Genomic DNA, 115343 nt, shown 5'->3' with positions numbered 1-115343 from the left:
ATGCCGGTGACCGCGTGCGTCACCGTGTCGTGCAGCTCCCGGGCGATCCTGCGCCGCTCCTCCAGGACGGCCGACTCCTCGCGCTCACGCACCCCGGCCCTCAGCTCGCGGATCCCCCGCCGGTGGTCGTACACCCAGGTGCCGACCAGCGCGGGCAGGTAGACGAGCGTCACCGCGCGTACCACGCTCAGGTAGAAGATCCGGTCCGTGTAGGGGTTCTCGTAGTCGACCACGAGATACACCGCCATGAGCGCCAGCGCCACGCACGTCCACGAGCGCGCGCGGTGCTCCGCCGTCAGCGAGAAGACGGCGAGGACCATCGGCACCGTCTCGCCCACGAGGCAGGCGCAGAGCACGCCGGCGACGATCGCCGGCCAGGGGGTGTAACGCCGCAGCAGCATCGTCGCGGCGGTGGCCGATCCGACGGTGAGCTCCACCGGTTGCGGCACTCCGTCCCACAGCGAGAAGGAGTGGCCCATCACCGTCGGCGGGATCGTGAACGCGATGACGGCGGCGGCGAGCAACAGGTCAACCAGCACTGCGCCATGTGACGTGCGAATCTGCGCCAGATTTCGCCACATATACGATTCTTTGCCCGTTTACGCGGGCACCCACGCCCCCTGTCAGTAGATCTTCGCGCGGCCCGTCCGGCCGCGGCCTCCCCGCCGCCGGTCAGGTCACGACGACCGGGTGGCGCACCACCGCGTCGAACGCGTACCCCAGGTGGTTGTAGGCCGCCCGCTCCGGCTGCACGGCGCCCGTCTCGTCCACGGCCCGGGCCAGCAGCCCCGCCTCGCCCACGCCGGGCGGCGCCCAGCCGAAGGTCCACCTGACCCACCCGTGCGGGCTCCTGTCGCCGTGCAGGCGCGCGGGCCGCCACGACACGCCCTCGTCGTCGCTGACGTCCACCCGGACCACGCGGCCGTTGCCCGACCACGACCGGCCGTGCAGCAGATGGCCGCGTCCCGCGCGGAGGCGGGCCGGCCAGGGGAGTTCGAAGGCGCTCTTCACCCCCGTCCGGGTCAGCGGGGGGCCTCCCCCTGGTGGGTGGCCGGGGCCGTGCATGCGATAGAGGCGGCTGCTCCACGGCGACTCCAGCGGCTCGGCCGACACCTCGACGTCTCCCAGCCACTTGATCCAGGCGATCCCCGCCCACCCCGGCACGACCAGCCGCGCCGGGAAACCGTGGTCGGGCGGCAGCGGCCGCCCGTTCATCTCGTACGCCACGAGGACGTCGTCCAGCGCCTTGGTCACGGGAAGCGGGCGGCGTACCCGGCCGAGGTTCTCCCCGCCGTCGACGTAGTCGGGGTCGAGCCCGCGCGGCATCAGCGCCACCGCGTCGCCGGTCATCCCCGCTCTGCCGAGGAGCGCCGCGAGCGGCACGCCCCGCCAGCGCGCCACCCCCACCGCTCCCAGCCTCCAGGGGGTGCCGGTCACGTCCTGGCTCTGCTGCTCCCCGTACAGACTCCGGCCGTTGCCCGCGCACTCGACGAACGCCGTCACCTCCTCCGCCGGCATGGCGAGCAGGTCGCGGTAGGTGAACGAGACCGGGCCACGGCGCAGCCCGCTCCCCCACAGGGTGAGCCGCCACGAGGCGGCGTCGATCAGCGGCGTCGACGTGTGGTTGCGGACGAAGAACAGCCGTTCGGGCGTCAGGTCGCCCTCGCCCCGCAGGGCCTCCCACCGCATCTCGGCGTTGGTGCCGTGCACGGCGAACAGGCGGGCCGGCAGCGCCTTCCGGATGCCGGGCGGCGGTGCGGACGGTGTCAGCGGCGTGGGCGGTGGCGCCGGCGCTGGTGGTGCGGGCGGCTCCCCCGCTCCGGGCGCGCGGCGGCCCGTCTCCCGGTCGCCCGTCGTGGTCGTGGTCGTGGTCGTGGTCGGGAAGCGTGGATTCACACGTCACCTCCGCGCTGTCGGCGCCTCGGACACTCCACTAGCTCGCCGGCCTCCGCAGGGCGACGGCCGGCAGGGGGATGGGCGGGAACGGGTTGTCGGGCAGCAGGATGACCCGGCGCGGCCGGTCCGCCTGCCCCGCCGCGTCGAGGTGCAGCAGCGCCGCCCCTATCCCCGCCGCCCCCGTCAGGTAGCCGGTGTCGGCCGACACCTCGCCGGGGCGCTGCCGCCGGTACGCCTGGTACCAGCGGTATCCCCGCTCGTCGTAGCCCGTAGCCCTGCCGATCAGGTGGTCGGCGAGCCTGCGGGCGAACTCCAGGTGCTCCTGCTCCCCCGTCGCCGCCCACAGGCCCACGTACAGCTCGATCAGCCCGGCGGTGCCGCAGCACTGGCAGGCGACGTTCCACAGGCCCGCCGTCTGGCGGAAGGGCGCGCCCGACTCCCTGACCCCCGCGGCGAGCCGCCTCACCCATTCGAGCTCGCCGCTGTCTCCGGTCACCCGGTAGAGCTCGTAGAACATGCGCGCGACTCCGGCGGACCCCGAGCAGTAGCCCAGGTAGTCGCCGACCACGGCGCCCTGTCCCGTCGCCACGCCCGCGGCCCTGACGACACCCGCGCCGCGGTACGCCGCGTCGAGGAACGACCGGTCGCCCGTCGCGGCGTACAGGCGGGCGAGCAGGAAGGCCGTTCCGGCCGCGCCGGTCAGGAAGCCGGGCGCCGCCGCCTCGCCGGGAAGGACCGGGCACGTCGCGGTCTCCTCGCGGGGTCCCGCCAGCCGCGCGATCCGCCGGCCCGCCTCGACCGCCATCTCCTCGTAGGCGGGCACGCCGAGCGCGGTGGCGGCGCGCAGCAGCCCGAGGACGACGCCGCCGTCGCCCCGCAGGGTGGGATCCCCCGACCAGCCGATCCCGCCGCCGTCGAACGCGCGGGCGCTCCGCACGATCCGGTCGGCCACCGCGACCGCCGTGGCCTCGAACCGCTCCTCGCCGAGGGCCCAGCCGGCCTCGGCCAGCGCGAGGACGACGCCCGCCAGGCCGTGGTGCAGCGACATGTCCCCCTGCTCGGGACACGTCGCGGCGAGGTAGCGGGCGCCGGCGCGGGCGTCCTCCAGGTAGGCCTCGTGACCGGTTCCGGCGGCGAGCTCCAGGAAGAACAGCACGATCCCGGCCGCCCCGGAGTGCAGGGACACCGGCCCGCCGGCCGTCGCCGGTCTGCCGTACGGGTCGGGGTTGGCCCGCCACCGCCTTCCGCGCTCGTCGTCCACGGCGGCCGCGCGGATCCACCGTCCCGCCATGATGGCCGCCGTCAGCGGAGTCTCTGCTCGCTCACTCGACGAGCGGATCGGGTCCCTGCCCATGGGGTTTACTATCCCACAAACCCAGTAGGTAATACCAATTTTTCTTGCCTGCCGGTGCCCGGGTCAGCGCCGCGAGCCGGAGCGCCACCGGAGCCACCGGGCTCCGGTCTCGTGCTCGCCCTCCTCGGGCGCGGCGTCGTCGTCGGGCAGGTCGTACCAGTGGGTGTCACCCGGATAGCGGTCAGGGAGCGCCTCCGCGGCGTTCCCCGGCCCGTTTCCCCGACCGTCTCCCAGACCGTCGCCCACCGCATCTCCCACCGCGTCCCCCAGGGCGCCGGCCGGGACCGTCACGCCGTGACCTTTCCCCGCACCGCCGGCGGCGCCTGCGCGGCCAGCTGTGCGGTCACCTGCGGGGCGACCCTGTCGGCCCATTCGCCGAGGACCCGGTCGAGGTCGGGGATCTCGGACTCCCGCAGCGCCAGGCCGGGGGTGGGCACGAGCGCGCCCAGTTCGACCAGCACGGGACGCAGGTGCAGCTCGACGGCCAGCGAGTGACGGGCGTCGCCCATGACCAGCAGCGGCAGGGCCACCGTCCCGGTCAGCGCGCCGCCCGGGAGACGGTCGAGGAACGCCTTGAGCAGCCCGGTGTAGGTGGCCTTGTAGGTCGGGCTCGCCACCACGAGCACGCTCGATCCCGCGACCAGTTCCAGTGCCACCTCCACGCTCGGCGAAGGGCCGGGGGTGAACAGGTGCGGCCCGAGCGCGGACAGGTCCACGACCTCGGGCGGCACGCCGTACCCGATCCGTGCCCCCAGCGCCTCGGCCGCCGCCACCGCCGCGAGGCGCGTGCGGGAGCCACCGCGTGGATTGCCGACCAGTGCCACAAGAGAGCTCATGACGCCACCACGGGGGCGTCCGGACGGGAGTTGCCGTAGACCATGGATGATCCTCCAGAGGAAGAGGGGGCCGGGAGTCCCCGAGTGATCACGAGTGCTCGACGAACCGGCCGAAGCGGCCCTGATGGTAGAGGAGAGGACGCCGCGGCCCGTGCAGGTCGGCCTGGGTGACCAGGCCGACGACGAGGATGTGGTCGCCCATGCCGACCCGCTCGTACGGCAGGCAGATCAGGTGCGCGGAGACGTCCTCCAGCAACGGCGCCCCGAGCGGTCCGGAACGCCACCGGGTCGGTTCGGCGAACCGGTCGGTGCCCTTGCGCGCGAACCGGGCGGCGAGATCGGCCTGGTCGCTGGTCAGCACGTTCACCGCGAAGTGGTCCGCCTCGCGCAGCGAGGGCCAGGTGGTGGACGCCTGATCCACGTAGAAGGAGACAAGTGGCGGGTCCAGGCTCACCGAGGAGAACGAGGTGGCGGTCAGGCCCACCGGAACCCCCCCGCTCTGCGCTGTGATCACTACGACGCCCGCCGCGTGCACCGCGAGCGCGCGCCTGAAGCCGTCGGCGTTCAGAGCGGGGCCGGGCAGAGTCTGCGTCATGGGACCTCCATGCGTGTTCACCGCTGCCGGGAACCCCCCGTCGCGTGGGCGGAGCAGCGTTACATTCCCTACTAAATTAGTCTGTTTACCCGGTTTTGGGAAGTGCCGTCACGCCTTGGCAGACCGGCCGGACAGCCGACCGGCGCCGGACCACGCGAGTACGCGTGGCCCGGCGCCGGTGGCGGGGAGATCGGGAGGCGGGAGATCCGGGAGGTCAGGAGTCGCGCCGGCCGGGGGCGCTGATCGGATTGACGCTCCATCCGCCGACGTCGTCGACCCGGATCCGCCAGGTCGCTCCCGGGCCCTGCGGCAGATGGTCTCCGGTCACCGTGAAGGCGTCGACGAGGTGCAGGTAGGCCGGGAGTTCCGGTTCCGGGGCGCTCCCGCCGGCGAGCACGGCGGCATGGCGCTCGCGGCGCTCCCTCGCCTGCTCGGCGACGGGCGTGAAGAAGTCCTCGAGCCCCTCCCCCTCGCCGTTCCCGGCGCGCGATCGGCGGATCTGCGCGACGACCGTGGCGGCGTACTCCTCGGCGGAGACGAGGATGCCGGTGATGACCGCGCCGTTCACGGCGAGGGTGACGCTCATCTGTCCCCTGGCCGTGTCGACGGCGAAGACCAGGGCCTGCAGGACGGGATCTGCTGCGACGTTCATGGAACGCAGATTGCCCCCGGGACGACGGGGCATGCCTCGTCGTCCCGGGTGTCCGCGGGCGGACGCGCCCTGGGCGCGGTGTCAGGCGACCGAGGCCGGGAACCGCTCCCAGACCCGGTGGGCGGCCATCAGCCGCCGCACGCCGGAGAGGACCTCCGTGGCGGAGTCACCGGTCACCACTCCCGGCGCGCCGGTGATCCCGGCCTGCGTGAGCACGGCCGCGCCGGTGCCCCAGGCGCCGATGGCCTTTGCGTGCCGCCAGCACTCGTCGACCAGGAGCGTCACGCGCGGGTCCACCGCGGCGGACCCGTCCGCGCCCGCCTTGGCGTCGCGCGCGGGCAGGGCGTCGGGCGCCGGCGCCGGAGCCGTCGCCAGCAGCAGCGCGTCGAACTCGATCGACCGGGCGGTCGCGAAGGTCCGCTGCACCGGCACGTCGTCCAGCATGCCGCCGTGCGGGGCGATCACCAGCGGCACCATGCCCGCCGCGAACACGGCCGTGCGGAGTTCGCGTACGGCGCCGAGGTCGGCGGCGGCGTCGGCGACGATGCCGACCATGCGGCCGTCGGCCGGCCACTCCTTGCCCACCTGCGACAGCGCGGCGCTGGGCGCCGGGTCGGCGAGCGGCAGCGTGGGCTCCGGCACGGGCAGGCCCAGCCCGGTGGCGACCTCGCGGCAGAGCACAGGGTCGATGTTCGCCAGGCACTGGAGCTGGCGTTCCTTGATCGCCTGCTCGTAGCACTTGCCCAGCTCGAAGGTGTAGGCGCGGATGATGTGCTCCTTCTCCACCGGCGACATGCTCAGCCAGAACAGGCGCACCTGGCTGTAGTGGTCGCCGAAGGACGCGGGGTTGGCCCGCACCTTCCGCGCCTGGGCGACCTGGACGGGCGTGTCGGTGAACGCGTTCTCGGCGTCGCCCGCGACGAACGGGTTCCCGCCGTCGAGGGAGTTCGGCCGGTACGGCGCGACCCCCGCGTGGACGGCGTGCTGGTGAAAGCCGTCCCGGAGCATGTCGTTGACCGGGCAGCGCGGGCGGTTGACCGGGATCTGCGCGAAGTTCGGCCCGCCGAGCCGGGTGATCTGGGTGTCGAGGTAGGAGAACAGCCGCGCCTGCAGCAGCGGGTCGTTGGTGACGTCGATGCCCGGCGGCAGGTGGCCGGGATGGAAGGCGACCTGCTCGACCTCCGCGAAGAAGTTCGTCGGCGTCCGGGTGAGCGTCATCCGCCCGATCGCCTGCACCGGCGCGAGCTCCTCGGGCACGATCTTGGTGGGGTCGAGCAGGTCGACCCCCTCGAAGGTCTCGTCCGGCGTGTCCGGGAAGACCTGGATGCCGAGCTCCCACTCGGGAAAGGCGCCGGCCTCGATCGCGTCGTAGAGGTCGCGGCGGTGGAAGTCGGGGTCCATCCCGCCGAGCATCTGTGCCTCCTCCCAGGTCAGGGAGTGCACGCCGAGCTTCGGCTTCCAGTGGAACTTGGCCAGCGCGGTCTCCCCCGCCTCGTTCACGAGCCGGAAGGTGTGGACGCCGAAGCCCTCAATCGTCCGGAAGGAGCGCGGGATCGCGCGGTCGGACATGTTCCACATGGTGTGGTGCTGCGCCTCGGTGTGCAGGGAGACGAAGTCCCAGAACGTGTCGTGCGCGCTCTGCGCCTGGGGGATCTCCCGGTCCGGGTGGGGCTTGCCCGCGTGGATGACGTCGGGGAACTTGATCCCGTCCTGGATGAAGAAGACCGGGATGTTGTTGCCGACGAGGTCGAAGGTGCCCTCGTCGGTGTAGAACTTCGTCGCGAAGCCCCGGGTGTCGCGGACCGTGTCGGCCGAGCCGCGCGAGCCGAGGACGGTGGAGAACCGCACGAAGACGTCGGTCTTCCTGCCCTTCTTGAGGAAACCGGCCTTTGTCACCGTTTCGGCGGTGCCGTACGCCTCGAACACGCCGTGGGCGCCGGCGCCCCGGGCGTGGACAACACGCTCGGGGATGCGCTCGTGGTCGAAGTGGGTGATCTTCTCGCGCAGGTGGTGGTCCTGCAGCAGGGTCGGGCCGCGCTCGCCCGCCTTCAGCGAGTGGTCGGTGTCGCGCAGCCGCGCCCCCTGCGCGGTGGTGAGGTGGGCGCCCTGCTGGGCCTTGGCGGCGGCGGGCGCGCCGGTCTCCGCCCCGGTCGGCGTGACGGTCGCGGGAGCGCCCTGCTCCTTCTTGGGCGGCAGCGGGTCGTGCGGCGTCGTCGGCTCCTTCAGGGGCGCGGGGGCGCTGCCCGGCGAACCGGGAACGTCCGGCGTCAGGAACTCGGCGACCTTCTCGGCGGCGTTCTCCACCACGTCCTTGACGGCCTTGGCGGGCTTGCTGGCATCCATGCGGCGCGTTCCTCCCCGAGCGGCGATGAGCAGATTCGCGCGCATACCCGCAGGTGGGGAAGGGAAACCTCCGGCCGCGCCGCCCGGTTCGGCGAAGACGTCCCAGGCGGCCGGATCCACGATCGGCATAAGAGGAGGTCACGGCCCGCCGACGGCGACCCGGCGACGGTCCTCGGCCGGCCGCCGGAGACAGCGGACTGCTCCGGCGGCCCGCGCGGCCTGGACGTCCTCCGCGAATCAGGGGCAGCTGTCCTTCACGTGGATCGTGATCGGGTTGGTCTGGGTCACCGTTCCGTCGGATGCCACCAGGTGCGCGGTGTAGGTGCCGACGGGAGCCGGCGCGATCGACACCCCGACGAAACCGTTCACGAGCGTCGGGTCGCTGTTCGATCCCGGGCCGCCGATCAAGCCGCCCATGACGGTGGAACCGGAGGGCAGGTCGCTCAGTCCGAGCGTGATGTTCGCCGACCAGGTTCCGGTGACCTGGGCCAGGAAGTACGTGCCCGGGTGACCGTAGCGCGATGTGACGCACGTCTGCTGATGGATGTCGTTCAACGTCCACGTCGCCGCCGAGGCCGGCGGGGCACCGGCCAGCGTCAGCGCCAGTCCGGTCGTCAGGCCGAGTGCCAGCCTGACGGCACGATGGGGTGATTTCACAGGACCTCCTGACTTCTTGTGTCTGGGAGTTGACTGCGCGATCACTGTAATTTACGGTTCAACCTCTTCGGGAGGGGGGTTTCACATACCAAGATTCACCGGCCGGTGCCGCGAAGCCGATCGCGTCCGGCCGGGCGCGGCGGCGCGTCCCACCTCGTCACCCCCCGTCCGTGCTGGACGTTCGCCGGACTTTCGACGGCACCCCCACAGCCCTGGTCAGATACCGCAACTTATGCAACGAATGCATCACGGTAACCGCTTTCAAATGCCGTGAGCTGCGTGTCCGGAATAATCAGATATGTCGTCCTATGGAACATCAAAATCCTTTCCGTTACAGTTCGCGGGAACCACCAATGGGATCTTCCCCCCACGCCGGCCTCGTACGGAGGCACCGGCCAGGTCCCTGGTCGTCCACCGGCCACGCGCCGGCTCAGGGGAGGAGGTGCCGTAAAGAAAGGGAAACGGCCCGTGACGAGTAGCCGTTTGGCGCGTGGGGGACGCGCTCGACTACGCAGGCTGGGAATCATCACCACTACGGGAGCGATGCTCCTGGGGCTGGCGTCCACCGCGACGGCGGCCACGGCCGACACCGACCCCCGCGTCGGTCTCGGCGCGGGCTGGCTGGACGCCCAGGAGGCCGCCAGCAACGTTCAACTGCTGACCCATCTGGACAAACCGGAAGGGTTCGTCCAGCCTTCCAACCCGGGGAACGCCTCCTACGCCAACTCCGACCTGGCCTTCGCCGGCGACTACGCCTTCTCCGGCAACTACCAGGGTTTCAACATCTACGACATCTCCAACGGCGGCAGCCCCGTGCTGAAGACGTCGGTGATCTGCCCCGGCGGGCAGGGCGACCTGTCGGTGTACGGGAACCTGCTGTTCATGTCGGTTGAGGAGACCCGCGGCCGCGTCGACTGCGGCACGCAGGGCGCGAGCGGCACGGTCAACCCCGACAGGTTCCGCGGCGTGCGCGTCTTCGACATCAGCGACGTCAGCCGGCCGGTGCAGGTCGCGGCGGTGCAGACCTGCCGCGGCTCGCACACCCACTCGCTCGTGACCAGCAAGAACGAGCCGGAGAACGTCTACGTCTACGTCTCCGGCACGGCGGGCGTGCGCTCGGGTCAGGAGCTCGCGGGCTGCGCCAACACCGCGGCGGACGACCCCGAAACCTCGCTGTGGAGGATCGAGGTCATCCGGGTGCCGCTGGCCGCCCCGCAGAACGCGGCGGTCGTCAGCCGGCCCCGGCTGTTCGCCGACCCGGCCACCGGGGCGATCGACGGGCTGCAGAACACCCCACCCACCCAGCAGCACCCGTCGGGCACCAACTGGTCGCCGCGGCCGGTCACCAACCACTGCCACGACATCACGGCGTACCCGGAGATCGGGCTGGCCGCCGGAGCCTGCGCGGGCAACGGCATCCTGATCGACATCTCCGACCCGTCGAACCCGAAGCGGCTGGACGCGGTCTCGGACCCGAACTACGCCTACTGGCACTCCGCCACCTTCAACAACGACGGCACCAAGGTCGTCTTCACCGACGAGTGGGGCGGCGGCTCGGGCGCGCGGTGCCGGGTCACCGACGAGCCGTCGTGGGGCGCCAACGCCATCTACGACATCGTCGGCGGCAAGCTGCAGTTCCGCAGCTACTACAAGCTCCCCGCGCCGCAGACGACCACGGAGAACTGCGTCGCGCACAACGGCTCGCTGGTCCCGGTCCCCGGGCGCGACATCATGGTCCAGGCCTGGTACCAGGGCGGGCTGTCGGCGTTCGACTTCACCGACTCCCGCAACCCGAAGGAGATCGCCTTCTTCGACCGCGGCCCGATCAACGCCACGTCGCTGGCGCTCGGCGGATACTGGTCGGCCTACTGGTACAACGGCCACATCTACGGCAACGAGATCGCCCGCGGCTTCGACGCCTTCAAGCTGACGCCGAGCCAGTTCCTCGACCAGGCCGAGATCAACGCGGCCGCGAGCGTGCGGCTCGGCAAGTTCAACACCCAGGCCCAGCCGAAGCTGACCTGGGAGCCGAGCTTCGACCTCGTCCGGGCGCGCTACGCTCAGGCGCTGCGTACGGGCAAGATGAGCAAGGGCGCCGCCACCTCGGTGAAGACGGCGATCGACCTGGCCGAGCAGCTCAGCCGCAAGTCCCAGTGGCAGGCCGCCTCGGCGCTGCTGCTGGGCGCCGCCACGCTGCCGCTGAAGAAGTCGGACCCGGAGCAGGCCGCGCTGATCCAGGCGCTCAAGGACCTCGCCAAGGCCCTGATCGCCAAGCAGCCGGCCGACAGGACCGCCCCGGTGACGAGCGTGACGACCGACCCGGCGCGGCCGGCCGGCGGCTGGTTCACCGGTCAGGTCAAGGTCACGCTGACCGCCGCCGACGAGGCGAAGGGCAGCGGGCTCGACCGCACCGAGTACAGGCTGGACGGCGGCGCCTGGACGCGGTACACCGCTCCGGTCGTCCTGTCCGGCGACGGCGCGCACGCGCTGGCGTACCGCTCGGCCGACAAGGCCGGCAACGTGGAGGAGATCAGGACCGTCACGGCCAGGATCGACGCCACGGCGCCGGTCACGACCTCGACGGTCCCGCCGGCGAACGACGGCGGCGAGCACGACGGCGACGTGCAGGTGACCCTGTCCGCGACGGACGAGACGTCCGGCACGGCGCGCACCGAGTACGCGCTGGACGCCGGCGACTGGACCCCGTACACCGGCCCGGTCACCGTCTCCGGCCCTGGTGAGCACGAGCTGCGGTACCGCTCGGCCGACAAGGCCGGCAACGTGGAGGAGGCCAGGACGGTCAAGCTGACCATCGCCACGCCCGCTCCGCGCGTCCCGCTGACCGTGACCGCCTCCTCCCGCTGCGTGGGGACGTCGGCGTACGTGGCGGTCACGGCCGTCAACGACGCCGAGGTGCCGGCGACCGTGACCCTGACGACCCCGTTCGGCGCCAAGACGGTCGAGGGCGTGGCCCCGGCCAAGCAGGCCTACCAGTCCTTCAACACGCGGGCCGGGCAGCTCGCGGCGGGCACGGTGACCGTCACCGGGACCGCCACGATCGGCGGCAAGCAGGGCACCACCTCGTACGAGGCCGCCTACAACGCGATCAGCTGCGCCTGACCGCACCCGTGGTGACCCCCAACAGATAGAAGCGGGGCCGGCCGAATCGGCCGGCCCCGCTTTTATTGGGGGTCGAAGGTCACTCCGCGATCAGACGCGGGTCCACTTCTGGTTGTTGCCGCCGGTGCACGACCAGATCTGCACCTTCGTGCCGTTGGCGGTGCCGCTGCCGGCCACGTCCAGGCACTTGTTCGCCCCGACCGCGGTGATCGTGCCGTCGGAGTTCAGGCGCCACTTCTGGTTGTTCTGGCCGTTGCAGTCCCAGATGATCACCGCGGTGCCGTCCGCCGTGCCCGCGCCGTTCACGTCGAGGCACTTGTTGCCGTAGACGCGAAGCTCAGTGGCGCTGGTGGAGGTCCACTTCTGGTTGTTCCCGCCGTTGCAGTCCCAGATCAGCACCGTAGCGCCGTTGGTCTGCGAAGCGCCGTTGACGTCCAGGCACCGGCCCGACGCCACACCCCGCAGCGAGCTCGTCCCACCCGTGGGCGGGGTCGGCGACGCGGACGGAGAAGCGGACGGCGAGACGGAGGGCGACGGAGAGGGCGAGGAGGTGCCCCCGTCCTGGCCGACACCCTTGCCGTTGAAGGTCAGCGAGTCGAAGTCGAACGAGTTCGCCGTCGACCCCTTGAACACGACGTAGAGGTCGCCGGTGCCACCCGGGTTGGTGACCGCCACCGACGGGAGGGAGACGTAGTTGTTCCATCCCCCGGTCGACGGCACCGAGCTGGAGGCGACGAGCGTCCCGGTCGGCGAGCCGGCGTGCAGCTCGATGGAGGCCCCGGTGCTGGACGGCGCCGACACGCGGAAGGACACCGAGTCGATCCCCGACAGGTTGACCGGCGTGTAGGAGATCCAGTCGCCGTTGGAGATGTCGCCGACGCGCCTGCCGCCCTCGGCGCCGGCCTCGTCGACGACCCGGATGCCGCTGGAGCCGTTGTAGTGCTCGGCCTGCTTGTGCTTGGGCTGCAGGGTGATGCCGGCGTCGCCCTTCAGGCCGCCCTTGTCGGTGTAGGACGCGCCCAGGACGTAGTAGACGTTGGCCGCCTCGTCGTGACCCGAGGCGGTCGTCGTGACCGTCCCGGAGCACCCGGTGAACTGGCCGGTGTCGTGGGCGTGCTGGTCGTGGCCGAGCGCGGTGAACACGTTGACCTTGGAGCAGTCGACGGTGCCGTCCTCGGGGTCGGTGACGTTGACCGTGTAGGACACCCGGTCGCCGAAGTTGATGAACCCGCCGTCCGGCGGCGCCGAGAAGACGACCTTGGGACGGGTGTTGCCGACGGCGATGGTCAGCGTGATGCTGCCCGTCTTCCCGCTCGAGTCCCGTACGGTCAGCTTGGCGGTGTAGGTGCCGTTGGCGTTGTAGGTCTTCGTCGGGTTGGCCGCGGTGGAGGTGGTGCCGTCGCCGAAGTCCCAGCTGTAGGTGATCGCCTCGCCGTCGGGGTCGGACGAGCCGGCCGAGGAGAACGCGACCGTCAGCGGCGCGGCGCCCGAGTCGGGGCTGGCGCTCGCCTTGGCGATGGGTGCGCGGTTGCCGACGACGTAGTCGATGCGGTAGATGGCGTCGTCGGTGTTCGCGTGGCCGAAGCCGTTGCCCCAGTCGGCCATGTAGAGCGCGCCGTCCGGGCCGAACTTCATGTCGATCGGCGCGTGCGGGGCGATGTTCGCCACGAACGGGTTGATCTTCAGGAGGTTGCCGGAGGAGTCGAGGCGCAACTCCTTGACGAAGTTGCGGCTCCACTCGTACAGGAAGGTCCCGCCGTCGAAGTACTCGGGGAACTTGCGGTCGGAGGTGCTGGCCGCGTCGTAGCGGTAGAACGGGCCGCCCATGGGGGCCGCGCCGCCGCAGCAGTTGATCTCAGGGAACTCCGCCGAGGCGTGGTAGTTGTACCAGACGGTCGCGGGCTTGGCGGCCGGCAGGTTGGTCAGGCCGGTGTTGTTGGGCGAGTCGTTGACCGGCGCCGAGCAGTTGAACTTCGCCCCCGAGGTGTTGGTGGAGAAGTTGAAGTCGTTGAACGGCGTGTTGTTGCCGGTGCAGTACGGCCAGCCGTAGAAACCGGGCTGCTTGATCAGGTTCCACTCGACCGTGCCCTCGGGGCCGCGGTTGGAGTTGGCGCTGCCGGCGTCCGGGCCGTAGTCGCCCACGGAGAGCCAGCCGGTGACCTTGTCGACCGCGAAGCGGAACGCGTTGCGGAAGCCCATCGCGTAGATCTCGGGCCGCGTCTTGGCCGTGCCCGGCGCGAACATGTTGCCGGACGGGATCGTGTAGGTGCCGTCGGACTCGGGGTGGATGCGCAGGATCTTGCCGCGCAGGTCGTTGGTGTTGGCCGCGGACCGCTGGGCGTCGTAGTGCTCCCGGCCCGGCCGCTCGTCGATCGGGGCGTAGCCGCTGGAGGCGTTGGGGTTGGTGTCGTCACCGGGGGCGATGTAGAGGTTGCCGCCCGGGCCGAACGCGATGTAGCCGCCGGTGTGACCCGGCTCGTCGACGTTGCGGAACGCCGGAACCTCGATGATCTTCTTCTCGCTGCTGAGGTCGAGGCTGGTGCCGTTGAAGGTGAACCGGGACACCCGGTTCACCTCACCGCCGTTGGACGGCGAGTAGTTGATGTAGATCCAGCCGTTGTTGGCGAAGTTCGGGTCGAGCGCGATCCCGATGCCGCCGTCCTCGCCGCCATCGTACACGGACAGGGTGCCGATGACGCGAGTGCTGCCGCCGCCTGCGGGGATCAGGTTGACCTTGCCCGAGCGCGAGATGTAGAAGACCCGGCCGTCGGCCGCCACGTCCAGCTCCATCGGCTGGTCCGGCGCGCCGTCGAGGGTCACCTTCTGGAAGCGGGCCGTGATCGTGCCGCCGCAGTCGCCGGGCTCCGCGCCCGCCGCCCACTTCACCGCGCCCAGCAGGTGCTGCTTGAACAGCGGCTCCGAGTAGGAGGACGCGTTGTGGCCCATCGCGGTGGCCCACACCCGGCCGCCCTCCGGGTTGTGACACCAGGAGATCGGGTGGTCGGCGCCCATCTTGTTCGCGCCCGCGTCATAGGTGGTCTCGTCCGCGGTGACCAGGACGTGCACCGAGCCGCGCATGTTCTTGTCGAAGTTGTACCACTCCTCGGTGCGGGTCCACCGGTCCGGCAGGCCCTTGGTCGAGGGGTGGACCTTGTCGGCGACCTTGGCGGTGCCCTGCACGATCGACGAGTGCTGCGTCATGTGCGCGCCGGCCAGCACGGTCTGGTCCCACCAGGGGAACTGCGACTCGATGTTCATGTCGACGGCGTTGTGGATCGCCACGACGCCGCGGCCGCTGCGCACGTAGGCCTGCATGGCCTGACGCTGCGCGTCGTTGTCCCACACCATGCCCGACGTCTGGAGCATGATCACCGCGTCGTAGTTGTTGAGGTTCGACGTGGTGAAGACGGAGGAGTTCTCGCTCGCGTCCAGCTGGAAGTTGTTGTCCGTCGCCAGCTGCTGGAACATCGCGATGCCGGCGGAGATGGAGTCGTGCCGGTAGGCGCCGCTCGCGGTCTTGCTGAACAGCAGTACCTTGAACTGTGGCGCCGCCGCGTGTGCCACCAGTGGCACCGCGGACAGCAGCAGCCCCAGCATGGCCGCGGCCAGTGCGGGGATCAGGCGTGATCTTCGCATGAAGGATCTCCTGGGGGGTTACCGGAAGGGGTCGGAGTAGCGGGGGTCGTGGGGTTCTCCAGTCGGGTCCTCCGGTCAGGTCGTGAGGGTGCGGAGGAAGGCGAGGCCGTCGGTGGCGAGGGCGTCCTGGCTGGGGGCCAGGGGACGCCAGACGGACGCCGCGGTGGCGATGGTCTTGTTGTCGGCGGTGAAGGACTCGATCACGAGCGGGCCGGCGTAGCCCACGTCGCGGACGGCCGCGGCGAAGCCCGGCCAGTCGAAGTGGTCGGCGCCCGGGGCGCCGCGGTCGGTCCCGCACACCTGGAGGTGCGCGATCCTGCCGCCCGCCAGGCGGACGGCCGCGAGGGGGTCCTTCTCCTCGATGTTCAGGTGGTAGGTGTCGAGGGCGAGCCCGCACTCCTCCGGGAGCGCGTCGAGTGCCTGCTCCACCGTGTTGATGACGCTGGTCTCGTACCGGTTGAGCGGTTCGACGCCGATCCTGACCCCGCGTTCGGCCGCGTACGCGACGACCGGTTTCAGGTTCTCCCGCAGCTCGCCGTAGATCGCGCGCCGCTCGTCCGGGCTCATCCGCCAGGCCCGGCCGACCGAGGCGTACGCGGGCCCGCTGACCGCCGGCGCGCCCACGGTCACCGCCACGTCCACGCAGTGCCGCAGGTAGTCCTGGGTCTCCCGGACGACCTGCGGCGAGGCGTCGACGAGTTCGCGTCCCGGCGGCATCGTGAGCACGACCGACGCGCCGAGCCCGAGCCCGTCCAGGAGGGCCGCCGCCGCCTCCGGGTCCCAGTCGCCGGGATGCTCGACCGGCAGTTCGACGACGTCGAACCCCCAGTCCGCGATCCTCGGCGCGAGGCGGGCCAGGGCCTCGCCGGTGAGCGGCGAGACCCAGACCCAGGTGTTCACCCCGATCACGACGTGCCGCCCCACTTCTCGGGGTAGCCGGGCAGGTCCTCGCAGCCGCAGAGGGCGTAGTGCAGCGGCGGCATGCCGGGCTTGAGGTAGGTGGCGAGGTTCTCCTGGGTGATCGCCGGCTGCGGCAGGTTCCAGACCTTCGGCACCTGCTCGCCCTTCAGGATCTTGAGCGCCGCGATGACGGGGGTGCGCCACTGGTACGTCGGGTAGGTCGGCGCGATCGCGGTCAGCTTCGCGTCGCTCCACTTCTTCAGGAAGTCCTGCTGGTCCTCGCCGTTGATCGGCGGCACGGGCTGGCCCGCGTCCTCGAACGCCTCGACGGCCGCGACGGCGGTGGCGCCCGCGTCCATCCAGACTCCGTCGAGCTTGCCGTACCGCTGGATGTAGTCGCTGACCACGCTCTTGGTCTTCGCGGCGTCGCCGTCGGTGAACTCCACGCCGACGACCTGGAGGTCGCTCTTGTCGAACGCCACCTTGGCCGCCGACCACCGGGTCTCCAGCACGTCCACGCCGGGCAGGATGCGCAGCGCCAGGATCTTCCCGCCGGCCGGCACCTTGTCGACGAGGAACTCGGCCGCCGCGGCGCCGAAGGCGTAGCCGCCGATCGGCTTGATGAAGGTCACCGGGCAGTCGGTCTGGACGCCCCGGTCGAACACGATGACCGGCACCTTCGGGCAGGCGCCGGACACCGCGGGGGTCAGCGTGGCCGTGGTGTTGGGCGAGACGATCAGCGCGTCGCAGCCCTTCCCCGTCAGTTCCGCGATGTCGGAGATCTGCTTGTCGTCCTTGCCCTCGGCGTCCAGGGCGGTGAACTTCGTGATCTCCTTGTGCTGGGCGACCTCCGCCTGCATGGTCTTCCAGCCGACCTGCCGCCACGGGTTGTCGACCGCGGCGTTGGAGAAGCACAGGTGGAACGGCCCGGCCTTCTTGTACTTGGCGGTGTCGATGAGCTGGGGATCGATGCTCTGCTCCCACGGCTTGTCCGACGGGCCGGTCGGCTGGGCCTTGCGCATCGCCATCTGGGCGTCGTAGTCGGCCTGCACGAAGAACTTCGACTGCTCCCCGGTGCCCTTGTCCGCCGGTCCGGCGGATCCGGCCGGCGCCCCGGAAGGCGCCCCGGAGGCGGAGGGCGCGGGTTTGTCGCTGGTGCACGCCGCCACCGGCAGCGTCAGCACGGCGAGCGCGGCGGCGGCGAGGAACCGCCGCGAATATGAAAGCATCGTCTTCCTTCCCTTATGAGGCAGCCGCGGCTCTCGCGCGTGGGAAGCGCACGGCTCCCAGCGCCACCGCGGCGATGATGATCACGCCCTGTACGGCCGGCTCCAACGCCCCCGAGATGCCGTACAGGTTGAGCAGGGTGAACAGCGCCTCCAGAGTGAAGGCGCCCGCCATCGCGGCGGCCACGGAACCGCGACCGCCTCCGAGGGCCACGCCACCGAGCACCACAGCGGTGATGGCCTGGAACTCCAGGCCCTTGCCGACCTGCGCGGACACTCCCGCGAAGCCGCCGAGCAGGATCGCGGCGACCGCCGCGGACAGCCCGGAGATCATGAACGCCACCGTCCGGACCCGGGCGACCCGGACCCCGGACAGCGCAGCGGCGCGGTCGTTGTCCCCGGCCGCGACGAGCGTGTGGCCGAACCGGGCGCGCGTCGCCCAGACGGCGGCCGCCGCCACCACGACGAGGATCAGGACCGACCAGGGCACCGGGCCGAGGCTCCCCCGGCCCAGCTGGCGGAACTGCTCGGACAGCGCGCCCCGGGGCGAACCGCCCGTCCAGAGAAAAACCGCTCCCGACAGGATCAGCAGCATGCCGAGCGTCGTGATGAACGACGGGACGCGGAGCAGGGTGGTGACGGCCCCGTTGACCAGCCCGACGATCAGCCCGAACGCGATCATCAGGGCCAGCACGGGCCATGTCGCCTCCGCCGAGCCGTCGATGAGCCGGGCGGCGATCACCACCTCGGCGGTGACGAGGGAGCCGACCGACAGGTCGAACTCGCCGGACACGATGACGAAGTACTGCCCGGCCGCGAGGATCACCAGCGGCGCGGCCCGTTTGACGAAGGCGAGGAAGGCGGGCGGCTCCAGGAAGTACGGGTTGACGACCGCGATCGCGACCAGCAGCCCGGCCAGCACCACGAAGATCGGTAGCGCTCGTCTCATCTGGTCCGCCTTCCGCGGGCGTAGATCGCCAGGGCGGCCACCAGGATCACGCCCCGTACGACGTCCTTGGCGAAGGAGTTGACCTCAAGCTGGTTGAAGATGCTGTCGAGGACGGCCAGGAGCAGGACTCCGCCGACGGTCCCGGCCACCCCGCCGCGGCCTCCGGCCAGCGCGGTCCCGCCGAGCACCACCGCCGCGATCGACTCCAGGTCGTACCCGCCGTCGGTGCCGACCGTCGGCGCGCCCGCCCCGAGCCGGGAGGCGAGCAGCAGCCCGGCGATCCCGGCGCAGACCGAGCAGAGCACGTGGGCGATGACCACCACCCGCTCGGTGCGCACCCCGGAGAGGCGCGCCACCTCGGCGTCCCCGCCCACGGCGTAGATCCGGTAGCCCAGCCGGGTCCGGCTGAGCAGGAGCCACGCGCCCGCCGCCACCGCGGCCCACAGCAGCGCCGACACCGGCAGCGGCCCGATCCGGTCGTACCCGAGATGCTGGAAGGACTCGGGCACGCTGCCGGCCGGTCCGTCGTACCGCGCGTCCAGCGCGCCCCTGACGACCAGCGCGACCCCGAGGGTGGCGATGAAGGCGTGCACCCGGAGCCGGGTGACGATCAGGCCGTTCACCAGCCCGATCAGCGCGCTCACCGCCAGCGCCGCGGCGACCGCGGTCGGGACGTTGGCGTCGGCGCCCGCCATGATCTCGGCGGTGACCAGCGAGGTCAGGCTGATCAGGTAGGCGACCGAGAGGTCCAGGCTGCCGGCCAGGATCACCAGCGTCTGGCCGACCGCGACGATGCCCAGCGCCGCCGACCGCTGCTGGATGCCGACGATGTTCTCCTGGGCGAGGAACGTCCCGCCGTCCAGGGCGAAGACCAGCCAGCCGAGCACGACGAGCAGGACCAGCGCGACGTAGACGGGCCGCGCGGGCCGGTCGGCCGAGATTCTGCGGAGCAAGGAGCCTCCGGCGGGCACGCGCCCGAGTTTCAGCTGCTGGGTCATGACGCGGCCGCCAGGCGCATCACGGCCTCCTCGGTGGAGCCCGCGGGCAGCTCTCCGACGAGGCGGCCGTCCCGCAGCACCACGATGCGGTCGCTCATGCCGATGAGCTCGGGCAGCTCGGAGGAGATCATCAGGACGGCCATGCCGTCCCGGGCGAGCTCACGCATCAGGTCGTGGATGGCGGCCTTGGCGCCGACGTCGACGCCGCGGGTGGGTTCGTCGAACAGCAGCACGCGCGGCGCCACCGTCATCCACTTGGCCAGCACGACCTTCTGCTGGTTGCCCCCGGACAGCAGCCGGACCTCCTGGGCGGGCCGGGGCGGGCTGAGCCGCACGCGTTCGAGCAGCCGCTCGACCCCGGTGCGAGGCGCTCCGGTGGCCCGGGCGACGAGCAGGGCGTTGTCGCGCACCCGCTGGTTGGGCAGGAGCCCCTCGGCCTTGCGGTCCTCGGTGACCAGGCCGATCCCCGCGGCGATGCCCTCGCGGACCGAACGGGGACGGCGGGGCGTCATCTCGCCGCTGGTGAAGGGCTCCGCGCCGAACAGCGCCTTGGCCAGCTCGGTGCGGCCCGAGCCCTGCAGCCCGGCCACCCCCACGATCTCCCCGGCGCGCAGGTCGAGATCGATGTCGTGGAGCCGGGCGTTGCCGCCGCCGCGTACGCTCAGGATCACCTCTCCGGGTGGTCCGGCCGCGCGGGGCGGATAGTACGAGTCGAGCTCCCGGCCGACCATCAGACGGACCAGGCCCGCGGTGTCCAGGCTCGACGCCTCCGCGGTGGTGACCCGGGCGCCGTCCTTGAGCACGGTGATCCGGTCGGCGAGGTCGAAGATCTCGCGGAGCCGGTGGGAGACGTAGAGGACCGCGATGCCGCGCGCGGTGAGCCGCCGCACCAGCGTGTAGAGCAGTTCCACCTCGTGGTCGGCGAGAGGGGCGGTCGGCTCGTCCATCACCACGATCCGGGCGTTCAGCGACAGCGCCTTGGCGATCTCGACGACCTGCTGCCGCGCGACCGAGAGCCGCCGGACGAGATCGCGCGGCCCGAACGACTCCTCGCCGAGAGACTTCAGCAGCTCGTCGGTCGCCGACTCCATCGCCGCCCGGTCGACCAGTCCCCGCCGGACGGGCTCCCGGCCGAGGAAGACGTTCTCGGCGACCGTCCGCTCCGGCAGCAGGGTGAGCTCCTGGTAGATGATCGCCACCCCGGCCCGCTGCGCCTCGATCGGATGCCCGAACGTCACGCTCCGGCCGTCGATCTCGATCGTCCCCTCGTCCGGCGCGTGTACGCCGGCGAGGATCTTCATGAGCGTCGACTTGCCCGCGCCGTTCTCCCCCACCACCGCGTGGACCTCGCCGGCGGACACCTCCAGGTCGACACCGCCGAGCACCCGGACGCCCAGGAAGCTCTTGCCGATGCCGGTCATCCTCAGCACGCGGCCCGCCCTCCGGGACGTCGTGCCGGGCCGGCCGGGACGAGCCCCCGCGCCGTAGGGGGTGGGGAGTCATGCACGGGGATCTCCTAAACGGGGGGCGGGACTCGTGCCGAGCCGGGCGCGCGGTTCACCCGGCCGGCCGCCGGGGAGGAGGACCTGGCGGCCGGCCGGTGCGCGTTCCGCTCCGGTGGACGGCGGGTGACTCGGGAAGGGATTCAGCCTGGTCACAGGGAGCGGACGAACCGATTCGGGAAGAAAATAGGTCTACCAAACTTCTGTTGTCAAGCACGCTTATTTTCGTGCCATGGAGACTTCTTCTCCCGTTCTGCACCAGAGTTTCGCCACCTTCCTGCGGAAGTTGCCCTTTCACAGGACAATGACCGTGTCATGGCGACCGAGGACCCTCCACTCCACAGCCATCGGAGATCTTCCGTCCAGGGTCGTGGACGAAATGAGTATGAAACTTTCACGCTCATGCCGAGGCCGTGCCGGACCCCTTTTCATACCTGCGGACCCGCCCCCCCGGGGCCAACAACCGCGCGCTCCTGACATGGGAAAAGGGACTCCTGGCGCCATCGGGAGAAAATCCCCCGAATCAGCACATGCCTCCGCCTTACCAAAAAACCGGCGCGGCCCCCATCAGGGCCGCGCCGGAAGTCGCGCCGGGTACGGCGAGGCAGAGTGGGACTCCGGATACCTCGCCGTTCCCCGGGTGGACGGATGACCTCAGACGCGAGTCCACTTCTGGTTGTTCTGGCCGTTACATGTATAGATCTGCGCCTTTGTTCCATTGGCGGTGCCGCTGACGTCCAGGCACTTGTTCGCGCCGACGGCGGTGATGCTGCCGTCGGAGTTGAAGCGCCACTTCTGGTTGTTCTGGCCGTTGCAGTCCCAGATGATGACCGCGGTGCCGTTGGCGGTGCCGCCGCCGTTGACGTCGAGGCACTTGTTGCCGTAGACCCGCAGCTCAGTGGCGCTGGTGGAGGTCCACTTCTGGTTGTTCCCGCCGTTGCAGTCCCAGATCAGCACCGTCGCGCCGTTCGACTGCGAGGCGCCGTTGACGTCCAGGCACCGGCCCGACGCCACACCCCGCAGCGCGGTCGTGCTCGTCGTGGGCGGGGTCGGCGACGCGGACGGAGAAGCGGACGGCGAGGGGGACGGGGAGGGCGAGGGGGACTGCGACGGGCCGCTCAGTTCCTTGATGCGGATGTTCCGGTAGGCCACCACGTTGCCGGACCCGTGGTTCTGGATGCCGATGTATCCCTGCTGCAGGGATCGCGCCGGGTTCGTATTGGTGAAGTCGTTGATCTTGCTGCCGTTCAGGAAGACCTGCAGCCGCTCGCCCTCGACGAGCAGTTCGTAGGTGTTCCACTGACCCGGCGGGTTCAGCGCCGCGTCACGTGCGGCGATGTCGGCCGACTTGACGCCGTAGATCGCCCCGGTCGTCTTGTCCGCGGTGTCGGTGGCGTCGATCTGGACCTCGTACCCCGTGTCGAGGGCCGTCTGGGGGTCGCTGGTGGCCGGGAACCCGACGATCACGCCGGAGTTGGAGTCGCCGGTCATCCTCCAGTCGAGCTTGAGGGAGTAGGAGCCGAACTCCTTGGCGTTGTACCACAGCATGCCCATGCCGCCCTGGGAGGTCAGCGTGGCGTCGCTGTTGGTGAACGAGCCGGGCCCGGCCTGCGTCCAGCCGGAGGTCGACCCGTTGTACAGGGTCGTGTAGCCGGTCTCCGGACGGCAGTCGGCGTTCGTGGCCTTGGCCGCGTAGCGGATGCCGCCGAGCAGCAGGGTGCGGAAGTTGGAATCGGCGTACGACTCCTGGGTGTGCCCGAGACCGGTGTAGAACGACCGGCCGGACGCCTGCGGGTGGCACCAGGTGACCGGGTGGTCGCCCATGTTCCCGCCGCTGTAGCTGCTCTCGTTCAGGCTCTGCAGCACGTGCACGTTGGCGCGCGGGTTGGTGCGGTAGTTGTACCACTCGTCGGTGCGCGTCCAGGTCTGGCCGAGATGGGCGGTGGCCGCGTGCGCGCGGTCCTCCTCCTTGAGGGTGGCCTGCTGGATCGCCGGGTGGTCCTTGAACCAGGCGCCCATCAGCTGCCCGTAGTAGGGCCAGTCGTACTCGGTGTCGGACGCCGAGTGCACGCCGACGTAACCGCCTCCGCCGTCGACGTACGACTGGAAGGCGGTCTGCTGGGTGGCGTTGAGGACGTCGCCGGTGGTGCTGAGGAACACCACGGCCTTGTACTGCGCGAGGTTGCCCGACGTGAACGCGTTCGCGTCCTCCGTGGCGTCCACGGCGAAGTCGTTGGCGGCGCCGAGTTCACGGATGGCCTGGATGCCGGCGGGGATGGAGTCGTGCCGGAACGCGGCCGTCTTCGAGAACACCAGCACCTTGAAGGCGGCGGCCTGGGCGTGGGTGGCGGGGACCACCATCGCGGCGGCGGCGGTGGTGAACGCCACCGCGGTCGCCGACAGGCGTCGCAGCACCGACGCCTTCCGGTCGCCGCCCGCACCGCGCCCGGGCGCGGCGGGGGTCAGATGTCGCAGCATGGATGTCCTTTCGTCGCGGCGCCCGGCGCGGTCCCCGTCCCTCCTCGTCGAGGGCGGGGCCGTGCCGGGCGTCGCATCAGGTGGTGGATCGGTTGATAAAAAGTGGCCTGCGAGACGGCGTCAGACGCGGGTCCACTTCTGGTTGTTGGCGCCGGTGCACGACCAGATCTGCACCTTCGTGCCGTTGGCGGTGCCGCTGCTCGCCACGTCCAGGCACTTGTTCGCGCCGACCGCGGTGATCGTGCCGTCGGAGTTCAGGCGCCACTTCTGGTTGTTCTGGCCGTTGCAGTCCCAGATGATGACCGCGGTGCCGTCCGCCGTGCCGCCGCCGTTCACGTCCAGGCACTTGCTGCCGTAGACGCGCAGCTCGGACGCGCTGGTGGAGGTCCACTTCTGGTTGTTCTGGCCGTTGCAGTCCCAGATCAGCACCGTGGCGCCGTTGGTCTGCGAGGCACCGTTGACGTCCAGGCACCGGCCCGACGCCACACCCCGCAGCGAGTTCGTCCAACCCGCGGGCGGAGTCGGCGAGGCCGACGGAGACGCGGACGGGGACGGCGACGGAGAGGGAGAGCTGGAGGTGCCGGTGTCGAGGGTGAAGGCGTCCAGGTCGAACAGGTATCCCTGCCCGGTCGCCCCGCGGAACACCAGATACAGCGTGGTGGTCCCGGCCGGCGCGCCGCTGAGGTTCGCCGACACGTCGGCGAAGGTCTCCCAGCCGCCGGTGGGCGACACGTTCACCGTGCCCAGCAGCGTGCCGGTCGCGGAGCCCGCCCGCACCTCCAGCCGGCCGCCGACGCCGCCGGACGACACCCGCGCGGTGATGCGCGTGGCGTTGGAGACGTTGTAGGGGGTGAAGGAGATCCAGTCGCCGTCGTCGGTGTAGCCGACGGTCTTGCCGCCCTCGGCGGTGGTGTGGTCGGCCGTCTGCAGGCCCTGCTGGGCGCCGAAGTGCTCGGCCTGGCGGTGCCGCGGCTGCAGCGTGCGGACGACGGTGGTGGTCAGGCCGCCCTTGTCGGTGTAGGTCGCCTGCAGCACCCCGTAGATGTTGGCCGCCGAGTCGTGCTCACCGTCGACCGGCACCGCGATCGACCCGGAACACCCGGACTTGGAGGTGATCTGGTGGGCGTGGCTGTCGTGCCCCAGGAAGTAGGTGACCGTCACCGCCGAGCAGTCGATCGTCCCGTCCTCGGGGTCGGACACGGAGACCTGGAAGGGCACCGTGTCGCCGAAGGAGAACAACTGTCCCTCCACCGGCGAGGTGAGCGCGACCGACGGCGCGGTGTTGCCCACGTTCACGGTCACGCTCGCCGTGCCGGTCAGCCCCTGCGGGTCACGGACGGTCAGCGTCGCGGTGTAGGTGCCGTTGGTGTTGTAGGTCTTGCTCGGGTTGGCCGCCGTGGAGGTGGTCCCGTCCCCGAACGCCCAGGAGTAGCTCAGCGCGCCGCCCTCGGGGTCGGAGCTGCCCGAGGAGGAGAAGTTGACCGTCAGCGGCGCCGCGCCGGAGGTCTTGTCCGCCGAGGCCTTGGCGATCGGGTTGCGGTTGGCCTTGCCGATGTACTCGACCCGGTACAGCGCCTGGTTGTTGCTGCCGGTGCCGTAGTCCAGGACGTACAGCGCGCCGTCCGGGCCGAAGGCCATGTCCATCACCTGCGTCCCCGACCAGGGGAACGCGCTGATCTCGCCGTACCCGCCGTCGGAGCGGACCTCGATGGCCTTGATCCACTTGCGGCCGTACTCACCGGCGAAGAAACGCCCGTCCAGCGCCTGGGGGAACTTCACCGACGAGTTCAGGTTCGGGTCGTACCGGTAGACCGGCCCGCCCATCGGCGACTCGGACCCGCCGCCGAACTCCGGCGGTGAACCGGCGTCCCCTCCGTACCGGATCCAGGCCGGCCTGGCCGCCGGCAGCGTGGTGAGCCCGGTGTTGCGGAAGGAGTTGTTGGTCGGCCCGCCCGAGCAGTTGTACTTGGCGCCGGTGCTGTTGGTGGCGAAGTTCCACTCGTTGTAGGTCTCGTTCGTGCTGTTGGACCCGGTGCAGTACGGCCACCCGTAGTTCCCGGCGCTGGTGATGCGGTTGAACTCCACCTGCCCCTGCGGCCCGCGGTTGGAGTTGGTCGACCCCGCGTCCGGTCCGTAGTCGCCCAGGTAGACCACCCCGGTGGCCTTGTCCACGCTCATCCGGAACGGGTTGCGCAACCCCATCGCGTAGATCTCCGGGCGCGTCTTGGCCGTGCCCGGCGGGAACAGGTTCCCGCTCGGGATCGTGTACGTCCCGTCGGCCTGCGGCTTGATCCGCAGCAGCTTGCCCCGCAGGTCGTTGGTGTTGGCCGCGGTGCGCTGCACGTCGTACTGCGGGTTGCGGTCCGTGCGCTCGTCCAGCGGCGAGTATCCGGCCGACTCGAACGGGTTGCTGTCGTCGCCCGTGGTCAGGTAGAGGTTCCCGGCCGCGTCGAAGTCGATGTCACCACCCACGTGGCAGCACATGCCACGGTCGTTGGCGACCTCCAGCACGACCTTCTCACTGCTCAGGTCCAGCGTGTCGTCGGACTTGAGCGTGAAGCGGGAGAGGTTCAGGTGCCCCTTCCACTGGTCGAACTGCGACTGTGAGCCGCTGGAGGGGGCGTCGCCGGTCGGGGTGCTCAGCCGCGGCGAGTAGTACAGCCAGACGTAGCGGTTGGTCGCGAAGTTCGGGTCGACCGCGACCCCCTGCAACCCCTCCTCGTCGTGGGTGTAGACGTTCAGCTTGGCGGCCACCTTCGTGGTGCCGTTGACGTCGGTGATCCGCAGCGTGCCGTCACGGGCGGTGTGCAGCACCGACCGGTTCGGCAGCACCGCCAGCGACATCGCCTCACCCAGTTCCCCGCCACCGGTCGCCAGGGCGACCTGCTGGTAGTCGGAGGCCGGGATCGTCAGCGCGTTCGCCGCCGGGACATTGAGCGCCATCGGCAGAGGAGCCAGCAGCGCCAGCGTGGCCAGCATCACCGGCCACGGACGTCGGGACATAAGGGGGGTTCCTTCCTGACATGAGAGATGCAGTCGGGCAAAGGCGCGCGCCGCCGCGCTGTTGCCGGTGGACGGGGTTTAGGGAGGGGTGCCGCCTCCGGTTCGGTTCGTGGTCAGACGCGGGTCCACTTCTGGTTGGTGCCGCCGGTGCACGACCAGATCTGGACCCTGGTGCCGTTGGCGGTGCCGTTCCCGGACACGTCCAGGCACTTGTTCGCGCCGACGGCGGTGATGCTGCCGTCGGAGTTGAGCCGCCACTTCTGGTTGTTCTGGCCGTTGCAGTCCCAGATGATCACCGCGGTGCCGTCGGCGGTGCCGCCGCCGTTGACGTCCAGGCACTTGTTGCCGTAGACCCGCAGCTCGCCCGCGCTGGTGGAGGTCCACTTCTGGTTGTTCTGGCCGTTGCAGTCCCAGATCAGCACCGTCGCGCCGTTGGCCTGGGAGGCGCCGTTGACGTCCAGGCACCGGCCCGACGCCACACCCCTGAGCGCGCTCGTGCCCCCCGCGGGCGGAGTGCCCGACGGAGTCGAGGTGGGCGTCGAGGTGGGTGTGGAGGTCGGGGTCGAGGTCGGGCTGGCCGTCGGACCGCCGCCGGGCGGGTCGAGCGGACAGCTGGCCATGTACTTCGAGATGCCGTTCGCGTTGGTCAGCGACGGGCACAGGAACGGCGCGTACCGGGTGTCCCTGTCGACGAACAGCTTCAGCCAGATCATCATGGTGCGCGCGAAGGCGCCCGAGTTGCCGCCGCCGCCCCCGGCGGGGAAGCCGTGCCCCTCGTTCGCGATCTCGACGTACGCGCGCTCCACACTGCCGGGGATCGTGTTGTACGCGCTCTGCGCGTACTGCGGGGTCACCGTTCCGTCGGTCTGGCCGGCGAAGATGATCGTGGGGCTCTTGATGCCCGACAGGCTGCCGTCGGGCACGTACGGCGCCTGCCCGACCGCGGTCAGCAGCGAGGGCCGCTGGTCGGCCGCGAGGATGGCCCCGCCGCCGCCCATCGAGTGGCCGCCCACCGCCAGCCGGCCCCGGTCGACCCGGTCCCGTACGGAGCTGCTGTTGACCAGGTAGTCCAGCGCGGCGAGCAACTGGGCGGCCCGGGCGTCGGCGTAGTCGTTGAGGGTGTTGGTCTCGATCCCGATCACGACGAACCCGAACGAGGCGAGCCTCGGGCCCTGCCAGGCGTAGTAGCTCCAGGCGGTGCCGAAGCCGGGGGCGATCGCGATGGCGCCGAAGGTGCCCTGGCTGGTGTCGGTCGGGTAGTAGATGACCCCGCCGCCGAATCCGTTGCCCCTGGGCACGGTCACCTGGGCGGTGGCGAAGGGACCGCGGTCCGCGGCGATGCTCGCCGCGGTGGGCGCGGGCCCGCGCTGGTAGGGGTTGTCGGCGGCGGACGCGGTGGACGGCCACCCCGCCGCGCCGGCCATCACCAGGAGGACGGCCACGATCCCGGCGAGGACGGCTGCGAAGCGCCTCGGTCCGGCGTCGTACGCGAAGAGGGCCCGGCGGGAGGCCGGCTCCGGGGCTTGCGGTGGGGACACTACTGCTCCTGCGGGATGGGAGTCGGCGGCGGCCGCCGTGCCGTGCTCCGCCGGGGTGAGGGTCACCCCGGCGGAGCCTCGAAGGTCACATGCGTCGGAAGCTCTGCGGGAGCGTCGCGGGTGTCAGACGCGGGTCCACTTCTGGTTGTTGGCGCCGGTGCACGACCAGATCTGCACCTTCGTGCCGTTGGCGGTGCCGTTGCCGGACACGTCCAGGCACTTGTTCGCCCCGACCGCGGTGATCGTGCCGTCGGAGTTCAGGCGCCACTTCTGGTTGTTCTGCCCGTTGCAGTCCCAGATGATCACCGCGGTGCCGTCCGCCGTGCCCGCGCCGTTCACGTCCAGGCACTTGTTGCCGTAGACGCGAAGCTCAGTCGCGCTGGTGGAGGTCCACTTCTGGTTGTTCTGGCCGTTGCAGTCCCAGATCAGCACCGTCGCGCCGTTCGACTGCGACGCACCGTTGACGTCCAGGCACCGGCCCGACGCCACGCCCTTGAGCGAGCTCGTGCTCCCGGCGGGCGGAGTGGGCGAGGCCGACGGGGAGGCCGACGGCGACGACGTGCCGCTCTGGGGCCCGGCGGCCGCCATCACGGCCTGCGCACCGGACGGCCAGTTGCCGCCGGAGACGACGACGTTGTTGTTGACGACGTTGCCGCGGTCACCGTTCGTGATGTTGGTGCTGCTGTTGGTCGACCAGTTGCCGGTGACGGTGAAGTTCCCCATGTTCTCACCGCCCCAGTAGTTGGCCGTGGCCCAGGTGCCGGTGTTCGACAGGACGTTGTTCCTGACGGTGTAGTACTTCGAGCCCTCGTCGAAGTAGACGCCGAAATAGCCGTTGGTCCGCAGGCAGTAGTTGTCGCTGATCACAGCGCCGGGGTTCCAGGACAGCGTGTAGATGCACCCGCCGTCGGTCATCTGCTGCATGACGTCGTGCACGTAGTTGCCGACGAGCTTGTTGCCGGACGCGGTGGTGGCCGTGGTGTACCGCGGCTGGTAGTTGTACAGCCCGCGGTTGGTGTAGCTGTTGTTGCCGCCGGGCTCGTTGGCGCCCCAGCCGTAGCCGATCGACATGCCGGTGTACGGCAGGTTGTAGACCTCGTTGTGCGACACGTCCGAGGTGGTGACGTAGGTGGTCAGGACCGAGACGATGCCCCGGTAGTCCAGGCCGAGGTCGTGGATCCGGTTGTTGCTGACCGTGATGTTCCGGTTGACCATCCGCTGGTCGCTCGGGTGGTGCGCGTCGGCGCGCACCCCGCCGGCCACGACGCCGCCGGCCGAGTTGCGGGCGATCTCGGACCGGGTGACCGTGATGTCGCTCGCGCCCAGGCCCACACCGCTGGCGTGCGCGTTCGCGTCGTTGCCGATGCCGATGGCCGTCTGGCCCAGATTGACGAACTGCGAGTCGGTGAACGTGATGTTGTTCGCGGCGGAGACCTGGACCGCGGCGGGCATCTGGTACCAGTTCGGCCGCGCGGACTCGAACGCCTGGCAGCCCTCCTGGCAGGAGGTCAGCCTGTCGGCGGGCCAGTTGTAGTTGCCCGCGATGTAGGAGCCGGTCTGCTGGTCCGCGAAGCCCTGGTTGCTGCTGGGCCCGAGCCAGGTCGTGCCGGTGAACGTGATGCCGCTGAACGTGATGTGGTGCGCGGGCGAGTCATAGGTGCCGCCGACGTCGACCAGCGACTGCAGCACCGGCAGCTCGACGCTGACGTTGTTGATGTTCTGCCCGGACGCCGGGATGTAGTACAGGACGCCGGTCCCGGGGTTGATGTACCACTCACCTGGGGAGTCCAGGAACTCGTACGCGTTCTCCAGGTAGAGCGCGCCCGCCCGGTGCGGCTGGCTGAAGGTGTCGTACCCGAAGGTGTTGTTGTTCCAGCCGGGCTGCTGCATCGTGATGAAGTTGCCGCTGATGCTCTGCACCGTCACGTACCGGTCGGTGAACGAGCCGACGCTCTCCATCTCGACCCGGTTCTGGTTGGCCAGACTGTTCAGATAGCTCAGCGCGCTGCTGCTGAACCTCATCCCGGTGGTGGTCGCGGTGAAGTCGTTCCGGTTCACCTGGGTGCGGGCGCGCGTGGCGAGGGCTCCGTTGACGTACAGCTGCCGGGTGTCGATCCCCGTGCCGACGTTGGCGCGCCAGATGTTCTTCCCGGCGTCCGCCTGTGACCAGCCCGTGACCGCCCGGGCCCCGCTGATGGCGGGATGGGCGCCCGCCGCCGCCTGCCACCTGACCGTGTAGCCGTTGTTCCCGGAGTCGGCGGAGGTCAGCCGGAGCGGGGAGGAGAGCCGGTACACCCCGTCGGCCAGCTGAACGACGATGTCGCCGGACATGGAGCCGTTCAACGACCGCACCGCCGTCTGCGCCGCGGGCAGCGAGCACGGCTCGGCCGAGGTGCAGGCGGTGCCGGTGCCCGAAGGGGACGCGTAGAGGGTCGTGGTGGCCGCGAAGGCCGAGGCGGCCGGGGCGACGAGGGCGAACGCCGCGGCCAGCGCCGCGGCGACGACGCCGGTCAGGACCGGCCTCAGCGCCGTGACGGGCGAAGATCGTTGCACGGTGGTTCCTTGGGGGGTAGGGGTGCGGTCAGGTCACGCCCTCCTCCGGCAGGTGACGCCCTCCTGAGGAGGAGACCGTCGTCGGACGCGGAGGTGTACGACGACGGCCGGCTGTGCGGATCCGGACCAATTACGATCGGAGCACCAAGGACCCGTCAAGACCTTAAGCCCACTCATTTCACACAGCGCACATTCAGGTCCCGGGCACAGTGAACCGTTTTCCATCACTCACCTGCGGTAACGCCCTCCACGCGCGCGTCCCGCTCCTGGCTGCCGAAAATGAACCGTTCACATGTGTCGTACTGATCGGATCCGTCTCCGGGAGGGCGGGAAGGGCGCCCCGATCGGTCATACTTCTGCAGGGATGGCGAGGAGGAGGCGCGGTGACCGACACCCCGCGTGAGGGCGGATACCGGCCGGGCTACGAGGTGGCCGCGGAGCAGGTGCTGGAGTTGATCGCCCGGCTTGGCCTGCGTCCGGGTGACCGCATGCCGACGGAGAACGACCTGGCCGGACAGCTGGGCACCAGCCGCACCGTCGTGCGCGAGGCGGTGAAGATCCTGTCGGCGCTCGGCCGGGTGCGCGCCCAGAAGGGCCGGGGCCTGTACGTCGCCGACGACGAGGGGATGCTGGGCGCCGGGCGGCTGGCGTCGTTCTTCCTCCCCACCGACCTCGACCATGTCTACATGCTGTTCGAGTTCCGGCGCGCCCAGGAGATGGAGACCAGCCGGCTGGCCGCCCGCCGCGCCACTCCCGCCGAGCTCAGAGCCGTCGAGGAGGCCGCCGCCGTGTGCCGCCACGGCTTCGACACCGGGCGCCAGGACCTGTTCGACGAGGGCGACGACGCCTTCCACACCGCCATCGCCACGGCCTCGCACAACATGTTCCTCCAGATCGCCGTACGCGAGGCGCGGCGGCTGCAGGCCCAGTCGAGCCTCATCGGGCTGCGCGGCTCGGTCGGCGGGCACGCCGCCAAGGCCGTCGAGGAGCACGACGCCATCTACCAGGCGATTCGCGCCGGTGACGCGGAAGCGGCGGCCCACGCCGCCGCGACGCACATCGACAACACCCTGGACGACTACCGCAGGGAAATCCAGCAGCGCCTCTTCTCGTCCGACTGACCCCGGCAGGCCATCGGCCGCCCGGACCGGCCTTGACAGGCGGTCCGTGTGTCGTGTGTGCTTCGCTGTACACCGCACCATCTCGCAGCGGATCCGGTGCGATGGCGAATCGATTCGCATACGCCGCTTCGCATCCGTCGTGACGCCGACGGCCTGCGGGCGGATCCCGCCCTGTCCGCTGCTCCCCGATCTCTGCTCCCTGCTCACGCGGTCTCCGGTGCGGCCCCGCGGTTCTCCGAGCGCGGGGCCGCACCGGCCCTATCCCCCCAAGGAGTACCCACGATGGAACCCTCATCCGTTCCCTTACCGGACCGCGCGCCGCACGGACGGCGCTCCCGGGCGGCCGTCATCTCGTCTGCCATGGCGGTGCTGACCACCCTCCTGGCCGCCGCTTTGAGCTGGTCGGCGCCCGCTTCGGCGGCGACCACGCCACTGGTGGGCGTGGGGTCGGGCCGGTGCCTTGACGTCAACGGCGCCTCGCAGACCAACGGCGCGACGGTGCTGATCTGGGACTGCAACGGCCAGAACAACCAGCAGTGGACGACCACCAGCGCGTCCGAGCTGCGCGTCTACGGCAGCAAGTGCCTCGACGTGAACGGCGCGGGCACGGCGGACGGCACCGCGGTGATCATCTGGGACTGCAACGGGCAGAACAACCAGAAGTGGCGCTTCAACTCCGACGGCAGCATCACCGCCGTCGGCGCGAACAAGTGCCTGGACGTGTCCGGCAACGGCACCGCCAACGGCACCAGGGTCCAGATCTGGTCGTGCACCGGCGCCAGCAACCAGAAGTGGACCACCGGGGGGCAGCCCACCACGTCGCCCAGCGCCTCGCCGAGCGCGACCCCCACCACGTCGCCCACACCGCCGCCGCCCGGCGCGCGCCCGTGCGACATCTACGCCTCGGGCGGCACGCCGTGCGTGGCCGCGCACAGCACGACGCGGGCGCTGTACGGCGCCTACAACGGCAACCTGTACCAGGTGCGGCGTTCCTCGGACAACACCACCCGCAACATCGCCGTCCTGACCGCGGGCGGTGTCGCCAACGCGGCGGCCCAGGACTCGTTCTGCTCCGGCACCACCTGCGTCGTCACCGTCGTGTACGACCAGTCCGGGCGGGGCAACGACCTGTGGTACCAGGGATCCAGCGTGGTCCCCGGCTCTCCCCAGAGCAAGCCGGCGGTCGCGACCACCGAGTCGCTCACCGTCGGGGGCAACAAGGCGTACTCGCTGTACATCAACCCCGGCAACAGCTACTGGCGGGACGGCCACCTGACCGGCGTCCCCACCGGCAGCGCGCCCGAGGGCATGTACATGGTGACCAGCGGCACCCACGTCAACAGCGGCTGCTGCTTCGACTACGGCAACAGCGAGACCACCCGCAAGGCCGACGCCGCCGGAGCCATGGACGCCATCAACTTCAGCAAGCAGTGCTGGTTCGGCGGCTGCTCCGGAAGCGGCCCGTGGGTCCAGGCCGACCTCGAATGGGGTCTGTTCCCGGGCGGCAGCCAGTCGTGGAACCCCAACCAGCGCGCCTTCACCAGCAAGTTCGTCACCGCCACCCTGAAGAACAACGGCACGTCCCGGTTCGCGATGAAGGGCAGCAACGCCCAGTCCGGCAGCCTCTACACGCTGTACGACGGCTCGCTCCCCGGCGGCTACAGCCCGATGAAGAAGCAGGGCGCGATCATCCTCGGCAGCGGCGGCGACTGCTGCAAGCCCGACGGCGGCGCCAACCTCAGCGCCGGCACCTTCTACGAGGGCGCGATGGTCGCCGGGTACCCCTCCGACGCCACCGAGAACGCGATCCAGGCCGAGATCGTGGCGGCCGGCTACCGCTAGACCCCGTCCCGCCGCGGCCCGGACCCCGGGCCGCGGCGGCGGGCCACCCTCGCAGCGGCCTGAAAGAGTACGACTTAGTTTCACCGAACGGCCGTCTTTTCGCAGATGCCTGCGGAGATGAGTAGCACTCATCGCGATCACGGTGGAATCGCACAAGGGACCAGAATCACCAGTTCAACCGGCTGCGAAGCCGAAACCTACGGCCTGCGACCCGGGAGATCCGGCGTCGTCGGCGGTGAAAAGAGCATTCTTATGCTCTTGACTGATTTGTTGACTGGGACCGTAATGTGCCTGAGGCTCCGGGACACCTCATCCGACACTCGACACAGCACAGAAAGTTGCGTGACTTGAGGTACAAATCCATCTTCACCGCGGTCACCGCGGCGGCGCTTCTCACCCTGGGAACGGCGGGTGTGGCACTCGGCGGCACCGCGTCCACCACCCACAGCGCCGTCGCCGCCGCGGCGACGGCCGGCTGCGGCAAGACTCCGACGCTGAGGAGCGGCACGCAGTCGATCACGACCAGCGGAAAGAACCGCAGCTTCATCCTGAGGATCCCCGACAACTACAACAACACCAACCCGTACCGGTTGGTCTTCGGGTTCCACTGGAACGGCGGCACCGCCAACGACGTCGACTCGGGCGGCACCAGCGGGTACGTCTGGTCCTACTACGGGACCAGGGCGCTGTCGAACAACACCACGATCTTCGTCGCGCCCCAGGGCTTCAACAACGGCTGGGCCAACTCGGGCGGCGAGGACGTCGTCTTCGTCGACGACATGATCCGGCGGCTCGAGTCGGACCTGTGCATCGACACCACCCAGCGCTTCGCCATGGGCTTCAGCTACGGCGGCGGCATGAGCTACTCGCTCGCCTGCTCCCGGCCCACCGTGTTCCGCGCGGTGGCGGTCTACTCCGGCGGACAGCTCAGCGGGTGCAGCGGCGGCACCGAGCCCGTCGCGTACCTCGGTTTCCACGGCCTCCGCGACCCGGTGCTCAACATCTCCCAGGGCCGGTCGCTGCGGGACAGGTTCGTCAGGAACAACGGTTGTACGCCCCAGAACCCGCCGGAGCCGGCACAGGGCAGCCTGACGCACATCGTCACCTACTACTCGGGGTGCCGGGCCGGCTATCCGGTCGCGTGGGCGGCGTTCGACGCGGGCCACACGCCCAACCCGGTGGACGGGAAGTCCGGCGACTACGAGCCGGGTGAGAACTCCTGGACCCGAGCGGTGACGTGGAACTTCTTCACGCAGTTCAGCGGCAACTCGACGCCTTCGGCGACTCCCAGCACGACTCCCAGCTCGACGCCCTCTTCGACTCCGACGGGCCCCTCGGGCGGCACGAACTCCCTCAGGGGCGTGGCGTCCAACCGCTGCCTGGACGTCAACGGCGCTTCGCAGACCAACGGCGCCACGGTGCTGATCTGGGACTGCAACGGCCAGAACAACCAGAAGTGGACCTCCACCAGCGCGTCCGAGCTTCGCGTCTACGGCAACAAGTGCCTTGACGTGAACGGCGCCGGCACCGCCGACGGCACCGCGGTCATCATCTGGGACTGCAACGGCCAGAACAACCAGAAGTGGCGCTTCAACTCCGACGGCAGCATCACCGCCGTCGGCGCCAACAAGTGCCTGGACGTGTCGGGCAACGGCACCGCCAACGGCACGAAGGTGCAGATCTGGTCGTGCACCGGCGCCAACAACCAGAAGTGGACCCGCGTCTGAGTCCAGCACCTGATCGGGTGCCGATGACGTCACCCAGCTGAAGAAGGCCGGTCCGCCTCACGACGGACCGGCCTTTTTCACACCTCGGATGCCGGCCGGTGGGCTCTGCAATTTTCAGCGGTTCGCCGTCGACGGAAGGTCTCCGTGCGGCGTCCGCCCAGGTGCCGCGGGGCTCCGTCCACCCGGTTGGGAAAGGGGGATTACCTTCTCCCCCGCATATGTACACAGGCGGGATGATCGCCGAGTGTTGGGGAGCCGGCGCCCGCGGGAATCCGACCACGGCGCCGGGCCACGCAGCCCGTCGCCTCACGCTGGAGACGATCACCCATGCCACGCGGTGACACCCGGTTCCTCCACGTGCTCCTGACGGCGGAGCTGTCCGCCCGTTCCCTCTACGTCAGGAGAGCTCCATGAAGCCAGCAGGCGTGTTGTTCGCCGCCGTCGTCGCGACGCTGCTCGGCGTGGTGCCCGGCGCGCCCGCCGGGGCCGCCACGCCATCCGTCGCATCCGCCAACCTGCTCGGAGGCAGCTGCTCGCCCAGCCTTTACTTCACCCGGACCGGTGGCGCCGCCGTCGCGGTGAACGCCTCCATCACCTGCTCCTCATCGGTCGACTACCTCCAGGCCGATGTCCAGCTCCGCCGCTCCGGCAGCACCGTGGCGAGCAACGTCTGCGGGACCACCGACTGGTCGGTCTCCTGCGATGCCGGGGTCGCCTGCCAGTCCGGCTCCTACCAGGCCTCCGCCCAGTTCCAGGCGTACAGCACCTCCGGCTACGGGGACTACACCACCTATACGACCGCGGTCTACACCATCACCTGCTGATCCCGGCCGCCGGAGCAGGTCGCCCGGGCTGGATCGGGCCGGGGTCAGTGGACGAACGACACCGCGATGCCGAGTCCGTCGGCCAGGCCGGTGCCGCTGTCGGTGAAGGTACGCCGCGGCGGCGTGTTGCCGCCGGCCAGCCGGTCGAAGGCCAGGATGCTGCCGGGGCTGCTGAACGGGGCCGCTTTGGTGAGCACGTAGATGGTGCCGTCGACCTGGCTGCCGGCGATGCCCGTGATCACCTTTCCGGCCAGGCCGGTCGCCGGCCCGGAGATCACACGTACCGGTGCGGCGTCCCCGCTCGCGTTGCCGGCGTACACGTTGATGCGGGTCTGCTGGCCCTGGCTGACGGCCACGTAGAGCCGGCCGGTGAAGGCGGAGTAGGCGACCGCGAGCTGGTCGCAGGTGCTGGAGCAGCTGCCCAGACCGGTGTGCGGCCCGGCGATGACCCGCACCGGTGTGGCGCTGCCGGACGGGCCCCCGTTGAAGAACTCCACCGCGTTGCCGTTCGCACGCACCACTCCGGCGATCACGTGTCCGGACGTGTCCGTGGTCAGTACGCCCGGCCACGGGTGGAACGTCTCGTCCAGCGGGATCTGGCGTACCGCGGGCACCGTGTAGAGGTTCGCGGCCGTGCCCCTGGCACCCGGCGCGGCCACCGCGATCACCGCCTCGGCCTGGCCGGTCGTCACGTACGCGTACCCCGCGCTGTCCACGGCCACCGCCCGGGAATCAGGTCCCGCGACACGGAACATCCGGCCCGGCGTCGTGGCGCCCGGTGAGTAGACGAAGGTGGTCGCGTCCGACAGGAAGCTCTGCGCGTACGCGTTCCCGCTGATGTCGAAGGCGATCCCCCACGGCCCCCAGTAGGTGTTCGGGTCGCCCGGGTCGGCCAGTTGCCGTACTGGAGCTACGGCGCCCGTGCTACCGGCCGGATAGGCCGTCACCGGACCGTGGGCGTTCGCCACGTAGACGAACTCCGGACCGCCGGTGGGGTACGGCGACGGACTCGCGGTGGGGTACGGCGACGGACTGGCGAGAAGCCCGGCCGTGGCCCTGGCCGTGGCGAAGCCGCCCGGCCACCCCGTAGTCACCACGATCGCGAGCGCGGCCGCGACACCGGCCACACCCAACCGCCTCGACACAGCGCTCAGCATGCGCACAACGTCCTACCGCACCGGCCGCGAGGCAACGGCGCGATACATGTGGACGCATCCCCCGCCATGAAGTGGTCGTCTGAATTTCCCCACGCTCCGTGATCTGCTGCGGTAGCGGCCGACAACCCCGCCTCTACCTCCCTGCTCATTGACGACTCACGGCAAATGAATATTCATCCGTACCTCGGCACGAAGGCGGGGACGACGCTTCGCCACGGCGCTGCGACCGGCACATCCGCCTCCAAGCCGAACCGGGAGTTCGCGCCCCCGGTTCTGTCCACATGCTTTGAGGACGCAGCGAATTGCTACCGGAAATGCTTCGCCGACGCCGCGTCGCGGGCCTGGCGCGCCAGCCTTGCCGCCCTCTCTTCCAGAATCTCCGGATGCCGCGGTGCTGGTCCTTAATGCGTTGCCCGACGCGGGGCGTTCTCCGGATCATGTGGGTGTGGCACGGCTTGCGCATGGTGTGGTGACCGGGTGCGGGCAACGGGTGTGGTCCGTTGGTCCGGGTCCAGAGCCGGCGATCGGGGCGCCGGTCGTGGTGGGGGCGGTAGGGGCTGATCCGGGATGTGCCGTCGCGGAACTGGCCAGGCTGGTGGAGCTGGGCGGGGTGGAGGTCGCGGGGGCCGGTATCGACCTCGGGGACGGGTTCGTCTCCGCCCGGGCCGCGGGTGCGCGCGGCGACCGGCGAGACGCGGTGCTGGCGGCGCTACGGGTGCTGGGGATCGACGGCGTGGAGCGGCTCGGCGGCCGCGCGACGGTGCTGGTGGCGCTGTTCGGGCCCGCGGCGACCAAGCCGGTGGGTGCGGCGGCGGTCGAGGCCGTCACGGAGGGGCGGTGGGCGGCCCTGGAACTGGCGTCGGCGGCGAGCGATCTGCTCGGCCCGGAGCAGCTGGAACGCGTCCTCAGCCTGGAAGGGCTGGAGGGCGCCAGGTCGCGGGTCAGGCCGTCCGTACTGGCCGATCATCTGGGCAGGGTACTGGGATCGTTCCCGCCGAGACGGCGGCTGGACCTCCTGCTCGACCTGTGGACGCAGGTCACAGCGCACCGGGACGCGGCGCGCCGCCGCGAGCGGACCCTGGCGACCCAGGCCCGCCAGAGCCGGGTGGACGACCTGTCTCAGCGGTACACCCGCCATGAGGACGACCTGCTGCTCTCCGACGTCCGCCTGGACATCGGCCACGAACCGTCAGTGGCCGAGGCGGCCCGCTGGATCCCGCAGACCTGGCACTGGCACAAGTATCTCGACAGGGCGCTGCACGACGCGATCGCCGTCACCGCGCTGCTGCGCGCCGCCACCGCGGTGGCCGACCACGGCGTGCACGAAGGGCTGGCCCGATGCGAGCCCGAACTCACCGCCGCCGCCTCCCTGATGAATGACTGGGCAGCAGGGCACGCCGCCCGCCGCGTACCCGGGCTGACGGGGCTTCCGGCCCGCCCGGGCTGCCTTGTCCGGGACCTGCTCCGCGGCCGGTCGGACGACCTGGTCGCCCAGCGGCTGGCCAGGGCGCGCGACTACGGCATCGTGGTCATGGAGGCCGTCACGAAGCTCCTGCACGCGGTCCCCGACTCGGTGAGTGAGTGGGATGGGTGGGGTCTGCGAGAGTGGCGGGCCGCGGCCGGATACACCCGCCCGCCCGACCGGTGGGAGCAGCCCCCGCTGTTCGGCGGCGACCCGCTCGCGGGCCGGCCCACCGACAGCGAGACCGGACGCGACCTGCTCTGGTACGCCGACCTGGCCGACGCCCTCGCCCGGTTGCACGGGCATGACGCGGCCGTCATCGACTACACCGACACCGTTCCCGGCGTCGACTACAACCCGCGGCCCGCTCGCCCCGAACCGTTCATCCCGCGCCTGGATTCCATCGCGTCGGCGGTCGCCGGCGCCGCCCAGCTCGTCTCGCTCGGCGCGTCCCCACCGCAGCTCTGCCGCGACTGGACCGAACTTGTCAACGGGCTCGTCGGCAGCGTCGGAATCTCAGTGGCCACGACCGGCACGTTCCGGGTGCCGGCGCCGCTGGCCGCCTGGGACGGGCTCCTGGTCCCCGGCACCAAGGTCAGGATCGACTGGGCCCGCGACCCTCGCACGCTCGCCGACTGGGCGTCCTACATGGGCAACTGCATCGCCGGGCCGCATTATGTCGGCGACGCGGCCAAGGGCCGGTGCGGCCTGGCGGCGCTGCGCGACCGGGAGGGCCGCGTCATCGCCAACCTCGAGGTCCGGCCGGTGCGCGGTGGCTGGCGCGTCGCGGAACTCCAGGCCAGGTTCAACACAGACCCCGAAGCGGCGCTGGACAAGCGGGTCCGGCACTGGGCGGCGCGGATCCCGCCGCCCGCCGTACCCGAGCCCGAGCCCGAGCCCACGGTGCGTGCAGCCCGGGCCCCCTCGGGCCGCCCGACGGGCAGGCGGCCGCACGACCGTGTACTCCGTGAGGTCGGCGAGCCCCTGATCCTGCTCGTCCAGGACGCCATGACCGCCCCCGAGGCCGTACAGGCGGCCCGGACCCTGGAAGTCCTTCACGGCGGCCTGTCCGCGGCGACAGCCTTGCGGCGCCTGGGCCCGGACCGGATCACCCCGGTGTGTCGCGACGCGCTGGTCGGCGTGGGCCTGGCCAGGCTGTGGAGGGCCACCGCGAGCCGCCCCCTGGCGAACGCGCTGGCCGCGCTGGACGTCGGTCACAAGGAGGCCGAGCTGCTCGGCCTCCTTGTGACCGACGCGCCGCTGCCCGGCCTCCTGCGCACGCTCGCCCGCCATCCCGTGATCGCACCGGCCCGCTCGGCGGAGCTGGTCGCGCGCAGGATCCGTGCGGCTCTCGGCCGGCTTGCCCGAGACGGGGACCCCGCACTCGCCCTAAGTGTCACCCTGCAGGCCGACACCGCGCTGCTCTGCGCGCTCGTCGTCGCGGTCACCTCCTGGGGTGCCGCGTCGCACACGACCCGCGTCACCTCGCCCGGCAGGACCGATGTGCCCGGGTTTCCCGGCAGCGATATGAACGACCCCGACGGCCCCTGGCAGCGCGCGTTGCCCGATGCCCGCGAGCTGGGTGCCGAAATCGAGGCGTTCTGGGAGCACGTCGCCGTGGGCGGGTTGCGCGCCCACGAACGGTGGCTGGGCAACGGCGGATGGCCCGCGCTCTGGGCCAGGGCCGCCCGGCTGCGGGCTCTCCCCACGGCCTCACCGCCCCTGTGACCAGCACGTCTCCTTGCGCAACCGGGACGCACCGGGGTCAGACGCCGCGCTGCGCCAGCAACAGATAGGTCAAGATCTCCGGGTAGACCATCGGGGACGGCTGGATCTCGCAGCGGAAGCCGCGCGCCTCCAGCAGCTCCCTGATTTCCGCCATCCGGCCGTGCAGGTCCTGGACCTCCAGCACCATGTTGTCGATGCGGTCCCACTGGCCGTCGGCGATGCCGCGCAGCACCTCCAGCTCGGCGCCCTCCACGTCGACCTTCATCAGGTCGATGTGCGCCAGGCCGGACAGGTGGCTCTCCAGGCGGCGGACCGGCACGGTCAGGTACTCGGGCTCGTACTGCGCGGTCACATCCCAGTCGGGATGCCGCTCCTTGACCACGCTGACCTGCAACGCCTTGTCCTCGGGATAGCGCGTGGAGTTGCCCGGCATGTTCGGGTAGTGCACGAAGGTCGTGTCCTCGACACGCTCACCGATGGCCTCCCGGACGACGCGGACCCCGGACAGCCCGTGCAGCTCGATGTTGCGGCACAGGTAGTCGGCGGTACGCGGCACCGGCTCGAAGGCAAGGATCGAGGCGCCCGGCCACTGCCGCTTGGCGAAGACCGTGAACATGCCGATGTTCGCGCCGACGTCGACGATCGTGGGGCTCTCTGAGAGGGAGAACTGGTCGTAGCATTCGTGCTCGAAGATCTCCTGGTACTGGAAATTCGCCTCGTGCTCGACCGGGGCGTACAGCTCCAGCCCGTCGTCGCCCAGCACGCGCAGGTCGTCGGCCCTCACGATGTCCACTGGTCTCTCCCGGAGTGATGGGTGGGTGATTCCACCGGCCGGAGCTCCCAGGAGAGCCGGCTGGAGGGGGCGTACGCCGCGGAGGCGGCGAACTGTTCGGGGCGGTGAGGAAAGGCCTACGAGGGGCGCCGATGCCCAGGAAGGTCAGGCCCGGACGGGTGAGTAGCAGCGCGGTGACGGCGACGGCCCGCGGGTCGCACCGGTATCCGTGTGTGACGTTGTCGCCAGCCGGTCAGATCTCGCCGACCACACTCAGCGGGCAGGGCTCGCCCGGCGTGGTCGCGACCACGATTGCCTCGCCGTTGGCGGACGGCCGCGGTCGACAGCCGTACGGCCGGTGCGCGCGGAACGGCCCGGCCTTGCTCAGGTTTCCCGCGTGCCATCCTCGTCGTCAAAGGGGGTGATCATGGTCGCTCCCACTTCCTTGAGTCGATCGGGCGACGCCCCGCTACCGTCTCCCGGGGCGTTGGCGGGCTCGATACTCCACCGAGCCCGACGGCCCGGATCTGTGTGAAGGCTTAACACAACGATGGTCAACTCAGTTGAGTTCGGTGTCAAGACGCATCCATCGACACCCGCTGATCTCAACTCCGTACAGCCCTGACATTGGCCGGCCGGAGATACACCCGGGTTTTGCCGCTGGCGGGCGCGTTAGCCTTGATCACGTGGTGTGGCCGCCCGTCGGCTCCAAGGGCAAGGAGGAGCGTCCGTCCAAGTGGCTCATTTTTGAGCAGCACTGCGGCCGTCCTCGGGCCACTCGAAAGATCAACCAAGGCCTCTCACGTGGTCGCGGATCGCTTCTGAGCTGTGTGGGCGATACTGGGATCGAACCAGTGACCTCTTCGGTGTGAAGCAGATCGGCCGCATCGCCGACATGCCATGAAAGTAGCCATGACCTGAGCCGACCGTCCGCGGACGTCCGTACGGTTCTACGGGCGTCCGTGGTTGTTGTCACTCAGTTCGTCACCCAATGATCCGCCGTGCGCAGGTGACAGGGACTGCCGACGGGACGCGTGGCGGCCGCATGATCTCAGCAGGTCGCGTAGACGCTCGAAAGTAAGGCCAGCCTGCCGCACGACGGAGGCGAGCGTACCGACGGCCAGAGTGCCGTGCAATGGCACGATCACTGTCGAGTCTCCTCTTCGGCGATTTGGCGCAGCCTGCAATGACTGCCCCTGCTCGTCACGACCTCAAAGCCACACTTCTCCAGCACACGCACGACGTCAGTGCCAGCGCAGACCGGAAACTGGCGAGGGCTCAGCCGAGCGAGGATCTCGATCGACGCCGCGATCGCCTGCTGAGGGGCCTGGGGAAAGAGCTCGTCCTCGAAGTAGTTCCACTGGAGGGATTGACAGGGCGCATCCGACCCAGATTTACCGGGCCACCGGAACTGTAGTCACCCAGCACATGCGAACGCCGACCTGGTCAAGCCGATGGGAGCGAGGACCAGAGGTAGGGCGTGATGAGCCCCTCGGCAGCCCACACTCTTGTGAACGGGCCGTCGCAACCTTAAAGGATACGGAATCTTCGTAGCTGCCACTGCAGGGCGTTGCCGGGCCTAGCCTTTCATACTGATCACCTAGTAGAGCGCATGAGGCGCCAGTCGGGAAGAACAGGCCAGTCAGCACCTAATCGGGAATTTCGGACGCACATACCATAAAGATGTGGCTGGTGCATAAATAGGATAAGCGTGGAGGAGATCTTCACCATACACCGGATGCCGGACGGGATCGGGGTTTACGATGACCCCCATCACCTTGAAAGGGGGCGGAACTAAACGGATACTTGACCTCACCTCTTCGTTCGCCGACCGCCTGCCACGCAGCCACAGGAGGCTGAGTCACGCTGAACATAGTCATTTCAGGCCTGACAGCGGCCGGCAAGACGACACATGCCTTACTGCTGGCACGACGACTCAATTTCGACTATGTTTCCGCCAGCCGACTGATGTTGACCCAGTTAGACATCGAGCCCGATCCTAATAACAGGCTTTGGGTGAATCGTATGCAAGAAATCGATGACAGGCGGGACCACCAGCCCGTAGATCGAGATGTCAACGAGCTTCTGATGAGTGCATTTCGGACGCGCACCAACACGGTATTCGATTCATGGTCACTCCCTTGGCTGACCGGCAGCGTTTCCTGCCTGCGGGTGTGGATCGAGTCAAGCCCGGACTCCCGAGCCATGAAGGCCCGAGTGTCCCAGGAGCCCTACGGGCCCTTCCTCTCGCTGGACGACTGCCGGAGACTGATCAACGACAAGGATACGTCAACTGCTCGCCGGTTCCAGCCTCTCATCGAGGCAAACATCCTTACCGACCGATCAGTTTTCGATCTTGTCATCGACAACTCGGATTTGATCGAGGCCCCGACAATTAAGTCCGCGAGACACGGGATCTCCACGTTCCACCGGCAGCTGGTGGCCAGCGTGTCGAAGCGTCTTCCCGGCGGCACTCTTCATGCGGCACAACGACAAAATGTGACGCTACCCAGCCTGGACTCAGCACCCAATTAACTCACTAACGCAATCGGAAGGAATCACATGAACGAGCTACAACTCGCTGGGTGCGTGATCCTTAACAAAGAGGGTGAGATCCTCTTGTTGCACCGAAACACCGCAAAGCGGCAGCAATGGGAGATCCCCGGCGGGAAGCTGGACCCGGGCGAGGACGCCGTCAAGACGGCCGCACGAGAAGTTCGCGAAGAGATGGGCATCGAAGTTGAGATCGTCCGCGAACTCGGAACTCGATCCTTCAGCGAAGACGACTACACCATGATCTACACCTGGTTTCTCGCTCAGATAACTGACGGCATCCCGGTCGTGCAAGAACCCGCCACTCACGACCGCTGCGAATACTTGAGCCTGACACAGCTCAGCCAGATGGCTGACGAGCTCTCACCGAATACGCGCAACTTTCTCTGGGAGATTTCCTCCGGGCTGATTTCCATCTGATGCGCACGCAGATCGGAGGTTTGCGCAGTGCGGGTACTTCTGGATGAGACCACCGCCGAAGGCTTGTCCCAGCTGATTTATGCGGGCGTACATGCAGACTACGTCTATATGTACCCACCACGTCAGGCTTATCGTCCATTCGAACCAGATATTTCCGGTTCATTCGGTGAACTCGTCGAGCGTTCTCTCGCGCGGTTCGACGGTCTGAACCTGTACGTCCACGTGCCGTTCTGCCGACAGATCTGTAGTTTTTGTAATCTATACACGACCAATGACCTCCGTCGTGATCTCCAAGGGTACGTCGACACCGTACTGATGGAAGCGGCACACTATGCAACTCTGACCGACAAGAAGCAGATCCGGACCGTCTACCTGGGTGGTGGCACACCGTCAATATTGACACCGGCTCAGATCGAACAGCTCATCACCACACTTCTCGATCTTTTCTCTTCTACACCTAATCATATTCCACCGGAGACTGCGCTAGAGGTCGATCCTTCGACTGTTGACGCCGGAAAGCTCCGCGAACTGCGGTCTGCGGGCATCAATAGGATCAACCTTGGTTATCAGTCGATGGTTGAGCGAGAAGTGATTCACATCGGACGCAGGCGGGGGGATGCGGCTGGTTTTCAGTTACTCGAGGAAGCGCTCACCGTTGGCTTCGCTAATGTCTGCGTTGACCTCATCTACGGCCTGCAGCACCAGACCGACGACAACTGGTGCGCTTCTGTTAGGCAGGTCGCCGATGCAGGGCCACAGACGATTTGCGCATACGCTCTTACGCTTCGACCTTACACCGGATACCAGCGACGGGGCTACGGTCAAATTGATGGACGTGTCCTCTACCGACGGTTCGATATGGCAGATCAAATCCTGCGAGATGCGGGCTACCGCCGGGAAACACATGTGCGGTGGGTGAAGGATGGCGGCGGTTATTTGCAGAAAGTAAATCACTGGGGCATGCAGAACATACTTGGTTTCGGGGCTGGCGCACGCAGTTACCTTTGGGAGATCGACTATCGCAACAGCTACTCCGTGCGCGAGAGAAATGGAGTGCTCGATCAATACGCGAATGCTGTTGACGCCGGCAAATGGCCCGCAACCGACGGCTTCTTCATGTCCGACGAAGAGCGGATGCGGAAGGCGGCCGCACTCAACATCCAGTCGCTGGACCGTCAATGGTTCTTCCAGCTCTTTGGTGTCGATCCCCTGGTTGTATTCGAAAGAGAGATCGCGACACTGACGTCGCTTGGCATGTGCCACATCGACGATAATCTTGTCACGCTAACCGATATTGGAACTAGGTACCGCGACCTTATCGCCCAAGGCTTTTTCAGTACCGAGGTGCGACGACGCCTTCGAAAGTTCGACTATAATGAGTAAGATTCAGCTTGCCCACAACGAGTTCAAGCTCACCTGGGTACATCTGTCCGACATCCATTTCGGGGCCGGCGGCGGCCATGGAGCGGCCGAGCGCAACGATGTATTAGACGCCCTGTTGGACGATATCCAACAGATGCGCGACAGAGTGCCTCCCGTCGATCAGGTAATAGTCAGCGGTGACATAGCATTCTCAGGCGGCTCGTTGGGCGCCAGTGAATACGACGAAGCGACCGCCTTTCTCACCAAGCTCAGCGGCCTGCTAGGCTTAGCTAACGACGCAGTTTTGGTGGTTCCCGGGAACCACGACATCGACCGCAGCATAGCGCTTGACGACGACATCCGTCGTTGGCTGGATGAACTGCGCTCTGCTCAGCGCCCAATAGATGATGCCCTAGTCAGCGACCGTGACCGTGATCGGCTCCGTTTCAGCGCCCGAATGACGAAATACCTGGAGTTCGCACAAAACTATGGCGAATGCGTCGGCACGGGAGAGTCGGTCGGTCTGGGTTACTGGACCACTCTGATCGAAGCAAGAGATGATCTGAGGGTACGAATTTCCGGAGCCAACAGCGCCCTACTCTCCCAGGACGACAACGACTATCAACGGCTTCAGCTTGGCTTAACGCAGTTCGGAGCTTTGAGAGGCACAGCCGACCAGCACGACGTGCTCATCCTCGTGACGCACCATCCTATTGACTGGCTGTGGGACCGCGAATCGATTGCGGCGCGCGTCCGTCGGTCGGTTGATGTACACCTCTACGGTCACGTTCATGACGCCAGTTCTGAGCGGGGAAGCAGTGGTGGCGGAAACACGCTCGTTCAGGTGGTGGCAGGCGCGGTACACGAGTACGACAGCGCGAGCCGAGTAGGCACGAACAGCTATAGCTATTCTTTCGGTTCGCTTTTCGTCGGCCCTACCCGGCGCCTCGGGCTACGAATCTGGCCAAGACGCTGGACAGCACGCAATGCGGATTTCAGGACAGACACTGCCGCTGTTCCCGATGGCCAAATTTTCACTGACCATATAATCCGAGGGCACACGGATTCGATGAGGCGAAGCCTTCGGCGGAGCAGACCCCTGTCTGCATCCAGAGCTACTGAGACATCGGCGGAGAGTCTGCTGTGGCGGGTGTCGGAACGGTCGGCCCGCCGGCTTGGTGCACGGCGCACTGCCTACCCTCTAGACCTCAGTATTGCCGAGTTGCATGGTCGTGGTGTCTATGTCCCTGCATCTTTCACGGATCAGACGCGTGGTCTGGCCAGCGTCGGTGTGGACTACCTAGCGGAAGAGATCGCGGCGCAACGGTCAGTTCTTGTCCTTGGCGAACCTGGCAGCGGCAAGAGCGTCGCTGCTTATGCGCTTCTCCAACGATTGCGACAACGAGTGCCCGCAATCGCTCTAAGAGTCTCAGAGCTTCCTGACGCCGTTGACGGGGAGACAACCCGAACAGATCTCGCTCTCGCGCTCAGGAGCGCCCTAGATGAGCAGGCGAACCGGCCGATTCTACTCATAGACGGACTCGATGAGACACTTTCGGAGTTCGACTCGTCAGCCGACTTCTTCTTGCTGCTGAATCGGCTGAGGGACGCCTTCACACTGGTCATCACGTGCCGGCGCAGAGAGTTCGAGGATAATCTGGCCAAGTCGATGGAAAGCGACACATTTGACTCAATTTACTCCATTGACGCATGGACGTTGGATCAACAGTTCGCCGACTTCGTCAACCGGCTCGTGATAGCCAGGTTCCTTGCATCAAACGCGATTCTCAGCGAGATTAGGGAGTCGCCTGTACTGACCAAGATGGTCAATCGTCCACTGTTCGCGCGGATGCTTACGTTCTTGGGTCAGTCCGGCGTTGAGACCGTCACGACCGTAGCTACGCTTTACGCTGAGTATATCGACAAGCTCGGTACAACTAGCGAAATCGCGCTTACCGCCGCAGGATGCCGCCAGGCCTCGCAGCCGAAAGAAATCTGGACGAAAGCCGCATGGGTAATCTTCTCGAAGGGCCTGCTGTTCGAGGAGCGGTTCAGCGTGGGCGCGGTGAGCGCCCTTGTGGCCAACAAACTCGACGCTCAGCCTCGCTGCGTCGCCCGGGCACTCGGGCACATCTGTGACGAATGGCGGGTAGCCGGTCGAGTATGGGGAAGGTTCGTCCACTACTCATTCTTCGAGTACCTCGTTGCATGTCATTACCTGGACGAAGTAGCCCAGTCGGTCATGCAGGGCTCAGCTGCGCAACTTGCGCAAATTCTCGGTCTAGACCTCACGCCTGAAATCCGCCACTTTTTGGTCGACGAGCTGCGCCTGGCGCATATTCCGGATCTGAGTCGGGCGCTGGAAAGTGCCTATCAGGAGAGCAAACAGTTTGGTAGGAGATCTGCTCGGGCCCGGACTATTGGCAACCTCATCGCCTACTTGTTATCGCGAGTCGCCCCCGACGCGCAAGCGTCGCTTCGCAAGCTGGTGGTCAGCGAGGAGGACATGTTCCTCCAACAGTCGCTGCTCTGGGGATTGTGCCACGTGGGGGACGAGCAAGGGCTCGAACGGTTCGTGGCCGAGTCAAGGGCTTCTGCCCAATGGCGTGCGTGGAATCGTGGTTACCTTATGTACTACTACGGCGACATCGACCGGCGCGAGGACCCGCCCTTCATCGACGCCGATCCTCGTCGCCCCTGGGGGCGCACCCGCGAGCGCTCAATCTCCCTTATGAGCGCCCCGAGCTACCGGTCCATCGCGGCACAGCGACGGTACCTTGATTTGTACACCCTCTACGACTACGCGATCTGGCGCGGAGTAGAACTTTCTGACGAGGACGCGGAGACTGCCCGCATGGCATTGGCAGCACTGTGGGAAAGCTCCGGCATTGGAAGCGATCTCCTACTCGAACTCCAAGCGATGCATGCCGCAGCGTGTTCGAGTTCCTGAAACCTCGTCCCTATGACCAGTTCCGATGGATGCTGGATCAGTATCGACGGCGTCGACGGCACCGGGAAGAGTACGATCGCACCCCGGCTGGCTACCCTGTTAAGGGCGAAGTTAAGCGACGAATTCTCCCAGAGCGCTCTTGGCGCCTCCCTTCGCATGGCGGTCGACGTCGCTCCAAACTACATACTGCACAGCAGGGTGGGCCAGTCGCTAGCGTTTCTTGGCGACTTCTTCGAAATCTATGAGACACAAATTGCCCCTGCGGTCGCCAGCAGGGCGGTCATTGTATCGGACCGTGGCTGGCTCTCGAAGTACGCGTTTCAATTCGTTACTCTCGCGGAGGAGCTCGGAGCCGACCAAGCAAGGACTATTCTCGCCGACACCCTGGGACTTCTGCCGCGACCGAACTTGACCTTATATCTTATTGCGCCGATGCGCGTCGTCCAGCAACGCATAGCGCACCGCGACGGCACCTGCGACAGCAGCCGTACTTTATTCAACAGGAGAGCGCACGACGCGGCCCAAGAAGCTATTCAAACAATGAAATACGCGCTTCCCTGCATTGTTATCGACGCCACCAATTCTCTTGATCGTGTACTGTCCGACGCCGTCATAGCATGTTCATCCGTCCTCCCGCCCATCTGATCAGCTAGCATTCCAATGATGTGCCTCAGGTCCGTGGAGTCGGCTTGGTCGGCCGTCATGCCGGCTGGGTGTTCGCCTAGAGCATCTGGTATTCAACCGCCGCGGCGCGGAGAGTGGCGATCTCGTTGGTGATGCCGGAGAGTGCGGCGGTGAAAGGTGACGGTCTGGCCCTCATGGTGAATTCCGCGCGCAGGCCCGCTCGTCTCGGTTAGGGGCTTCGCTGCTGATCATCCGGCTTGTGCCTCGCTGATCAGATTGTTGAGTCGAGCGATGAGCTCGCGGCGCCGTTCGGCTTCGGCGATCCAACCTCGATTCTCGGCGTCCTTGGCGAGCGCTTCGGCGTCGACGTGCTGGGCGGCAAGGATGGACAGGGAACCAGGTTCGGCGTGGAAGGTGGCGCAGTGCTCGCAGATGTTGGCGCAGGTGCAGGCGCCTTGGGCGAGCGCGCGTAGGCAGAAGCGCCGCCGGACATTCTTGACTTGATCAGCTGGGGTGCCCTTCCAGTCGGTGCCGCCGGAGATATCGGCCAGGGGCAGGCTCACAGGCCCAGAAGCCGGGGTTCAAACTTGCTGTTGGGCCAGGTCGAGAACACGCCCGTACTCACCGCGGATGGTGGTGTCAGACAGCTGGCCGCAGCGCAGCGGAGGCGCACCCGAGCAGCGCCATCAGCGAGGCGTCTGCGTCCACTAGGGCGGTGGCGTAGGTATGCCGGAACTGTTGGGAGGTGATGTGCCCGAGACCGGCGGACGGCGAAGTCGAGTTCGGCACGCACCGCTTGTTGCCCCAGGCGCCGTCCCTGGTGGGTGAACAGGAACTGGACGGCGCGTCGATAGCAGGGGTGCGGTGTCGGCCTGCCGTGGGAGCATAGGTCGACGATGTGATCGATCAACTCCGGAACGTCGTCGTCGAGGGGGTCACGCGCTCAGTGTCCAGCTTCCCGAGCGGGTTCTTCAGCCGGCTGCTGTGGTCGGGGACCTCGTGGACGCAGTCCAGGTGGAGGTCGAGCAGTTCCCGATCCGAAGGGGACGGTCGGGAACCCTCGCCTCCCGGCAGGCCCGCAGGAACCACAGCAGCGTCTCTGTAGACACCTCGGCCACCGGCAGAACGCCAGCAGGTCATACCCGTGGGCGCGGACGGTCTTGGGCGAGTAATTCCGGTCCGCAAGGTGCCAGATACTCATCCGCCAAGCACGGCGTTGAGCACGACGCAGCAGTAGACCTTGCCCTCCCGGGTCGGATGCTCGGCGGCGGTGACCCGCATCTGGTCAGGCCCGAGCGCGCGAACAGCCGGTCGACAATATCGGCGGCGGTCGGCACCTGCGGGACCGGGCGCCTGCGCCGGTTACCGGGCAAGGCCTTGATGCCACGGGGTGCATCAGCACCGTCACCTGGCCGTGCCCGACCGCGATACTGCGGCTGGGTGCCGATGAGGAAGGCCAATCACTAAGAAGATTAAAAGGCCACCTGCGGCGATCGCAGGTGGCCTGTGAGCTGGGTGGGCGATACTGGGATCGAACCAGTGACCTCTTCGGTGTGAACGAAGCGCTCTCCCGCTGAGCTAATCGCCCGGGATCATCCGCGCCTCGCGGCGCCGACGGGGAAAACCATACCGCACCCGAGGGGGTGATGGCGAAAGGACGGGACGGCCGAGCCCGGGCGAGCCGGATCGTCCCGCCTTCGTCAACACCTTCGAAAGGTTCGCCAGACCATCCCCAGCGTGGGGGTGTGGTGTCATAGCATCGTGATGCTCCATGCTCGACCCATACGCACGACCTGAGATCAATCGCCCGCAACGGCATCGCCTGCGCGGTCCCGCCGACACGCAAAGCAGAGGTAAGGACGAGCCTGTTGGTGATGTTTGAGCTGGTAGATGACCGAATGTCAAGCTGTGATGTGCGTTACAGAAGGGCCTGGAGGCGGAATCTTTCCTACGGGTCTCTTCGTTCGTCCTCGTAGCGCGAGCGCGCGGTGGAGCCCCGCATCAACAGTGAGACGCAGTGATAGCCCCTGACAGGGGACCCGACGACGAAAAGGTTTGGCTGACGATGAACAGCACCACCGTCTCTGCCGAGCTGGGCCTTCGGCTCGTGGTCCCCGACCGTACGACCGTCCCCCTGCTCGCCGGCCTGAGCTATACGGCTGAAGATCCGTACGCCATCCGGATGGCCTTCCATGTGGGGAATGACGAGCCGGTCGAGTGGATCTTCGCCCGCGAGTTGCTGACCGTGGGCATCGTGCGGCGCGTCGGAGACGGGGACGTCCAGGTGTGGCCGGCCCGGTCGGACGGCGAGCGCACGCTGAACATCAGCCTCACCTCGCCCTTCGGGCAGGCCCTCTTCGAGGTGCCCCTGGCCCCCCTCACCGAGTTCCTGCACCGCACCTACGAACTCGTCCCGGCCGGCCGTGAGACCGACTTCATGGACCTGGACGAGGAGCTCACCAACATGCTCTGGAGTTCCTGAACCACCCCCGGGGCACGCGAGGCCCCCTGACTCACCCCAACCGTTACCGAAGCGGTCCGCACGGGCCGCCCGTACGACATAGCGTCCATACGTGGAGATCTACCGCGGGTTCAAGGACGCCGTACGGGCGTCACGGCCGATGGCCGTGCTGGCGGCGACCGCCCTCCTCCTGACGGCGGCCTGCACAGGCGGAGGCGGGCCCGGGCAGGCGGCTCCCTCCACGCTTCCGGGCCAGGACGAGATCCGCCACAGCCCCAACCTCAAGGTGGTCGCGAACGTGCCCCTGACGGCCCCGTTCGACGGGCCGGAGGACTGGGGCACCGACATGGCCTTCCAGGGCCGGTACGCCTTCGTGGGCAACTACCGGGGCTTCACGGTGCACGACATCGGCGATCCGGCGCATCCCAAGGTGGTCGCGCGGGTCGTGTGCCCCGGCGGGCAGAACGACATCTCCGTCTCCGGCGACCTGCTCTTCCTGTCCGTCGACCAGGCCCGTACGGACGACACCTGCGAGAGCGAGGCCGGCGACCCGATGGCCGAGGACGAGTGGGAGGGCATCCGCGTCTTCGACATCTCCGACAAGGCCCACCCGCGATACCTGAAGGCCGTGCGCACCGAGTGCGGGTCGCACACGCACACGATCGTTCCGGGCCGCGACGCCGGCACGCTGTACCTCTACGTCTCCTCCCCCGGCCCCGAGCCGGGCTCGGCCAACTGCCCTCCGCCGCACCAGAACATCTCGATCGTGAGGGTGCCCGTCGACGATCCCGGCAAGGCGCGGGTGGTGGCCACGCCCGAACTGTTCGCCGCCCGCGAGCCCGGCGGCGCGGACGACGACGACCTCGCCGGCGGCTGCCACGACATCACGGCCTACCCGGAGAAGGGCCTGGCCGCCGCGGCGTGCTTCGGCGACGGCGTGCTGCTCGACATCTCCGACCCCGTGCGCCCCGAGGTGCTCCAGACCGTACGGGACGAGGCGAACTTCTCCATCTGGCACTCGGCCACCTTCGACAACGCGGGGACCAAGGTCGTCTTCAGCGACGAGATGGGCGGCGGCATGGCCCCCACCTGCCTGTCCTCCGTGAGCCCCACCCGGGGCGCGGACGCGGTCTACACGCTGACCACGGACCGCAGGCTCGTCCGCCGGGGCTACTTCAAGATCCCCCGGACACAGGGCGCCAAGGAGAACTGCGTGGCCCACAACGGCGCGCTGGTGCCCGTGCCGGGCCGGGACGTGATGGTCCAGGCGTGGTACATGGGCGGCGTCTCGGTCTGGGACTTCACCGACGCCGCCCGTCCCCGGGAGATCGCCTACTTCGAGCGCGGCCCGCTCGCGCCGGAGCTCCAGCTCGGCGGGTCGTGGTCGGCCTACTACTACAACGGCTACGTCTACTCCAGCGACATCACCAAGGGGCTGGACGTCCTGCGCCTCGACGATCCGCTGACCGATCCCGCCGAGAAGGTGCGGCTCACCGAGTTCAACGCGCAGAGCCAGCGGTCCTACTGACCGTCACGCCGTCACGCCGACACGCCGACACCCGTCACGGGTCGAGGTCGCCCGCCGCGCGCTCGGCGAAGACCTTCATGGCCTCCAGCGTGACCGGCCCGGGCGCCTGCGGCAGCACCCTGCCGTCCACGGCCCTGATCGGCTGGATGTCGCGGGTGGTGGAGGTGAGGAACGCCTCGTCCGCCTCGTACAGCGCCGAGATCGGCAGGTCGGCCTCCTCGCCGCCGCACCATTCGAGCGTGAGCGCGCGGGTGACCCCGGCGAGGCAGCCGGAGGCGAGCGTCGGCGTGACCAGGCGGCCGCCGGTGACGACGAAGATGTTGCTCCCGGTGCCCTCGCACAGGTTCCCGGCGAGGTTCTCGAAGATCGCCTCGGCGCCGCCGCGCTCCTTGGCGTACGCCAGGGCCTTGGCGTTGTCGCCGTACGACGTGCTCTTGACCCCGGCCAGCGCGCCGCGCTCGTTGCGGGGCCAGGGCACGACGGTGACGTCGGCGGTGGCGGGGAACGGCGCCTGCTCGCCCACGATGACGATCGCGTTCGTCCCGGCGGTCCCGCGGTCGGAGCCGAGCGGCCCCGGCCCGCTGGTGAAGGTGATCCTGATCCGGGCCAGCGCCCACTTCGGCGCGGCCGCGAGGACGCGGCGCACCCCGTCGGCGATCGCGGACAGGTCGGGCTCGGGCAGGTCCATCCGCTTCGCCGACAGCGCGAGCCGGTCGAGGTGCCGGGTGAGCGCGAAGGACTCGCCGTTCACCGCCTTGACCGTCTCGAACACGCCGTCGCCGACCATCAGCCCGTGGTCGAAGACCGAGACCACGGCCTTGTCGGGTTCGTACAGGTCCCCGTTCACCCAGATCGGTACAGCCATCTCCCCGCTCCGTTCGTTCCTAGCCGCTGTCGCCGTCACCCGAGGCGAGACCGATGAGCCGCGCGGCCTTCAGCTCCGTCTCGTGCCATTCCCGCCGTGGGTTGGAACCCCAGGTGATGCCCGCCCCCGTGCCGAACCGGATCGTCTCGTGCTCCGCCCAGAAGGTGCGGATGCCCACCGCCAGCACCCCCTCGCGCCGGTCGGCGTCGACCCAGCCCACGGCCCCACAGTACGGCCCCCGGGGCTCTGGTTCGAGCTCACCGATGATCCGCAGCGCGGAGGATTTCGGCGCGCCGGTCACCGAACCGGGCGGGAAGGTCGCGGCGAACAGGTCCGGCCAGCCGGCGCCGCCCGTCAGCCGCGCCCGCACCGTGGAGACCAGGTGGACGAGCCCGGGGTGCTCCTCGACCGCGTACAGCGAGGGCACGGTCACCGAGCCTACCTCGGCCACCCGGCCGAGGTCGTTGCGGACCAGGTCGACGATCATGAGGTTCTCGGCGTAGTCCTTGTCGAGCAGGTCGTCCGCCGTCACCCCGGTCCCCTTGATCGGCCGGGACTCGATCACCGCACCGCGCCGGGACAGGTACAGCTCGGGCGAGGCCGACACCACCGTGAGGCCCGGCACGTCGACCACCGCCGCGTACGGCGCGGGGTTGCCCTCGGCCAGCCGTGCGGCGAGGGCCAGGGGGTCGGCGCCCGGGACCGGCAGCGGCGCGGACAGGACGCGGCACAGGTTGGCCTGGTAGACCTCTCCCCGCTCGATGTGGTCCCTGATGCGCCGCACGCCCCGCTCGTAGCCCTCCCGGTCGAGCGAGGTCGTCCAGGCGTCCCGGGCGGGGCCGCGCCAGGGGCCGTCCGGCGCCGGGAGCGGGGCGGGCCGCACGGAGTCGAACCGCGCGCAGACGACCTTCCCCTCGTACGACACCACCACCGCCCACCAGCCGGAGCCGTCGAGGGCGGCCAGATCGGTGGTCACCTCACGCAGACCGGTGGCGAGGCGTCCCCCGATGTGGGCGAAGGGGTCGTGCACGCGTCCATTGTCGCAATCCCTCACCCGTGTCCGGTCCCTCAGCGGCGGGGCCGTCGTCCGTCAGGCGCGTCCCACCGCCCGGAGACCGGCCCCTTCGCCCAGTAGGCCGAGCAGCGCGGACGCGGCGGGCAGGGGCGCGGTGCGCGGCAGGGCCGCGTAGACCGTCCGCCGCGGGGCGAACTCGCCGAGCGAGCGCAGCGCCACGTCGGGCCGTACGGCAGGCGCGGCCATGGCCGGGACGAGCGTCACCCCGAGCCCGGCCGCCACGTAGCCGAGCTTGCCGGTCCACTCCGCGATCCGCAGGTCGACCCTCGGCGCGAAACCCGCCCGGGCGCAGGCGGCGCCGAGCATGGTCACCGTGCCGGGAGGGGCGCCCTCGATCCAGCTCTCGTCCCGCAGGTCGCGCAGGTCGACCGTCCCCCTTCCGGCCAGCGGATGGTCGCCGGGGAGCGCGACGAGCAGTTCGTCCTCCATCAGGCGGGTGACCTCGACCTCCGGCCCGGCTCCGAGGCCGGAGGGGTAGTCGCTGACCACCGCGATGTCGATCTCGGCGCGGCCCAGGCCGTCCATGAGGTGGGTGCTGAGGCCCTCGACCATGGTGACGGTCACCTCCGGGCGGGCCGCGCGCAGCTCCCGCAGGGCGGCGGGCACCAGCACGGCGTTCGCGGTGGCGAAGGCTCCGACGCGCAGCCGCCCGCCCGTGCCCTGGTGGATCGCGGCGAGCTCCTCCCCCGCCCGGCCGAGCCGTTCGAGCACCTCACGGGCGTAGCGGTGCAGTGTCCGGCCCGCCGGCGTCAGCCGTACCCCCCGGGGCAGCCGCGCGAACAGCGGGCCGCCCGCCTGGGCCTCCAGGGTCGCGATGCGCCGGGACACGGCTGACTGGGTGTAGTTGAGCTGCAGGGCGGCCGCGGTGAACGACCCGGTGCGGGCCACGACGTCGAGCAGCACAAGCGCGTCGGTGTCGAACATGCTCCGATCCATGAGCGAGGGAGATGAGTGCCATGCAATCTAGTCGCTGGTGGAATGGATTGTTCCTCCCATAACGTCCCAGGACATGATTGCTTTTCTGGGGCTGGGACGCATGGGCGTCCCAATGGCCGGACGCCTCGTCACCGCCGGTCACAAGGTGGCCGTGTGGAACCGTACGCCACGGGACGTGCCGGGCGCGGAGGCGGCCCCCTCCCCGGCCGAGGCCGTCGCGGGGGCGGACATCGTGATCACCATGCTGAGCGATCCCGACGCGGTCTTCGAGGTGGTGCGGGCGGCGCTGCCGGGGCTGCGGCCGGGGTCGGTGCTGGTGGAGATGTCCACGATCGGCCCGGACGCGGTGCGGCGGCTGCGCGGGCTGCTCCCCGAGGGCGTGGGGCTGGTCGACGCGCCGGTGCTCGGCAGCGTGGGCCCCGCGGCCGAAGGGACGCTGGTCGTGCTCACCGGCGGCCGGCGGGAGGATCTCGACCGCGTGGCGGACGTGCTGCCCGTCTTCGGCACGGTGCACGAGGCGGGCGGGCCGGGAGCGGGGGCCTCGACCAAGCTCGCGGTGATGAGCATGGTGGTGACCGCCCAGGTGAACCTGGCCGAGACCCTGGCGTACGCGGACGCGCTGGGCGTCGGCCGGACCGCCCTGCTGGACGTCCTCGGGGCGACCCCGCTGGCCGCGCTGGCGGAGCGGCTGCGACCCGTGGCCGAGTCGGGCCCGTTCGAGACGCGGTACGCCCTGGGGCTGGCCGCCAAGGACCTGCGGCTGGCGACCGAGGGGCCGGGGGTGGTCCAGTCGGTGGCCGCCGCGGCCCGCGACCGGCTGGCGGAGGCGGTCGCGGCAGGCCTGGCGGGCGAGGATCTCACGGCCGTCTTTCCCTTCGCGGCGAGCGCGGGCTCCGCGCCCGGGCAGGGGTGACGGCCTTCCGGTAGGGGCCGGTCAGGCGAGGGGCCCGACGACGGACTCGGCGGCGGCGGCCACGGTGCCGCTCGCGACGAGCCGGACGACCGCCTCGATCTCCGGCGCCAGGAAGCGGTCCTGCCCGGGTCCGGCCACCGCCTCGCGCAGCGCCGCGACGACCGCGCCCGTCCCCCGCGCCGGTTCGTACGGCCGGCGCAGGTCGAGCGCCCGCGCGGCGGTGAGCACCTCGATCGCGAGCACGCGGGTGAGCCCGTCGACGGCGCGGCGCAGCTTGCGCCCGGCCGACCAGCCCATCGAGACGTGGTCCTCCTGCATCGCGGAGCTCGGGATCGAGTCCGCACTCGCCGGGACCGCCAGCCGCTTGAGCTCGGACACGATCGCCGCCTGGGTGTACTGCGCGATCATGTGGCCCGAGTCGACGCCCGGATCGTCGGCGAGGAACGCCGGAAGGCCGTGGCTGCGGGCCACGTCGAGCATGCGGTCGGTGCGCCGCTCGGAGATCGAGGCGAGGTCGGCCACCGCGATGGCCAGGAAGTCCAGCACGTACGCCACGGGGGCGCCGTGGAAGTTGCCGTTGGACTCCACCCGGCCGTCGGCGAGCACCACCGGGTTGTCGATCGCGCTCGCCATCTCCCGGGCGGCCACGGCCGACGCGTGGGCGAGGGTGTCCCGGGCGGCCCCGGCGACCTGCGGCGCGCAGCGCAGGGAGTAGGCGTCCTGGACGCGGGTGCACGAGCCGTCGCGGTGCGAGGCCATCACGCCCGATCCCGCGAGCAGCGCCCGCATGTTGGCCGCGGCCAGGGCCTGGCCGGGGTGGGGCCGCAACGCCTGGAGATCGGCCGCGAACACGTAGTCGGTGCCGAGCAGCGCCTCCACGCTCATGGCCGCGCCGATGTCGGCGGTGGTGAGGAGCGTGGACAGGTCGTGCAGCGCCAGCACGAGCATGCCGAGCATGCCGTCGGTGCCGTTGACCAGGGCCAGCCCTTCCTTGGCGGCGAGCTCGACGGGCTCGACGCCGTGTTCCTTGAGCGCCTCGGCGGCCGGCCGCAGGCGTCCCCCGGCGTCCCGCACGACCCCTTCGCCCATGACCGTCAGGGCGACGTGGGAGAGCGGCGCGAGATCCCCCGAGCAGCCGAGGCTGCCGTACTCGTGGACGACCGGGGTGAGCCGGGCGTTCAGCAGCGACTCCAGCACCCGGGCCGTGACCGGGCGTACGCCGGTGTGCCCGGTGGCGAGCGTGCGCAGGCGCAGCAGCATCATGGCCCGGACGACCTCGGTCTCCACCTCGGGCCCGGAGCCCGCCGCGTGCGAGCGGACGAGGCTGCGCTGGAGCCGGGCGCGCAGCGAGGGGTCGATGTGCCGGGTGGCGAGCGCGCCGAAGCCCGTGGAGACGCCGTACGCCGGGGTGTCGGCCTCGGCCAGCTCCTCGATCCTCCCCCGCGACGCGGCCATCTCGGCGATCGCGTCGTCCGTCAGCCGCACCGGCGCTCCGTCCCTCGCGACGCGGACCACGTCGGCGAAGGCGAGCGGCCCGGGACCGACGGCCACGACCTCGTCGTCGTGCATCGTCCCACCCCTTCGTTTGGTAACCACCGTATTTTAGATTAGGTCCTTACATCCGAGGATCCTCTCCAGCCCCTCCCGTCCCGGCCCCATCAGCCGGAGTCCGGCTCCCACGACACCCGAGGGCCATCCGGACTCACAGCGTGAGCAGGGCGAACACCGCTGATTTGGGGAGTCGCCGGAGATTGGATAAAGTGCTTCGCGTGAGTCCGGCCGAGAGCCGGGACGCGGAAGTGGCTCAGTGGTAGAGCATCACCTTGCCAAGGTGAGGGTCGCGGGTTCGAATCCCGTCTTCCGCTCGGAGATCAACCCGGTGGAGTGGCCGAGAGGCGAGGCAGCGGCCTGCAAAGCCGCGTACACGGGTTCAAATCCCGTCTCCACCTCTTGGTTCACCAAGGGCGATTAGCTCAGCGGGAGAGCGCTTCCCTGACACGGAAGAGGTCACTGGTTCAATCCCAGTATCGCCCACCACCGCCGATGGCCCCCTCGATCGAGGGGGCCATCGGCGTATCCGGGCCGCACACCGCACATCCCGCCGCCCCGCGTACGGGGAGCGGATCGGGAACGGCCCGGCGGGCGTGAGGCAGAGCGATCGAGAACCAGACGACCTTGCCGTCGCGACGCCCGGAGGCGACGCCCCACGCATGGCTGAGGAGGTCGCCATGGGCCGGGCAGCCCGCCATTCCGATGCCCGTGACCTCGCGCAGCGCATCTCGGCCCTGCGGGCGGCATGACGACGACCTCCGCCGCCGGTGCGCTCAGCGCGAGAGGCTCGACGGGCTGCTGGAGGCCGTCTGCGCCCGCGCGGGGCCCTCCTCGCAGGACGCCGAGCTGATCAAGTTCACCAACAACGCGGTCTTCCGCCTTCGTCAGGCGTCCGTCGTCGTGCGTATAGCCGGGTCCACGGCCGCCCGCGCCCGCGTGCCGACGGTGGTCCGGGTCGCCCGCTGGCTGGCGCGGCACGACTTCCCAGCGGTCCGGCTCCTGTCCGGCGTGGAGCAGCCGTTGCGCGTGGACGGGCATGTGATCACCTTGTGGGAGTATATGCCGGAGGTCGGCCGGCGCCCCGACGGCAGGGATCTCGGGTCTCTTCTGCGACGCCTGCACGCCCTGACGGATCCGCCGCCGGACCTGCTCCAGTGGCGGCCGATGACGGAAATACGCCAGCGCCTGGACGAGCCGGAAGACCTGTCCGCCGACGACCACGCCTTCCTGCGGCACGAATGCGACGAGATCGAAGGCCGGCTCGCCGGCCTCAGCTATGTGCTCAAGCCCGGGATCATCCACGGGGACGCGTTCCTCGGAAACGTCGTCGCCGGCCCGCACGGGCCCGCGCTGTGCGACTTCGACGGTACGACGATCGGCCCGCGCGAGTGGGACCTGACCCCGGTGGCGGTCGGTAGCCTGTGCATGGACTATCCGAAGGACGAACACGGCCCCCTGTCGGAGGAGTACGGCTTCGACGTGACCCGATGGGAAGGTTTTCCGGTCCTGCGTCGGCTCCGTGAGCTCAAACTGGTCACCAGCGTGTTGCCCATCCTGCGAAGCAATCCCGCGATCCGTCCGCAGTGGGAGCACCGCATGCGCAGCTTCAAGGCCGGCGACCTCACCGCCAGGTGGCAGACCTACAGGTGAGCGACGTCCGCAATGTCAGGAGTGCCGACAGTTCCGGTCGCGAGCTTCAGCACTGCCGTATGTCAGCAAGCGACTCTCAATCCGCAGACAGGACGAATCGTGCGTGAGTTCCGGCCATCCACTCGTCATCCAGTTCTCGCCCTGTGACCCTCCCCACGAGAACCAGCGCGGAGGTGAGGCAGGTGGCCAGCGGAGGACTGTAGCCGTTCAGGGTGAGGGTCACATAATCTTCCCACTCCGGCCGCATATTCTCATAGAACTCCTCCTCGGAGATCTCGCCCTCCTCAAGTGCTTCTTCGGCAGCGCTGAACTCCAGCCATCCCGGAAGCAGGCCGGGATCGTCCCTCCACGTCGGGTCGTCCCAGTCGAACTGCAGCCCGTCGGCGTATGCGTCAAGTGCGCGAGGGTCCGAGCCATGGCGCCGGCCCGGGCTCGTCACGTCGAACGCGGTCACGTAGCGGCCGCCGGCCGCATAAAGAATGTCCTGGGGCCCGTTCACGTGCCAGCCTACGGAAATTGCCGCGCCCTGCCCCATCGACAGCTCCGGTAGTGCGTCGGCACCCCTGTATCGCCGGATCTCGATGATCTGCGTCCACTCGTCATTGAGGCGACCACCCCAGATGATCCCTTCCTCTTCGTCGTGCTGGGAGCCCTTCATTAGATTCCCCCAGTCGCATTGCTCACCGACGCTGTCGGCACCCAGCCGCCTAGCGATTTCTGCTATTTCGAGACCTTTCACCCACAGTCCGCTGAAGCACGAGCCCATGCCGTACTTGTACGCGAGATGCCACAGACGCTCTGAATGCCGCAATCTCTTCCCCTCAACTGCGTTGCGCAGGTGCCGCGAGAGTCGCACGAACCCACCCCGGCGACCCCTGAAAGCCATCGGCCTGCCGCCGTGGCAGCATGATCGCAGAGCTCCCGCCGACAGGCTCGGCGGAGATCGAGACGAGGCGCCGACAGTACGGCCGGGGGCGGTCGGAGCGGCTTGGGGCGGCGGGTCAGGTCTGGTCGTAGACGAGGAGACCGTCGTCGCGGAGGCGGGCGCCGGAGGCCGGCACGTGTTCGGTGAGCCGTCCGTCATGCGACAGGTGCAGCACCCGGGCTCCCCGCGCGAGGATCACGAAATCGGCGATGATCCGCCGGTGGCAGCGCCACCACAGGCTCTCCGCGCACATGACGGCCGTCCGGGCCGTGCGCGCCCCCGCCAGCAGATCGGCGACGGCGGCCAGGAATTCCGGCTGCCGGGTGTGTCCGGCGTATCCCCGGAACGAGGCGTTCTCCCAGAAGACGTCGGGCGAGTCCGGAGCGGCCCTGCGGAACCCGCCCAGCCGGCTCTCCCAGCGGTAGCTGATCCCCGCGTCCGGCAGCCAGCCCGACAGCGCCGCGCGGGCGGCGTCGGGGTTGCGCCTGCTGCCGGGGGCGGTCCTGACGTCCACCACCTGCCGCACGCCCGCGCCGCGCAGCAGCGGGATCAACTCCGCACGCGGCGCGGTGCCGTGCCCGAAGGTCAGCAGCGTCACGGGGGCAGGGGCCGGCTCGCCCTCGGCGGCGCTCCCCGGCGCCGGCCGGCTCCTGACGATCTGGTCTCGCACGCACGGCCTCCGTCAGCCGGAGGGCGGCCATGGGCACGGCGACGGGACGACCGGCCGGGCCCCCGGACGGTCGGTCTCCCAAGGCCCGCGAGTCAGTCGGCCCGGGCGAAGAGCTCGTCGAAGAGCTCCAGCGCGGCCCGCCGTACGTCGTCGGGAGCGAGGCCGTTCAACGTGTCGCGCGCCTGGGCGGCGTCACGGGTCGTGGCGAAGGTGATCGCGACCGATTTGGCGGCCGCGTGACGCAGCGATCCGGTGGGCGCGCTGTCGGCCAGTGCCTCCGCGCTCGCGGCCAGGTCGAGGTTGTCTTTGCCGGTCTGGGTGGTCAAAGCGTTCTCCTGGTGTGATGGCGGCTTGGCCCATTATCCGTGATGAGCCCGCGACGCGGGGCGGCACCCCACATTGTTCGCGTGTCCCGTCCCGTTTCGGCGGCCTTTCTCCGGCTTTTCCGGCCTTCCCTGGGCCCTTCTCACCGCCCGGCGAGGCGGGTCCGTACGACGAGATCGTGCAGGGCGTCGTGGGCCGAAGGGGCGTCCGGCAGCGTGGAAGAGGCCCCGGCGTCCTCCAGGGCCGCGGTGAGGGCGTCGAGGTCGGCCGCGAGACGTTCCCGGCCGGGCGCGTCGTCCGGCGGCGCGCCGTGCTCCGCCGCGCGCTTGGCCGCGATCAGGCCGGCCAGGTAGGACGGCGCGCCGTCGAGGAGCAGGGTCAGGTCGGCGACGAGCTCTCCGGTGCGCATCAGGCGGATGCCCGTCAGCAGCACCCGGAACGCGTACAGCAGCGGCTTCAGCTCTCCCGTACGGTCGAACAGCCGCCGCTGGGTGCGGGCGAAGCCCAGGTAGTGATGCGCGTGGTGCCGGGTGAGGCAGCCGGCCGCGAGGGAGCGCATCTCCTCGTGCAGCGGGGACGTCCGCACGACCAGGGGCGACAGGAGCTGTTCCAGCACGTACCCGTTGCGGCCGAGCAGCAGGCGGCAGAACTTGGCCAGGTCGTGGGTCACGAGGTCGACCTCCGCGCCCTCGCGCACCCACGTCCTGATCACGGTCTCCTCGCCCGTGCGCAGGCCGACGACCTCCTCGGCGGGCAGCACGTGCACGCCCCGCAGGTCGACGTCGGAGTCCACCGAGGGGAATCCGTAGAGGTGCGCGCCGCTCACGGTGGCGAAGGCGAGCGGATGCCGCTCGCCCGCGGCCACCTCGGGCAGCCAGGACGGCAGGACGGCGGTCACGGCGCCTCCCCTCCCGTCACACTCACCTCGCGCCACGGTCCCCTCCCGTCACGGTTTCTTCTCGTCACGCTCACCCTCGGGACGATCAGCTTCGGGACGATCAGCTTCGGGACGATCAGCTTCGGGACGATCACAGAGCCGACCTCCGCACCTCGATCAGGAACTCCTCGGCGGCCGTCCGGTCCGGCCGGTCCGGCAGCGCGCTCCCGGACCGGTCGTCCAGCCGAGCCAGCTCCGCCAGCAGGCGCCCGCGCCACTCCAGCACCTCGGGCCAGGGCGTCTCCCCCCGGCGTACGGCCAGCAGCCGGTCGCGGTGGGCGCCCACGCGGACCAGCGGCTCCCCGTGCCGGGCCAGAGACGAGGCGCCGAGCAGCAGCCGGATCATGTGCATGGCCATCTTCCACCGCCTCACGTCGCCGCCGGGCCGCGGCGGGTCGTCCGGGCGGAGGCGGCGGAACTGCCGGTCCGCGGAGCCGGCGAAGGCCCGCTCCGCCCGGCGCGACAGGAACGCCCGGCGGATCGCCAGCAGCCGCTCCCCCGGCGGGGTGACCAGTTCGACGAGCGGCGACCACAGGCACTCCAGCGCGGCCGGGTTGCCCTCCAGCGCGAGCACGCAGAACCGCTCGACCTCCCAGGAGAACTGCTCGGGCAGCGGCCCCTCCACGTGGTCGGGCGGCTTGTCGAGCCGCCAGAACCTCGCCGTGGGCGTCACGAACACGCCGCGCCGGTCGACGTCCGACTCCCCCGTCTCCAGCCCGTACGCGCGTGAGCCGGCGACGACGGACAGGATGCTGCCCGCGGGGGCCGCCGGGGTCATGTCGCCGGATCTTTTCACAAAGGTAGGCTCCCGGGTCGGGACGCGGAAAGGTAGCGAATTAATGGCCGATTTTGGGCATGACCTGTGGTTCGGGGCCTTCCTCAGGCCGGACGCGGCGGGACACCACCGGATCGTCCGGCAGGCCGTGCTGGCCGACGAGCTGGGCCTCGACGTCATCGGCGTCCAGGACCACCCGTACCAGCCGTCGTTCCTGGACACCTGGACGCTGCTGTCGGTGCTCGCGGCGCGCACGGAACGGGTGCGGCTGTTCCCCGACGTGGTGAACCTCCCGCTGCGGCCGCCCGCGGTGCTGGCCCGGGCCGCCGCGTCGCTCGACATCCTCAGCGGCGGCCGGGTGGAGCTGGGGCTCGGGGCCGGGGCGTTCTGGGACGGCGTCGCGGCCATGGGCGGTCCGCGCCGCGACCCCGGCGACGCGGTCGAGGCGCTGGAGGAGGCCGTCGCGGTCCTGCGCGCGCTGTGGACGCCCGGCGAGGGCGTGCGGCTCGACGGCCGGCACTACCGGCTGGAGGGCGCGCGGCCGGGGCCGTTCCCCCCGCATCCGATCGGGCTGTGGATCGGCGCGTACAAGCGGCGCATGCTGGAGCTGACCGGGCGGCTCGGCGACGGCTGGGTGCCCTCGTCGGGGTACGCCGCGCCGGACGATCTGGGCGCGATGACGGCGATCCTGGACGCCGCCGCCGAACGGGCCGGGCGCGATCCCGCCGGGATCCGCCGCGTCTACAACATCGAGGGACGGTTCTCCGGCGCCGCCGGGGAGGGGTTCCTGAACGGGCCGCCCGCCGTGTGGGCCGAGCGGCTCGCCGGTCTCGTGCGGGACCACGGCATGAGCGTCTTCGTGCTCGCGGTAAACGACGACAGGGACCTCAAGGTCTTCGCCGAGGAGGTCGCCCCCGCCGTACGCGAGGCGGTGGCACGGGAGCGCGGACGGGCCGGACGGGCGGACGAGGACGCGGTGGCCCCCGCCGGCCGGCGGGCCGCGGCCTCGGCGCCGGCCGCCCTGGACGAGGCCACCCGGCCGCGGCTGCCCAAGCGGGATCCCGCCGCGCTGACGCCGCAGCAGCGGGCGGCCGGGCAGCGGCTCGTGCTCATCCACGATCACCTGCGCCGCGAGCTGACCCAGATCAGGGACGCGCTGGAGCAGGTCGCCGCGGGCCGCTCCGACGCCGCGGCGCTCCGCTCGATGATCAACGAGCTCACCATGCGGCAGAACTACTGGACGCTGGGCACCTTCTGCGCGTCGTACTGCCGGCTGCTGACCACCCACCACACGATCGAGGACGAGCACATGTTCCCGATGCTGGCGGCGGCGCAGGGGTCGCTGGCGCCGGTGGTCGAGCGGCTGGAGCAGGAGCACGAGGTGATCGCCGAGGTGCTGACCGGCCTGGACGCCGCGCTCGTGGCGATGATCGAGGACCCGGACCGGCTCGACGGCGTCCGCGCGCAGGTGGACCTGCTGTCGGACGTGCTGCTGTCGCACCTGCGGTACGAGGAGGAGGAGCTCGTCGAGCCCATCTCCCGCCTCGGCCTCGACATCTGAGGACCGGCACCCGGGCACCCGCACCTGAGCGCCGGCACCTGGGCATCGGTATCCGGGCGCCGGCATCCGGGCGCGGCCGGAAACCGGGGTGCGGCGGCGGGGCCCGCGCGCCTACGCTGCCGCCGTGCGCGATCTCGCCCTGCTGCCCAAGGCCCACCTGCACGTCCACCTGGAGAGCACGGTCCGGCCGGACACGCTGGCCGAGATCGCGGCGGCCAACGGCCTGCCCGTGCCCGCCCGCCCCGCCGGGCCCTTCGCCGGCTTCCGCGAGTTCGCCGACCACGGTTCGCTCGTACGGGAGTGCCTGGTCCGGCCGGAGGACTTCCACCGGATCGCCGTGGAGTTCTGCGCGGACGAGGCGGCGCAGGGCACCCGGTGGGCGGAGGTGACCTTCACCGCGGCCTCGCACGGCGAACGGCTGGGCGCCCCGGAGATGCCGCTGGAGGCCGTGCTCGCCGGCCTCGCCGAAGGGCGCGCGGCGTACGGCGTGGAGTGCGGGGTGCTGCTCGACCACTCGCGGCGGCGGCCGGTCGAGCGGGCCCGGCGCACCGTGGAGCTCGCGGCCCGGTATGCCGGGGACGGCGTGCTCGGCGTCGGAGTGGCCGGTGAGGAGTCCTACCCGCTGGCGCCGTTCGCCGAGGTCTTCGCCGACGCGGCCGACGCGGGCCTGCACGTCGTGCACCACGCGGGCGAGATCGAGGGCCCCGGCAGCGTCCGCGAGGCGATCACGGTCGGGCGGGCCGAGCGCCTGGGCCACGGCGTCCGGGTGCTGGAGGACCCGGATCTGACCGCCGAGGTGCGCGATCGGGGCATCCCCCTGGAGGTGTGCCCGTCGTCCAACGTCGTGCTCGGCCTGGTGGACGGCCTCGCGGCCCACCCGTTCCCACGGCTGCGCGAGGCGGGGCTCGCCGTCACGCTGAACACCGACATCCCGTCCGTCACCGGCACCACCCTGACGGACGAGTACGCCAGGGTCCGGGAGGTCTTCGGCTACGACGACGCGGTGCTGGCCGGGCTCGCCCGCGCCTCCGTGGACGCGTCCTTCGCGCCGGAGGCGGCGAAGCGGGCGCTGCGCCGCGACGTGGACGCCTGGCTCGCCGGTCCCGCCTCCTGAGTGTCCGGTGATGCCGGGCGGACGATGGTGAATAAAAAGGCGTATCTGTGACCAGACGTGAGCCAAGTGGCGCGAGTCAGGCGTGTTTCCCCCCGCGGAGGCCTGCCCTTCTGGGATGATCTCGGGAAAAACCATCGGACATCGAGAGACCGTGACTGATGCCCCCCATTGACCAACTAACCGCCTTCGTGTCGGCCCATCCGGTCGAGACAGTCATCATCAGCGTCATCGCCCTGGTCTTGCTGGTCCTGGCCTTCTTCGCGCTCCGCGCCCTCATCCGCCTGTTCCGCCGCTGGGCGGCCGGCCGGCCCACCGAGGACGTCCTCACCATCGTCGCCGCCAGCATCGCGACCGGCGTGTCCGCGCAGGGCATGTGGCGCTTCTCCGGCGACGTGCTCGGCTTCGACGGGCCGCTGCGGCTCCTGCTGTTCGCCTTCATCGAGGTCGCCGTCATCACCAGCGCCGTACGGGCCCGGCGCAACATGCGGGAGAACTACTCCGCCGGCATCGACGGCGTCGCCGTCTGGGCGCTCACCTGCCTGTCGGCGGTCCTGTCGAGCATGGACGCCCGCAGCGTCGCCGAGGCCGTGTTCCGGCTCGCCGCCCCGCTCGTGGCCGCCTGGCTGTGGGAACGCGGCATGGCGATCGAGCGGGTCCGCATCACCGGCCGCGGCCGCATCAACTGGCGGCTGACCCCCGAGCGGATCCTGGTCCGGGTCGGCCTGGCCGAGGTGAGCGACCGTACGGCGAGCGAGGTGGACGCGCACCGCAGGCTCACCCGGGTGGCACTGGCCGCCAAGCGGGTCCGGGCGCTGCGCGAGGCCGGGGCGCCGGACCGCAAGATGCGCGCCGCGATGGCGAGGCTCGACAAGGCGATGGACCAGGCCGTCGAGTACACCGGGCTGGCCGTGGACGAGAAGCGGCAGGAGGCGCTGCTGTCGCAGATCGGCGCCCTCTACAACACCTCGGCGCTGATCGACCTCGCCCCGCCGGTGCCGTGGGGGCCGGAGCCCGAGCCGCCCGCGCCGGTGGCGCTGCCCGCCGCGACCATCGCGGAGCTGATCGACGACGAGGAGGAGGACCTCCCGGCCGAGCCGGCGCCCGTCGTCGACACCGCCCAGCGCGCGACCCAGTTGCGCACCGCGCGGCAGTACTGGGACCAGCAGATCGCGCGCAAGTACGTCCCCCGGGCCGCCGACATCGCCAAGGAGGTCGGCATCCCGCTCCTGGTGGCGAAGGAGTGGCGGGCGCTGTGGAAGCTCGAACCCCAGGCGTACGCGCTGATCGAGGCGGCGTACCGGGAGCACGGGATCGTCGACACCGGCACGTTCCCGGCCATCGAGGTGCCCGAGCGCGAGCGCGTGCTCGTCGTCAACGGCTCCGCCGGGGCGGCGCACGACGCCTCCTGAACTGACCGTACGCGTCGCAGGGCGGCGGGCCGGGGAACCGGCCCCGCCGCCCTGTGTTTTTCGGAACCGGCACGCTTCCGGAACCGGCGCGGTCCCGCGACCGGCCGCTTCGCCGGGCGGCGTCTTTCCGGGCCGCTTTCCCGGACGCTTACCACCCCCCGATACCGGACACTTTCCGGCGACTCGGGCAAGGACACTCCTACTTTCCCGTGACATCGCGGGCGCCCGCGCGGACGTCAACTCTGCGGCGACTGACTCGGCTCCCACGCTGAAGGAGTGCTATGGAGATCTCGGGGGACGGCGAGGGAAACCGCGTGGCGCGGCTCGCGGGCGGACGGGACCAGGTGGGGCGGGCGCGCAGGCTCGTGTCGGCCGCCCTGGGGCGCGGCCACCCCCGGCACGACGACTGCGTCCTGCTCACGAGCGAGATCGCGACCAACGCCGTCGTCCACTCCCGCTCGGGGAACGGCGGCACGTTCACCCTCACCGTGTCGTGCCTGCCCGACCGGGTGCGCATCGGCGTGCAGGACGACGGTTCCGCCGGGCCGCCCTGCGCCGGTCACCCGCTGCCGAACGCGTCGAGCCAGGGCGGGCGCGGCATGCCGCTGCTCGACATGCTCTCCGACCGGTGGGGACTGGTCCGGGAGGGCGGACGCAACGAGGTGTGGTTCGAGATCTGGTTCGACGGCGGGCGACGCCCGGCCGCCCTGCGGCGCGGGTGGCCGGCGACCCGCATCCGGCTCGTCGCCGGCTGAGCGGGTACACCCATTTGTGGTGATTTCACGTTGGGAAGGGGCAAAAACCAACTAATCTAATCGGGAAAGTAGGAGGACTTTTCCATGGCTCTGCCCGACTTCCTGGTCATCGGTGTGCCGAAAGCCGGCACCACCGCCCTGCACGCGGCGCTCGCCCGCCACCCGGGGCTCTTCATGTCACCCGTCAAGGAACCGAAGTTCTTCCTCACCGACGGCCCGCCGCCGGCCAAGGGCGGGCCGGGCGACGCGGAGACCTACCGCGAGCACGTGTGGCGGCGCGCCGACTACGAGGCGCTCTTCGCGGACGCGCCGCCCGGGACGCTCGCCGGCGAGTCCACCCCCTTCTACCTGTACGACCTGGACGCCCAGCGGCGGATCAGGGAGACCGTCCCCGACGCGAAGCTGATCGTCTCGCTGCGCGACCCGGTGGAACGGGCGCACTCCAACTGGACGCACCTGTGGTCGGCCGGCCTGGAGCCGATCGGCGACGTCATCGAGGCGTGCGCCGCCGAGAAGCGGCGCGTCGCGGACGGCTGGTCGCCGTTCTGGCACTACGTGGGCCTCGGCCGGTACGGCGAGCAGCTCGCGCACCTGTTCACGCTGTTCCCCCGCGAGCAGGTACTGGTCTTCCGCTATCGCGACCTGGTCGACCGGCCCGCCGACACGCTGGACCGCATCTGCGCCTTCCTGGGGGTGGAGCAGGGGCTCGTCGGCGAGGTGCCCAGGGAGAACGTCACCGCCCATCCGCGGCAGAGCCGCAGGCACCGGGTCCTCGCCCGGATCGCCCGGCTCGGGGACCCCTTCCTGGGCCAGCGGCTGACCAGTCCGCTGGAGCGGATGCTGCAGCGCGACGCGCAGCCCCGGCGGCCGCTCACCTGGGAGCAGCGCCAGGAGCTGCTGGCCTACTTCGCCGCCGACATCGCGCTGCTGCGCGACCTGCTGGAGGAGGACTTCGGCGACTGGCTGCGTCCCCGGGAGCGGTCGGGCGGCCTGGTGGGCGCCCGGCCGGACGGCCAGCGGCAGGCCCGCAACGGCCGCGTCAGAGGCGTGGACGGCCCGCCGGCCGGGCGGTGACCACCCGGCCGGAGCACGAGCCCCGCTCGTGCTCCGGCCGCCATCGCTCCCGCATCCGGCTCCCACCACCCGGCGCGCGCCACCCGGCTCCCGCGGCCCCGGCCTCCCGGCCCGGCCGTCCGCCGACGCCCCCGGACCCTCCCGGTGGTGGTCGGCGGAGATGGGCGGCGGCGGTGGGCAGCCGCCAGTGGTCAGCGCAGCTCGGTGCGCAGCTCGTGGCCCCCGTCGGCGCGGGTCAGCTCGTAGTACAGCCGGTGGCCGCCGGGCACGGGCACGACCGACAGGTAACGCAGCCCGCCCGCCCCGTGCTCCGACTGGGCGACGGGCGCGGTCCCGGTCGCGGTGAGGGTGGACGGGTCGGGGCCGATCGCCACGCCCGTGCGCTCCTCGTAGTTCTCCGCCGCCGACGCGCGGCCGTCGTAGTAGGCGATGACGGTCTCCCCGCTGAAGGTGACCGCGCTCACCCGTACGCCGCGGGAGTCCCACTGGCCGGGCCGCCGGTCGAGCGCGGTCCCCTGCCAGGTCCAGGCGATCCCGTCCGCGCTGGTGGCGTAGTCGGTGACCATCTGGTCGGCCTCGTCGGGATCCTCCAGCGGGTGGCACGACGCCCACAGGTGCCACACGCCGCCGTGGTGCAGGATGACCGGGTCCTTGACGCCGGTCTTGAGGTCGCCGGGGAGCACGACCCGCGCGTCGGCGGGGTCGAACTCCGCCGGGTCGGCGGCCTCGATCATCTCGACCCGCCAGTGCTTGGTGCCGTACGTGGCGCAGCTCAGGTAGAGGCGCCACGACCCGTCGGGCGTCGCCACGAGCGTGGGCCGCTCCAGCGACTCGGTCTTCATCTCGTCCTTGGTGATCGTGAGGATCCGCTCGAACCGCTCGCCGTCGGCCGACCGGGCGATCTCCACGGCGTACCCCCGGCCGGAGCCGATCGGGCGGCGCAGCCGGTAGGCCAGATAGATCCACCCGTCCCGGCTCACGGCGCTGGGCGCGCCCGCCCAGTAGCCGGGCCCGTCTCCGGGTGGCGGGATCGCGACGACTGACCGTTCCGGCTTCGGTGCGAACACGTCTCTTCTCCGTGGGTGCGCGACGACGGTGGGCGGCTGGACGCCGTCCCTTCCTGGCTGTCCTCAATTACCAGCGGCCCGACGAGGAGGCCAAGCGTCCTCGCCATCGGACGGCCATCTCTATACAAAACCCGCTTAGTTTGCGGGTTTTGTCAGGATAGGCCAGAAACCCCGATGCGCGCGCCCCCCACCTGCGAAGGAAAAGGGACTGAACCCGGAGCGGCAGGGGGGCGTATCTCCGGGCGTAAGGGCATGCCGACACCGTTCCGACCCCCTCGCAGTCCGACCCCTCGCAGGTCTGACCCACTTTCAGGAGGCCCCATGCGGGCACGTATCGTCACGCTCTGCGCCGCGCCGCTCACGCTGGCGCTCGCCGGCGCGGCCCCGGCCCATCCCGCCTCGGCCGCCGGCGCCTCGCGCCACGCGGAGAGCCGTCCCGGCCACCAATCCCACCCACTCGCCCGTCCCCTTGCCCGCCCGCCCGCTCAGACGGCGCGCACGTCCACCCGGTTCGCCGAGGTCCCCCTGGTCTCCGACGTGGCGGGCAAGGCCGCCGTCACGGACCCGAAGCTGGTCAACCCCTGGGGCCTCGCCATGGGCGCGACCCTGTGGGTGTCCAACGCGGGCACCGGCACCGCCACCGTCTACACCGGCGGCGCGGGCGGTGCGGGCGCGGTCAGGAAGGCCCCCACCACGGTCGCGATCCCCGGCGGGACCCCCACCGGGCAGGTGGCGTACGCCGGGAACGCCTTCACGATCAAGGGGAAGGCGGGGACCGCGCCCGCCTCGTTCATCTTCTCCAGCCCGAGCGGTGCCATCACCGCCTGGAGCGCCAAGGCCGACCCCGGCAACGCGGTCATCGCCGCGTTCACCCGCGGCGCCGACTACAAGGGCCTGGCGCTGATGAACACCAACCGCGGCACGTTCCTGCTCGCGCCGTCGTTCTCCCACCGCCGCGTCCACGTCTTCGACGAGGACTTCCGGCGGGTGCGGCTGTCGAACCGCCAGTTCCGCGACCCGTCGCTGCCCGCCCGCTACTCCCCCTTCAACGTGGAGATCGTCGGCGACTCCGTCATGGTCGCGTACGCGCGGCGCGATCCCGGCACCGGCAAGCCGGTCGCGGGACGGGGCAACGGGTTCGTCAGCGTGTTCACCGCCGACGGGCGTTTCGTACGGCGCCTCGCCTCCCGCGGCCCGCTCAACGCGCCCTGGGCGATGACCCTCGCCCCCCAGGGGTTCGGCGCGTACGCCGGGGCGCTGCTCGTGGGCAACTTCGGCGACGGGTGGATCAACGCGTACAACCCCCGGACCGGCCGCTACCTCGGCCCGCTGCGCCGCGCGGACGGCGGGGCGATCGCCCTGGAGGGCCTGTGGGACCTCGAACCGGGCACGGCCGGAAACGGCGGCACCGACGCGGTGTGGTTCTCCGCCGGGATCTCCAGGGCGCGGCACGGGTTGCTCGGCCTGATCCGCCCCGCCACCGCCGGCGGCGCCGCCTCCCCCTCGGCGGCGCCCTCCCCCTCACCCTCGCCTTCGGCCGCGCACCGCCACGGAAGCGGCGCCGGAAGCGGCTACGGCTACTGAGGATCGGGACGAAAGCCCAGCTCACGACGCTTGGCCGCGGACACGCCACCCCGCGGCCGAGCGCCCCCACCCGGGAGCGGTATGACTTTAGCCATGAACAAGGCAGACATCGGAGTGACGGGCCTCGCGGTCATGGGCCGCAACCTCGCCCGCAACTTCGCGCACCACGGTCATGTCGTCGCGGTCCACAACCGCACAGAGAGCCGCACCACCCGCTTCATGGAGGAGCACAAGGACGAGGGCGCGTTCGTGCCGGCGGGCACGATCGAGGAGTTCGTCGCCGCGCTCGAACGGCCCCGCAAGGCGATCATCATGGTCAAGGCCGGCGCCCCCACGGACGCGGTGATCGAGGAGCTCGCCGCCGTCATGGAGCCGGGCGACATGATCATCGATGGTGGCAACGCCCACTACCTGGACACCCGCCGCCGGGAGGCCGCGCTGCGCGAGCGGGGCATCCACTTCGTCGGCACCGGCATCTCCGGTGGCGAGGAGGGGGCCCTGAACGGCCCCAGCATCATGCCCGGCGGCGACCCCGAGGCGTACGCGACGCTCGGCCCGCTGCTGGAGGACATCGCGGCCAAGGTGGACGGCGTGTCGTGCTGCGTGCACATCGGCCCCGACGGCGCCGGCCACTTCGTGAAGATGGTGCACAACGGCATCGAGTACGCCGACATGCAGCTCATCGCGGAGTCGTACGACCTGCTGCGGCAGGCCCTCGGGCTGAACCCCAAGGAGCTCTCCGACGTCTTCCGCGAGTGGAACCGGGGCGACCTCGAGTCGTACCTCATCGAGATCACCGCCGAGGTGCTCGGCCACGTCGACGCCGCGACCGGGAAGCCGTTCGTGGACGTGGTGGTCGACCAGGCCGAGCAGAAGGGCACCGGCCGCTGGACCGTGCAGAGCGCCCTCGACCTCGGCGTCCCGGTGACGGGCATCGCCGAGGCGGTCTTCGCCCGGGCGCTGTCGGGCCACCCGGAGCAGCGGGCCGCGGCCCGCTCGCTCACCGGCCCGTCCGGCACCGCCGGCGACTCCGGCCTCGTCGAGGACGTGCGGCGGGCCCTGTACGCCTCCAAGGTGGTGGCGTACGCCCAGGGGTTCGACCAGATGGCCGCGGCGAGCGCGGAGTACGGCTGGAACCTGCGGCTCGGTGACATGGCCACCATCTGGCGGGGCGGCTGCATCATCCGGGCGCGCTTCCTCGACCGGATCAGGGCCGCCTACGACGCGGACCCGAACCTGCCGACGCTGCTGGTCGACCCCACGTTCGCGCAGGCCCTGGACGAGGCCCAGGAGTCGTGGCGGCGGGTCGTGGCCACGGCGGCGACGATCGGGGTGCCCACCCCGGGCTTCTCCTCGGCGCTCGCCTACTACGACGGGCTGCGCCGCGACCGGCTGCCGGCCGCGCTGCTGCAGGGGCTGCGCGACTTCTTCGGCGCGCACACCTACCGCCGCACCGACCGGGAGGGCGTCTTCCACACCGACTGGTCGGCGGACCGCGCCGAGCACTCCGCCTGACCGGTCTGCCCGACCGGTCCGCTTGACCGGTCCGCTTGACCGGCCCCGGAACCTGGTACGGCCCCCGCCCGCGCGGGGGCGAGGGCCGTACCGGCCGGATCTCAGCTCGGACTCAAGCTCGGCTCAAGCTCCCAGCTGTCAGCCGGCTCACTCGAAGGCGGCGGTCAGCGGCTCCGCCTTCTCGCCGCCGGGGGCGGCGGCGCTCGGAGCGCCGGTGCGCAGTGGGACGTGCTTGACGAACGCGGCGAGCACCGGGACGAGCACGGCGACCACGGCCGCCCAGAGGAAGACCGACCCGATGGCCGTGGCGAGGGCGTCCAGGAAGAACCCCTTGACCTGCGGGGGAAGCTGCTCGAGGGCCTTGGGGGTGATGCCCGCGCCGCCGCTGCCGACCTGCTTGGCCGCCGCCGGGCCGAGCTTGTCGCTCAGGGTGTCGGTGAGCCGGTTGTTGAAGATCGCGCCGAACATCGCGACGCCGAACGAACCGCCGATGGACCGGAAGAACGTGGAGGCGCTGCTGGCCACGCCGAGGTCCTTCTGCTCGACGCTGTTCTGCGCGATGAGCATCGTCGTCTGCATCAGGAAGCCCATGCCGAGGCCGAAGACGGCGATGAACGCGCCGGTCTGCCAGGACGGCGTGTTGACGTCCTGCAGCGACAGCAGCCACATGCCGACCGCCATGATCGCCCCGCCGATGACCGGATAGATCCGGTACTGCCCGGTCTGGGTGATCGCCTTGCCGACGAACAGCGACACGATCATCGACGTGATCATCATCGGCAGCAGGAGCAGGCCGGAGTTGGTCGCCGTGGAGCCCTGCACGATCTGCTGGAACAGCGGGATGAAGCTGATCGCGCCGAACATCGCGAAGCCCAGCAGGAAGCCGAGCGCCGAGATGAGCGAGAAGTTGCGGTTGGCGAACACGTGCAGCGGCATGATCGGCTCGGCCGCGCGCCGCTCGATCGGGATGAACAGCGCGAGCGAGACCACCGCGAGCCCGGCCAGCGACAGGATCTGCCAGGAGCCCCACGGGTAGCCGTGCGCCTGCCCGCCCCACGAGGTGATCAGCACGATCGCGGTGATGCCGATGGTGAGGACGGTCGCGCCGAGCCAGTCGATGCGGTGCTCGGTGCGGTGCCTGGGCAGGTGCAGCCGGAAGAACAGCCAGACCAGCGCGATACCGCCGAGGGGCAGGTTCACGTAGAACGCCCAGCGCCAGTCGAGGTGGTCGGTGATGAAGCCTCCGACGAGCGGCCCGGCGATCATCGCGAGCGACATGATCGCGGCCATGATGCCCTGGTACTGGCCGCGCTCGCGGGGCGGCACGAGGTCACCGATGATCGCCATGACGTTGACCATGAGGCCCCCGGCCCCGAGGCCCTGCAGCGCGCGGAACGCGATGAGTTCGGCCATGCCGTGCTCGGTGCCCCCGAACAGCGACGAGCCCGCCATGCCGCACAGCGCGGAGCCGACCAGGAACAGCACGATGGACCCGAGGAAGATGTTCTTGCGGCCGTAGAGGTCGCCGAGCTTGCCCCAGATCGGCGTGGACACCGTGGTGCCCAGGACGTACGACGTGGTGACCCAGGTGAAGTACTCCAGGCCGTTCAGTTCGCCGACGATCCTCGGCATCGCGGTACCGACGATCATGTTGTCGAGCATCGCCAGCATGATCGCCAGCATCAGGCCGGGCAGTACGGCCATCACTTCTTTGGACCGCCCCGGCGCGGGCGGAGCCTCGGTCATCGTGGTGCCCCCATGAGTAAAGGTTCGGGATAGGTTACTTACTTGCCGACAGGCTAGTGCGGATTTAAGGTATTGTCCTTACTTGCCGGCCGTCAAGTTAATTAGGGGTCAGCAGGACATGGGCACTCAGACCGACACACGCAGCCGCATCCAGGAGGTCGCGATCGGGCTCTTCACCGAGCAGGGGTACGAGGCGACGTCGCTCCGGGAGATAGCCGAGGCCCTCGGCGTGACCAAGGCGGCACTGTACTACCACTTCCGGACAAAAGAGGACATCGTCGCCAGCTTGGTCGAGGACCGCATCGCCGCGCTGGACGAGCTGATCGCGTGGGCGGCCGGGCGTCCCCCCACGGCGGAGACCCGCCGGGAGCTGATCCTGCGCTACTCCGCGCAGATGACCCGAGGTCGCCACCACGAGGTCATGCAGTTCATGGACCGTAACAAGACGGCGCTGCAGGGGCACGTCAAGGTCGACCTGATGCGCGACCGCATGGGCGCGCTGATGCAGTCCCTGTACGAGCCGGGGGATCCGCTGCCGGTGCGGCTCAAGCGCTCCATGGCGCTGTTCGCGATACACGCCGCGTGGTTCTTGATCCGCGAGGAGTCGACGACCGACGAGCAGCGGACCGGGGCCGGCCTGGAGGTCGCCCTGGAACTGGCGGACGCCTCCGACGGTTGACCCCGGCCCTGTGGGAAGGTGACCCCATGCTCTTCGGACAGGAACACGTCAGGCGTTACGTCGAGACCGCGGGTGAGGAGGGCCACGACTGGGAGGGCACCACCACGGCCATCCTCACCACCAGGGGCCGGAAGTCCGGGCAGCCCCGGAGCACCCCCCTGATCTACCAGCCGTACGGTGACGCCTATCTCGTCGTCGCCTCCAAGGGCGGGGCGGACGAGCACCCGCTGTGGTACCTCAACCTCCAGGCCGATCCCGAGGTCGAGTTCCAGATCAAGGGGGACAGGTTCAGGGCCTGGGCCCGTACGGCGACCGCGGCGGAACGGCCGGACATGTGGCGGACCATGGCCGCCGCCTGGCCCGCGTACGACGAGTACGCCACCAGGACCAGCCGGGAGATCCCGGTCGTCGTGATCGAACGCGCCTGACCCTTTTCGGCGGGGCCGCGTCACGACGCGGCCCCCGCGCCCGGTGACTCGCGCGGCCGTCGGCGGTATGTTTCCCATGATCCCCAGTACCGTGGTGGTCCCCAGTAGCGTGATCCCCAGCACAGGGAGGGTTCCGTGAGCGACGGCCGCACCGCGGAGATCATGGTCGCCGAGGCCCGTAAGGCGTTCTGGGTCATGGTCGGCTTCCTGGCCGTGATCTGGGCCGTGCAGGTGGCCAACTGGGCCTCCGGCTACTCGCTGAGCTACAGCTTCGGCATCCGGCCGTGGGACGTCGAACGGCTGCCCGGCATCGTCTCCGCGCCGCTCCTGCACTGGAGCTGGGCGCACATCGAGGGCAACTCCGGGCCGCTGTTCATCTTCGGGTTCCTCGCGGCCTACCGGGGCGTGCGGCGCTTCCTCGGCGTCACCGGGCTGATCGCCGTCGCCAGCGGGCTCGGCTCCTGGTTCACCGCCGACGCCGCCACCGTCGGCGCGGGCGCGAGCGGCCTGGTCTTCGGCTACTTCGGGTACGTGCTCGTCCGCGGCGCCTTCGACCGGCACCTGATCGACATCGTCATCGGCCTGGTGATGGGCCTGTGCTTCGCCTATCAGTTCACCGGTCTGCTGCCGGCCGAGGGCATCGGCTGGCAGGCACACGTCTTCGGGTTCGTGGGCGGCATCCTCGGCGGCTACCTGTTCCGCGACCGCGGAGCACGGAGCGTGGAGAAGGAGCCCGGCGGCACCCCTCCCGGCGGCTCCCGGCCGGCCCTGCTGAAGGAGATCGAGGACCTGGGCCTCTAGCGCCCCCGAACACCGCGCCGGCCCAGTGGGTGGGCCCAGTAGGTGGGCCCGGTGTGCCGGTTCAGTTCGCCGGGCGCTCCGGCGAGCGGTAGGGGATGCTGGCGTTGAGGGCGAATCCGCCTTCGGCGGTGGGCCCGTACGTGAGCCGCCCGCCCTGCTGGGCCACCCGCTCGCTCAGGCCGGTCAGCCCGTAGCCCGACCCCTCGTGGGCGGGCACCCGGGCCGGCGCCGCCCGGTTCCCGCCGCCGGCGGCGACGGCCCCTCCGCTGTTGACCACCGACACGTTGAGCGTGTCGCCGCGCGCCTCGCAGACCACCTGTACGTCGGTCCCGGGGGCGTGCTTGCGCACGTTGTTCAGCCCTTCCTGGACCACCCGGTAGCAGGTGTGCCCGGCCTGCCGGGACAACGCCTCCTCCGGGACCTCGTAGTGCAGCGCGACGCGCAGACCGGTGACCCGGCCCTCCTCGACCAGGCGCGGGATCCCCTCCACGCTCTCCGCCGAGGGCGGCAGGTCGCTGCTGCGCAGCGCCGTGAGCAGCTCGCGCAGCTCGGTCAGCGCCCGCACACCCTTGTCCTCGATGCTCCCGGCCAGCTTGCGGATCTCCCCGGGGTCGTCGGCGTCCTGGATGAGGCCCGCGTTGAGCACCATCACGGTGACGGCGTGCGTGACCGTGTCGTGCAGCTCCCACGCGATGCGGCGGCGCTCCAGCGCCGCCGCCTGCTCCTCGCCCGCCCGAGCGCTCTCCCGCAGCTCCCGGATCATCGCGCGGTAGCGCGACACCCAGTGGCCCGCCAGCGCGGGCAGGCAGACCAGCGCCACCGCCCAGACGACCGCCAGGAGAGGCGCGTGATCGCGGTAGGGGTTGACGCGGTCGACCACGACGTACACCCCGGCCAGCGCGGCGACCGCCCCGAGCCGGTGGCGTCCCCGGCGCTCGGCCGTCAGCGCGTACGCGGCGAGCGTCAGCGGCACGAGCTGGCCCGCGAACAGCGCGCACGCGGACGTGCCCGTGACCAGGGGCCACGGCGTGCGGCGCCGCGTCAGCACGGCCGCCGCCGCGGCCGACGTCACGGCCAGCCGTACGGCCTCCGGCACCGGCATCAGGGAGAAGGAACGGCCGGTGAGGATCGCGGGAACGGCGAAGGCGAGCACGGCGAGCGCGAGCAGCACGTCGCCGAGCGCGTCCCGGCGCCGCGCGACGAGCCCGGCCAAATTCTCCCCCACGCGGCCAGTTTGTGGGGTTGACCTGCGGATTCTGGCTGCGCCACGCCCCTTTGACGTAGTTGTGCCGCAGCTTGCCGTACCACGTGCCGGTCGAAACAGTCACGCGGCTTGGGCAGGATAAGAAGCGTGACCGAAAGCATGAGCCTCCTCCGCCGCCTGCCCTCCGGCTCCGACCCCGACGCGTTGTTCGACGCGTTCGCGTCGTGGAACGCGGAGCGGGGGCTCACGCTGTACCCCGCTCAGGAGGAGGCCCTCATCGAGGTCGTCTCCGGCAACAACGTGATCGTCTCGACCCCGACGGGCTCGGGCAAGAGCCTGATCGCCGCCGGAGCGCACTTCGCGGCGCTCGCCCGGGACGAGATCAGCTTCTACACCGCGCCGATCAAGGCGCTGGTGTCGGAGAAGTTCTTCGACCTGTGCGCGTTGTTCGGCACCGAGAACGTCGGGATGATGACCGGCGACGCCACGGTGAACGCCGACGCGCCGGTCATCTGCTGCACCGCCGAGATCCTCGCCCAGATCGCGCTGCGCGACGGCGCGGACGCCGACGTCGGCACGGTGATCATGGACGAGTTCCACTTCTACGCGGAACCCGACCGCGGCTGGGCGTGGCAGGTGCCGCTGCTGGAGCTGCCGCAGGCGCAGTTCGTGCTGATGTCGGCCACCCTGGGCGACGTCGAGCGCTTCAAGACCGACCTCACGCGCCGCACCGGGCGCGACACCGCCGTCGTGAAGCACGCCGAGCGGCCGGTGCCGCTCATCTACTCCTACCGGGTCACCCCGCTGCACGAGACGCTGGAGGAGCTGCTGTCCACCCAGCAGGCCCCCGTGTACGTCGTCCACTTCACCCAGGCGGCGGCGATGGAGCGCGCCCAGGCGCTCATGAGCATCAACATGTGCAGCAAGGCGGAGAAGGAACAGATCGCCGCCCTGATCGGGAACTTCCGGTTCACCACCCGCTTCGGCCGGGCCCTGTCCCGGCTCGTACGGCACGGCATCGGCGTGCACCACGCCGGGATGCTGCCGAAGTACCGCCGCCTGGTGGAGCGCCTCGCGCAGGCGGGGCTGCTGAAGGTCATCTGCGGCACCGACACCCTCGGCGTGGGGGTGAACGTCCCGATCCGGACCGTGCTGTTCACCGCGCTGTCGAAGTTCGACGGCACGAAGGTGCGGCGGCTGCGGGCGCGGGAGTTCCACCAGATCGCCGGGCGGGCCGGGCGGGCGGGCTTCGACACGGTCGGCTACGTCGTCTGCCAGGCCCCCGACTACGTGATCGAGAACGAGCGGGCGCTGGCGAAGATCGGCGACGATCCCAAGCGGCGCCGCGGCTACGCCCGCAAGAAGCCGCCGGAGGGGTTCGTCGGCTGGAGCGAGGACACGTTCGAGAAGCTCCAGACGGCCGAGCCCGAACCGCTGACCTCCCGCTTCAAGGTCAGCAACGCCATGCTGCTGTCGATCATCAACCGTCCCGGCGACTGCTTCCAGGCGATGAAGCGGCTGCTGACCGACAACCACGAGGACCGCAAGGCCCAGCGCCGCCACATCAGCCACGCCATCGCGATCTACCGTTCGCTGCTGGCCGGCGGCATCGTCGAGAAGCTCGCCGAGCCCGACGAGCACGGCCGCATGGCCCGGCTCACCGTGGACCTGCAGGAGGACTTCGCGCTCAACCAGGCGCTGGCCACGTTCGCGCTGGCGAGCTTCGAACTGCTCGACCGCGCCTCCCCCACGTACGCACTGGACCTGGTCTCCATCGTCGAGTCGACGCTGGACGACCCCCGGCAGATCCTGCACGCCCAGCTCAACAAGGCCAGGGCCGAGGCGGTCGCGCAGATGAAGGCCGACGGCATCGAGTACGAGGAGCGGATGGAGCGCCTCGCGGAGATCACCCACCCGATGCCGCTGGCCGACCTGCTCTTCGGCGCGTACGAGACCTACCGGCGCGGGCACCCCTGGGTCGGCGACCACGTCGTGAGCCCCAAGACGATCGTGCGCGACATGTACGAAAGGGCGATGACCTTCACCGATTACATCCAGTTCTACGAGCTGGCCCGCTCGGAGGGCACGGTGCTGCGCTACCTGGCCGACGCGTACCGCACGCTGTCGAAGACCGTGCCCGAGCACCTGAAGACCGACGACCTCGTGGACCTCATCGAATGGCTGGGCGAACTGGTGCGCCAGGTCGACTCCAGCCTCATCGACGAGTGGGAGAAACTGGCCAACCCGGCCGAGGCCCTGGCCGCCGGGCACGAGCAGCTGGAGACCAGGACCCGCCCGGTCACCGCCAACCCGCGCGCCTTCCGGGTGCTGGTGCGCAACGCGATGTTCCGCCTGGTGGAGCTGGCCGCGCTCGACCGCGAGGAGGAGCTGACCGAGCTCTATCCGGACGTCGACTGGGGCGCGGCCCTCGACGCCTACTACGAGGAGCACGACGAGGTCCTCACCGGCCCGGACGCCCGCGGCCCGGCCCTCCTGCTCATCGAGGAGGAGAAGGAGCTGTGGCGGGTGCGCCAGATCGTCGACGACCCGGCCGGCAACCACGACTGGGGCATCTCCGCGGAGGTCGACCTCGCCGCCTCCGACGAGGAGGGCCACGCCGTCCTCCACGTCACCGGCCTCACCCGCCTCTGACCCCCGCCCGCCTCCGACCCTCGCCACGCCCGTCACTCAGGAAGACTTGCCTGCTCACACTCAGTGAGGCATACTTTTCATTGCCGCGCCCCCGGTGGGCGTCGGAAGTGAGGCCGGGCCTCCCGATGGAATCGGGCGTCCGGCCTTCGCGCTTTCCACCCTCAGTCGAGGTCGATGACGCTGACCTTCTCGTGCAGAAGATCGAGGCCTGCCGCGTGCCCGTCCAGCCACCATGTCGTGGCACCGACGACCGCATCGGCCGCCCAGAGGAGCGGTTCCTGGTACGAGGACCGCCACCCGATCATGATGTTCTTCGACAGCACACCGGACCTGCGGATGGCCATGACAAGCAGAAGATCGAAGTGGTCCGCGGGAGTCAGCGGGAGGTCTCCGGGCGGATCGGAGGACGTAGGCGGGCGGGCGTGCACAACAGCATCTTCGCGCCGACCTCACCGGTGACGGCCGGCGGAGGACTGGACCAGGGATTTGTCGGTACGGCTGTCTAGTGTCCCCAGGCATGGATGATCACTGGGGCGAGATCAGGAAGCTGATCGAGGCGAGGCGCGCCGAACGGCTGGCCGAGAGGGTCAGGACGCTGGGCGACGAGGGTCGCAGGGAGGTCGCGGCCAGGCTGCCGGGGCTGCTGAAGGAACTGCGCGGCGTCGACCGGTGGGACGACGGCCTGTCCGGCTACCGGGTCGGCCTGCGTGTGGCCGGCGCCGGCTGCCTGGGCGGTGCGGCGGCCGTGACGTCCTGGTTGTACCGGCGCGACCTCGCGCCCCGGTGGGGCGGCGCCGACAACGACGTCGACCTCGTCCTGGCGGTGCTCGCCGACCGGCCCGCCGCCTGGCGCGCCGATCTGGCCGAGCGGCTGGTGCTCCGCCTGCGCTCCGCCGACGACCGCGGCGTGGAGCTCGCGCTGGCCCTGCTCCGCGAGACCGGGATCGAACCGCCCCCGCACGATCCGCTGGTGGCCGGATGGGTGGACCGGGGCCCGGCGCGCCTGGGCGAGGACCCGCTGCTCGATCACCTGCTGCCGCGCCTGTTCGAGGCCGAGGGCGTCGGCCGGACGCTGCAGTGGGACAGGGAACCGGGGAAGGGCTGGCTGGGCGCGCTGCCGAATCTGGCCGAGGCCGGCCGGGTGAAGCGCGAGGCGCTCATCGACGGCTGCGTACGCCGCTTCCTCCGCGGTGGCACGCCCGCCGACCTGCGGTTCTTCGTCCGCCTGCACGAGGCGCTCGCCCCCTCGCCCGCCGAGGCCTCCTGCCACGTCCGCGACTACCTCCATCTGCTGCCCGCGGCGCCCGGACCGGTCGCCGAACTGGCCGTGAAGCGCCTGCGGTCCTGTGCCGAGCTGCCCGCCGACGACCTCGCCGAAGCGTGGGACTGCCTGCTGTTCCGCCCCGAACGCACTCTGGTGCGCGCCGGGCTGTCGTGGCTCGCCCGTTCCGTGAAGCGCACTCCGGCGCTGGCCGAGGTGATCGCCGCGCCGCTGGCCCGCGCGTTCGCCGCCGACTCGGCGGAGCTGCAGGAGACGGCCGCCGGGCTGGCCATGACGTACGCGGACGACATGCCCGAGGAGGGCCGGGCCACCCTCCGTGAGGCGATCGGCTTCCTCCCGCCCGCGCTCGGCAGGCGGGCCGCCGCGGCGTTCGCGGGCGGCGCGGTGGCCGAGGCCGAGGCCGTGTTCACGCTGCCGTCGCCGCCTCCCGCGCCCGAACGCGCCCGTGCCGTCGAGCCCCCGATCCGGTCGGCCGAGGAGCTCAGCCAGACGATCACGGAGTGGACGGACTCCTGGCAGTCGTGGGAGCGGCTGCTCGCCGGGTTCGTCGTGCTCGCCGGCCGCGACCGGCCGGGACTCGTGGCCGCGACGCGCGACCGGCTGACCGACGAGCACGCCTGGACCTACGCGCAGGAGACCTGGCCCCGGGCCGAGCAGTGGCTCAGGGGCGCCGCCACCGCCCTGAACGGAGACGCCCGGACTCGGCACGCCTGGCGGCGCTTCCTGCCCGGCAGGGGCCTGGCCGGCCCGGACCTGCTCCTGCTGCATCGCGGGGCGGAGATCCTGCGGGCCGTCGAGGAGGACACCCTGCCGCCGGTGCTGCTGGCCACGCCCACGCACGACACCGGCCACGTGGCGGCGGCCGAGCTGGTCCGGCGGCTGGAGGTGATCGAAGCGGCCGGCGCCAAGCCGCTCGCCGCCGACCTCCAGCAGGCGCTGCTGCGCCTTCCGCGCACCCCCGACCCCGAGGCGGCCGAGCGCGCGGCCCGGCTGACGTCGGCGGCGGGCGAGATCGTCGTCGGGTGGACCTGCCCGGAGGCGCACGTCACGATGGAGTGGACCTGCGCATGGGGCCACCAGGGCCCCCACGACTGGCGCGACCGGAGTCACACCCACCATGTCCGCCTGGTCCCCGCGGCCGTCGCCGCGCCCACCGGCCTGCCGCTGATCGACCTGGTGCTGAGCGTGCCCGGCCACTGGGCCGAGCCCGAGCACGTCCACTGGTGGCCCTCGACGCTGCCCTCACACCGCGAGGTCGCCGCCGCGTACCTCGCGCCGCACCTGCTGCAGCACTACTGGCACGGGCCCGTCGTCCGCGCGCAGGCCCGCCACCTCGCCCGGGCCGAAGGACCCGCGGGGCCGGCGTTCTCCGCGGTCCTCGCCCGTGCCCTGGGCGACCGGAACACGGGGGAGCCGGTCGACGTGCTGCTGGAGGTCGCCGCGCGGGACGAACTGCCCGCGGCTGAGATCGGCCGCCAGGCCGGGCTGCTGCTGGTCAGCGGCGAGGTCAGGATGATCGACATGGTCGCCGCGCTCGACGAGGCGGCCAGGCGGGGCGGGCACGATCAGGTGTGGCGGATCGCCGCCGCGGCGCTGCCCGCGCTGCTGCCCGCGCCGGGCGAGCGCCCGCGGGGTGGCCTGACCGGGTTCGTCACACTCGCGAGGATGGCGGCCGAGTGGTGCGGCGCCCGCGGCGAGATCCCCGAGGTGCGCGACGTGGCCGCGCGCAAGGGGAACAGCGGCCTGCTCCGGGAGGTCCGCCGGCTCCACGACCGGCTCACCGAGGGCACCGACGGCACCGGCCAGGAGGGATGACATGAAGACCGGCAACTGGTCCACCCGTCACGACGAGGGCCACGCCATGCGCATGGCGATCGGCGACCTCGCCCGTGCCGCCGCCGCTCCGGAGTGGACACGGCTCGTCGCACGACATGCCGAGGTCGGCTCGCACGCCGTGACCACCCTGCTCCGCGACGGCCGGGAGATCCCCGCCGAGGGCATGCGGGAGCCGTTCCGGCGGCTGCGCGAGCTGTCCTATCAAGCCGACACCGGCACCTGGTTCACCTGCGAGCTGGCGTTCGAGCCCGGCAGCAGGCGATACACCTGCCGGGCCGGCTCCTCGGAGCCGCCGTTCGCGGACGTGCCCGCGGCGGCGGCGCTGGCGGAGCTGACCACGTTCTCCCGCGAGACTCCGCCCGGCTGGCTGCTCGCCGCGCTGCCGACCGCCCCGCCCCTCCCTCTCCCCTTCGGCCACGGCGAACGGTACGAGGGTTGGAGCCGCCACGACTTCGGTGACCGCCGCCCGCGGCGGCCGCTGCCGATCAGCGGAGAGGTGACCTACGTGCCGGACACGACCATGACCGCCCGTGCCATGGCCTACGACCGGGAGCGCGGCAGTCAGCTGGTCTATCTCGCGGAGCGGGACGGCGATCCGGAATCCGGGTTCCTCATGGTGACGAGTTCCCGGGACACCTGGTACGTCGGCCGCGAGGGCGTGCGCGGGACCGGCGAGGGCGTGCGGGCCGTCACGCTGGACGGCTCCACGCTCCGGCTGGAGCTGACCCCGGAGGCCGCCGACCTGCTGGAGACCGAGCAGGTGTTCGAGATCCGTCTCGACCTGCCGCCGGAGTCGGCCGCCGAGTTGCGCGCCGTCCTCCCCCGCATGCTGCGGCCCGTCGCCGGGGCACCGGACCTGTCCGGCTTCTGAACCACTCGCTCCCGCCCGGCGGCTCAGCCGCCGGAGGTGGGGTCCTCCGCGCCGGCGCCGGGGATCGTCATGTCGTCGGGGTCGTCGAGCCAGTTGTGCGGCAGCGACACCTTGGACCTCTCGCCGCTCTTGCCGCGCGGGCCGTCGGCCTCGTCCGGCCAGGGCTGGACGGAGTCGAGCTCGGCGACCCGCTCGGCCATCTCGGACAGGCCGGCGACCGAGGTGAGGGCGCGCCGGGTCTCGGCGCCGACGACGAAGCCCTTGAGATACCAGCCGACGTGCTTGCGGAAGTCGGCCAGGCCGTGCCGCTCGCTGCCGATGACCTCGCACAACAACTCGGCGTGGCGCAGCATCATCGCGCCGACCTCGCCCAGGGCGGGCCGGGTCCGCTCGGACGACCCCTCGAAGGCCAGGTCGAGGTCGCGGAAGAGCCAGGGCCGGCCCAGGCAGCCCCGGCCGATCACCACGCCGTCGCAGCCGGTCTCGGCGACCATCCGCAACGCGTCGTCGGCGCTCCAGATGTCGCCGTTGCCGAGCACCGGAATCTCCGGCACCTCGTCCTTCAGCCGCTTGATCGCGTCCCAGTGCGCGGTGCCGCCGTAGTGCTGGCGGGCCGTGCGGGCGTGCAGGGCGACGGCGGCGAGGCCCTCCTCCACCGCGATCCGGCCCGCCTCCACGTACGTCAGGTGGTCCTCGTCGATGCCCATCCGCATCTTCATGGTCACCGGCAGCGGCCCGGCTCCGGCCACCGCCTCCCGCAGGATGGCGCGCAGCAGGTTCCGCTTGTACGGCAGCGCGGAGCCGCCGCCCCTGCGGGTGACCTTGGGCACCGGGCAGCCGAAGTTCAGGTCGATGTGATCGGCCAGATCCTCCTCGGCGATCATGCGCGCGGCCTTGCCGATGATCGCGGGATCGACGCCGTAGAGCTGGATGCTGCGGGGCGACTCGTGCGGGCCGAACCGGATCATCTGGAACGTCAGCGGCACCCGCTCGACCAGCGCCCGCGAGGTGATCATCTCGGACACGAACAGGCCGCCGCCCTGCTCCCGGCACAGGGTGCGGAAACCGATGTTCGTGATGCCCGCCATGGGTGCGAGCACCACGGGAGGCCAGACCTCGAGTGCGCCGATTCTCACCCATACATTCTCCCCGCCGCCGGCCGTGGGCCGTACAAGATCGTGGACGGGGGGCTTTTGTCCCGGTTAATCTGACCTGGACCAATCGTGGGGAGGTCGTCATGCTGCTGCGCCTGAGAATCGCCCTGCCGGACCGGCCGGGCTCGCTCGGCCAGGTGACCGGGGCCCTCGGAACCGCGGGCGCCGACATCACCCAGGTGACCGTTCTCGATCGGGGCGACGGGCGCGCTCTCGACGACTTCACCGTCTACTGGCCGGACGCCGCGCCCCGGGACGACCTCGTACGCGCCCTCGACGACGTCGAGGGGGTCCGGATCGAGGGGGTCTGGAGCACGCGGGAGGCCCCCGGCACCTACCCGGAGCTGGAGATCCTCAAGTTCCTCAGCACCGCGGGCGACCGCGCGCTGGCCACGCTGATCGACTCCATGCCGGTCCTGTTCAGCGCCGACTGGGCCGCCGCGGCGACGGAGGGGGACCCGCGCGTCACCGTCTACTCGAGCTGGCGGGCGCCGGAGGAGGTGCCCTTCCCCGAGGAGACGCCGTCGCGGCCGGCGGCCTCGACGCTGCCGTCCGGCCTGCACGTGGTCGTCGCGCCGCTGCCTCCGCTGGCGCTCACGCTGATGCTCGCCAGGGCCGAGGGACCGGCCTTCCACCGCAACGAGGTGCACCGGTTCACCCGGATCCTGGAGATCTTCCTGACCCTCCCCGCGATCGAGCGCGGAGCCGACCGCGCGTTCCGCAGACCGGCGGCACGGCCGTTCTGAGTACGCACACGCGCGGAAAACCCGGTACAGTAGCGACGTCGCCGCAAGGCGGACGCGGAAGTGGCTCAGTGGTAGAGCATCACCTTGCCAAGGTGAGGGTCGCGGGTTCGAATCCCGTCTTCCGCTCCGAGGGGCCGCACATCCGGGCCTCACTCTGGTGGAGTGGCCGAGAGGCGAGGCAACGGCCTGCAAAGCCGTCTACACGGGTTCAAATCCCGTCTCCACCTCTGGTTCCGACCCGACCCACCCGGACTCTGATCCTATCCAGACAGTCCGGGCCGGGTTCTTCTCAATGCACGGCGCCGGGCGCACACTGAAAGAGACACGACAGGCGATTTCGGTGGAGTAGCCGTGCACGGTGACATGCCCGAAGCGATGCCCCTGCTGTCTCGTGGCAAGCATCGCAATCCCAGCAAGGGCGCCTGCTTCATGGAGTTCGCGTCCTACCTCGCCGGTGAACGGTGGAGCGACCACCCGTCGTGCACGCATCCGCTGCTCGCCGGGCTCGCCCGCCTCGTCAACGACCACACCTCGGACGCCGCCCGGCCGCGGCTGGCCGGGCTGATCCCGTCCGTCATCGGCCTGACGGGCGACGATCCGCGCCTCGACGCGCGGATCGCCCTGTGCGCCGCCACGGCCGCGCTGCCCGTCGTCGCGCACGAGCGCCAGCTCGCGATGGCCGTCTCGATCTTCTCGGCCGAGCACGTGCTCGCCGAGGTGGAGGGCCGGTCGCCCCGCGACCTGGACCCGCGCAGCAGGGAGGCCCTGGCGCAGGTGCCGGAGGCCGCCCGCTGGGCCCGCGACTTCGGGCGCGGGGTCCGCGTCTCGCCCAAGGGCTTCCGCAGGTACGCCGCGCCGAACACGGTGCAGCTCGCGGTCCGGGGCATCGCGCAGGCGTGCGTGCCCGACCCCGACACGCTGCTGCGCGACCTGCTGGCCGGCGCGGTCGAGGACTGCTGGGCACTGCTGCGCGGCGGCGCCGAGCCGGCCGGGCCGGTCACCGTGCCGGCGGTCGACCCGGGTCGATGGGCGGACGCCTGCCGCCTCACCGGCCTGTCCGCCTGACCGGCAGGGCCGTCCGCCTGACCGGCCCGTCCTGCCGACCGGCCCCGCTGACCGGCCCCGCCGACCGGCCCTGCGCTCAGGCCGGGGCGGGGTCGTTCGCGGTCCGCTTCGACGACGACCGCCGCGACGCCATGACCGGCCGGATCAGGAGGGCCTGGGCGAGCACGAACACGCAGAAGATCCCGAGCACCCAGCCCCAGCTCACGTCGGTCAGGTGGTGCATGCCCCGATAGAGCCGGGACAGGCCGACCGTCAGGGCGGCCCCCGCGCCGAGCAGCCACCACAGCGCCTTGAGGATCGTGTGCCGGTGCGTGTGCAGGGTCAGCACGAGGGCGACCCCGCAGTAGAACGCCACCGCCGCGCTGGTGTGGCCGGACGGATAGCTGGACGTCGGCGGCGCGGGATCGAGGTGCTGCACGTGCGGGCGGGCCCGCTGCGCGAACACGGTGGCGAGCAGGAAGATCGCCGACTGCGCGCAGACGGCCGCCACCAGGAAGGCCGCCTCCCGCCAGCGCCCGTAGGCGAGCCGGAAGAGGACGACCATGATCCCCGTGATCACGATGATCACCGGGGTGTCGGACAGCATCGAGCCGTAATGGGTGACCGTGTTCCAGAACGGCGTGCGCTCCTGGGCGATCTCACGGCTGATTGCCTCGTCCTGGGCGATGAGCGACGAGTGCTCCAGGACCCGGGTGAGCAGCAGGCCCAGCCCTAAGGTGACCAGGGCCATGAGCGCGAGCGGAAGCAGGATGCGCCGCGCCACCTCGGCCACCGTCGAGGACGACGGCGTATGAGCGGCGGGGCGGCGTTCACGAACGGTGACCAACTCGTCCTCCTTGGGGGGCTACTTCCCTCTTCGTCTCCGGCCCGACGCCTTCCCGCAGCGGCTGGGCGGGGCGGCGTCCGACCTCTCTTCGCCAGGTCTCGAAAGCGGCGCAGGTCGCCGCGACCACGGCCACACCGACCACCAGCCCGGCCACGACGTCGCTGAACCAGTGGACGCCGAGCGCGATCCGGCTGAAACCGACCAGCAGCGGGATCAGCACCGCGAGCGTCCACGCGATCCCGCGACCGCGTTCCCGTACGAGCGGCAGGACGAGCAGCAGCAGGATCCCGGCCCCGAGCGTGGCGTTGACCGTGTGCCCCGAGGGGAACGACGCGCCGGGGGCGATGGCGACGGGGTCGGGCAGATGCGGCCTGGCCCGCGCGACCACGATCTTCAGCGCGAGGCCGAGCAGCCCGCCGACCGTGATCGTGGTGCCCGCCCACAGGGCCAGGTGGTAGGCGCGGCGCCAGACCAGCCACGCGACCGCGGCGCCCACGGCGATCCGCCAGGTCCACGGCTGGAAGACGTCGCTGACCAGCCGCATGAACTGGGCGAAAGCCGGGTTCGTGTACGCGTACGCGTGCAGGTTGTGCGCCGCGCCCTCGTCGATGCGGGTGAGCGGGCCGAAGGAGGTCTTCACGAAGACGAGCAGCACCGTGAACGGCACGCCGATCAGCGTCAGTGCCGCGACGGCCACCGTGAGCCGCAGGCCCAGCCTGCTCTGGGGGTCGAACCGCCTGCGCAACCAGTTCATCGGCCGCTCCCCACCGGCTGCCGCTCACGCGCCTGGACCGGGGCGGCGGTGCCGGGGTCGGGTGCGGCCGGCTCGCCGCAGCCCGCCCGGCAGGCCTCCAGCTGTGCGCTGAAGGCGAGGCCGAGGAAGAGGGCCATCGAGCTCAGGAACGACCAGAGCAGCAGTGCCATGACCGCGGTGAGCGGGCCGTACGTCGCGCCGAAGGTGCCGCTGCTCGCGGTGTAGAGGGCCAGCAGCCAGGCGAAGAGGGTCCACAGCAGCACCGCGACGGTCGCGCCGACCGCCAGCCAGGTGTGGCCGGGCTGCTTGCGCCGGGGCGAGGAGCCGAAGAGAACCGAGATCGACAGGACGGCCAGCAGGAAGCCGATCGGCCAGCGCAGCCAGCCCCACAGGCGCTGCGTCGTGTCGCTCCAGTGGTACACCTGGGCCGCCGCGTCGCCGACGGCCCCGCCGCCGACCAGGATGACGAACCCGACGCTCATGAAGACACCGGCCGTGACCGCCATCAGCAGCGCCCGGCCGTACTTGGCCTTGAAGGGCCGGTCGCGCTCCATGCCGTAGATGCGGTTCGCCCCGCGCTCGAACTGGCCCATGGCCGTGGTCAACGCCACCAACGCGGTCAGCAGACCGAACCACAGGGCGAGCTTCCCCCCGACGCCCGAGGCGTGGTGGCTCTGGTCGAGCGTCTCCCGGATCACCTGCGAGCCGGCGCCGGGGGTCAGCCTCCGCAGGGTGAGCTCAAGCAATCGTCCAAGCTGTTCCTGGTGGACCACCGAGCTCAGCCCCACGATCGCGATGGCGCCGGGGATGATCGCAAGGCAGACCTGGAACGCCAGCGCGCGGGCGCTGCTCGTGCCGTCGCCGTACCTGAACCGCACGAACGAGTCACGGATCAGGTGCCAGCCGCCATACCGCCGTATCGTGACGTAGGCGTCGTCGGCCGACAACTCCTCGCCGCTCATGCTCCGGGTCTCCGGTACCGGGGTCGCGGTTCCCATGTGAGTCCTCACGTCGTCAGGGGGTGGGGACCACCGGGGGCCGGGTCGCGGGCCGGCCTCCGGCGGTCCCCGCAGGCCCACCGACTACCCCGATCACGGCGCTCGGAACATCATCCGCCGCGGCGGGCGTACCGTCACAGAACGGCGCAGCCCACCCTGACGGCGACCCGGGGCGACCAGCGCCCGGAGATCACGTCCTGCGCCTGGGCGTACGCGTTGGCCGGCCGGCCGGCCGCGGCGCAGTCGAACACACCGGTCTTCTTGCCGAAGCTGCCGCCGGCGTAGCCGCTGTGGGCGCTCGCGTTCACCGTGCCGCTCCAGTAGAGCCTGCCGGTGTTGTACCGGATGTAGAGGCGCACCTGGCCGAGGTTGTAGTGGTCGCCGTTGATCTTCAGGCGCGGGATGTCGTCGACGGAGGTGCTGGTGGAGGTGCCGTCGCCGTTGTCCACCGGCGGCACGGTGTAGCGGCTGATCCAGAGCCGCGCCGACACCTTGCGGTCGGCGGCCCTGCTGTTGTCGGCGGCGGCCTGCGACCGGACGGCCGGGGTGACACAGACGTCGTCGCCGCTGAAGGCCCCGCGCCAGACGTAGCCGGTCGTGCAGGTGTGCGGGCCGAACGCGCCGGAGGTCCAGCGGGAGGCCTTCGCGGCGTTGTCGGCCCGGGTCTGCGTCCGGGTCGCCGACGTGACGCAGACGACGTCGCCGGTGCGGGCCTCGCGCCAGACGTAGCCCTGGAGGCAGGTGTCCGGGCCGAAGTCGCCGGTCGCGGCGGCCGGGCCGGCCATGAGCGTGACGGGGGCGGTGACGGCCAGACCGGCGATCGTGGCGGCGGCCAGACCGAGCAGGGTGCGCTTCATGACGATCTCCTGAGATATCCGGGTGCGGGTGCTGTTCGGATCTCCCGGTCCGGCCGTCGCCGCCGGGAGGGTGCAACTCAGTGATAGGCGGGCCCGCCTGCACGTCTCTTGACACCCGCTTGCCGCAAGCGGCCGCAAGCCACCGCAAGTGGCCCGCAAGCGCCCCCGGGAGCGCGCCCCTGAAGCGCTCAGTAGGACTGGATCTCCAGCAGGTTGCCGTCGGGGTCGCGGAGGTGGGCGGTGCGGCAGGTCGGCCCCCACTCGGGCCTGGCGACCGGCGGCGCCACGACCCGGCCTCCGGCGGCGGCCGCGACGGCGGCGGCCCTGTCGACGTCGTCCACCGTGAGGACCAGCATCGTCCCGTCGCGCCCGCCGCCGCTCTCGCCGTCGCTCTCGCCGTCGGAAGCGGACCCGAGCGCGATGCCGGTGACCCGCGCCAGCATCTCCCGGTCGAGCAGGGCCAGCACCGCCTCCCCGTCCCGGTCCCAGTTGGCGTACGGCCCCGCCTCGTCGCCCTTGACGAGGCTCGCGCCCGCCACCGCGGTGAGCAGTCCGTCGTAGAAGCGGAAGCACTCGGCGAACCGGGAGGCGAGCACACGGGGGTAGAGAGCGTCCACGGCGAATCCCTTGGTGAGTACCAACTATTGGAGGTGCTCTATCCTGCTCTCGTGAGCGAGGTGCCGCAACTTCCCCCCTCCCTGCTCGGGATCACCGCGTTCCTGCTGTCGAAGGTGGGCGTCGCCGGGCGCCGCCGCATGGGCGACCGGCTGCGCGGGCACGGCATCGGCCTGTGGGACCTGGCCGTGCTGGCGGCGCTCCGCGACTTCGGCCCCGCGTCGCAGCGCGAACTCGGCGCCCGGCTGGGCATCGACCCCAGCGACCTCGTCGCGGTCATGGACACGCTCGTCCCGCTCGGCCTCGTGGAGCGTGACCGCGACCCGGAGGACCGGCGGCGCTACCGGGTCGCGGTCAGCCGCGCGGGCCGGGCCACGCTGGAGGCGGCCCTGCGCGACGCCGGGGCCGTGCGCGACGACCTGCTGGCCGCGCTGGACGAGGAGGAGCGCGCGGCCCTGCACGCGCTGCTCCGCAAGGCGTACGGCGGCCTGGACCCGCGGGCCCGGAACTGACCGGGCATGGGACTAACTGGGCACGGGATTGACCGGGCTCAGAACCGACCGGGCCCAGGACCGACCAGGCCCAGGACCGACCAGGCCCAGGACCGACCGGCCCGGACGGCCGTCAGGAGCCGGTGAGCCAGACGTATCCGGCGAAGCGGCCGGTGACCCGCTCCCGGCGGTAGGAGTAGAGATCGGCCGTCTCGATCGTGCATCGGGCGTCGTGCCGCACGTCGGCCACCCCCGCGCGGGTGAGCTGGGCCGCGATCCCGGCCCGGATGTCGAGCGCGGGCGTCCCCCGCCGGGTCCGCGACCAGGTCTCGGGCACCCGGGCGGCCACCCGCTCGCGCAGGTCCTCCGGCACCTCGTAGCACAGCCCGCAGGCCGAGGGCCCGATCACCGCGATCATCCGCGCCGGCTCGGCCCCGCCGGCCGCCATCGCCTCGACCAGGGCGGGCACCACCCCCGCCTCGGTGCCCGGCCGTCCCGAGTGCGCGCCGCCCACCAGGCCGGCCACCGGGTCGGCCAGGAGCACGGGCGCGCAGTCGGCGACCAGCACCGCCAGCCCGAGCCCGGGCCGGTCGGTGAAGATCCCGTCCAGGGCGGGCGGGTCCGCCCCGAACGGCGCGCCCGCGTAGGCGACGTCCGTCCCGTGGACCTGGCGCATGAACACCACCTGGTCCAGCCCGAACCCGGCGGCGGTCTTCGCGCGGTTCTCGGCGACCGCCGCCGGGTCGTCCCCCACCGCCCCGCCGAGGTTGCGCGTGCCGTACGGCCCGGTGCTCACGCCGCCGTGCCGGTCGGTGAAGGCCATCTTGACCCGGTCGATCGCAATCACGGCTTCAGCGTACGGCCGGCGCCCGCTCCGGGGGGACGCGCCGGTAGGGATCTTGGAACGTGGCAGTACGTTTGCGGCCGACGGAAGGAGCGGGGATTGCGCGCGGTTGTGTACGAGGAGTTCGGCGGGCGGCCCGAGGTGCGCCGGGTGGCGGACCCGGTCGCGCCGCCGCACGGCGTGGTGATCAGGGTCGAGGCGACCGGGATGTGCCGCAGCGACTGGCACGGGTGGATGGGACACGACGCGGACATCACCGTGCTGCCGCACGTGCCGGGCCACGAGCTGGCAGGCGTGGTGGAGGCGGCGGGCCCGGAGGTGACCGGCTGGCGGCCGGGCGACCGGGTGATGGTGCCGTTCATCTGCGCCTGCGGGAGCTGCCGCGAGTGCCTGAGCGGGAACCAGCAGGTGTGCGAGCGCCAGACCCAGCCCGGTTTCACCCACTGGGGGTCGTTCGCCGAACTGGTGGCGATCGACCACGCCGACGTGAACCTCGTCCCGTTGCCCGCGGGCATGTCCTTCGCCACCGCGGCGAGCCTGGGCTGCCGCTTCGCCACCGCGTTCCGGGCGGTCGTGGAGCAGGGCGGGGTGCGGGCCGACCAGTGGCTCGCCGTGCACGGCTGCGGCGGGGTCGGGCTCTCCGCCGTGATGATCGGCGCCGCCGTGGGGGCGCGCGTCGTCGCCGTGGACGTCTCGCCGGCCGCGCTCGACCTGGCCCGGCGGTTCGGCGCGGCCGAGTGCGTCCAGCTCCGCGGCGGCTCCACTCCGGAGGAGTCGGCGGCCCTGGTCAAGGCGGCGACCGGCGGCGGGGCCGAGGTCTCCGTCGACGCCCTGGGCGACGCCGCGACGTGCGCCGCGTCGATCGCGGGCCTGCGCCGGAGGGGCCGCCACGTGCAGGTGGGCCTGCTGCCCGGGGAGACCGCGCTGCCGATGGGCCGGGTGATCGCGCACGAGCTGGAGATCGTGGGCAGCCACGGCATGGCCGCCCACGCCTATCCCCCGATGCTGGAGCTGATCGCGGAGGGCGTGCTCCGGCCCGACCTGCTCGTGACCCGGACGATCGGCCTGGAGGACGCCCCGGAGGTGCTGACCCGGCCCGGGACGTCCGCCGGTGTGACGGTGATCCTCCCCCAGCCCGCCAGGGCGACCCATTGTCCTGAGTCGTAGATTGCCTGTCTATCTGGGTGCATGGCTCGATGTGCGGGGCGCCCGACGGCCCAATGTCGCCGGGCGGTGGGGCTCGGGGTGGTCGGGCACAGCGGGAACCGCGGCGTGTCCGGCAGGTAGCGATCCCAGTCCAGTTCCACCGGGCCGGCGCAGATGTCGTCGATCACGCGGGGCACGTCGGGGTCCAGCCGCCACAGCGCGCCTTTCTGGATGCTGGTGAGGAGCAGTTCGCCGGTCTCGGGAAGGAACCGGGGGTTGGTGAGGTCCAGGCCTTCGAGGCGGAGGGACATGACTTCCGCTCCCGAGGCGAGATTCCACATACGGATCGAGGCGTCGTCCACCACGGCGGCCATCCGGCCCTGTGGGTCGAAGGCGACCCTGGCGGGAAACTTCACGCCGCCGGCTTCGACCACCGTACGCGGGGAGCTCGGGCCGGTGGCCTTCAGCAGGGTCAGGTTCCCCGACGTTTTGCCGAGCACGGCCACCGTGCCGGCGGGACCGGCGATCGGGTACACCACGTCCGGAGTGCGCATCAGGGTCGCGATCCGCACACCGTCGAGGCTCCACAGCTCGGCGGCGTATGCCCCGCTGACGCGTCGGGTCAGCACCACCGCCGAAGCGTCTGGGGCCACCGACGCGTCCTCCACGTCGCCGGCCGAGAGCCGGCGGACCGCTCCGCCGGCGACCTGCCACACCAAGGCCCTACGGTCCGTTCCCACGGCCATCACCAGGCTGCCGTCCCGGGTGATGCCTCTCACCACCGGGAGGCCGGCGGGAATGGCGATCTCCCGGGGATGGTCCGGGTCCGAGACGTCCCACAGGACAGACGTGGAGGCCGTCCCGTTCCAGGTGATCACGTGGCTCCCGTCGGCGCTGGTGGCGTAGTAGAAGGAGCCGCCAGGCAGCACACCCGCGGGCCGCCAGCCGGTGCTGTCCCGACGCCAGAGCCGATAGCCGGGGGGCGCCGCGGACCCGTCGGCCCGTGTGGTGACGGCGATCCGGCCCGGCGAGTCGATGTAACCCTCACCGAGGATGCTCGCCCCCGTTGCGGCATCGGCGAGGATCAGCGCTGCACGGGTCTCGGGCGTCGGGCTGATCCGGTAGGCGGCCAGGGCGAGCGCCGCCGCATCGCGTGGCCTGGTGAGCAGGAGGGTACGGGCGGCATCCGCGGCGCGCAGGCCTATGGCGTCGTTCCTCTGGCGGTCGGCTTCGCGTTTCGCCGTAACGCCCAGGCCGACGGCTCCCGCCAGCAGGACGACCAGCGCGGAAAGGGCCGCGATGAGCATCCTCAGCCGGCGTCGCCGCCGGCGGAGCTCGGTCGCGCGGAGCCCCTGCGCCGTCAGACCGGCGTCGAGGAAGTCGTGTTCGATCGGGTTGAGCCGGTCGCGCAGGCGGTGGATCAGGGCCAGGTGCTCCCCGCGCCACAGCAGGTCGGGGTCGCGTCCATGCCCCTGCCAGGCCGCTGCCGCCTCGATGACCCGGTGGTGCGACCGGAGAATGTCCCGGTCCTCGGCGATCCAGGCGGCCAGCCGCGGCCACGCGCGCAGCAACGCCTCGTGGACCAGTTCGGCGCCGTGGTCGTCGAGGCTGACCAGCCGAGCCGCGGCGAACCGCTCGAGCGGGCCGCGCGGTTCCGCCAGCTCGTCACGCCGGATCCTCCGTTTGGTGTCCTCGGTGCCGTCGCCGGGAGTGACCAGGCGCAGGAACATCAGCCGGGCGGCGTCCCGTTCCTCGCCCGCGAGCTGCTGGAAGGTCTGCTCGGCGGTGCGTGCCAGGGCGTGCTCCACGCCACCGACGTCCTCGTACCCGGCCAGGGTCAGTGTCATCCCGCGGCGACGCCGCCACGTCTCGGCGAGCGCGTGCGACACCAGCGGCAACGCCGACGGCTGCCCGGTGACATCGGACATCAGCCGGGCGAGCAGGGCGCCCTCCACGGAGGCACCCGCTCGCGCCGCCGGCTCGGTGACGGCGCGGCGCAGGTCGTCGGCCGACATCGGGCCGACCAGCAGCTGAGCGCGATAGAGGGCGGCGACCAGCTCGGGGTGGCGGCTGCAGTGGCCGTAGAAGTCGGCGCGCACGCCCAGCACCACCCTGCTGCGCGGAGAGGCCGCGGCCGTCAGCGCCCGCACCAACCACGGCCGGTCGTCGTCGGCGCAGAGAGTGAACACCTCCTCGAACTGGTCGACGATGAGGAGCAGCTCGCCCGGCACCTCGGACAGCCGGCGGCGCAGGGCGTGCGGGTCGGCGGCGAGTTGCTCGCGCAGGGGGGCTAGCGGCTCGTCAACGAGCCCGGCCACGACCGTCGCCACCTCCGTCACGGGGTCGTGTCCGGGGGTGAGGACCAGGGCGGTGCGCTTGGACTTGGCGACCAGCCCGGCGCGCAGCAGCGACGACTTGCCGGCGCCGGACGCGCCGAAGACGCCGACGAACGGCCGCTCGTCGACCAGGCGCACCAGGGCCTCGGTCAGCGCCTCCCGGCCGAAGAACCGGTCGGCGTCCTCGACTTGGTAGGCCGCCAGCCCGACGTACGGCGACGGCGCCTGCTCGTCCACCTTGGCGTCGGACGCCGCCAGGTCCCGCCACCGGTCCCGCCACGCGTCGACGTCGCCGTCGCAGGCCGCGACGAAGGCCAGCGTCACCGCGAGGCTGGGCAGCCTCCGCCCGGCCACGGCCTCCGACAGCGCGGCCGCCGAATAGCGGGCCCGCCTGCCCAGCTCGCGATACGGCGGCTGCCCGGCCTGCTGCCGTAATCGCCGCAGGTCGCCGGCGAACCGGAGCAACGGCGTGTCCTCGGCGCCCAGCGGGCGTTCCTGACGTGGCATCGCCACCCTTTCCCACCCCGATATCGCCCCCGGGCATTCTTCACCGCGGCGGCGAGACCTCGAAACTCACCTTCCGTGAATACGCGAGCACCAGAGCCGATGTTCGTTGTTAGTTGTTCAGGCGCCGAGGGCGAACCTGAACACCCCGTCCGACCCTAGTGTCGGGCACGTCCCGTTCCCGCCGAGCGGCCATGCCGCCGGGGCCGGGCCTCCTCATCGACAAGTCACCGAAAGTCGCGTCAGTAAGCGCGGCGGGCGATTCCCGGATAACTTCCACGGCTCGTGGCCGGGGTCGCCGTGCGGTCATCCAGGAAAGGGAACTTCTTTGTCGTTATCACGGCTTAGTCGCTTGGCGTCTGCGGTGGTCGCGGCGGGTCTCGTGGTTCTGATGGCGGGGCCGGCGCACGCCGACTTCGCCACCACCGGCACCGAGCCCGCCTACCCCTACGCCCAGCCGGTGGACGCGAACGTCCCGAAGCGAGGCTGCGCCACGACACTGTCCGACCCCACCAACGCCAGTGCGAGCATCCCAGCGGTTCAGGTGATCTACGCCTGGCACGAGGGGTACGGGAACCGCTACAACGACGTCGTCGAGCAGATCGCCAAGATCGTCGACCGGATGGACTGGTCGGTGGACGAGTCGACCAACTACGACCAGCACATCAACTTCAGCTGCCGGACCGGTTACGACACCAGCACCTACTCCGGCTACGCCCATGCCCTGGTGATCCCGGAGAAGATCGAGGGCGGGACGATCGGCAGTGAGATCGCCGCCGACGTCGTCGCCGACGACCTGGCGGCGGCGGGCTACGACAACGCCAACCGCCGGTACGTGGTCTTCGAAGACTTCAGCGAGGGTACGGCGCAGGGGCACTGCGGCCAGGTCTGCGTGGCCACCTCGGACGAATGGGACAGCGGCACCATACTGCACGAACTGGTCCACCTGTCCGACGCGGATCACGCCAAGGCCACTGAGGTGCCCGACACCGTCGACGTCTCCGACGTCATGTCCAGCCAGTGGGACAACTGGAATCTGGACCAGGAGTTCAACAGCTACTACGACCCCAGCGAGCTCACCGCGAGGTTCCCCAACTACGGCCTCGCGGTGAACGTGGCCACCACCCCGTGGTTCACCTCGCCCGTCTGCTGCGACGTGGGCTACAGCAACGACCTGCTCACCGCCGAGGAACGTGGGATCGAGTCCGTGGCGCCGTCCGGCTACCCGGCGAGCTTCACCCTCTCCGGTGGCGGCTGGATGCAGGTCACCCCACCGGGGTCGGACGCCCAGGTGTCGGCCAGGTACTTCGACGGCCGCCGGTCCCTGACCATGAACGTCCAGTCGTGGTCTGAGGGGGTCCTGTCGCTCACCCGCAAGCCGGCGGTGACGGCGGGACAGCGGTACAAGTTCTTCGCCCGGGTGACGACCGCCACCTCCGGCAACGTCAAACTCCGGCTGTCCTGGTACAACTCCTCCAACGCGCTGATCTCCAACAGCGACAGCTCGACCTACGCCCTCAACTCCAACTGGCAGGAGTACAGCGTCTCGGCGGTCGCTCCGAGCGGCGCGGCCACCGCGCGGCTCTCCGTGGTGAGCCCGTCCGGCCAGACCTTCGCCTACGTGCTGGACAGCCTGCAGCTCAACCACTGCAACAACGGCAAGACCACCGACGGATGCCGGCTGGACGGCCTCCTGCCCTACACCTACTAGACGGCGGTCAGGCCAGACCGGCGTAGAGGGCCTGGGTCCGCTCGGCGATGCGGGCCCAGGAGAAGTGCTCGACCGCGCGCACGCGACCGGCCTCGCCCATCGCGGCCGCGCGGCCGGGATCGCCGAGCAGCGCGTTCACCCGTTCGGCCAGTGCCGCGGCGAACGCCTCGGGATCGCGCGGCTCGCCGTCCCGCCCCTGGTCGATGGGTACGAGCAGGCCCGTCTCTCCGTCGGCGACGACCTCGGGGATGCCGCCCGTCGCGGTCGCCACGACGGCGGTCTCGCACGCCATCGCCTCCAGGTTCACGATGCCCATCGGCTCGTACACCGAGGGGCAGACGAACACGGCCGCGTGGGTCAGGATCTCGATCACCTCGGGCCGGGGCAGCATCTCGGAGATCCAGACCACGCCCTTGCGGGAGGCCGACAGCTCGCGGACCAGCCCGGTGACCTCCTCGGCGATCTCCGGCGTGTCCGGCGCGCCCGCGCACAGCACGATCTGCGCGTCGGGGGCGAACGACCGGGCCGCGTGGAGCAGGTGGACCAGGCCCTTCTGCCGGGTGATCCGGCCGACGAAGACGACGTACGGCACGGCCGGGTCGATGCCGTGCCGCAGCAGGGCCCCGGTGCCGCGCGAGGGCGCGTACTCCTCGGTGTCGATGCCGTTGTGGATCACCTGTACGCGGTCCGCGGGGACGTCGGGGTAGGCCGTCAGCACGTCGCGGCGCATGCCCTCGGAGACCGCGATGATCGCGTCGGCGGCGTGCAGCGCGGTCCGCTCCGCCCACGACGACAGCGTGTAGCCGCCACCGAGCTGCTCGGCCTTCCACGGGCGCAGCGGCTCCAGGCTGTGCGTGGTGACCACGTGCGGCACGCCGTACAGCATCTTCGCGACGTGACCCGCGAAGTTGGCGTACCAGGTGTGGCTGTGCACGACGTCGGCGCCCTCGCAGCCGGCCGCCATCTCGACGTCCACGCCGAGCACCTGGAGGGCGGCGTTGGCGCCGGTCAGGCCGCCGGGCACCTCGTACGCCCGGACGCCCGGCTCCTCGCGCGGCGCGCCGAAACACCGCACCCGGACGTCGGCCAGCCGGCGAAGCTCCCGCGCGAGGTACTCGACATGGACTCCGGCGCCGCCGTACACCTCGGGCGGATACTCACGGCTCAGCAGATCGACACGCATACGAGGAGCTTAGGCCGGGCACCGCCGGGCACGGCGCCCGGGAGGTCATGCGATGCCCGGCCTCGACCGAAATGTTCACTATTTGCCGGTGCGCATGGTGTTTGTTGGGCGTTCGGCGGGTTAAGGTCCTGCCTATGAAGGTCCTGGCGATCGTGCTGGCGGGTGGTGAGGGGAAGCGGCTGATGCCGCTTACCGCGGACAGGGCCAAGCCCGCCGTGCCCTTCGCCGGGATGTACCGCCTCATCGACTTTGTGCTGTCGAACCTGGCGAACGCCCACTATCTGCAGATAGTGGTGCTCACCCAGTACAAGAACCACAGCCTCGACCGGCACGTCTCCCGCACCTGGCGGCTCTCGTCGATGCTCGGCAACTACGTCACGCCGGTCCCCGCGCAGCAGCGGCTCGGGCCGCACTGGTTCTCCGGGTCGGCCGACGCGCTGTTTCAGAACCTCAACCTGATCTACGACGAACTGCCGGACCACGTGATCGTCTTCGGCGCGGACCACATCTACCGCATGGACCCGCGCCAGATGGTCGAGCAGCACATCGACTCGGGCGCGGACGTGACCGTGGCCGCGATCCGCCAGCCCATCGAACTGGCCGACCAGTTCGGGGTCATCGAGGCCGACGCCTCGGGCCGCCGGATCGCGGCGTTCCGCGAGAAGCCGAAGGACGCGGTGGGCCTGCCCGACGCGCCCGACCAGATCTTCGCCTCGATGGGCAACTACGTCTTCAGGACCCAGGCGCTGATCGAGGCGCTGCGCGAGGACGCGCTCGACCCCGGCAGCAAGCACGACCTGGGCGGCAACATCATCCCGATGTTCGTGAAGAGCGGCGGCGCCGAGGTGTACGACTTCGCGCACAACAAGGTGCCCGGGTCCACCGAGCGCGACCGCGGCTACTGGCGTGACGTGGGGACGCTCGACGCCTACTACGAGGCCAGCATGGACCTCGTCTCGGTCCAGCCGGTCTTCAACCTCTACAACGACCGGTGGCCGATCTACTCGGGCCACGACCCGCTGCCCCCGGCCAAGTTCGTGCACAACGAGGGCGACCGGGTGGGGCACGCGCTGGACTCGCTGGTGTCACCCGGCGTCATCGTCTCGGGTGGCACGGCGCTGCGCTCGATCCTCTCCCCCGGCGTGGTCCTGCACTCCCACTCGCACGTCGAGGACTCGGTGCTGATGGGCTGCGTCAAGGTCGGCAGGGGCGCGATCGTCCGCAAGGCCATCATCGACAAGAACGTCGTCATTCCCGACGGCGCGCGCATCGGGTTCGACCCCGAGTACGACCGCCAGCGCTTCACGGTGACGCGCGAGGGCGTGGTGGTCATCGGCAAGAACGAGATCGTCGACCGCTGAACGAGATCGTCGGCCGCTGACGCGCGGGCCGGCCGGAGCCCGGCCGGGTCTGTTCAGCGGCCGTTGATGCGCCACATGGGCTCGACGACGGTCCACTGGGCCTCCCACGCCCGGCGGGCCCGCCTCTGGTTGACCATGCGGGTGCAGGTCACCAGCAGCGCGAGGAAGGCCGCGGCGGCCAGCGGCACGCCCGTGCCGACGGTCATCGCGGCGACCACCGTGGTCTCCCTGTCCTGCGGCCGGGGGGTGATCACGCCGGTGGCGTCGGTCCAGATACGCACGGTCTCGCCGGCCCGCCTGCTCGGCGAGACCTCGATCACTCCGGACCTGGGCGTGCCGTCGGGAGCCTGCCAGGCGGCCTGGGCGTGCCCCACCGCCGCTCCGGCCACCGACAGCCGGGGCGTCGCCACGTCACCGCTCAGCGTGGCCACCACCTGGTATCGGTCGTGCGCCTGCCGGGCCTCGGTCTTCAGCCCGTCGCCGTACTCGCGCATGCCCAGCAGCACGCCGAACACGACCGCGGCCACGACGCCCAGCACCGCGGCAAGCCGGACCACCGCTTCGACCCGGTCGCACCGGCGTCGGAGCGGATTCCTGTCGAGGCCCAGCCATCGGGCGAACCTGGCGAATGGATTCTGCGACATCTCACACCTCACAGGGTCATTACCACTGCGAGTCCCGTTTATGCCTATTTTGCATCCCAAGAGAATCCAGGGGAACGCCCCTCCCGATATGCCTGGAGACCTTCGGCCAATTCGCCGCTCTCCCGGGCCTCCCGCTGCCAGGCGAGCACCTCGGCCTCGTCCGCCAGGCCGTCGACGACCCGCTTGGCCGCCGCCAGCGTCAGCCGGGACCGGGCCGCCATGGTGGCCGCCAGGCCGTACACGCGCTCGCGCAGCAGCCCGCCGGACGGGCAGACCTCGTCCACGAGGCCGGTACGCAACGCCTGGTCCGCGCCGATGAGCTCGGCGGAGAAGAGCAGCAGCTTCGCGGTGGCGGGTCCGGCGATCTCGGCCAGCCGCCGGGTGGAGCTGAACGGGTAGACGACCCCGAACCTGGCGGGGGTGACGCCGAAACGGGCCTCGGCAGAGGCGAAGCGCAGATCGCAGGCGAGCGCGAGCTGGCATCCGCCGCCGACGCAGTAGCCCTCGATCATCGCGATGACGGGTTTCGGAAAGGCTCTCAACGCGCGTTCCGCGAGGATGGTCAGGCCAGTGTCATCACCGTTATCTCCAAGCTCATTGATTTCCGAAATATCGGCACCGGAGCAGAAAGTTTTGCCTGCCCCGGTAAGGATGAGGACCCGGACTTTCGGATCCGCCGCCAGGTCCGCCAGGATGGCCGGCAGGGCCCGCCACATCGCGGCGCTCATGGCGTTGCGCTTCTCCGGCCGGTTGATCGTCAGGGTGGCCACATGCTCGTCGAGACCCAGTTCGTACCCGTCGGTAGCGTCCACTCCTCGATTGTGCGGGTCGCCCCCTTCCGCCTGCCATCGGGGTCCGCCCCCTGATGGCATAATCACCGCGCGACGGGACGACCCCGTACGCGCGATCTCAGGGAGTATGGGTGTTCGGGATCCTCCGGCCGTGTGCCCGGCACTCCTGCCCGTCGGTCCACGAAGCGTGGCGCGCGCACCTGTGCGGCCTGTGCCTGACGCTGAGGGACCGCCATGGGCAGTTGGCCCGGACCGCCACCAACTACGACGGTCTCGTCCTGTCCGTCCTGACCGAGGCGCAGACGGGCGTACGCCCCGGGGCGAGCCGCCGGACCGCCGGGCCCTGCGCGCTGCGCGGCTTCCGACCGGCGGAGGTGGTGCCGTCGGCCGACCGGGGCGCCCGCCTGGCCGCGGTGGTCTCCCTGGCCCTCGCCGCGGAGAAGATCCGCGACCACGCGGCCGACGGGGACGGGATCGCCGGCCGGCGCGTGCGCGGCGCCCCGCTGCGCGCGGCCGCCGCCTCCTGGACCTCGGCCGCGCGGCGCGGCGGGGAGGCGATCGGCTTCGACACCGCCGTCCTGACCGAGGTCGCCGGGCGCCAGGCGCTGCTGGAGGCGTCCGCCGGCCGTACGCTGCTCGGCCTCACCGAGCCCACCGAGACCGCCGCGGCGGCGGCCTTCGCGCACACGGCCGTCCTCGCGGGGCGGCCGGGCAACGCCGAGAGCCTGCGCGAGGCCGGCCGTCTCTTCGGCCGCCTCGCGCACGTGCTCGACGCGGTGGAGGACCTCGCCGAGGACCGGGCGCGCGGGGCGTTCAACCCCCTCGACGCGACCGGCACCTCGCCGGACGAGGCGCGGCGGGTGTGCGAGGAGGCGTTGCACGGGCTGCGCCTCGCCGTGGCCGACCTCGACCTGGAGGAGCGCCATCTCGTCGAGGCGCTGCTGTGCGGCGAGACCCGCCGCGCCGTCACCCGTACCTTCGGGGCTCCCCCTCCGGCCACGCGCCCGCACGGTCCCGCCCGCCCGCACCACCTCGCGGCGCCCGCCGCGCGGCACACGGAGTCGCCGGGCATCACGTGTACGGCGGTGGCCGGGGTGACGACCTTCGTCACGTGCGGGCTCTACCGGCCGCCGTGGAGCCCCTACCGGCAGGCGCCGTGGACCGACCGCTGCTTCTGCGACGGCTGTGACTGCCCCGACTGCTCGGGATGCTGCGATTGCTGCTCGGGCGACGGGTGCTGTGGCGACGGGTGCTCCTGCGGGGACGGCTGCTGCTGCGACTGCGGCGCCTGACGCCACCGGCGTCAGGCGCCGCCTCGCGGGGCGTGGCAGCCCTTCGGCGATCACGTACGGGATAGGGTCGGCGCATGGGAAGATCACGGCCTTTCCACCGGTTCACCCCGGCCGAGCGGCGGCTGTGGCAGGCCTATCCCACCGGAGCCTGGGTCGACCTGCGCGAGAGCCGCGACGTGGACGCGGGCTCGGGCGGCTCCTGGGGCCGCTCCCGGATCGTCCGGGCCGAGGTGATCACCGCTCTGCTGCTGAGCAGGCGGGACGACGGCTCCGCCTGGGTGCCGGGCGTCCGCCTCGCCGGCGCCCGGATCGTCGGCGACCTCAACCTGTCCGACGCGACGGTCGAGGCGAAGATCCACCTGCTGGACTGCCACATCGCGGGAACCGTCTCGCTGAACGACGCGAAGACCCGGGGCGTACGGCTGCGGCACTGCGACATCTACCGTTTCCGGGCGAGCCGGGCCACCGTCGACGGGCTGCTCGACCTCGACCGGTCGGCCGTCCACGCGGGGGTGCGCCTGGACAACGCCCGGATCACCGGGCAGCTCCGGCTCTCCGGCCTGCGTCTGGGCACGCCCGGCGCCGCGCCGTACCGGGGCGGGCAGCCGGAGACCTCGCCGCCCGAGTCGTCCCGCTGGAACGGACCGGAGGGTTCGGAGGAGCCGCGGGTCTGGGAGTCGGTCGCGCTGTGGGCCGGTGGGCTCGCCGTCGAGGGCGGGGCCTTCCTGCGCGACCTGCGCGCAACGGGCGGGCTGCGGCTGATCGGCGCCCGCTTCGCCAGCGGCCTCTACCTCGAAGGGGCCGCAGTCGCGGCGGACGCCACGCCCGCCGTGCACGCCGACCACCTGCAGGCCGCCGCGGCCGAGCTCGGGGCGGGCTTCACCTCCGACGGCACCGTACGGCTGCGCGGCGCGCGCATCGGCGGGGTCCTGTCCTTCCACGGCGCCGTCGTCCGGGCGCCGGGCCGCGCGCTGCATCTGAGCCACCTGCAGGCCGACGAGCTGATCCTGCTGCCCAAGTCGGTCGAGGGAGAGGTCAACCTCGGCTACTCCCGCTTCGGGGTGCTGTTCGACCGGCCGGAGAGCTATCCCGCCGGGGTCCGGCTGAACGGGCTGACGTACGAGTCGCTGCGTGGCCCGGCCACCCTGGCGGACCGGCTGACCTGGCTGCGGCGCGACCCGGGAGGCTACCGGCCGCAGCCGTACGAGCAGCTGGCCGCCTACTACCGCAGGATCGGGCACGAGTCCGACGCCCGCCGGGTGCTGCTGGCCCGGCAGCGGGCGCGGCGCCGGACACTGCGGTTCCCGGGGCGGCTGTGGGGCCGGCTGCTCGACGGGCTGGTCGGGTACGGATACCGGCCCTGGCTGGCCGGTGTGTGGGCCGTGCTGCTCCTCGCGGCCGGCACGGCCGTGTTCGCGCGCTGGCAACCACACCAGATCGGGCTGGACGAGTCACGGCACTTCAGCGCCTTCGTCTACACCCTCGACCTGCTGGTCCCGGTGAGCCTGTTCGAGCAGCGCGGCGCCTGGGAGCCGGTCGGCTGGACCCAGTGGCTGGCGTACGGGCTGATCGCGGCGGGGTGGATCCTCGCCACCGCGCTGATCGCCGGCGGCACCCGCGTCCTGCGCGGCTCCCACGCCCCCTGACCCCGGCCCGGACGCTCGCCGGCCGAGGTCGTGCCGGGCACTCAGCGTACGGGGGTCTCGACGCGCAGGCGCGGCAGGCTCTCCGGGTGCTTCTCGCGGATGAACGTCACGAGGTGCTCGCGGATGTCGCACCGCAGGTCCCAGGCGCTGGCCGAGTCGGCCGCGCTCATCAGCGCGCGCAGCTCGACCAGCCCGTTCGCGGTGATGTCGGTGACCTGGAGCGTCCAGTCCTTCTGGTCCCACAGCGGGTTGTCGCGCAGCGCCCGGTACAGCTCGGCCCGCACCTCCTCCACCGGCACCGACCAGTCCACCAGGAGGTACACGCTGCCGAGGATGCGGCTCTCGTGCCGCGTCCAGTTCTGGAAGGGATGGCTGGTGAAGTGGGACACCGGCAGGATCAGCCTTCGCTCGTCCCAGAGGCGCAGCGCCACGTAGGTGAGGGTCAGCTCCTCGATACGGCCCCACTCGTCCTCCACCACGACCACGTCGTCAAGCCGCAGGGCGTCGCTGAAGGCGAGCTGCAGCCCGGCCAGCAGGTTGCCGAGCGTGGACTGGGCCGCGATGCCGCCCACCACGCCGGCGATCCCGGCGGAGGCCAGCAGCCCCGCGCCCAGGGCCCGCACCTGCGGGAAGGTGAACAGCATCGCGCCCAGCGCGATCACCACGACGACCGCCGCCGACACCCGGCGCACCAGCGCGATCTGGGTGCGGATGCGCCGGGCCCGGCGGTTGCGCTCGCCCTCGATCCGCGTGAGCCGGTCGAGCACCACGTCGGTCACCGCGTACGCCGCCTGGATCAGCAGCCAGGTCACGCAGGCGATCAGGAGCAGCGACAGCACCCGCTGGAAGCCGTGGGAGCCCGATCCCGGCATGTCCGGGTCGTAGACGGCCTTGACGGTGCCCACCACGGCCGAGGCGAAGCCCGGCCAGGTGCAGCGGCGCGCGAACGGCCCGGCGAGCGCCCATCGGTCGCCGATCAGCCGCGACCTGAGCACCCGCCGGACCAGCTCCACCGCCACGATCGCCGTCCCCACCGCGATCGCCAATGTCGCCCAGTTCCACGCTGCCGCTGTGACGGCGCCCCCGTTCGTCGTCATGGGGTTTCCTTTGCCCGGGATTGGAACCCCCTTAAACGGGATCAGAAGGCTTCGTCGAAGGCCACCTCTCCCTCGACGGCCACCTGGTAGGCCGAGACCCGCCGTTCGAAGAAGTTCGCCAGCTCCTGCACGTCCTGGAACTCCATGAACGGGAAGGGGTTGGCCGTGCCGTACCGCGCGGGCAGGCCGAGCCGGGCGAGCCGGCGGTCGGCGACGTACTCCAGGTAGCGGCGCATGTTGTCCGCGGTCATCCCGCCGGTGCCGTCGCCGCACAGGTCGCGGGCGAAGGCCAGCTCGGCGGCGACCGCCTCCTCCATCATCCGCACGACCCGGCCGGCCAGCTCGTCGTCGAACAGGTCCGGCTCCTCCCGGCGTACGGTGTCCACCACCTCGAAGGCGAACTCCATGTGCATGGACTCGTCGCGGAACACCCAGTTGGTGCCGGTGGCGAGGCCGCCCAGCAGCCCCCGGGAGCGGAACCAGTAGACGTAGGCGAAGGCGCCGTAGAAGAACAGCCCCTCGATGCAGGCGGCGAAGCAGACGAGGTTGAGCAGGAAGGCCCGCCGGTCCTCCCGCGTCTCCAGCCGCGACAGCTCGCTGATCGAGTCGATCCAGCGGAAGCAGAACTCGGCCTTGTCGCGGATCGAGGGGATGTGCTCCACGGCGGCGAACGCCTTCACCCGCTCGTCGTGGTCGGGCAGGTAGGTGTCCAGCAGGGTCAGGTAGAACTGGACGTGCACGGCCTCCTCGAACAGCTGGCGGCTCAGGTAGAGCCGGGCCTCGGGCGCGTTGACGTGCTGGTAGAGGTTCAGCACGAGGTTGTTGGCCACGATGGAGTCGCCGGTCGCGAAGAACGCCACCAGCCGGTTGATCAGGTGCCGCTCCCCCGGCTCCAGCGTCGCCAGGTCGGCGAGGTCGGAGGCGAGGTCGACCTCCTCGACGGTCCAGGTGTTCCTGATCGCCGCGCGGTACCTCTCGTAGAACCCGGGGTAGCGCATCGGGCGGAGGGTCAGGTCCATGCCCGGGTCGAGCAGCATCGTTCTCATTGGCACGCCTCGCAGATCTCGGGGTTCTCAAGGGAGCAGGCGACCGCCCCTTCATCGGGCACGGCGGGGGTGACGGCCGGCACGGTCGTCTGGGCGATCCTGGTCGCCGGGCGCGAGCGCAGGTAGTAGGTGGTCTTCAGGCCCGACCGCCAGGCGTAGGCGTACATCGACGAGAGCTTGCCGATCGTGGGCGCGGCCATGAAGAGGTTGAGCGACTGCGACTGGTCGACGTACGGCTGCCGCGCGGCCGCGAGGTCGACGAGCGCCTTCTGCGGCAGCTCCCAGGCGGTGCGGTAGAGCGCCTTGAGCTCGCCGGGGATCGCGGGGATGTCCTGGATCGAGCCGTCGTGGAGCTTGATCGCGTCGCGGATCGCCCGCGTCCACAGCCCGAGGGCCTGGAGGTCACGGACGAGGTACCGGTTGACCTGGAGGAACTCCCCCGACAGCGTCTCGCGTTTGAAGACGTTGGACACCTGCGGCTCGACGCACTCGTAGCAGCCCGCGATCGAGGCGATCGTGGCCGTCGGCGCGATCGCGACCAGCAGGGAGTTGCGCAGCCCGGTCTCCGCGATCCTCGCGCGCAGCGCCGCCCACTCCTCCGGGTGCGCCGGGGCGCACGGGTAGTGGTCGGGGTGCAGGACGCCGCCCGCCGCCCGCGTCTCCTCGTACGCCGGGTGGCGCCCGCGTTCGGCGGCCAGGCCGGCCGAGGTGCCGTACGCCGCGAGCGCGATCTCCTCGGCGATCCGGGTGGACAGCGCCAGCGCCTCCGGCGAGTCGAACGGCAGGCGCAGCGCGAAGAAGACGTCGGCGAGGCCCATGACGCCGAGGCCCACCGGCCGCCACCGCTCGTTGGCCGCCTCCGCCTCGGGGGTCGGGTAGAAGCCGAGGTCGATCGTGCGGTCGAGGAACCGTACGGCGGTGCGGACCGTGGCGCGCAGCCGGCCGAAGTCGACGGCGTCCCCCTCGGGGGTCAGGTGGGCGGCGAGGTTGACCGAGCCGAGGTTGCACACGGCGGTCTCCCCGTCGCTGGTGACCTCCAGGATCTCGGTGCACAGGTTGGACAGGTGGATGACGTTGCGCGGCAGCGCGGTCTGGTTGGAGGCGCGGTTGGCGGCGTCCTTGAAGGTCATCCAGCCGTTGCCGGTCTGGGCGAGGGTGCGCATCATCCGGGCGTAGAGGGTGCGGGCGGGCACCTGCCGGACGTACCGCCCGGAGGCCTCCAGTTCGCGATACCGGGCGTCGAACGCCTCGCCCCACAGGTCGGTCAGCTCGGGGGTCTCCTTGGGGTCGAACAGCGACCACACGCCGTCCGCCTCGACCCGGCGCATGAACTCGTCGGGCACCCAGTTGGCCAAATTGAGGTTGTGGGTGCGGCGCGACTCCTCGCCCGTGTTGTCGCGAAGCTCCAGGAACTCCTCGATGTCGGCGTGCCAGGTCTCCAGGTAGACGCAGGCGGCTCCCTTGCGCCTGCCTCCCTGGTTCACCGCCGCCACCGACGCGTCGAGCGTGCGCAGCCAGGGGACGATGCCGTTGGACAGGCCGTTGGTGCCCCGGATCAGCGACCCGCGCGAGCGCACTCGGGTCCAGGCGACGCCGATCCCGCCGGAGTACTTCGACAGCCGCGCCACCTGGCCGTACCGCTCGTAGATGCTCTCCAGTTCGTCGCGCGGCGAGTCGAGCAGGAAGCACGACGACAGCTGCGGGCGGCGCGCCCCGGAGTTGAACAGCGTCGGCGAGCTGGGCAGATAGGCGAGCGCGGACATCAGCCGGTACAGCTCGGCCGCCTCGCCGACGCTCGCCGACAGGCCGCAGGCCACGCGCAGCAGGAAGTGCTGCGGGCGTTCGAGCACCCGCCGCGTGACCGGATGCCGCAGCAGGTAGCGGTCGTAGACCGTGCGCAGCCCGAAGTACTCGAACCGGTCGTCGGCCGCCGGGTCGATCAGCGCGTCCAGCGCTTCGGCCTCGTCGGCCACGAACGCGGCGACGGCGTCGCCCAGCAGCCCGGCCGCGTGGGCGGCCGCGACCGACTCGGAGAAGGCGCGCACCCCCTGGCCCGCCGTCTCCTCCTCGATGACCCGGGCGAGCAGCCGCGCCGCCCGCCGGGAGTTGTCCGGGTCCGCGACGACCCCCGCCGCCGCCTCCTCGATGGCCCGCCAGACGTCCGCGGTCTCCTCCGCGCCGCGCGGCCCCGTGGCGGGGCGCGCGGGCGCGGAGACCGGGTCGGTGATCGTCATCGGTCGCCCTCTCCTCCTCGTCTCCTGACCCGGCCGGCCGGAGGGGAGGGGACGCCGCGGCGCACGCGTGCGACGGCACGGCCTGCGGGCGGCGGACCCTCCCTCGGGGCACGGCGCGGGCACGCGCGGTGACTCCGCGCGCGGTCGCGGGCAGGTCTTCGGGCTCGCGGGCGACCGGCGGGACACACGCCCGCCGGACCTACTGGCCGTCGCTTCCCGGTGCGCTCACGCACCAGTGCTCTGTGACGGCGGTCGTTCCCGCTCACCGCTGCGGGGCAGCCCCGGATTCCCACCGGGTTCCCTCTTGCCTCACCGAGGTGAACCAGCGACGCGATGGATCCTACATCTAGTGGGCGATCTCGCAAGCGGCCCTACAAGTTGTGTTGGTCACCGGATTCCGAGATCATCGAGAAGCAGGGCCGTACGACGCGCCTCGCCCGTGAGCCACTGCCGGAACTCCTCGCCGGCGAGCCACATCGGCGTCCAGCCGTTGCGCTCGCACAGGCGGAGCCAGGCGGGCGAGTCCGCGACGGCCCGGCACAGGCCGATCAGCGCGTCGCGCTCGCGGGCCGCCACCCCGAGGGGGGCGAGCAGGCCGGTCCAGTTCGCGTACGCCACCCGCACCCCCGACTCGGTCAGCGTGGGCGCGTCCAGGCCGGGCAGGCGCTCGGGAGCGGAGACGGCGAGCGGGCGCAGCCGCCCGGCCCTGACGTGGGCGGCGACGTCGCCGCGCCCGCCGAAGGCGAGCGCGGTCGTCCCCTCGGCCACCGCCGCGACGGCCCGCGCGGGGCTGTCGAAGGCCTCGTACGCCGCCGGCCGCGGATCGGCCCCGAGGCCCCGGGCGGTCAGGCCGAGCAGCAGGTGGCCGGGCCCGCGGTCGGGCCCGCCCGCCACCTTCACCCGCTCGGGGGTGCGCAGCAGGGCCGCCGCGACCTGCTCGAACGTGCGGTAACCCGAATCGGGGGAGGCCACCAGCACCTGCCACTCCCCCGCCAGCCTGGCCAGCGGCACGGTCCGGGCGGCGAACGGCCCCGCCTCATCGGGCGCGCGACCGAGCGCGCAGTCGGCCAGCAGGAGGGGGTCGGCGACCATCAGCCGGTCCGGCCGTCCGACGGCGAAGCGTCCGACGGCCGACGCGCCGCCGCCCCCGGCGTCCCGCGTGACCAGCACTCTGCCGGCCCAGCGGCGGGCCTCGATGAGGGACTTCAGGCTCCGGGCGACGCCGTCCCCCCAGCACTCCGGCGGGCCGGGGACGAGGAGGGAGATCTCCCCGAGGTACGGAGGCGCCGGGGTGCCGCATCCGCCCGCCAGGGCCAGGACCCCCAGTGCGAGAACCGTACGGCGTCGCATGCCGGCACCCTCCCCCCGAAGAGCCCCTTATGCGGACAGACTATGAGCAACCACCCCATCTCAGGACATAACGGACGTTACGGATGTGGCGATCGGCGGGTGGGCGGGCGCGGCGCTCATGTCGTCGGTGCCGATCGGAGGGCGCGGTGACAGATGCGCACCGTCCGGCACGCGTCCGCGACGCGAGCCGGACGGGACGTGGCGGAGCTACTCGACCGTCACGCTCTTGGCGAGGTTGCGGGGGCGGTCGACGTCGCGGCCGAGGGCGACGGCCGCGTGGTAGGCGAACAGCTGGAGCGGGATCGTGAGCAGGATGGGGTCCAGCTCCACCTCGTTCCTGGGCACCACGATGCAGTCGTCGGCCGCCTCGGAGGTGCGGTGGCCGACCATGAGGATGCGGCCGTGCCTCGCCCGGATCTCGCCGAGCGTGGTGAGGTTCTTGTCCAGCAGTTCGTCGTCCGGCACGACCGCGACGGTCGGCAGCTCGGGGCTGATCAGCGCCAGCGGGCCGTGCTTGAGCTCGCTCGCCGGGTACGCCTCCGCGTGGACGTAGGAGATCTCCTTGAGCTTCTGGGCGCCCTCGCGGGCCACGGGGTAGCCGCGGACCCGGCCGACGAACATCATGCCCGGCGCGTCGGCGTACTTCTTGGCCAGCTCCCTGATCCGGTCCTCCAGGGTGAGGATCTCCTTGATCTGCTCGGGCAGCCGCCGCAGGCCGTCGCAGATCCTGCGGCCGTCGGCCGGCGACAGGTCCCGTACGCGGCCGAGGTGCAGGGCGAGCAGCGCGAACGCCACGGCGGTGGAGGTGAACGCCTTGGTGGAGGCCACCGAGACCTCGGGCCCGGCGTGCAGGTAGATGCCGCCGTCTGTCTCCCGTGCGATGGCGCTGCCGACCGTGTTGACGATGCCGAGCACCCGGCCGCCCTTGCGCTTGAGCTCCTGCACGGCGGCGAGCGTGTCGTACGTCTCGCCCGACTGGCTGATGGCGACGTACAGCGTGTCAGGCTCGACGACCGGGCTGCGGTAGCGGAACTCCGAGGCCGGCTCGGCGTCGGCGGGGATGCGGGCCAGCTCCTCGATGAGCTGCGCGCCGATCTGCCCGGAGTAGTACGCGGACCCGCAGCCGATGATCTTCACGCGGCGGAAGGACCGGGTCTCGCGGGCGTCCATGTTGAGGCCGCCGAGGTGGGCGATGTGGAACCGGTCGTCGATGCGGCCGCGCAGGGTGCGGGCGACCGTGTCGGGCTGCTCGGAGATCTCCTTGAGCAGGTAGTGCTCGTAGCCGCCGTTGTCGTAGTGGCCGGCGTCCCAGTCGACCGTGAACGGCTCCTTGGCGGTCTCCCGGGCGTCGCTGGTGAACGTGTTGAACCCGTCGGCCTTGATGACCGCGAGCTCGCCGTCCTCCAGGTGGACGACCTGCCGGGTGTAGCGGATGAGCGCGGCGACGTCGGAGGCGGCGAACATCTCCTTCTCGCCGAGGCCGAGGACGATCGGGCTGCCATTGCGGGCGACCACGATCTCGCCGGGGCGCTGCGCGTCGACGACGGCGATGCCGTACGTCCCGACGACGCTCTTCAGCGCCCGCAGCACGGCCTCCCGCAGCGAGTCGGTCTCCTTGACCATCCGCCCGACGAGGTGGGAGAGCACCTCGCTGTCGGTCTCGCTCTCGAACTTCACGCCCTCGCCCTCCAGGCGGCGGCGCAGCTCGTCGGCGTTCTCGATGATGCCGTTGTGCACGACGGCGATCCGCTGCTCCTGGTCGAGGTGCGGGTGCGCGTTCACGTCACTGGGCGCGCCGTGGGTGGCCCACCGGGTGTGCCCGATCCCGATCGTGCCCTTGAACTTCGCGGGCACCGCCGCCGCCAGGTCGGCGACCCGGCCCTTGACCTTGCGCGTCTTGAGACTCCTGGAGTTCACGACGGCGAGGCCTGCCGAGTCGTAGCCCCGGTACTCCAGCCGCTGGAGACCTTCGAGCAGGATGGGCGCCGCATCCTTCGGCCCGACGTAAGCGACGATTCCGCACATAACCGCTCCTATCCGTAAACGATCCTCCGGAGCTGGCGCAGGGTCAGCTCCGGTGCCGCGACACGCCTTCCCGCGAGCTCGGCGGAGATCCTGGGGAAGATCTGGTCGTTGGTCAGCCCCCTCGACTTGAGTTCGCCGTGGCGGCGCCGCACGTACTCTTCCGCGGGCTCGCCGAAGTACGCCAGGACGTCGGCCACCACGCGGGCCGCCTCACCCGGACCCAGCGAGGTGGTCCGGGTGAGATGGCCGATCAGATCCTCGAAGGGATGCCGTGCCGTGGACACAGAGCAGGACCCTAACGCAGCGCGGATGCCGACTAACAAGTTTCTTGCCCGTTTTCGGGCAGGATCAGTCTCAAAGCTCGCCCGCGCCGGGTGGTACGGCGTCTTGCTAGAAGAGCCGTAGAGCACACCTTCCTCGTCCCTGCGCGCCGGACCCGCGACCTGGAAGTTCGGCCGCCCTGTGCAGCGGCCAGCCGTTATCGACGACACAGCGGGCCACGCCCAGGCGTGCGAGTTCGGTCAGCGGCGCGTTGTCGTTGGGTATGAGGGCCATTCTGGTTGGCGTGCACACGGCGCAATCCACAACAGACGCACCGGGCAGGCAGTACACCTGTCCCGCCATCTGCAACCGTGACATCATCCGCTCCTGATTCCTGCGGGCGGACGACCGCCATATGCCGACTACAACTCCCCCACTCCCCGTCCGTCACTCATGACAACCACCCCCGGGTGGACCGTACGCGCGACCAGGACAGCTCAAGGACAGGGTTCCTTTTTGCGACATGGCCACATGTCAACGATCCACAGCGATCGCACATTCTGATTCTTCTTGAATCGTCGGACAATTTGCGGTGACGCTTGCTGGATGAGGCCATATATCCGGCCCTCCTTCGCGATGGCGCGAAGAGAGTCCAGAGAGAGGCCGAACTTGTTCAAGATGATCCTGTCACGCTCGGTCAACTGATCAACCCATGCCCGAAAAGTACCTATCGAGGAATTGCTGTCACAGGCACGTCGCGTAGGGGGAGCGGGACACTCAATATCGCCTCCCCAGTATATCGGCCGGCTGCCTCCAGATCCCCGCGAAAGAAAATAGCGGTCAGATTGATAATCCCAAGCGAGATCCCTCTCGCCTAGCGGGTTTTTGAGCTCTACTACCGTCCTCACCCGAATGCCCGCCGGTAAACGAGGTAGCACCCAGTCACTGTCGTCCCCTACGCCTCGACCGAAGTATCTGAGCGTACTGTCTAGCCTGCTGAAGGGAATCTTTGATACCTCAGTGACATTTCCGCTGCGGTCCAGAGTGACCACCAGAGGATAGTCGATGTCCATGACCGGCGTCCCGGTCTGGTAGTATCCCGACCACTCCTCTCCGGCCACCCTGAATTCATATCCACCCGGAATCTGCCGCAGCCTGGAGTCACTGACCCGCAAAGGCGTGCCGGGATTACTGATTACGACGGCACCGCGGAGAACAGTCGCCAGATGTGCGAGCGAAATGTTCCTGCTTGCTTGAGCGGATTGCTTCGAGGTTGCTTCGCACGCGAGAGTCATGGCTGCGACGACCAAAACCGATATGCAGACCCTGATGCACTTCATGACTGTTCCCATCTCAGGCGTAACGCGGGTCGTGGTGGCACCGGAGTCCTAATCCGGTGC

Annotated in this window: 87 protein-coding genes, 6 tRNA genes, 2 pseudogenes and 1 riboswitch (1 of these 96 cut by a window edge); of the genes and pseudogenes, 41 read left to right on the top strand and 54 right to left on the bottom strand. The window is 70.6% G+C overall.

The window, feature by feature from the left end:
* The 9 genes from HHX40_RS09890 to HHX40_RS09850 all read right to left on the bottom strand — a co-directional run.
* Positions 1 to 539, bottom strand: partial view of a sensor histidine kinase gene (locus HHX40_RS09890; protein ID WP_182880266.1) — the start only. The gene continues 667 nt to the left of window position 1, outside the view; the window shows 539 of its 1206 coding nt (coding positions 1-539); its start codon is at positions 537 to 539; its stop codon lies off the left edge, out of view.
* A 133-nt stretch (positions 540 to 672) separates the two neighbouring features.
* On the bottom strand, positions 673 to 1896 hold the full coding sequence (locus HHX40_RS09885) for a sulfite oxidase (RefSeq protein ID WP_310738013.1): 1224 nt from the start codon (positions 1894 to 1896) through the stop codon (positions 673 to 675).
* Positions 1897 to 1933: 37 nt separating this feature from the next.
* Positions 1934 to 3250: a lanthionine synthetase LanC family protein gene (locus HHX40_RS09880; protein ID WP_182880265.1), complete on the bottom strand. Its 1317-nt coding sequence runs from the start codon at positions 3248 to 3250 to the stop codon at positions 1934 to 1936.
* A 63-nt stretch (positions 3251 to 3313) separates the two neighbouring features.
* Positions 3314 to 3541, bottom strand: a complete 228-nt coding sequence (locus HHX40_RS09875; protein ID WP_182880264.1) for a hypothetical protein — start codon at positions 3539 to 3541, stop codon at positions 3314 to 3316.
* On the bottom strand, positions 3538 to 4086 hold the full coding sequence (locus HHX40_RS09870) for an NADPH-dependent FMN reductase (protein ID WP_182880263.1): 549 nt from the start codon (positions 4084 to 4086) through the stop codon (positions 3538 to 3540). The genes HHX40_RS09875 and HHX40_RS09870 overlap by 4 nt, the downstream gene beginning before the upstream one ends.
* Before the next feature lie 88 nt (positions 4087 to 4174).
* Positions 4175 to 4681, bottom strand: a complete 507-nt coding sequence (locus HHX40_RS09865; protein WP_111700195.1) for a flavin reductase family protein — start codon at positions 4679 to 4681, stop codon at positions 4175 to 4177.
* A gap of 214 nt (positions 4682 to 4895) precedes the next feature.
* Positions 4896 to 5333, bottom strand: a complete 438-nt coding sequence (locus tag HHX40_RS09860) for a hypothetical protein (protein ID WP_182880262.1) — start codon at positions 5331 to 5333, stop codon at positions 4896 to 4898.
* A gap of 81 nt (positions 5334 to 5414) precedes the next feature.
* Positions 5415 to 7676, bottom strand: coding sequence for a catalase (locus HHX40_RS09855; RefSeq protein WP_182880261.1), 2262 nt, complete (start codon positions 7674 to 7676; stop codon positions 5415 to 5417).
* A gap of 237 nt (positions 7677 to 7913) precedes the next feature.
* Positions 7914 to 8333: a DUF5980 family protein gene (locus tag HHX40_RS09850; protein WP_111700198.1), complete on the bottom strand. Its 420-nt coding sequence runs from the start codon at positions 8331 to 8333 to the stop codon at positions 7914 to 7916.
* Positions 8334 to 8876: 543 nt separating this feature from the next.
* On the opposite strand from HHX40_RS09850, the gene HHX40_RS09845 reads away from it, so the two are divergent.
* The gene (locus HHX40_RS09845; protein WP_182880260.1) at positions 8877 to 11453 is read left to right on the top strand and encodes an LVIVD repeat-containing protein; all 2577 of its coding nucleotides are present in this window, start codon (positions 8877 to 8879) and stop codon (positions 11451 to 11453) included.
* A 90-nt stretch (positions 11454 to 11543) separates the two neighbouring features.
* On the opposite strand, the gene HHX40_RS09840 is transcribed toward HHX40_RS09845, so the two are convergent.
* From HHX40_RS09840 to HHX40_RS37605, 10 genes are all read right to left on the bottom strand, one after another.
* Complete coding sequence (locus HHX40_RS09840) at positions 11544 to 15089, bottom strand: lectin (protein ID WP_182880259.1); 3546 nt, start codon at positions 15087 to 15089, stop codon at positions 11544 to 11546.
* 75 nt (positions 15090 to 15164) lie between these two features.
* Positions 15165 to 15998, bottom strand: coding sequence for a sugar phosphate isomerase/epimerase family protein (locus HHX40_RS09835; protein WP_182880258.1), 834 nt, complete (start codon positions 15996 to 15998; stop codon positions 15165 to 15167).
* On the bottom strand, positions 15995 to 17218 hold the full coding sequence (locus HHX40_RS09830) for a substrate-binding domain-containing protein (protein WP_182880257.1): 1224 nt from the start codon (positions 17216 to 17218) through the stop codon (positions 15995 to 15997). The genes HHX40_RS09835 and HHX40_RS09830 overlap by 4 nt, the downstream gene beginning before the upstream one ends.
* A gap of 13 nt (positions 17219 to 17231) precedes the next feature.
* Entirely contained in the window at positions 17232 to 18164 is a 933-nt protein-coding gene (locus HHX40_RS09825) for an ABC transporter permease (protein ID WP_182880256.1), read from the bottom strand.
* Positions 18161 to 19117, bottom strand: coding sequence for an ABC transporter permease (locus HHX40_RS09820; protein ID WP_259403397.1), 957 nt, complete (start codon positions 19115 to 19117; stop codon positions 18161 to 18163). The genes HHX40_RS09825 and HHX40_RS09820 overlap by 4 nt, the downstream gene beginning before the upstream one ends.
* A 41-nt stretch (positions 19118 to 19158) precedes the next feature.
* A complete protein-coding gene (locus HHX40_RS09815) occupies positions 19159 to 20583 on the bottom strand; it encodes a sugar ABC transporter ATP-binding protein (RefSeq protein ID WP_208758890.1) in 1425 nt (474 codons plus the stop codon).
* Between the two features lie 735 nt (positions 20584 to 21318).
* On the bottom strand, positions 21319 to 23142 hold the full coding sequence (locus tag HHX40_RS09810; RefSeq protein ID WP_182880254.1) for a ThuA domain-containing protein: 1824 nt from the start codon (positions 23140 to 23142) through the stop codon (positions 21319 to 21321).
* Between the two features lie 120 nt (positions 23143 to 23262).
* Entirely contained in the window at positions 23263 to 26145 is a 2883-nt protein-coding gene (locus HHX40_RS09805; protein ID WP_182880253.1) for a lectin, read from the bottom strand.
* Positions 26146 to 26258: 113 nt separating this feature from the next.
* Positions 26259 to 27683: an RICIN domain-containing protein gene (locus HHX40_RS36455; RefSeq protein WP_310738012.1), complete on the bottom strand. Its 1425-nt coding sequence runs from the start codon at positions 27681 to 27683 to the stop codon at positions 26259 to 26261.
* A gap of 123 nt (positions 27684 to 27806) precedes the next feature.
* Positions 27807 to 30236, bottom strand: coding sequence for an RICIN domain-containing protein (locus HHX40_RS37605; protein WP_182880252.1), 2430 nt, complete (start codon positions 30234 to 30236; stop codon positions 27807 to 27809).
* 383 nt (positions 30237 to 30619) lie between these two features.
* Between HHX40_RS37605 and HHX40_RS09790 the strand changes: the two genes are divergently transcribed.
* The 4 genes from HHX40_RS09790 (at position 30620) to HHX40_RS09775 (ending at position 35750) form a co-directional block, all read left to right on the top strand.
* Positions 30620 to 31357: a FadR/GntR family transcriptional regulator gene (locus HHX40_RS09790; RefSeq protein WP_208758869.1), complete on the top strand. Its 738-nt coding sequence runs from the start codon at positions 30620 to 30622 to the stop codon at positions 31355 to 31357.
* 282 nt (positions 31358 to 31639) lie between these two features.
* Positions 31640 to 33199 (top strand): arabinofuranosidase catalytic domain-containing protein, encoded by a 1560-nt coding sequence (locus tag HHX40_RS09785; RefSeq protein ID WP_220498889.1) that lies wholly within the window; start codon positions 31640 to 31642, stop codon positions 33197 to 33199.
* 347 nt (positions 33200 to 33546) lie between these two features.
* Positions 33547 to 34926, top strand: a complete 1380-nt coding sequence (locus HHX40_RS09780; protein WP_259403396.1) for a lectin — start codon at positions 33547 to 33549, stop codon at positions 34924 to 34926.
* 410 nt (positions 34927 to 35336) lie between these two features.
* Complete coding sequence (locus HHX40_RS09775) at positions 35337 to 35750, top strand: hypothetical protein (protein WP_182880251.1); 414 nt, start codon at positions 35337 to 35339, stop codon at positions 35748 to 35750.
* Positions 35751 to 35794: 44 nt separating this feature from the next.
* On the opposite strand, the gene HHX40_RS09770 is transcribed toward HHX40_RS09775, so the two are convergent.
* A complete protein-coding gene (locus HHX40_RS09770) occupies positions 35795 to 36895 on the bottom strand; it encodes a hypothetical protein (protein ID WP_182880250.1) in 1101 nt (366 codons plus the stop codon).
* A gap of 550 nt (positions 36896 to 37445) precedes the next feature.
* On the opposite strand from HHX40_RS09770, the gene HHX40_RS09765 reads away from it, so the two are divergent.
* Positions 37446 to 40097 (top strand): hypothetical protein, encoded by a 2652-nt coding sequence (locus tag HHX40_RS09765; protein WP_182880249.1) that lies wholly within the window; start codon positions 37446 to 37448, stop codon positions 40095 to 40097.
* A gap of 37 nt (positions 40098 to 40134) precedes the next feature.
* Here HHX40_RS09765 and HHX40_RS09760 read toward each other — a convergent pair whose 3' ends face one another.
* Complete coding sequence (locus HHX40_RS09760) at positions 40135 to 40890, bottom strand: FkbM family methyltransferase (RefSeq protein ID WP_182880248.1); 756 nt, start codon at positions 40888 to 40890, stop codon at positions 40135 to 40137.
* 1845 nt (positions 40891 to 42735) lie between these two features.
* Between HHX40_RS09760 and HHX40_RS09750 the strand changes: the two genes are divergently transcribed.
* From HHX40_RS09750 to HHX40_RS09730, 5 genes are read left to right on the top strand one after another with little or no spacing between them, the layout of a single operon-like run.
* Complete coding sequence (locus HHX40_RS09750; protein ID WP_396787743.1) at positions 42736 to 43404, top strand: AAA family ATPase; 669 nt, start codon at positions 42736 to 42738, stop codon at positions 43402 to 43404.
* Between the two features lie 27 nt (positions 43405 to 43431).
* Positions 43432 to 43842 (top strand): NUDIX hydrolase, encoded by a 411-nt coding sequence (locus HHX40_RS09745; RefSeq protein ID WP_182880246.1) that lies wholly within the window; start codon positions 43432 to 43434, stop codon positions 43840 to 43842.
* Positions 43843 to 43869: 27 nt separating this feature from the next.
* On the top strand, positions 43870 to 45225 hold the full coding sequence (locus HHX40_RS09740; protein ID WP_182880245.1) for a coproporphyrinogen-III oxidase family protein: 1356 nt from the start codon (positions 43870 to 43872) through the stop codon (positions 45223 to 45225).
* A complete protein-coding gene (locus HHX40_RS09735) occupies positions 45218 to 48154 on the top strand; it encodes a metallophosphoesterase (RefSeq protein ID WP_182880244.1) in 2937 nt (978 codons plus the stop codon). Before HHX40_RS09740 ends, HHX40_RS09735 begins: the two co-directional genes overlap by 8 nt.
* Positions 48155 to 48166: 12 nt before the next feature.
* Positions 48167 to 48799, top strand: a complete 633-nt coding sequence (locus tag HHX40_RS09730) for a dTMP kinase (RefSeq protein ID WP_182880243.1) — start codon at positions 48167 to 48169, stop codon at positions 48797 to 48799.
* Between the two features lie 227 nt (positions 48800 to 49026).
* Here HHX40_RS09730 and HHX40_RS09725 read toward each other — a convergent pair whose 3' ends face one another.
* Together HHX40_RS09725 and HHX40_RS09720 are read right to left on the bottom strand one after the other, a co-directional pair.
* Entirely contained in the window at positions 49027 to 49341 is a 315-nt protein-coding gene (locus HHX40_RS09725; protein WP_182880242.1) for a transposase, read from the bottom strand.
* Between the two features lie 953 nt (positions 49342 to 50294).
* A tRNA-Val gene (locus HHX40_RS09720) sits at positions 50295 to 50366 on the bottom strand.
* 477 nt (positions 50367 to 50843) lie between these two features.
* Here HHX40_RS09720 and HHX40_RS09715 point away from each other — a divergent pair.
* A complete protein-coding gene (locus tag HHX40_RS09715; protein ID WP_036329836.1) occupies positions 50844 to 51260 on the top strand; it encodes an SsgA family sporulation/cell division regulator in 417 nt (138 codons plus the stop codon).
* Between the two features lie 139 nt (positions 51261 to 51399).
* Positions 51400 to 52767, top strand: a complete 1368-nt coding sequence (locus HHX40_RS09710; protein ID WP_182880401.1) for an LVIVD repeat-containing protein — start codon at positions 51400 to 51402, stop codon at positions 52765 to 52767.
* A 34-nt stretch (positions 52768 to 52801) separates the two neighbouring features.
* On the opposite strand, the gene HHX40_RS09705 is transcribed toward HHX40_RS09710, so the two are convergent.
* From HHX40_RS09705 to HHX40_RS09695, 3 genes are read right to left on the bottom strand one after another with little or no spacing between them, the layout of a single operon-like run.
* Positions 52802 to 53632: an aminotransferase class IV gene (locus HHX40_RS09705; protein WP_182880241.1), complete on the bottom strand. Its 831-nt coding sequence runs from the start codon at positions 53630 to 53632 to the stop codon at positions 52802 to 52804.
* Between the two features lie 19 nt (positions 53633 to 53651).
* A complete protein-coding gene (locus tag HHX40_RS09700) occupies positions 53652 to 54662 on the bottom strand; it encodes a chorismate-binding protein (RefSeq protein ID WP_182880240.1) in 1011 nt (336 codons plus the stop codon).
* A 60-nt stretch (positions 54663 to 54722) separates the two neighbouring features.
* The gene (locus HHX40_RS09695) at positions 54723 to 55631 is read right to left on the bottom strand and encodes a LysR family transcriptional regulator (protein WP_111700233.1); all 909 of its coding nucleotides are present in this window, start codon (positions 55629 to 55631) and stop codon (positions 54723 to 54725) included.
* Between the two features lie 85 nt (positions 55632 to 55716).
* Here HHX40_RS09695 and HHX40_RS09690 point away from each other — a divergent pair, with 85 nt between their 5' ends.
* Entirely contained in the window at positions 55717 to 56556 is an 840-nt protein-coding gene (locus tag HHX40_RS09690; RefSeq protein WP_182880239.1) for an NAD(P)-dependent oxidoreductase, read from the top strand.
* Positions 56557 to 56577: 21 nt separating this feature from the next.
* On the opposite strand, the gene hutH is transcribed toward HHX40_RS09690, so the two are convergent.
* Positions 56578 to 58125 carry a histidine ammonia-lyase gene (gene hutH / locus HHX40_RS09685; RefSeq protein ID WP_182880238.1) on the bottom strand — a complete coding sequence of 516 codons (1548 nt, stop codon included), beginning with the start codon at positions 58123 to 58125 and terminating at the stop codon, positions 56578 to 56580.
* A gap of 224 nt (positions 58126 to 58349) precedes the next feature.
* On the opposite strand from hutH, the gene HHX40_RS09680 reads away from it, so the two are divergent.
* From HHX40_RS09680 to HHX40_RS09665, 4 genes are all read left to right on the top strand, one after another.
* A tRNA-Gly gene (locus HHX40_RS09680) sits at positions 58350 to 58421 on the top strand.
* A 13-nt stretch (positions 58422 to 58434) separates the two neighbouring features.
* Positions 58435 to 58505: transfer RNA gene (locus tag HHX40_RS09675), tRNA-Cys, on the top strand.
* A 13-nt stretch (positions 58506 to 58518) separates the two neighbouring features.
* A tRNA-Val gene (locus tag HHX40_RS09670) sits at positions 58519 to 58593 on the top strand.
* Between the two features lie 222 nt (positions 58594 to 58815).
* A complete protein-coding gene (locus HHX40_RS09665; RefSeq protein WP_310738010.1) occupies positions 58816 to 59757 on the top strand; it encodes an aminoglycoside phosphotransferase family protein in 942 nt (313 codons plus the stop codon).
* Between the two features lie 76 nt (positions 59758 to 59833).
* Here HHX40_RS09665 and HHX40_RS09660 read toward each other — a convergent pair whose 3' ends face one another.
* From HHX40_RS09660 to HHX40_RS09640, 5 genes are all read right to left on the bottom strand, one after another.
* Positions 59834 to 60613 carry a DUF6461 domain-containing protein gene (locus HHX40_RS09660; protein ID WP_182880236.1) on the bottom strand — a complete coding sequence of 260 codons (780 nt, stop codon included), beginning with the start codon at positions 60611 to 60613 and terminating at the stop codon, positions 59834 to 59836.
* A gap of 145 nt (positions 60614 to 60758) precedes the next feature.
* Positions 60759 to 61352, bottom strand: coding sequence for a DUF488 family protein (locus tag HHX40_RS09655; protein WP_220498887.1), 594 nt, complete (start codon positions 61350 to 61352; stop codon positions 60759 to 60761).
* Between the two features lie 92 nt (positions 61353 to 61444).
* Entirely contained in the window at positions 61445 to 61678 is a 234-nt protein-coding gene (locus HHX40_RS09650; RefSeq protein ID WP_138460151.1) for a hypothetical protein, read from the bottom strand.
* Between the two features lie 140 nt (positions 61679 to 61818).
* Positions 61819 to 62574 (bottom strand): DNA polymerase beta superfamily protein, encoded by a 756-nt coding sequence (locus tag HHX40_RS09645; protein WP_182880235.1) that lies wholly within the window; start codon positions 62572 to 62574, stop codon positions 61819 to 61821.
* Between the two features lie 130 nt (positions 62575 to 62704).
* On the bottom strand, positions 62705 to 63391 hold the full coding sequence (locus tag HHX40_RS09640) for a DNA polymerase beta superfamily protein (protein WP_182880234.1): 687 nt from the start codon (positions 63389 to 63391) through the stop codon (positions 62705 to 62707).
* Between the two features lie 61 nt (positions 63392 to 63452).
* On the opposite strand from HHX40_RS09640, the gene HHX40_RS09635 reads away from it, so the two are divergent.
* The 5 genes from HHX40_RS09635 (at position 63453) to HHX40_RS09615 (ending at position 69301) form a co-directional block, all read left to right on the top strand.
* Positions 63453 to 64949, top strand: a complete 1497-nt coding sequence (locus HHX40_RS09635) for an LLM class flavin-dependent oxidoreductase (RefSeq protein ID WP_182880233.1) — start codon at positions 63453 to 63455, stop codon at positions 64947 to 64949.
* 124 nt (positions 64950 to 65073) lie between these two features.
* Positions 65074 to 66063, top strand: coding sequence for an adenosine deaminase (gene add / locus HHX40_RS09630; RefSeq protein ID WP_182880232.1), 990 nt, complete (start codon positions 65074 to 65076; stop codon positions 66061 to 66063).
* A gap of 158 nt (positions 66064 to 66221) precedes the next feature.
* Positions 66222 to 67472 (top strand): hypothetical protein, encoded by a 1251-nt coding sequence (locus tag HHX40_RS09625; RefSeq protein WP_111700239.1) that lies wholly within the window; start codon positions 66222 to 66224, stop codon positions 67470 to 67472.
* Positions 67473 to 67753: 281 nt separating this feature from the next.
* Positions 67754 to 68227, top strand: a complete 474-nt coding sequence (locus HHX40_RS09620; RefSeq protein WP_111700240.1) for an ATP-binding protein — start codon at positions 67754 to 67756, stop codon at positions 68225 to 68227.
* A gap of 84 nt (positions 68228 to 68311) precedes the next feature.
* Positions 68312 to 69301 carry a sulfotransferase family protein gene (locus tag HHX40_RS09615; protein ID WP_182880231.1) on the top strand — a complete coding sequence of 330 codons (990 nt, stop codon included), beginning with the start codon at positions 68312 to 68314 and terminating at the stop codon, positions 69299 to 69301.
* 191 nt (positions 69302 to 69492) lie between these two features.
* Here the strand turns inward: HHX40_RS09615 and HHX40_RS09610 are convergent, their stop codons facing one another.
* The gene (locus tag HHX40_RS09610; RefSeq protein WP_111700242.1) at positions 69493 to 70368 is read right to left on the bottom strand and encodes a hypothetical protein; all 876 of its coding nucleotides are present in this window, start codon (positions 70366 to 70368) and stop codon (positions 69493 to 69495) included.
* A gap of 321 nt (positions 70369 to 70689) precedes the next feature.
* Between HHX40_RS09610 and HHX40_RS09605 the strand changes: the two genes are divergently transcribed.
* Both HHX40_RS09605 and gndA read left to right on the top strand, forming a co-directional pair.
* Entirely contained in the window at positions 70690 to 71952 is a 1263-nt protein-coding gene (locus HHX40_RS09605) for a TIGR03118 family protein (RefSeq protein ID WP_182880230.1), read from the top strand.
* A 93-nt stretch (positions 71953 to 72045) separates the two neighbouring features.
* Positions 72046 to 73467, top strand: coding sequence for an NADP-dependent phosphogluconate dehydrogenase (gene gndA, locus HHX40_RS09600; protein ID WP_111700244.1), 1422 nt, complete (start codon positions 72046 to 72048; stop codon positions 73465 to 73467).
* Positions 73468 to 73614: 147 nt separating this feature from the next.
* Here gndA and HHX40_RS09595 read toward each other — a convergent pair whose 3' ends face one another.
* Positions 73615 to 75213, bottom strand: coding sequence for an MDR family MFS transporter (locus HHX40_RS09595; protein WP_182876292.1), 1599 nt, complete (start codon positions 75211 to 75213; stop codon positions 73615 to 73617).
* 118 nt (positions 75214 to 75331) lie between these two features.
* Here HHX40_RS09595 and HHX40_RS09590 point away from each other — a divergent pair, with 118 nt between their 5' ends.
* The 3 genes from HHX40_RS09590 to HHX40_RS09580 all read left to right on the top strand — a co-directional run bounded on the left by HHX40_RS09590 (position 75332) and on the right by HHX40_RS09580 (position 77121).
* A complete protein-coding gene (locus tag HHX40_RS09590; RefSeq protein ID WP_182880229.1) occupies positions 75332 to 75892 on the top strand; it encodes a TetR/AcrR family transcriptional regulator in 561 nt (186 codons plus the stop codon).
* 26 nt (positions 75893 to 75918) lie between these two features.
* Complete coding sequence (locus HHX40_RS09585; protein WP_182880228.1) at positions 75919 to 76320, top strand: nitroreductase family deazaflavin-dependent oxidoreductase; 402 nt, start codon at positions 75919 to 75921, stop codon at positions 76318 to 76320.
* Between the two features lie 135 nt (positions 76321 to 76455).
* Positions 76456 to 77121, top strand: coding sequence for a rhomboid family intramembrane serine protease (locus tag HHX40_RS09580; protein WP_208758867.1), 666 nt, complete (start codon positions 76456 to 76458; stop codon positions 77119 to 77121).
* Positions 77122 to 77182: 61 nt separating this feature from the next.
* On the opposite strand, the gene HHX40_RS37600 is transcribed toward HHX40_RS09580, so the two are convergent.
* Positions 77183 to 78346: a sensor histidine kinase gene (locus HHX40_RS37600; RefSeq protein ID WP_182880227.1), complete on the bottom strand. Its 1164-nt coding sequence runs from the start codon at positions 78344 to 78346 to the stop codon at positions 77183 to 77185.
* Positions 78347 to 78484: 138 nt separating this feature from the next.
* Between HHX40_RS37600 and HHX40_RS09570 the strand changes: the two genes are divergently transcribed.
* Complete coding sequence (locus tag HHX40_RS09570; RefSeq protein ID WP_182880399.1) at positions 78485 to 80977, top strand: DEAD/DEAH box helicase; 2493 nt, start codon at positions 78485 to 78487, stop codon at positions 80975 to 80977.
* A 161-nt stretch (positions 80978 to 81138) separates the two neighbouring features.
* On the opposite strand, the gene HHX40_RS09565 is transcribed toward HHX40_RS09570, so the two are convergent.
* Positions 81139 to 81321: a hypothetical protein gene (locus tag HHX40_RS09565; RefSeq protein ID WP_182880226.1), complete on the bottom strand. Its 183-nt coding sequence runs from the start codon at positions 81319 to 81321 to the stop codon at positions 81139 to 81141.
* Positions 81322 to 81494: 173 nt separating this feature from the next.
* Here HHX40_RS09565 and HHX40_RS09560 point away from each other — a divergent pair, with 173 nt between their 5' ends.
* On the top strand, positions 81495 to 84074 hold the full coding sequence (locus tag HHX40_RS09560) for a DUF6493 family protein (protein ID WP_182880225.1): 2580 nt from the start codon (positions 81495 to 81497) through the stop codon (positions 84072 to 84074).
* 1 nt (position 84075) lies between these two features.
* Entirely contained in the window at positions 84076 to 84966 is an 891-nt protein-coding gene (locus HHX40_RS09555) for a hypothetical protein (protein WP_182880224.1), read from the top strand.
* 23 nt (positions 84967 to 84989) lie between these two features.
* On the opposite strand, the gene dusB is transcribed toward HHX40_RS09555, so the two are convergent.
* A complete protein-coding gene (dusB, locus tag HHX40_RS09550) occupies positions 84990 to 86102 on the bottom strand; it encodes a tRNA dihydrouridine synthase DusB (RefSeq protein WP_310738009.1) in 1113 nt (370 codons plus the stop codon).
* A gap of 101 nt (positions 86103 to 86203) precedes the next feature.
* On the opposite strand from dusB, the gene HHX40_RS09545 reads away from it, so the two are divergent.
* The 4 genes from HHX40_RS09545 to HHX40_RS09530 all read left to right on the top strand — a co-directional run bounded on the left by HHX40_RS09545 (position 86204) and on the right by HHX40_RS09530 (position 87931).
* Positions 86204 to 86866 carry an ACT domain-containing protein gene (locus tag HHX40_RS09545; protein WP_111700252.1) on the top strand — a complete coding sequence of 221 codons (663 nt, stop codon included), beginning with the start codon at positions 86204 to 86206 and terminating at the stop codon, positions 86864 to 86866.
* Between the two features lie 54 nt (positions 86867 to 86920).
* Positions 86921 to 86992: transfer RNA gene (locus HHX40_RS09540), tRNA-Gly, on the top strand.
* A 30-nt stretch (positions 86993 to 87022) separates the two neighbouring features.
* Positions 87023 to 87093, top strand: a tRNA-Cys gene (locus HHX40_RS09535).
* Between the two features lie 136 nt (positions 87094 to 87229).
* The gene (locus HHX40_RS09530; RefSeq protein WP_182876287.1) at positions 87230 to 87931 is read left to right on the top strand and encodes a hypothetical protein; all 702 of its coding nucleotides are present in this window, start codon (positions 87230 to 87232) and stop codon (positions 87929 to 87931) included.
* A 76-nt stretch (positions 87932 to 88007) separates the two neighbouring features.
* On the opposite strand, the gene HHX40_RS09525 is transcribed toward HHX40_RS09530, so the two are convergent.
* The 5 genes from HHX40_RS09525 to HHX40_RS09505 all read right to left on the bottom strand — a co-directional run bounded on the left by HHX40_RS09525 (position 88008) and on the right by HHX40_RS09505 (position 91983).
* Positions 88008 to 88757, bottom strand: coding sequence for a phosphatase PAP2 family protein (locus tag HHX40_RS09525; protein WP_182876286.1), 750 nt, complete (start codon positions 88755 to 88757; stop codon positions 88008 to 88010).
* Positions 88741 to 89511 (bottom strand): phosphatase PAP2 family protein, encoded by a 771-nt coding sequence (locus HHX40_RS09520; RefSeq protein ID WP_182880223.1) that lies wholly within the window; start codon positions 89509 to 89511, stop codon positions 88741 to 88743. Before HHX40_RS09520 ends, HHX40_RS09525 begins: the two co-directional genes overlap by 17 nt.
* Positions 89508 to 90509: a YihY/virulence factor BrkB family protein gene (locus HHX40_RS09515; protein WP_182880222.1), complete on the bottom strand. Its 1002-nt coding sequence runs from the start codon at positions 90507 to 90509 to the stop codon at positions 89508 to 89510. The genes HHX40_RS09520 and HHX40_RS09515 overlap by 4 nt, the downstream gene beginning before the upstream one ends.
* A 134-nt stretch (positions 90510 to 90643) precedes the next feature.
* Positions 90644 to 91366 carry a hypothetical protein gene (locus tag HHX40_RS09510; protein ID WP_182880221.1) on the bottom strand — a complete coding sequence of 241 codons (723 nt, stop codon included), beginning with the start codon at positions 91364 to 91366 and terminating at the stop codon, positions 90644 to 90646.
* A 188-nt stretch (positions 91367 to 91554) separates the two neighbouring features.
* Positions 91555 to 91983, bottom strand: a complete 429-nt coding sequence (locus tag HHX40_RS09505) for a VOC family protein (protein WP_182880220.1) — start codon at positions 91981 to 91983, stop codon at positions 91555 to 91557.
* 51 nt (positions 91984 to 92034) lie between these two features.
* Between HHX40_RS09505 and HHX40_RS09500 the strand changes: the two genes are divergently transcribed.
* On the top strand, positions 92035 to 92493 hold the full coding sequence (locus HHX40_RS09500; RefSeq protein ID WP_220498885.1) for a MarR family winged helix-turn-helix transcriptional regulator: 459 nt from the start codon (positions 92035 to 92037) through the stop codon (positions 92491 to 92493).
* A gap of 112 nt (positions 92494 to 92605) precedes the next feature.
* Here the strand turns inward: HHX40_RS09500 and pgeF are convergent, their stop codons facing one another.
* The gene (gene pgeF, locus HHX40_RS09495; protein WP_182880396.1) at positions 92606 to 93295 is read right to left on the bottom strand and encodes a peptidoglycan editing factor PgeF; all 690 of its coding nucleotides are present in this window, start codon (positions 93293 to 93295) and stop codon (positions 92606 to 92608) included.
* A gap of 120 nt (positions 93296 to 93415) precedes the next feature.
* On the opposite strand from pgeF, the gene HHX40_RS09490 reads away from it, so the two are divergent.
* Complete coding sequence (locus HHX40_RS09490) at positions 93416 to 94483, top strand: zinc-dependent alcohol dehydrogenase family protein (protein WP_182880219.1); 1068 nt, start codon at positions 93416 to 93418, stop codon at positions 94481 to 94483.
* Positions 94484 to 95925: 1442 nt separating this feature from the next.
* Here the strand turns inward: HHX40_RS09490 and HHX40_RS38145 are convergent.
* Positions 95926 to 97305: pseudogene (locus tag HHX40_RS38145) on the bottom strand (hypothetical protein); the annotation flags it as partial.
* 388 nt (positions 97306 to 97693) lie between these two features.
* Between HHX40_RS38145 and HHX40_RS09485 the strand changes: the two are divergent.
* Complete coding sequence (locus HHX40_RS09485) at positions 97694 to 99013, top strand: hypothetical protein (RefSeq protein WP_182880218.1); 1320 nt, start codon at positions 97694 to 97696, stop codon at positions 99011 to 99013.
* A gap of 7 nt (positions 99014 to 99020) precedes the next feature.
* Here HHX40_RS09485 and glgA read toward each other — a convergent pair whose 3' ends face one another.
* On the bottom strand, positions 99021 to 100196 hold the full coding sequence (gene glgA / locus HHX40_RS09480) for a glycogen synthase (RefSeq protein WP_182880217.1): 1176 nt from the start codon (positions 100194 to 100196) through the stop codon (positions 99021 to 99023).
* A 47-nt stretch (positions 100197 to 100243) separates the two neighbouring features.
* Here glgA and glgC point away from each other — a divergent pair, with 47 nt between their 5' ends.
* A complete protein-coding gene (glgC, locus tag HHX40_RS09475) occupies positions 100244 to 101557 on the top strand; it encodes a glucose-1-phosphate adenylyltransferase (protein WP_310738008.1) in 1314 nt (437 codons plus the stop codon).
* Positions 101558 to 101610: 53 nt separating this feature from the next.
* Here the strand turns inward: glgC and HHX40_RS09470 are convergent, their stop codons facing one another.
* The gene (locus HHX40_RS09470) at positions 101611 to 102201 is read right to left on the bottom strand and encodes a hypothetical protein (protein ID WP_138460134.1); all 591 of its coding nucleotides are present in this window, start codon (positions 102199 to 102201) and stop codon (positions 101611 to 101613) included.
* 44 nt (positions 102202 to 102245) lie between these two features.
* Positions 102246 to 103013 (bottom strand): enoyl-CoA hydratase/isomerase family protein, encoded by a 768-nt coding sequence (locus HHX40_RS09465; protein WP_244301767.1) that lies wholly within the window; start codon positions 103011 to 103013, stop codon positions 102246 to 102248.
* A 110-nt stretch (positions 103014 to 103123) separates the two neighbouring features.
* On the opposite strand from HHX40_RS09465, the gene HHX40_RS09460 reads away from it, so the two are divergent.
* Complete coding sequence (locus HHX40_RS09460; RefSeq protein ID WP_182880216.1) at positions 103124 to 104284, top strand: DUF5685 family protein; 1161 nt, start codon at positions 103124 to 103126, stop codon at positions 104282 to 104284.
* Between the two features lie 74 nt (positions 104285 to 104358).
* Positions 104359 to 105930 (top strand): hypothetical protein, encoded by a 1572-nt coding sequence (locus HHX40_RS09455; protein ID WP_182880215.1) that lies wholly within the window; start codon positions 104359 to 104361, stop codon positions 105928 to 105930.
* Between the two features lie 41 nt (positions 105931 to 105971).
* Here the strand turns inward: HHX40_RS09455 and HHX40_RS09450 are convergent, their stop codons facing one another.
* The 7 genes and pseudogenes from HHX40_RS09450 to HHX40_RS37595 all read right to left on the bottom strand — a co-directional run.
* Complete coding sequence (locus tag HHX40_RS09450) at positions 105972 to 107027, bottom strand: mechanosensitive ion channel family protein (protein ID WP_182880214.1); 1056 nt, start codon at positions 107025 to 107027, stop codon at positions 105972 to 105974.
* Positions 107028 to 107068: 41 nt separating this feature from the next.
* Positions 107069 to 108073 carry a ribonucleotide-diphosphate reductase subunit beta gene (locus tag HHX40_RS09445; RefSeq protein ID WP_244301766.1) on the bottom strand — a complete coding sequence of 335 codons (1005 nt, stop codon included), beginning with the start codon at positions 108071 to 108073 and terminating at the stop codon, positions 107069 to 107071.
* Entirely contained in the window at positions 108070 to 110307 is a 2238-nt protein-coding gene (locus HHX40_RS09440) for a ribonucleoside-diphosphate reductase subunit alpha (RefSeq protein WP_182880213.1), read from the bottom strand. Before HHX40_RS09440 ends, HHX40_RS09445 begins: the two co-directional genes overlap by 4 nt.
* Before the next feature lie 131 nt (positions 110308 to 110438).
* Positions 110439 to 110649, bottom strand: a riboswitch (cobalamin riboswitch).
* Between the two features lie 45 nt (positions 110650 to 110694).
* Positions 110695 to 111657, bottom strand: a complete 963-nt coding sequence (locus HHX40_RS09435; protein ID WP_182880212.1) for a Bug family tripartite tricarboxylate transporter substrate binding protein — start codon at positions 111655 to 111657, stop codon at positions 110695 to 110697.
* Between the two features lie 207 nt (positions 111658 to 111864).
* On the bottom strand, positions 111865 to 113682 hold the full coding sequence (glmS, locus tag HHX40_RS09430; RefSeq protein WP_182880211.1) for a glutamine--fructose-6-phosphate transaminase (isomerizing): 1818 nt from the start codon (positions 113680 to 113682) through the stop codon (positions 111865 to 111867).
* An 8-nt stretch (positions 113683 to 113690) separates the two neighbouring features.
* The gene (locus HHX40_RS09425; protein WP_030505148.1) at positions 113691 to 113966 is read right to left on the bottom strand and encodes a hypothetical protein; all 276 of its coding nucleotides are present in this window, start codon (positions 113964 to 113966) and stop codon (positions 113691 to 113693) included.
* Positions 113967 to 114132: 166 nt separating this feature from the next.
* A pseudogene (locus HHX40_RS37595) lies at positions 114133 to 114237 on the bottom strand (IS481 family transposase); the annotation flags it as partial.
* Between the last annotated feature and the right edge of the window lie 1106 nt (positions 114238 to 115343).

The sequence above is a fragment of the Microbispora sp. H10949 genome, assembly GCF_014161435.1.
Classification (GTDB): Bacteria; Actinomycetota; Actinomycetes; order Streptosporangiales; family Streptosporangiaceae; genus Microbispora; species Microbispora triticiradicis.
The sequence above is the reverse complement of the archived record's forward strand: the minus strand, read 5'-3'. Positions and strand labels throughout refer to the sequence as shown.

Coding starts and splice junctions, on each gene's coding strand:
- glgA (WP_182880217.1), bottom strand. CDS start 100,196: ATGCGTGTCGATCTGCTGAGCCGTGAGTATCCGCCCGAGGTGTACGGC.
- HHX40_RS09705 (WP_182880241.1), bottom strand. CDS start 53,632: ATGGCTGTACCGATCTGGGTGAACGGGGACCTGTACGAACCCGACAAG.
- HHX40_RS09855 (WP_182880261.1), bottom strand. CDS start 7,676: ATGGATGCCAGCAAGCCCGCCAAGGCCGTCAAGGACGTGGTGGAGAAC.
- HHX40_RS09615 (WP_182880231.1), top strand. CDS start 68,312: ATGGCTCTGCCCGACTTCCTGGTCATCGGTGTGCCGAAAGCCGGCACC.
- HHX40_RS09825 (WP_182880256.1), bottom strand. CDS start 18,164: ATGAGACGAGCGCTACCGATCTTCGTGGTGCTGGCCGGGCTGCTGGTC.
- HHX40_RS09840 (WP_182880259.1), bottom strand. CDS start 15,089: ATGCGAAGATCACGCCTGATCCCCGCACTGGCCGCGGCCATGCTGGGG.
- HHX40_RS09595 (WP_182876292.1), bottom strand. CDS start 75,213: ATGACCGAGGCTCCGCCCGCGCCGGGGCGGTCCAAAGAAGTGATGGCC.
- HHX40_RS09775 (WP_182880251.1), top strand. CDS start 35,337: ATGAAGCCAGCAGGCGTGTTGTTCGCCGCCGTCGTCGCGACGCTGCTC.
- HHX40_RS09715 (WP_036329836.1), top strand. CDS start 50,844: ATGAACAGCACCACCGTCTCTGCCGAGCTGGGCCTTCGGCTCGTGGTC.
- HHX40_RS09730 (WP_182880243.1), top strand. CDS start 48,167: ATGACCAGTTCCGATGGATGCTGGATCAGTATCGACGGCGTCGACGGC.
- HHX40_RS09590 (WP_182880229.1), top strand. CDS start 75,332: ATGGGCACTCAGACCGACACACGCAGCCGCATCCAGGAGGTCGCGATC.
- HHX40_RS09565 (WP_182880226.1), bottom strand. CDS start 81,321: ATGGCCATCCGCAGGTCCGGTGTGCTGTCGAAGAACATCATGATCGGG.
- HHX40_RS09515 (WP_182880222.1), bottom strand. CDS start 90,509: ATGGGAACCGCGACCCCGGTACCGGAGACCCGGAGCATGAGCGGCGAG.
- HHX40_RS09485 (WP_182880218.1), top strand. CDS start 97,694: ATGGCGGGGCCGGCGCACGCCGACTTCGCCACCACCGGCACCGAGCCC.
- HHX40_RS09640 (WP_182880234.1), bottom strand. CDS start 63,391: ATGACCCCGGCGGCCCCCGCGGGCAGCATCCTGTCCGTCGTCGCCGGC.
- HHX40_RS09830 (WP_182880257.1), bottom strand. CDS start 17,218: ATGCTTTCATATTCGCGGCGGTTCCTCGCCGCCGCCGCGCTCGCCGTG.
- HHX40_RS09785 (WP_220498889.1), top strand. CDS start 31,640: ATGGAACCCTCATCCGTTCCCTTACCGGACCGCGCGCCGCACGGACGG.
- HHX40_RS09805 (WP_182880253.1), bottom strand. CDS start 26,145: ATGTCCCGACGTCCGTGGCCGGTGATGCTGGCCACGCTGGCGCTGCTG.
- HHX40_RS09620 (WP_111700240.1), top strand. CDS start 67,754: ATGGAGATCTCGGGGGACGGCGAGGGAAACCGCGTGGCGCGGCTCGCG.
- HHX40_RS09860 (WP_182880262.1), bottom strand. CDS start 5,333: ATGAACGTCGCAGCAGATCCCGTCCTGCAGGCCCTGGTCTTCGCCGTC.
- hutH (WP_182880238.1), bottom strand. CDS start 58,125: ATGCACGACGACGAGGTCGTGGCCGTCGGTCCCGGGCCGCTCGCCTTC.
- HHX40_RS09745 (WP_182880246.1), top strand. CDS start 43,432: ATGAACGAGCTACAACTCGCTGGGTGCGTGATCCTTAACAAAGAGGGT.
- HHX40_RS09845 (WP_182880260.1), top strand. CDS start 8,877: ATGCTCCTGGGGCTGGCGTCCACCGCGACGGCGGCCACGGCCGACACC.
- HHX40_RS09545 (WP_111700252.1), top strand. CDS start 86,204: ATGCTGCTGCGCCTGAGAATCGCCCTGCCGGACCGGCCGGGCTCGCTC.
- HHX40_RS09880 (WP_182880265.1), bottom strand. CDS start 3,250: ATGGGCAGGGACCCGATCCGCTCGTCGAGTGAGCGAGCAGAGACTCCG.
- HHX40_RS09635 (WP_182880233.1), top strand. CDS start 63,453: ATGGCCGATTTTGGGCATGACCTGTGGTTCGGGGCCTTCCTCAGGCCG.
- HHX40_RS09455 (WP_182880215.1), top strand. CDS start 104,359: ATGGGAAGATCACGGCCTTTCCACCGGTTCACCCCGGCCGAGCGGCGG.
- HHX40_RS09605 (WP_182880230.1), top strand. CDS start 70,690: ATGCGGGCACGTATCGTCACGCTCTGCGCCGCGCCGCTCACGCTGGCG.
- HHX40_RS09870 (WP_182880263.1), bottom strand. CDS start 4,086: ATGAGCTCTCTTGTGGCACTGGTCGGCAATCCACGCGGTGGCTCCCGC.
- HHX40_RS09695 (WP_111700233.1), bottom strand. CDS start 55,631: ATGTTCGACACCGACGCGCTTGTGCTGCTCGACGTCGTGGCCCGCACC.
- HHX40_RS09735 (WP_182880244.1), top strand. CDS start 45,218: ATGAGTAAGATTCAGCTTGCCCACAACGAGTTCAAGCTCACCTGGGTA.
- HHX40_RS09470 (WP_138460134.1), bottom strand. CDS start 102,201: ATGTCGCAGAATCCATTCGCCAGGTTCGCCCGATGGCTGGGCCTCGAC.
- HHX40_RS09530 (WP_182876287.1), top strand. CDS start 87,230: ATGCCCGAAGCGATGCCCCTGCTGTCTCGTGGCAAGCATCGCAATCCC.
- HHX40_RS09555 (WP_182880224.1), top strand. CDS start 84,076: ATGAAGACCGGCAACTGGTCCACCCGTCACGACGAGGGCCACGCCATG.
- gndA (WP_111700244.1), top strand. CDS start 72,046: ATGAACAAGGCAGACATCGGAGTGACGGGCCTCGCGGTCATGGGCCGC.
- HHX40_RS09450 (WP_182880214.1), bottom strand. CDS start 107,027: ATGACGACGAACGGGGGCGCCGTCACAGCGGCAGCGTGGAACTGGGCG.
- HHX40_RS09510 (WP_182880221.1), bottom strand. CDS start 91,366: ATGAAGCGCACCCTGCTCGGTCTGGCCGCCGCCACGATCGCCGGTCTG.
- HHX40_RS09710 (WP_182880401.1), top strand. CDS start 51,400: ATGGCCGTGCTGGCGGCGACCGCCCTCCTCCTGACGGCGGCCTGCACA.
- glmS (WP_182880211.1), bottom strand. CDS start 113,682: ATGTGCGGAATCGTCGCTTACGTCGGGCCGAAGGATGCGGCGCCCATC.
- HHX40_RS09815 (WP_208758890.1), bottom strand. CDS start 20,583: ATGACCGGCATCGGCAAGAGCTTCCTGGGCGTCCGGGTGCTCGGCGGT.
- HHX40_RS09810 (WP_182880254.1), bottom strand. CDS start 23,142: ATGCTGCGACATCTGACCCCCGCCGCGCCCGGGCGCGGTGCGGGCGGC.
- HHX40_RS09865 (WP_111700195.1), bottom strand. CDS start 4,681: ATGACGCAGACTCTGCCCGGCCCCGCTCTGAACGCCGACGGCTTCAGG.
- HHX40_RS09585 (WP_182880228.1), top strand. CDS start 75,919: ATGCTCTTCGGACAGGAACACGTCAGGCGTTACGTCGAGACCGCGGGT.
- HHX40_RS09435 (WP_182880212.1), bottom strand. CDS start 111,657: ATGCGACGCCGTACGGTTCTCGCACTGGGGGTCCTGGCCCTGGCGGGC.
- HHX40_RS09690 (WP_182880239.1), top strand. CDS start 55,717: ATGATTGCTTTTCTGGGGCTGGGACGCATGGGCGTCCCAATGGCCGGA.
- pgeF (WP_182880396.1), bottom strand. CDS start 93,295: ATGGCCTTCACCGACCGGCACGGCGGCGTGAGCACCGGGCCGTACGGC.
- HHX40_RS09570 (WP_182880399.1), top strand. CDS start 78,485: ATGAGCCTCCTCCGCCGCCTGCCCTCCGGCTCCGACCCCGACGCGTTG.
- HHX40_RS09520 (WP_182880223.1), bottom strand. CDS start 89,511: ATGAACTGGTTGCGCAGGCGGTTCGACCCCCAGAGCAGGCTGGGCCTG.
- glgC (WP_310738008.1), top strand. CDS start 100,244: ATGCGATGCCCGGCCTCGACCGAAATGTTCACTATTTGCCGGTGCGCA.
- HHX40_RS09440 (WP_182880213.1), bottom strand. CDS start 110,307: ATGACGATCACCGACCCGGTCTCCGCGCCCGCGCGCCCCGCCACGGGG.
- HHX40_RS09560 (WP_182880225.1), top strand. CDS start 81,495: ATGGATGATCACTGGGGCGAGATCAGGAAGCTGATCGAGGCGAGGCGC.
- HHX40_RS09625 (WP_111700239.1), top strand. CDS start 66,222: ATGCCCCCCATTGACCAACTAACCGCCTTCGTGTCGGCCCATCCGGTC.
- HHX40_RS09445 (WP_244301766.1), bottom strand. CDS start 108,073: ATGAGAACGATGCTGCTCGACCCGGGCATGGACCTGACCCTCCGCCCG.